We start from the raw sequence: 115343 nt of genomic DNA on the forward strand, positions 1-115343 counted from the left end.
GCTTTCGACCGAGAAGATCGAAACGTTAATAGGGCCAAACAACACTGCCTTACTAACTCCTTCTGGGCTTCGATGATCTGAAGCTACTCGCTGTCGAAACCTACATAACTCTTTGTTTACCAAGGAGTTTTCCGTTTCGACTGCGCCGGAAGTGGGGCGAATTATAGACAGATATAAAACGCCGTCAACAGTTAATTTCAGGTTTATTCGGATTTAAGCGTAATACGCGCAAATGCCTTCTTGCCGGCCTGGCAAACGTGGGTCGCGCCCAGCTCGTATATAAAGGTGCGATCGACAACCTCACCATCTATACGCACACCGCCAGACCCCAGAAGGTCGCGCGCCACCGCCGAGTTCTTCACCAGGCCCGCCTTATTAAGGACGGCAGCGATCGGCATTGCCTCGCCAGCAGTCAATTCAATCTCAGGCAGATCATCCGGCAGCTCGCCATCCTTCATACGGTTACCCGCAGCACGGTGAGCACTGGCCGCAGCCTCTTCACCATGGAAGCGCGCAACAATCTCTTCAGCCAGCTTGATCTTCACATCCCGCGGGTTAGCCCCAGCTTCCACTTCAGCACGCAATGCATTGATCTCATCCATCGAGCGGAAACTCAACAGTTCGAAGTAACGCCACATCAGCGCATCCGGAATCGAAACCAGCTTGCCGTACATCACACCCGGCGCTTCCTGGATACCGACATAGTTACCCAGGGACTTGGACATCTTCTTGACGCCATCCAGCCCTTCCAGCAACGGCATCGTCAGAATGCACTGAGCCTCTTGCCCATACGCACGCTGCAGCTCACGCCCCATCAGCAGGTTGAACTTCTGATCGGTACCGCCCAGCTCGACATCGGCACGCAACGCCACCGAGTCATACCCTTGAACCAACGGGTACAGGAACTCATGGATCGCGATCGGCTGATTGGTGGAGTAGCGCTTATCGAAGTCATCGCGCTCGAGCATGCGAGCAACGGTGTATTGGGACGTCAGACGAATGAAGTCCGCCGGCCCCATCTGATCCATCCAGGTGGAGTTGAAGGCCACCTCGGTCTTGGCCGGATCAAGAATCTTGAAGACCTGGGTCTTGTAGGTCTCGGCGTTATCGAGAACCTGCTCACGGGTCAGCGGCGGACGCGTAGCGCTCTTGCCGCTCGGATCGCCGATCATCCCGGTGAAGTCACCTATAAGGAAGATCACCTGATGCCCCAGTTCCTGGAACTGGCGCAGCTTATGAATAAGCACCGTATGCCCAAGGTGCAGATCCGGCGCCGTCGGATCAAAGCCGGCCTTAATACGCAGGGGCTGGCCACGCTTGAGCTTTTCGATCAGCTCAGCTTCGACCAACAGTTCTTCCGCACCACGTTTGATCAGCGCTAGCTGCTCTTCAACCGACTTCATAACAGACCCGCAAGGCTCAGATTCAAAAGGGAACCAACCATACAAGATCAGGGACTAATTACAAGTTTTGCCCTGCGCACGGACACCGTTCAGCAAGCCCAGCGTTCGCAAGCTTGCACCACAGATGATTTGGTTATATTTTATACAGTTATTTCATCTTCATCATGTCATTCATCTTTTCCAATTCATCTTTTCAAAGTCAAAATTACTTATGACCACAGAACCGTCTAAAGCGCCGCCGCTTTACCCGAAGACCCACCTGCTCGCCGCAAGTGGGATCGCCGCCCTTCTGAGCCTGGCACTCCTGGTATTTCCTTCCAGCGACGTAGAAGCCAAACGAACGACCCTAAGCCTTGACCTTGAAAGTCCGGTTGAGCAACTGACACAAGATCAAGACGCTTCCGACGCACTTCAAGCCACAAATGGCGCAGCCGAATCGCCGTTTGCCCAGATCGAAAGCAGCGCCGAAGACACCAAGGAAACCGCGCAGGCCGAACCTGCGGTAGTAGAGGCACCCAAGAACCCGCTGCACCGGGAAGTCATTGTTGCCAAGGGCGACACCCTTTCGACCCTGTTCGAAAAGGTCGGCCTCCCCGCCGCGACGGTCAACGATGTACTGGCAAGCGACAAGCAGGCCAAGCAATTCACCCAACTCAAGCATGGCCAGAAGCTTGAATTCGAACTGGCGCCCGACGGCCAGTTGACCAACCTGCACAGCAACGTCAGCGACCTGGAAAGCATCACCCTGACCAAAGGCGCCAAGGGCTTTGCGTTCAACCGCATCACCACCAAGCCGGTCATGCGCTCCGCCTATGTACACGGCGTGATCAACAGCTCGCTGTCGCAGTCCGCCGCCCGCGCCGGCCTGTCCCACAGCATGACCATGGACATGGCCAGCGTGTTTGGCTACGACATCGACTTCGCCCAGGACATTCGCCAGGGTGACGAATTCGACGTGATCTACGAACAGAAGGTCGCCAACGGCAAGGTCGTCGGCACCGGTAACATCCTTTCTGCGCGGTTTACCAACCGTGGCAAGACCTACACCGCCGTGCGCTACACCAACAAACAAGGCAACAGCAGCTACTACACCGCCGACGGCAACAGCATGCGCAAGGCGTTCATCCGCACCCCGGTTGACTTCGCCCGTATTAGCTCGCGTTTCTCGATGGGTCGCAAGCATCCAATTCTGAACAAAATTCGCGCTCACAAAGGCGTCGACTACGCCGCCCCGCGTGGCACGCCGATCAAGGCTGCCGGTGACGGCAAGGTCTTGCTGGCCGGTCGCCGTGGCGGCTACGGCAACACCGTGATCATCCAGCACGGGGCCACCTACCGTACGCTGTATGGCCATATGCAAGGTTTCGCCAAGGGCATCCAGACCGGCGGCAACGTCAAGCAGGGCCAGGTGATCGGTTACATCGGCACTACCGGGCTGTCCACCGGCCCGCACTTGCACTACGAGTTCCAGGTCAACGGCGTGCACGTCGACCCACTGGGCCAGAAGCTGCCAATGGCCGACCCGATCGCCAAGGCCGAGCGCGCTCGCTTCCTGCAGCAGAGCCAGCCATTGATGGCCCGCATGGACCAGGAGCGCTCTACTCTCCTGGCTTCGGCGAAGCGCTAAGCCATGTCGCTCTATATAGGTGTGATGTCCGGGACCAGCCTTGATGGCTTGGACATTGCGCTGATCGAGCAAGGCCCGGCGATCAAGCTGATCGCCACCCACTACATCCCCATGCCTGAATCCCTGCGTTCCGAGCTGCTTGGCCTGTGCGCCAGCGGCCCGGACGAGATTGCCCGTTCGGCGCTCGCGCAGCAGAACTGGGTGACGCTTGCCGCCCAAGGTATTCACGCCCTACTCGATCAGCAGAACCTCAAGCCCCAGGACATTCGAGCGATTGGCAGCCACGGCCAAACCATTCGTCACGAACCTGCACGGGGTTTTACCGTGCAGATCGGCAACCCGGCGCTGCTCACCGAATTGACGGAAATCACCGTCGTCAGTGATTTCCGTAGCCGCGATGTCGCCGCCGGAGGCCAAGGCGCCCCGCTGGTGCCTGCATTTCATGAGGCACTGTTTGGCGAGCGTACGGGCAACCGCGCCGTACTGAATGTGGGCGGCTTCAGCAACCTCAGCCTGATCGAGACCGGCAAACCGGTCGCGGGCTTCGACTGCGGCCCGGGGAATGTCCTGCTGGATGCCTGGATTCACCAGCAACGCGGCGAGAACTTCGACCGCGATGGCCAGTGGGCTGCCAGCGGGAAGGTTGAACCCCAGCTACTCAAGGCATTGCTCAGCGATCCGTTCTTTGTGACCAAGGGGCCAAAAAGCACCGGTCGCGAAGTCTTCAACCTGGGATGGCTTGAGCATCACCTGGGACGATTGCCGCCATTCGCAGCCCAGGACGTGCAAGCCACATTGCTCGAGCTGACTGCCCTGACCATCGTCGAATCCCTGCAAACCGCCCAACCACAGACCGAAACCCTGCTGGTCTGCGGCGGCGGCGCCCACAACGCAACCTTGATGAGCCGCCTGAGCGCCCTGCTGCCGGCGACCCAGGTCAGCAGCACCGCCACCTGCGGCGTAGACCCTGACTGGGTCGAAGCCATGGCGTTCGCCTGGCTGGCCCATTGCTGCCTGGAAGGCATCGCCGCCAACCGCCCCAGCGTCACCGGCGCCCGCGGCCTTCGTGTACTCGGCGCGATCTACCCCGCCTGAATCCCACACAGCAAAACGCCGCTTGGCCCTATCAAGGCCAAGCGGCGTTTTTATATCCGCTGTCGATCAGATCGAGAACGAAGACCCGCAACCACAAGTGGTGGTGGCATTCGGGTTCTTGATCACGAAGCGCGAACCTTCCAGACCTTCCTGATAGTCCACCTCGGCTCCTGCCAGGTACTGGAAGCTCATCGGATCGACAACCAGGCTGACGCCCTCGCGCTCAACGATGGTGTCGTCATCGGCCACGTCTTCATCGAAGGTAAAACCGTACTGAAACCCTGAACAACCGCCGCCCGTAACAAATACGCGCAGCTTCAAGCGATCATTACCCTCTTCATCGACCAGGCTCTTCACCTTGTGCGCAGCACCGTGGGTGAATTGCAAAGCCGTGGGGGTGAAGGATTCAACGCTCATGCTGATAATCTCCCGGCGTAGCGCCGCCATATGCGTGATGGCGGGCATTATCCGCTTCTCCTAGAAAAGCGGTCAACTATTGTTACGGTATATCAATCTGCGCAGCGGCCATTAAAAACACGAAAGGCCCGATCAACGGGCCTTTGCGCAACAGCAGAAAATTTACGGCAGCATGCCCGCGTGGGACAGGCCCAGCTTCTCATCCAGGCCAAACAGGATGTTCATGTTCTGCACAGCCTGGCCCGAAGCGCCCTTGACCAGGTTGTCGATGACCGACAATACCACCACCAGGTCACCATCCTGTGGACGATGCACTGCGATACGGCACACGTTGGCACCGCGCACGCTGCGGGTCTCCGGGTGGCTGCCCGCCGGCATCACATCGACGAACGGCTCATTGGCATAGCGCTTTTCAAACAGCGCCTGCAGGTCTACCGAGCGATCAACGACCGTCGCATACAGTGTGGAGTGGATCCCGCGGATCATCGGTGTCAGGTGCGGCACAAACGTCAGGCCGACATCCTTGCCCGCAGCACGACGCAGCCCCTGGCGAATTTCCGGCAAGTGACGATGGCCTTTGACTGCATAGGCTTTCATGCTTTCCGACGTCTCGGAGTAAAGCGAACCTACAGCGGCCCCACGACCAGCACCACTGACGCCCGACTTGCAGTCAGCAATCAGCCGCGATGCATCCGCCAGCCCGGCTTCCAGCAATGGCAGGAAACCCAACTGCGTAGCCGTCGGATAGCAACCCGGCACGGCGATCAGGCGTGCTTGCTTGATCTGCTCACGATTGACTTCCGGCAGGCCGTACACCGCCTCTTCCAGCAACTGCGGTGCACCGTGAGGCTGGCCGTACCACTTGGCCCACTCATCGGCGTCCTGCAGGCGGAAGTCTGCCGACAAGTCGATCACCTTGGTGCCGGCGGCCAGCAACTCGCCCGCCAGGGCATGGGCCACACCGTGAGGCGTGGCAAAGAACACCACATCACACGCGCCCAGGGTCTTGATATCCGGAACGCTGAACGCCAGGCCGTCATAGTGGCCTCGCAGGTTCGGGTACATATCGGCCACAGCCAGGCCGGCCTCGGATCGGGAAGTGATCACCACCACCTCAGCTTGCGGATGCTGAGCCAACAGACGCAGCAATTCGACACCGGTGTAACCCGTGCCGCCGACGATACCGACCTTGACCATAAACCTGCCCTCAACGAACCCACTGGAAAGCCGTCGATAATAGGGTTCGTATCGTCCTGCGACAACCTTCAACATGACGTGTAGACGCAAGAGCCACTACTATCTTCAGCTACCGTGAACCTGGGAATAACTAAAAATGCTTTATCTATGGGTCAAAGCCTTTCATATCGTCAGCATCGTCTGCTGGTTTGCCGCGCTGTTCTACCTTCCGCGCCTGTTCGTCTACCACGCCCAAAGCGAGGACACCATCAGCAAGGAACGCTTCAGCGTGATGGAGCGCAAGCTGTACCGCGGCATCATGGGCCCGGCGATGATCGCCAGCCTGGTGTTCGGCGGCTGGCTGATCTACCTCAACCCGGCCATCTTTCAATCCGGCGGGTGGATCCACGCCAAGTTGACTCTGGTAGTACTGCTCATCGGCTACCACCATATGTGCGGCGCGCAGGTAAAACGTTTCGCCCGTGGCGAAAACACCCGCAGCCATGTCTTTTATCGCTGGTTCAATGAAGTGCCAGTTCTGATATTGCTGGCTATCGTAATTTTGGTCGTGGTCAAACCGTTCTAATCTCTATTACTCGGGGTACTTCCAATGTCGCTGCCCGCTTCGCTCGAACACAGTCTGCGCCTGCCCGTCGTGGCTGCGCCGATGTTTCTGATCTCCAACCCGCAACTGGTGCTGGCCTGCTGCCGCAACGGGATCGTCGGCAGCTTCCCTGCCCTCAACCAGCGGGAAAGCAGCGGCTTCAAGGCGTGGCTGGAAGAAATCGAAGCGGGCCTGGCGCTGCTGGATAACCCGGCGCCCTATGCGGTCAACCTGATCGTGCACAACAGTAACCCGCGGGTGGAAGCTGACCTGGCGATCTGCGTCGAGCACAAGGTGCCGATCGTCATCACCAGCCTGGGCGCGGTGAAAGAATTGGTAGACGCGGTGCATAGCTACGGCGGCCTGGTATTCCACGATGTCACCACCCGGCGCCACGCCGAAAAAGCCGCTGAAGCCGGCGTCGATGGCCTGATCGCCGTTGCGGCGGGCGCCGGTGGCCACGCCGGCACCTGGAGCCCGTTCTCGCTGATCGCAGAAATCCGTCAGTTCTTCGACAAAACCCTGCTGCTCGCCGGTTGCCTGAACCACGGCCACGAAATCCTCGCCGCGCAACTGCTCGGCGCCGACCTGGCCTATTTCGGCACGCGTTTTATCGGCACCACCGAAAGCCATGCCCCGGATGCCTATAAAGAGATGCTGCTCACATCGCGCGCCGCCGACATCGTGCACACTCCAGCCGTCTCCGGTGTTCCCGCAAGCTTCATGCGCCAGAGCCTGGAAAATGCCGGTTTCGACCTCGCCGCACTGCAAGGCAAGGGTGAAGTCAATTTTGGCTCCAAGCTCAAGCCACTCAACGACGAAGCCAAAGCCTGGAAGACCGTGTGGTCCGCCGGCCAGGGCGTCGGAGAGATTGATGATTTGCCCAGCGTCGATGAACTCGTGGCCCGCCTGGATGCCGAATACCGCAAGGCGCTCGAGCATGCGGCACAATTGCCTGAACGCTGGCCACGCTGATCCGCGATCCAAAGCCTGCTGATCAAGGCAGGCCTCCCCTATTCAAGTGACAAGGATGCCCGCATGAGCGACAACCGTTTCAAGATTGTGTTTGATGGCGCATTGCTCCCGGGTGTCGAAAGCACCACCGCCAAGCTGAACCTCGCCGAGTTGTTCAAAAGTGATGTCGACGCGATCGAAAAGCTTTTCACCGGCCGCCCGGTCGCGCTGAAACGCGACCTTTCCCGCGCCGATGCCGAGACCTATCTGCAAGCGCTGAAAAACGCCGGGGTGGATGCGCGGATAGAAGAAGAGCAGCCGGTCGCCTTCAGCCTTGCCGAAACCCATGAAACGGACTCCGGCAGCGCGACTGACTACACCCGCCCCGCCGCATCGCCTTACGCCCCGCCCCGGGCCGCGGTTGGCGAGAACCTGCCGGAGTTTTCCACCCTTAAGGTATTCACCGTCAACGGCCGGATCGGACGCCTGCGCTTCCTGGCGTGGACGCTGGTGCTGAGCGTGGTGATCCTCCTCGTCTCAAGCGTGTTCTTCACCGTCGGACTTGGTATCGCTGCGGTCTCTCCGACGATTGCCATGGTCATTGGCTTCCTGGTGGGGATTGCCATACTCGTGGCCGCTGTGTGGGTCAGCGTACAGATCACCGTGCAGCGCCTGCATGACCTGGGCTGGTCCGGCTGGCTGTGGTTCCTGCATCTGGTGCCCTTCGTTGGCAGCATCTTCCCGATCCTGCTGATGGTCCTCCCCGGTAACACGGGCGCAAACCAGTACGGCGCGCCACCACCGCGTAACTCCACTGCGGTGAAAATCCTCTCCGCATTGTGGCTCGCATTCATTCCGCTGGTATTTGCCGGCGCGGTGTTGGTGGGCATGAGCGGCTACCTGGATCAACTGGAAAGCGATGTAGGTGGCAGCTACGAAAGCAGCTCCATCAACTCCGATGACGACAGCGACCAGGCCACCACCGTCGATGAAGTCGATGTGCAAAGTGCTGACGACACAGCCGAACCTGTAGACTCTACGCAACAGTGAAAAACGCCCGACGCCTGTGACGCCTCTGTCACAGGCCCGGTAGCGTTGCGATGGAGAAACGCATGACCCGTTACGCTCTGATCACCGGTGCCTCCAGCGGCATCGGCCTGGCCTTGGCCGAAGCACTGGCCCGTCGCGGCCGCAGCTTGATTCTGGTGGCCCGCCAGCGTGATCAGTTGGAAAGCATTGCAATCGAATTGACTCAGCGCTTCGGCGTCGAGGTGCTGTTCCGTGCCTGTGACCTGGGCGAGCCCCTGCGGCTCTCCGGGTTCCTGCTGGAACTGGAAGAAGGCGAGCGGCAAATCGACCTGCTGGTCAACTGCGCCGGCATCGGTACCAGCGGCCCGTTCCTGGCGCAGGACTGGATGACCGAGCAGGACCTGATGGAGGTCAACATCCTCGCCCTGACCCGCATGTGCCATGCCCTCGGCAACGCCATGGCCCTGCACGGCGGCGGGCAGATTCTCAACGTCGCGTCGGTTGCCGCGTTCCAACCCGGCCCGTGGATGAGCACTTACTACGCCAGCAAGGCCTACGTGCTGCACTTTTCCGAAGGCTTGCGCGAGGAACTGAAGACCTGCGGCATCAAGGTTTCCGTCCTTTGCCCCGGCCCGACCCGCACCGCATTCTTCGGCACCGCCCAAATGGACACCGCCAAGCTGGATCGCAGCCAACAGTTGATGAGCCCGGAAGAAGTCGCGCTCTACACCGTGCGTGCGCTGGCCAGGAACAAAGCCATCATCATTCCCGGCCGGCGTAATCGCTGGCTGGCGTTCAGCCCGCGCCTGAGCCCGCGCTGGCTGACCCGCAAGATTGCCGGCGCGATCAACAAGGCCTATTGCCCGCGCTGATCGCCTGAGTACACTCACCCTGCACTTTCACAATGGAGAAACAGCTGTGGATACTCTGTTCACCAAGATCATCAACAGAGAAATACCCGCGAAGATCATCTACGAGGATGACCAGGTCCTGGCCTTTCACGACATCGCGCCAATGGCACCCGTGCATTTCCTGGTGATTCCGAAAAAGCCGATCCGCACCCTCAACGACCTCACCGAGGAAGACAAGGCGCTGGCCGGGCATATCCTGTTCACCGCCCAGCGCCTGGCGGTTGAGCAAGGCTGTGAAAAGGGCTTCCGTGTGGTGATGAACTGCAACGAAGATGGCGGACAGACCGTTTATCACATCCACATGCATGTTCTGGGTCAACGCCAGATGAACTGGCCGCCGGGCTGAGCACTACCTGTGGCGAGGCAGCTTGCTGTGGCGAGGGAGCTTGCTCCCGCTGGGCTGCGTAGCAGCCCCAAAAACGAGAGCGCTGCGCACTCCAACGCGAGCAAGCTCCCTCGCCACACAAGCAATTTGACCCAGCGCAAACGCTTCCCCCTCTCTTGCGGTAAACTGGCCGCCGAGATTCTTCCCGGAGGTCAGCATGACTACCCAACGTCACTACTCGCCGATTGATCGTCTGTTGCTGCAAGCCGATACGGCCATGCGCACGCTGCTGCCATTCAGCGGCCAACCGCACCGCCCGTCGCCCGCCATCGTGCGGCCCGAAGCGCAGATGAGCGAGACCGACACCCGCCACGTCGCCGGCCTGATGCGTATCAACCATACCGGCGAGGTCTGTGCCCAGGCGCTGTACCAGGGCCAGGCCCTGACCGCCAAGCTGCCGCAAGTGCGCGCTGCGATGGAACATGCCGCCGAAGAAGAAATCGATCACCTGGCCTGGTGCGAACAACGCATTCGCCAGTTGAACAGCCATCCGAGCGTGCTGAACCCGCTGTTCTACGGCTTATCGTTTGGCATTGGTGCGGTGGCCGGGCTGATCAGCGACAAAGTCAGCCTGGGTTTTGTGGCCGCCACCGAGCATCAGGTGTGCAAACACCTCAATGAACACCTCGAGCAACTGCCGGCTGAAGACGAAAAGTCCCGGGCGATTCTTGAGCAGATGCGCATTGATGAAGAACATCACGCCGAAAGCGCGCTGGACGCGGGCGGCTTCCGCTTCCCGGCACCGGTGAAATTTGGCATGAGCCTTCTGGCCAAGGTCATGACCAAAAGCACGTACCGCATCTAGTTTCAGCAGAAAACAAAAAAGGGCGCTATCAAGCGCCCTTTCTTTTTGCCTGCCGATTGAAGAATCAGCCCAACTCAATGATCTCGTAATCATGAGTGATGGCAACGCCCGCAGCGCCCAGCATGATCGAGGCCGAGCAGTACTTCTCTGCCGACAACTCGATGGCCCGCTTGACCTGGGCTTCTTTAAGCGCCCGGCCCTTGACGACAAAGTGCATGTGGATCCTGGTAAACACCTTCGGGTCTTCGGTGGCACGCTCGGCTTCCAGGAATGCTTCGCAGCTTTCCACCGCCTGGCGGGACTTCTTCAGGATGCTCACCACATCGAAATTGCTGCAACCGCCTACACCGAGCAGGAGCATTTCCATCGGGCGTACGCCCAGGTTGCGGCCACCGGCCTCCGGCGGGCCGTCCATGACCACCACGTGGCCACTGCCCGACTCACCGAGGAACATGGCTTCGCCCGCCCATTGGATGCGTGCCTTCATCGCCCAGACTCCACTGCTAAAAAAGGGTCGCCAGCTTAGCACAGCACTTTGGGCCGGCAGCGTTTCCCATGAAAGCGATCAACAGCAGGGTTTGCTGGGTAAATTCCCTAATGAAGTCAGAATGTGTCTGTTAAGCTGGCGCCAAATCAATGGCGCATTGCCATCCATTGGATGATGTAGCTTAGCCGTTGATCGCGCTGGATAAAAAAACAAGCTCACCAACACCGTGCAGTCTTTTCGGGATACAACCATGGTTGCTATTACTCCCACACCCAAAATCAAGAACCTCGACAAACTGCTGATGCATTGTCAGCGCCGGCGTCATCCAGCCAAGCACAACATCATCTGCGCGGGCGAGCGCTCGGAATCCCTGTTCTTCATTATCAAAGGCTCGGTCACCATCCTGATCGAGGATGACGATGGTCGCGAAATGATCATCGCCTACCTCAATACCGGTGATTTCTTCGGTGAACTCGGGCTTTTCGAACAAGCCGGCAAGGAACAGCAACGCAGTGCCTGGGTGCGGGCCAAGGTCGAATGCGAAGTCGCCGAGATCAGCTATACGAAATTTCGCGAACTGGCCCAGCAGGATCCCGACATTCTGTACGCCCTGAGCGGCCAGATCGCACAGCGCCTGAGAGACACCACGCGCAAAGTCGGCGACCTGGCGTTCTTCGACGTCACCGGCCGGGTTGCCCGCTGCCTGCTGGAGTTGTGCAAGCAACCGGACGCAATGACCCATCCCGACGGGATGCAGATCAAGATCACCCGCCAGGAAATCGGGCGGATCGTCGGTTGCTCAAGGGAAATGGTTGGCCGTGTGCTCAAGGACCTGGAGGAACGCAACCTGGTGCATGTCAAAGGCAAGACCATGGTGGTCTTCGGTACGCGTTAAACCGGCAGGAAACTCGCAAGCATCTGACGGTACAACGTATCAAGCCGGGCAATCGCATCTGGCGCCGCAAAGGCTTCGTGCAGGGCGATGTGGCTTTCGGCGCGCACCCGTTGTTCCAGGCCGCATGCTTCATTGAAGCGATTGACCGCGGCGATCAATTCGACGCGATCGTCATCCAGCAGCAACGCACCATGCACCAACCCCACCGGGCGCCCGCCACTCTGGCGCCAGCGCTGGGCGGTACCGACCATTTTGCGACCATCAAGGTTGACGTTGTAGCGACCGTCGCAAAACGCACCGTCGATCTCGCCCACCGACGCGTTGCCACCCAACTCGGTCAGCAGGTCGCAAATCGGCTGGCACAGACGCTGGTAGCCGATTTCGATACGGCCCTGGTCGCCTTCACTGCGTGGTGGCGCGTAGACCAACGCGATATTGACCGTGGCTGCCGATTGCGGGACAGGCTCACCGCCCGTTTCCCGCAGCAGCACCGGCCAACCGGCGTCTGCCGACACCTGGCTGGCGGTCTCGAATGCCGGAAGGCGGCTCAAACGACGAGGCATCACCAACGCTTGATCGCTGGGCTGCCAGAACAGCAGGCCGAACGGTTGCTCGCCGGCACAGACCGCGGCGAGCAAATCCTGCTCGGCCTTAAGGCCTGCCTCGACCGTCATCGCCACCGGCTGGGTCATCATCAATCCAGGGTCGAGCCACTGACGGCAACGCCACGCTCCGGGAAGAACAGGCGCTGCAATTCAGCCCCCGGGTTCTCGGCACGCATGAAGGTTTCGCCGACGAGGAACGAGTACACGCCGCTGATTTCCATCAGTTCCACATCGGCGCGATTGACGATGCCGCTTTCGGTGATCACCAACCGGTCGCGCGGGATGCGCGGCAACAGGTCGAGGGTGTTTTCCAGGCTGACTTCGAAGGTGTGCAGGTTGCGGTTGTTGACGCCCACCAACGGTGTGTCGAGGGTTTTCAACGCGCGTTCCAGTTCATCACCGTCGTGCACTTCCACCAGCACGTCGAGGCCGACGCTCTTGGCCACGGCCGCCAGTTCGGCCATCTTCACGTCATCCAGTGCGGAGACGATCAACAGCACGCAATCGGCGCCCAAGGCACGGGCTTCGACGATCTGGTAGGGGTCGACCATGAAGTCCTTGCGGATCACCGGCAGCGAGCACGCGGCACGTGCTTGCTGCAAGTACAGGTCGGAACCCTGGAAGAAGTCGATATCAGTCAACACCGAGAGGCACGTCGCGCCGCCCTTTTCATAGCTCTTGGCAATGTCTTCAGGGATGAAGATCTCGCGAATCACGCCCTTGCTCGGCGAAGCCTTCTTGATTTCAGCGATAACGGCCGGCTGTTTTTCCTTGGCCTGCTTGATCAGCGCATTGGCGAACCCACGCGGTGCATCGGCGGTTTTCGCCAGGCCTTCCAGCTCAGCCAGGCTGACCCGGGCACGGCGCTCGGCGACTTCTTCTGCCTTGCGGGCCAGGATTTTTTCCAGAACGGTCGGAACACTCATCCTTCATTCTCCACTTTGAACACCGCAGTAAACGCACCCAGTTCTTCGAGCTTTTCGCGCGCCAGCCCGGTATGCAATGCATCATGAGCGAGGGCAACACCCTCTTTAAGACTGTAGGCGTGATCCGCGGCGTACAGCGCCGCACCGGCGTTGAGCACAATCATTTCTGCGGCTTTCTGTCCGTTTTCGGTCTTGCGGCGTCCCAGGGCATCGCGAATCAGTTCAAGGGAGGCGGCCGGGCTTTCTACCGCCAGGCCGTGCAGGCTCTGGCTTTTCATGCCGAGGTCTTCTGGCTCGACCCAATACTCGGTGACCTGGTCGTTCTTCAGCTCCGCCACGAAGGTCGGTGCTGCCAGGCTGAACTCGTCGAGGCCATCCTTGGAATGCACCACCAGCACGTGCTTGCTGCCCAGGCGCTGCAGGACTTCAGCCAATGGCCGGCACAGCGCCTGGCTGAACACGCCCACTACCTGATGCTTCACACCGGCCGGATTCGTAAGCGGGCCGAGCATGTTGAACAGGGTACGCAAGCCCAAGTCCTTGCGCGGGCCGGCGGCGTGTTTCATCGCGCCGTGATGGGACTGGGCAAACATGAAGCCGATGCCGACATGATCGATGCAGCGCGCCACTTGTACCGGGGTCAGGTTCAGGTAGATGCCTGCTGCTTCCAGCAAATCGGCGCTGCCGCTTTTACCCGACACCGCGCGGTTACCGTGCTTGGCCACGGTGCAGCCGGCAGCGGCCACCACAAAGGAAGAAGCCGTCGACACGTTGAAAATGTTCGCACCGTCGCCGCCGGTGCCGACCACGTCGACCACGCCGTCGAGGGTCTTGAGTTCAACCTTGTCGGCCAGCTCACGCATGACCGACACAGCGCCGACGATTTCGTCGATGCTCTCGCTCTTCATGCGCATGGCCATCATGAACGCGCCGATCTGCGCGTCGGTGCATTGACCGGTCATGATCTCGCGCATCACATCGCTCATTTCAGCGGTGCTCAGGTCCAGATGGCCGACGATACGGCTCAGGGCAGTCTTGATATCCATGAAAAGTCCTTAGCGCGTGCCGCCGCTCTGCTTGAGAAAGTTAGCGAACAGCTCGAAGCCCTGCTCGGTCAAAATCGATTCCGGGTGAAATTGCACCCCTTCGACGTTCAGTGTCTTGTGACGCAGGCCCATGATCTCGTCGACCGAGCCATCTTCCAGCTGGGTCCAGGCCGTCAGCTCAAGGCACTCGGGCAGGGTTTCACGCTTGACCACCAGCGAGTGGTAGCGGGTTACCGTTACCGGCAGGTTCAAACCCTGGAATACGCCCTGGTCCTTGTGAAATACCGGGCTGGTCTTGCCGTGCATTACCTGGCGGGCGCGGACGACGTCGCCACCGAAGGCCTGGCCGATGGACTGATGGCCCAGGCACACGCCCAGGATCGGCAGCTTGCCGGCAAAGTATTGGATGGCTTCGAGGGAGATGCCCGCTTCGGTCGGCGTACACGGGCCTGGGGAGACGACGATGCGTTCAGGGTTCAACGCGGCGATCTGGGCCACGGTCAATTCGTCGTTGCGCACCACCTTGACCTCGGCGCCGAGCTCGCCCAGGTACTGCACAACGTTGTAGGTAAAGGAGTCGTAGTTATCAATCATCAGCAACATGTGGGTTAAAACCTCTTGAATTCACTGACTTCTAATGACGGCCTTCCAAGGGAGTGACCCGCTGCCAGACGCACTTTCCGGTTGCCGGGGTTGGTCGGCAAGGGGCGTTTAACAGAGGGTGAAGAAGGCAAATCGGTACAGGTCCGGCGGGGCCGGTAGAGAAAAGTTAGGCGCGCCAACGCCAACGGGCGTGTGCCTTGACTACTCGCATCAAGAGTTTGCTGATGATCAACACGGGGAGGGTCTCATTCATACGTTCAGGCACAGTAACGTAGCCTCGCCAACGGTGCAATATCGAGCCGCAAATACGGGGGAAACTGCCCGACTGATAATTGGCGTCAAACTTTTCAGAACCCTTCCAAGGGCGCTACAGTCACAGTGCTGACAAAAAAACAAAATCATGGACGGACTCATGACCAAGATGCCCTATTTCACCCCCATCGTCGGCTGCCTCTTGGCGCTGGCATGCTCGCAAGCCTTCGCCGCACCCTCGCCTTATTCGACGATGGTCGTTTTCGGTGACAGCCTGGCCGACGCCGGTACATTTGCCGACCCTGGCGCACCGGGCTCAACCTATCGCTTCACCAACCGCACCGGCCCGCAATACTTCGACGGCAGCGGCGAAAGCACATCGCTGATCTCCTCGACGTTATTGGGCGGCAAGCTGGGTGTTGCCCCGGGCGACCTGAATGCCTCGACCTCGCCGGAGCGCGCCGCGCTGGGCCAGCCAGACGGCAATAACTGGGCCGTCGGCGGCTACACCACCCAACAGATCTACGATGCCATCACCGGTAATTCCACCGTCACCGACAGCGACACCGGGCAGGTATTGCGTACACGTCCCGGATACCTGGCATCAACGGGGGGCCGAGCCGACCCCAACGCCTTGTACTTTCTCTCCGGCGGCGGCAATGACTTCCTCGACGGCCTGGTCCTCAGCCCCGACCAGGCCTCGGCCGCAGCCGGGCGCCTGGCCGACAGCGCCCAGGCGCTGCAACAGGCTGGCGCCCGTTATGTAATGGTATGGATGCTGCCGGACCTGGGCCTGACACCTGCCGTCAATGGCACCCCGCTCCAAGGGGCCGTCAGCACCCTGGCCGGCGCGTTCAACCAGACCCTGGTACAGCGCCTGTCGCAAATCGATGCGCAGATCATCCCGCTGAACATTCCGTTGCTGCTCAAGGAAACCTTTGCCGATCCCGGGCGTTTTGGTTTTGCCACCGACCAGAACCTCAACCAGACGTGCTTCAGCGGCACCACCTGCAGGAATCCGGTGTATGGCGTCGGCGGCACCAATCCGGACCCGACCAAGCTGATTTACAACGACACCGTGCACCCGACCGAGGCCGGCCAGGTACTGATCGCCGACTACGCGTATTCGCTGCTGGCAGCCCCCTGGGAAATCACCCTGCTTCCGGAAATGGCCCAAGGCACCTTGCGCGCCCATCAGGATTCATTGCGCAACCAATGGCAAGCCGACTCCCGTAGCTGGCAGGCCGTGGGCCAATGGCGGGCGATCGTCGACGCTGGCGGCCAGCACCTGGACTTCGATGATCAGAACAGCTCGGCCAGCGGTGACGGCAGCGGCTATAACCTGAACATCGGTGGCAGCTACAGGCTCAATGACGAGTGGCGCGTGGGTGTGGCAGCAGGCTTCTATCGCCAGAGTCTTGAGGCTGGCGCCAGCGATTCGGACTACAAGCTCAACAGCTACCTGGGCACCGCGTTCGCCCAGTATCAAGAGGACCACTGGTGGGCCGACGCCGCATTGACCGGCGGCAAACTGGACTTCGACAACCTCAAGCGCAAGTTCGCCCTGGGCATCAGCGAAGGCACCGAGAAAGGCGACACCGACGGCTGGCTATGGGCATTGAGCGCACGGGTTGGGTATGACATCGCCGAGCCAAACAGCGAATGGCACTTCTCACCCTTTATCAGCGCTGACTATTCGCGGGTCGAGGTGAATGGTTATTCGGAGAAAGATGCCCGTTCCACCGCGCTGACCTTTGATGACCAACAGCGCGACTCCAAGCGTTTGGGAATCGGATTACAAGCCAACTACCGCTTCACCCCGCAAACCCTGGTGTTTGGCGAAGTGGCCCACGAGCACGAGTTTGAAAACGATACGCAGCGAGTGGGCATGTCCCTCAACAGCGTGCCGGGGATTGATTTCAAACTGGACGGCTACACGCCACGCAGCAATTCAGATCGCTTGAACCTGGGGATTACCCACAAGGTGACCAAGGACCTGGCGTTGAACGCGGCCTATAACGTGAGAAAGGATGACAACTTTACCCAGCAAGGGCTGAGTGTCGGGGTGAGTCTGGATTTCTGACTCGGACTTGAAACTGACAAATACCAAATGTGGGAGCGGGCTTGCTCGCGAAAGCGGTGCGACAGTCGCCTTATATATCGACTGATACTCCGCCTTCGCGAGCAAGCCCGCTCCCACATTTTTGATCTACGTCTGACTTCAGTCCTGCGGGGTCTGCTCAGCCAACGCCACCGCGCGGAACATCGCCCGGCGCTTGTTCAGCGTCTCTTCCCATTCCAGGGCCGGTACCGAGTCGGCCACAATCCCGCCGCCCGCCTGCACGTGCAGTTCGCCGTCCTTGATCACCGCCGTACGGATCGCGATCGCAGTGTCCATATTGCCGTTCCAGGCGAAATACCCCACCGCGCCGCCATACACACCCCGCTTCACCGGCTCCAGCTCGTCGATGATTTCCATCGCGCGAATCTTCGGTGCGCCCGACAAGGTGCCCGCCGGCAGGATCGCCCGCAGTGCATCCATCGCCGTCAACCCGGCCTTCAGCTCGCCGGTGACGTTGGACACGATGTGCATCACGTTGGAGTAACGCTCGATCACCATCTTCTCGGTGAGCTTCACCGAACCGATTTCCGAGACACGCCCGGTGTCATTGCGGCCCAGGTCGATCAGCATCAAGTGCTCGGCGATTTCCTTGTCGTCGCTCAACAGGTCCTGTTCCAGCGCCAGGTCGGCCTCTTCGGTCGCACCGCGAGGGCGGGTGCCGGCAATCGGGCGTACGGTGATCAGGTTGTCTTCAACCCGCACCAGCACTTCCGGCGAACTGCCCACGACGTGGAAGTCGCCAAAGTTGAAGAAGTACATGTACGGCGTCGGGTTGAAACAGCGCAGCGCCCGGTACAAATCAATCGGCGCGGCCTTGAAGTCGATGGACATGCGTTGCGACGGCACCACCTGCATGCAGTCACCGGCAAGGATATATTCCTTGATGGTATCGACCGCACGCTCGTAGTCATCCTGGGTAAAGCTGGAGCGGAATACCGGGTCAGCCGCCGGTGGACGGCTGAGGTCCAGGCCGCGACGCGGGGTGATCGGCTGGCGCAGTTTTTCCAGCAGCGCTTCCAGGCTCGCCTGGCCTTGCTCGAACGCATCGGCCTGGGAAGGATCCGCCAACACGATAGCGTGCATCTTGCCCGCGAGGTTGTCGAACACCACCACCGCGTCGGAAACCATCAGCAGAATGTCCGGCACACCCAACGGATCGGGGTTCGGGGATTTGCCCAGGCGTTTTTCCACGTAGCGCACGCAGTCGTAGCCGAAGTAACCCACCAGGCCGCCGTTGAAGCGCGGCAGGCCGGCGATGGTCGGCACGTTGTAGCGCGCCTTGAATTCCTCGACGAAGGCCAGCGGGTCTTCCACATCGTGGCTTTCGATCTCGACGCCGTCCAGGGTGATGCTCACATGGTGATCATGTACCCGCAGCACCGTGCGGCACGGCAGGCCGATGATCGAATAACGGCCCCACTTCTCGCCGCCCTGCACCGACTCCAGCAGATAGGAGTTGGGCTCGTCGGCCAGTTTCAGGTAGATCGACAATGGCGTGTCGAAGTCGGCCAGGGTTTCGCAGGCCATGGGGATACGGTTGTAGCCGGCAGCGGCCAAACGCAGGAATTCTTCGCGGATCATGAGGTGCCTCGTGGCTTGAGGGTCTAACGGTCAGGTGTGCAAACGTGCCGCAGCGCGGCGAGGATCAGTCAGGCGCGCCAACGCCAGCGGGCCAGGGCCTTGATGACTTTCATCCAGAGTTTGCGAGTGACCACCACGATGGGATTTCCAGAAGGGGATGGAACAGCGTCGGGCAACGTTATCTCAGCGCCCGTTCCCAAGCAACCGGGGATTAACAGGCGCAGGTCATCAATCACCAGCGCCGGGGATTCTTCGGCAATCGGCCGGCCATGGTTGTAGCCGTAACTCAAGGCCACGCACTTGACCCCCGCCGCTTTCGCCGCCAGCACATCACTGCGCGAATCGCCGACAAACAGCGATTGGGAGGCCGGGATATTGGCCATTTTCATCACGAAGAACAGCGCGGCCGGGTCGGGCTTCTTCTGCGGCAAGGTATCGCCGCCGATGATCCAGCGGAAATACCGGCCGATCTTCATCTGGTCCAACAGCGGTGCGACGAAACGCTCCGGCTTGTTGGTGATCAGGGCCATTTCCACGCCCTGCTTGTGCAGCCATTTCAGGGTGTCGCGCACGCCGGGATAAACCACGGTGAGTTCGTGGCCGTTTTCGTAGGCCACGTTGAACAGCTCAAGCGCATGCTCGGCTTCCACATCATCGACACCCTCGGCCTCGATGTTGTTGGCCAAGGCCCGACGCACCAGCATCTGCGCGCCATTGCCGACCCACTCGCGCACCGACTCGATACCCGCCGGCTTGCGCCCCAGCTTGAGCAGCATCTGGTCCACCGCCGCGGCCAGGTCCGGCACTGAATCGATCAACGTACCGTCCAGATCGAACATCACCAGCCGTGGCAGTTTGCCGGGGAACAGTTGCTCAAAGCCACTCATGGGCGCGCCAGCGCCAGTTCTGCACGCATCTTGGCGATCACTTCCTGATAGTCCGGGGCATTGAAGATTGCCGAACCGGCCACAAAGGTGTCGGCACCGGCCGCGGCGATTTCGCGGATGTTGTTGACGTTGACGCCACCGTCGATCTCCAGGCGGATATCACGGCCCGACGCATCGATCAGCGCCCGCGCTTCACGCAGCTTGTTAAGAGTGCCGGGGATGAACTTCTGCCCGCCGAAGCCCGGGTTGACGCTCATCAGCAACACCATGTCGACTTTGTCCATCACGTACTCAAGCACGCTCAGCGGAGTGGCCGGGTTGAACACCAGGCCCGCCTTGCAACCGCCCTCGCGGATCAGTTGCAGGGTGCGGTCCACGTGCAACGTGGCTTCCGGGTGGAAGGTGATGTAGGTCGCGCCGGCTTCGATGAAGTCACCGACGATGCGGTCCACCGGGCTGACCATCAAGTGCGCATCGATAGGCGCGGTCACGCCGTATTTACGCAGGGCGGCGCAGACCATCGGACCAATGGTCAGGTTCGGCACATAGTGGTTGTCCATGACATCGAAGTGAACGAAGTCGGCACCGGCGGCCAACACGTTGTCGACTTCCTCGCCCAGGCGGGCGAAGTCGGCGGAGAGAATCGATGGAGCAATGACGAAGGGCTGCATGACGCACCTTTTTGAGCTAAATCACGATGGCGCGCATTGTATACCTCATGCTTTGCCGCGCGCACCGTGACCTCGCTCAATGGTTAATAAGCTGCCCGGTAGATTTTCTCGATATCCGCGGCGCTGAGCTTGCGCGGATTGTTGCGCATCAGCCGCTCGATCCCCGCCGCTTCTACCGCCATGGCCGGGATCGCGTCTTCAGGCACACCGAAGCTGCGCAGGCCGGACGGAATCTCGACTGCGGCACACAGTCGCGTCATCGCATCGACGGCCTGGTCGGCGGCATCCACCGCACTCAACCCCGTGATATTCACGCCCATGGCCTCGGCTATCTCCTGCATGCGCTCCACACACGCCAGCTTGTTCCAGTGCATCACGTAGGGCAGCAGCAAGGCGTTGCTTACGCCGTGGGCGATGTTGAAACGCCCGCCCAACGGGTAGGCCAACGCATGCACCGCGCCCACGCCGGCATTCCCGAACGCCATCCCGGCCATCAGGCTGGCGGTGGCCATGTCGTCCCGGGCCTCAAGGTTGGCGGGGTTGGCGTAGGCCTTGGGCAACGCCTTGGCAATCAGTTTGATCGCCCCGATGGCCAGTGCATCGGTGATCGGCGAGGCATTCAGCGACAGGTAGGATTCGATGGCGTGCACCAATGCGTCCACCCCACTGGCGGCGGTGACGCTGCGGGGGCAAGTCAGGGTCATCTGCGGGCTGATCAGGGCCACGTCCGGCAGCAGGTAATCACTGACGATGCCTTTTTTCAGTTGCGCGACCTTGTCCGACAGAATCGCCACGTTGGTCACCTCCGAACCGGTGCCGGCGGTGGTGGGAATCGCGATCAGCGGCGGGCCTTTGCGCGGCACCTGGTCCACGCCGAACAGGTCGGCCAGGGCGCCGTGGTAACCGGCGTAGGCCGCCACGCTCTTGGCGATGTCGATGGCACTGCCGCCGCCGACGCCGATCAGGCCGTCATGCCCGCCTTCGCGGTAGACGCGCATGCAGTCCTCGACGATGGCGATTTCCGGGTCGGGCAGCACGCGGTCGAAAATCTCGTAGGTCCGTTCGCCCAGGTGTTCCAGCGCCAGCGCCACGGTGCCGGACTTGACCAGTGCCGCATCGGTGACAATCAGCGGGTTGTCGACATCCAGCCGCGTCAGCTCGGCGGCCAGTTGCTCGATGGCGCCTGGGCCGGTGAGCAGTTTGTGGGCGATCTTGAATGAGGAAGTACTCATGTGCGCGGCCTCTTATCAGTTATGGGCTGGCACAAGATTAGCTGACTTGGGCTGGTTGTCTTGCATTCAGCTACTGAATAGACACAAACCCAATGTGGGAGCGGGCTTGCTCGCGAAGGCGGTAGGCCAGTCGATATCTCCGTTGACTGACACACCGCCTTCGCGAGCAAGCCCGCTCCCACATTTTGATCTCTGTTTGGCTTTAGACCTGGGCCGTACGCAGTTTCTCGCTGCGCCCGCGCAGCCATTCCAGGGTCAGCAACAGCACCACCGAGAAGGCAATCAGCAAGGTGGCCGCGGCGGCAATGGTAGGGCTGAGGTTTTCACGGATGCCGCTGAACATCTGCCGTGGCAAGGTTGCCTGCTCGGGCCCGGCGAGGAACAGCGTCACTACCACTTCATCGAACGAGGTGGCAAAGGCGAACAGCGCCCCGGAGATCACCCCCGGGGCAATCAATGGCAAGGTCACCCGACGAAACGCCGTCAGCGGTGACGCGCCCAGGCTGGCCGCCGCCCGCACCAGGTTATGGTTGAACCCCTGCAAGGTCGCCGACACGGTGATGATCACAAACGGCACGCCCAGCACCGCGTGCACCACGATCAGCGAGAAGAAGCTGTTGCCCAGGCCCAGCGGCGCGAAGAACAGGTAACTGGCCACACCGATAATCACCACGGGCACTACCATCGGCGAAATCACCAGGGCCATCACCAGCGCCTTGCCGGGAAAGTGCCCCCGGGTCAGGCCAATCGCCGCCAGCGTGCCGAACACCATCGCCAGCACTGTAGCCGCCGGAGCCACGATGATGCTGTTCTTCAGGGCGCGCATCCATTCCGCCGAACCGAAGAAATCCTGGTACCAGTGCAGCGAGAAACCTTGCAGCGGGTAGACCAGGAAACTTCCACTGTTGAACGACAGCGGGATGATCACCAGCACCGGCAAGATCAGGAACAACAGGATCAGGCCGCAGAGGATCCGCAAGCTGTAGAACCAGACCCGTTCCACGGGCGACATATAAGGGCTCAGCATCGCAACGGTCTCCTTAGCTCAGGCGCAGGCGGCTGGCGCCCACCAGCCAGTTGTAGATCAGGTACAGCACCACGGTGGCCAGCAGCAACAAGCCGCCCAAGGCCGTGGCCATGCCCCAGTTGATGCTGGTGTTGGTGTAGAAGGCCACGAAGTAGCTGACCATCTGGTCGTTCGGGCTGCCCAGCAAGGCCGGGGTGATGTAGTAGCCAATCGCCAAAATGAACACCAACAAGCAGCCGGCACCAACGCCTGCGTAGGTCTGCGGGAAGTACACGCGCCAGAAGCTGGCGAATGGGTGGCAGCCCAGGGAGATTGCCGCCCGCATGTAGGTGGGCGAGATGCCTTTCATCACGCTGTAGATCGGCAAAATCATGAAGGGCAGCAGAATGTGCACCATGGAGATGTAGACCCCCAGCCGGTTGAACACCAACTCGACGGGTTTATCGATCAGCCCCATGCCCATCAGCGCGCTGTTGATCAAGCCGCCGGACTGCAGCAACACGATCCAGGCCGCCACGCGCACCAGCACCGAGGTCCAGAACGGCAGCAGCACCAGGATCATCAGCAAATTGCTTTGCCGCGCCGGCAAGTTGGCCAGCAGGTAAGCCAACGGATAGGCCAGCAGCAGGCAGCACACGGTGATGACCAGGCCCATCCAGAACGTACGGGCGAAGATATCGAGGTAGATCGCCTGGTCCGGGGTGGCCGGGGCGATTTCGCCGAGGTCGTCGATGCGGTGATCGACGGCGGCCAGCAAGTAGTATGGCGTGAGGCTGCTGGTGTTGCGCCGGATCGCCTGCCAGTACGCCGGGTCGCCCCAGCGTTCGTCGAGGTTTTCCAGCGCTTCTTTATAGGAGGCAGGCGCTTCGGTGAACGGCAGCGCCCGCGCGGTTTTCGTCAGCAGGCTGCGATAGCCCGCCAGCTCCATGTTCAAGCGTTTGGAGAGGTCGCCCAGGGTCGAGTTTTTCCGGGCTTCGCCCAGGTCCTCGCTGATGGCCTGGTACACCGGCTCGCCAGGCAAGCCACGACCGTCCCAGGCCGTCACCGCCACCACCGTGCGCGGCAGGCCGCCCACCACTTCCGGGTTGCCGACGCTTTTGTAGAGCAGCGCCACGATCGGTACCAGGAACACCAGCAGCAAAAACACCACCAATGGCGCGATCAGGGCCTGGGCCTTCCAGCGGTTGAGCCGCTCGGCACGCGCCAGGCGCTGTTTCAGGGTGGGGCTGGGAATGGCGAGGGCCATGGCGAACTCCGGATCGTAAAAAAGAATGCAGACCTGTGAAGGCCCACACCTGTGGCGAGGGGGCTTGTCCCCCGTTGGGCTGCGCAGCAGCCCCAGTAAAGCCACTGTGGTTTATTAGACTGACCGCGGTGGCTGGTTTTGGGGCCGCTTCGCAGCCCAACGGGGGACAAGCCCCCTCGCCACAAAAAGCCCATCCACCCTGGGTGCGGTGGTTACTTGGCAGCCCAGGAATTGAAGCGCTGCTCCAGTTGCTCACCGTTATCCGCCCAGAAGCTCACGTCGATCTGCACCTGGTTGGCGATGTTTTCCGGGGTAGTCGGCATATCCTTCAGGATGTCCTTCGCCAGCAACGGTACCGCCTGGGTATTGGCCGGGCCGTAGGCGATGTTTTCCGAATAGGTCTTCTGCTGCTGCGGCTGCACCGAGAAGGCGATGAACTTCTTCGCCGCGTCAGCACGGTCTTTCGCCAGGCCTTTTGGAATGGCCCAGGCGTCGAAATCGTAGATCCCGCCGTTCCACACCACTTTCAAATTGCTTTCTTTCTGCACGGCAGCGATCCGGCCGTTGTAGGCAGAACTCATCACCACGTCGCCAGAAGCGAGGTACTGCGGCGGTTGGGCGCCCGCTTCCCACCACTGGATATACGGCTTGAGCTCATCGAGCTTCTTGAACGCACGGTCCTGGCCATCTTTGCCGGCCAGCACCTTGTACACATCCTTCGGCGCCACACCGTCAGCCATCAAGGCGAATTCCAGGGTGTACTTGGCGCCCTTGCGCAGGCCGCGTTTGCCCGGGAATTTCTTGGTGTCCCAGAAATCGGCCCAGCCGCCTGGCGGTGCTTTCAGTTTGTCGGCGTTGTAGGCCAGCACCGTGGACCACACGAAGAAACCCACGCCGCACGGCTGGATCGCGCCCTTCACGTAGTCGCCCGGGTTGCCGAACAGTTTCGGGTCCAGGGGCTCGAACATGTCTTCGTCACAGCCACGGGACAGTTCCGGCGACTCCACTTCCACCAGGTCCCAGGACACGCTCTTGGTGTCGACCATGGCCTTGACCTTGGCCATTTCACCGTTGTATTCACCGGCGACGATCTTGCCGTTGCCCGCGCTTTCCCACGGTGCATAGAAGGCCTTGACCTGCGCCGCCTTGTTCGCGCCACCAAAGGACACCACCGTCAAATCAGGGCCTGCCATGGCCTGTGTCGCGCCCATCAAGCTCAGAGCCAGGGCGGAATATTTCAGGGATCTCAACATTGTTGTTCTCTCCACGTGCGAGGTTGGTGAAGCAAGGGGGCGATCAATTCGCCTCTAGAAGTGGGTCGAGTGCGCGAACGTGCTCGACTTGCCAGCCAATCGGTACCACGTCGCCGACCGCCAGGGCTGTGTCCAGCTCGGCGATCGGTTGTTTCACAAAAAAATCGGTCTTGCCGCAGACTTCCAGGCGCACCCGCACGTGGTCGCCCAGGTAGATGAACTCGGCCACGCGCCCGGAGAAACGGTTGACGCAGCTTTCGCTGGAGCCATTCAGGCTGACGCGCTCGGGGCGCACCGACAGGGTCACCGGGCCGCCGACCTGGCCGACGTTCACCGCCAGCGCCTCGACCTTTTCGCCGCGCGCCAGTTCGACCACGCAGCGGTCGCCGGTGTGGCTGTGCAGGCGGCCATTGAGGCGGTTGTTCTCGCCGATGAAGTTGGCGACGAAGGTGTTTTTCGGTTCTTCGTACAAGGTGCGCGGGGCAGCGATCTGCTGGATCTCGCCCTGGTGGAACACCGCCACCCGGTCGGACATGGTCAGTGCTTCGCCCTGGTCGTGGGTCACGTACACCACCGTCACGCCGAGGCGCTGGTGCAGGTGCTTGATCTCCATCTGCATGTGTTCGCGCAGTTGCTTGTCGAGGGCGCCGAGGGGTTCGTCCATCAGCACCAGCTGTGGCTCGAACACCAGCGCCCGGGCCAGGGCCACCCGCTGCTGCTGGCCACCGGAGAGTTGCGCCGGGTAGCGCTGGGCGAAGGCATCGAGCTGGACCATGCTCAGTACACGCTTGACCCGCTCGCTGATGTCGGTCTTGCTCAGGCCGCGTACAGAGAGCGGAAACGTCAGGTTCTCGGAGACGGTCATGTGCGGGAACAGCGCGTAGTTCTGGAACACCATGCCGATGTCGCGCTTGTGGGGCGGCACATTGTTGATGGAGCGGCCGGCCAGCTGGATCTCGCCGGCGGTGGGGGTTTCGAAACCGGCGAGCATCATCAGGCTGGTGGTCTTGCCCGACCCGGACGGTCCGAGCAGGGTCAGGAACTCGCCCTTGCGAATCTCCAGGTTGAGGTCTTTGACGATCAGGTTCTCGCCGTCGTAGCTCTTCTGCACGCCACGAAAGCTGACCAGCACATCATTTGAATCCACCTCGCTCATACCCGCACCTTTTTGTTTTGGACTGCCATGGAGCAAGCGTAGTCCAGCCGCCAGCCCGCGGAAATCGGGGGGCCGGAGAGATTGGCATCAGCCGGATGGAAGGTTTGGGGTAGGGATCGCCCTACACGGATGGCGGGCACAGGACAGTGCGACAGCTACAGGTGGCAGGAACGGGTCTGCCGGGGCCTGGGAGTGGTCGCAAATAGATATGCGGTTATAGAAGCTTGTGCTCCATGGCGTACTTCACCAGTTCCACCAGGGAGGTGATATTGAGCTTTTGCATCAGGCGCGCCTTGTGGGTACTGATGGTTTTGCTGCTCAACGCCAACTGCTGGGCGATGTCGTTGACGTTGGCGCCCTGGGCCAGGCGCTCGAATACCGAGAACTCGCGCTCCGACAACAACGAGTGCAATGGGCGGGAATCGGTGAGGCCGACTTCGAAGACCATGCGGTCGGCCAGGTCCGGGTCGATGTACCGTCCGCCCGCCGCGACCTTGCGGATCGCGGTCAGCAGCAGCGCCGGGTCGCTGTCCTTGGTGGCATAGCCGGCGGCACCGACCTTCAGCGCACGGGCGGCCATTTGCGCTTCGTCGTGCATCGACAGCACCAGGATCGCCGGGGGATTGTTCAGCGCACGGATCCGCGGGATGGCTTCCAGGCCGTTGACGCCAGGCATCGAGATGTCCAGCAACACCACCTCGCAGGGCACGTGGCGCAGGGTCTCCAGCAACTGCTCGCCATTGCTCGCCTCGCCCACCACCAGCAGGTCCTTGGCCAGTCCGATCAGTTGCTTGATGCCTTCGCGAACGATGGTGTGGTCTTCAGCTACCAGTACACGGATCACTGTGGATGTCCTCTTCTTTTGGTTATCAATCCAGCGGCACCGTCACACTCAGGGTGGTGCCTTCGCCCAATGCGCTGTCCAGGCTCAACTGCCCGCCCATGATCAGCACCCGCTCGCGCATGCCCACCAGGCCAAACGATACCGGGCGCCCGGGAGCCTGGACGAAACCTGCACCGTCGTCGCTGATGGTCAGGCGCAAGTGCGCGCCCTCCACCACCAGCGTCAGCTCGACAGTATGCGCCTGGGCATGGCGCATCACATTGGTCAGTGCCTCTTGCAGGATGCGGAACAGGCCGATGGCCTTGGCGTCGCTCAGCGCCGGCAGATTATCCGGCACCTGCACCAGGCACGGAATCTGCGTGCGGGCCTCGAAACGCCGGGCCTGCCATTCAATCGCCGAGGCAATCCCGGCATCGAGAATCGGCGGACGCAAGGCGGTGGCCACATCGCGCACCAGTTGGAACAGTTGGGCGATCAGGCGCTTCATGCTGTTCAGCCGCTCGTGCAGGCCGGGATCCAGTTGGGCGTAGGTCAGCTCGCACATCGAGGTCTCCAGCTTGAGCACGGTGAGCATCTGCCCCAACTCGTCGTGCACTTCCCGGGCGATGCGGGCCTTCTCTTCCTCGCGCACGGTTTCCAGGTGGGCCGACAATTCCCGCAATTGCGCGCGGGAGGCGTCCAGCTCCAGCTCGATGCGCTTGCTCTCGCTGATGTCCCAGACAATTCCGTCCCAAACCACGGCGCCGTCTTCCAGGCGCCGGGTCACGGCCTTGATATCGGCCCAGCGCTGCTCGCCCAGGCGGGTCAGGATGCGGCCCTGCCAGGCCCAGTTGCTCTCCGTCTCGATGGCCTGGTCCTGGGTGCGGTGATAACTGGCGCGGTCGTCGGGATGCACCAGGCTGCGAATGCCCATGGCCGGATGGCTGAGCACTTCCGGCGCGTAACCCACCAGGCCCTCGCTGCCCTGGCTGATGTAGGCAAACTCGATCGCCTCGCTGCGCGGCAAGCGCTCCAGGCGAAACACCAGCCCCGGCACATTGGCGGCGATCCCTTGCAGCCGCGCCTCACTTTCCTGCAAGGCCGCGAGGGCCCGGCGACGCTCGGTGACATCGTTGAGGTAGACCACCAGGTATTCGCCGTCGGCAAAGCGCAGGAAACTCAGGGACACATCGGCTGGCAATACGCTGCCATCGGCGCGCAGGCAATTGGTGGCAAAACTCTGTGGCCCGTCTTCGCTGGCCCGGGCGCGCTTCCACAGGTTGAGCCAGCGGTCCATGGTCAGCGTCGGGTCGAATTCGATCAGCGGGCGTTCGATCAGGGCGCCGGGGGCGTAGCCGAGCATGGTTTCCGCCGCCTGATTGGCGTAGCGCACATGGCTGTCCCAATTGACCCAGAGGATACCGACGGTGCTTTGGTCGATGGAGAACTGGGTCAGGCGCAAGGCTTCGGCACCGGCGGCGCGGGCGGCGCTTTCTTCGCGGGCGGCCAGCAGATTATGCTCCAGGCCGCGTTGCTGGCGGCGCTGCCAGAACACCAGGGCCAGGCTGGCGAGCAATAGCAGGCCCAGCAGCAACGTGAGGTTTTGCCAGAAGCCGGGGGACTCGGTCACCCGTGGGTATTTGGGCTGCAGCCAGCGGCTGTGCAACTGGTCCAGATCACGAGCGGGAATCGCGCGCAAGGCGCTTTGCATGATATCGGCCAGCTCGGGCCAGTCGCGCCGCGTGGCCACCCGCAGCAATTGCGGCAGGCCGATATCGCCGACCACGGCAAGGCCGGCGAACTCGGTTTCGCCCGACAACCGGCTCAATTGCGCCTCATCCACCACCGCATACCGCGCCTGCTGGCTCACCAGCAATTGCAGGGCCTGGCGCTCCATGGGCACGCCTTGCAGGTTGAGACTCGGGTAGGTGCTGCGCAGGTAATCCGCCACTGCGCTGGGCATGCGCACGGCGACGCGGGATTGGTCGTCGAGTTTCTCCAGGTCGACTGCGGTGCTGCCATCACGAACCCCGACAATGTGCTGGGGCACCCGCATATACGGATCGGAGAACAACCACAGGCGCAGGCCGGCCGGGGTTTGCAGCAGGCCGGGGGCGAGGTCGACCTCGCCGTCACGCACCGCCGCCTCCAGTTGCTCCTGATTGGGAAAGTTGCGCCAGGTCAGTTCGATATTCAGCGCCTTGGCCAACCACTGCATCAATTCGACATTGGCCCCGGACAGCCGCTGCAAGCGCCGATCGTATTGGGCATAAGGCGCCTGTAACACCAGCCCGACCCGCAGGTCGGGATGCTGTTCGAGCCATTCGCGCTGGCCGGCATCGAGCTGCGCCTGGTGAGTGGCAGGCGCAGGCACGGCGCCCGCGATCAAGGGAAAGCATATACAGCCGATAACCAGCAGGTAGCGAAAACCCATGATCCACGTCTCATATCACTGACAAATACTGACCAACCCATTAGGCTGCCGGAATCACTTCTGGCCGGAAATCAACGATGCCACTTTCCCACCGCTCGGCACTGCCAGCATTGTGCCTGTCGCTGCTGTTTACCAGCGCCTTTTGTGTCGAGGCCGCCGACACTCCCGCTCCCGCCCCGGAAAAGCCAGTGGTGCGCCAGCCCTTGCCGGAGCGCAGCCAGGAAGAAGCCAACGCCCTGGAACGACAAATCCCGCAGCAGGAACAACAACAGTTGCAGGCGGGCAGCGATTCTTTCCTGGCTTTGTGGAAGCCGGCCAACAGCGGTGAGCCTGAAGGCGTGGTGATTATCGTCCCGGGCAACGGCGAAAGTGCTGACTGGCCTCAAGCAATCGCGCCGTTGCGCAAGAAATTGCCGGACGCCTCCTGGGGCACCCTGAGCTTGTCGCTGCCGGACCTGACCCTGGACACCTTGCCACCCCGCGTCATCGAATCGCCCAAGGCGACCGTGGAGACCAGCAGCAAAGACGCCAGCACCGTCGCCAAACCCGTGGAGCAAGCCGCCAGCGCCGAAGCGGAAGGCACTGACCCGGCCGTGGTTCCCGGCACCGATGAACAAGACAAGACCGACACCACGCGAATCTTCGCGCGCATTGACGCCGCCCTCGCCTTCGCCCAGACCCAGAATGCCCGCAGCGTCGTATTGCTCGGCCACGGCACCGGCGCCTGGTGGGCCGCGCGTTACCTGAGTGAAAAACAACCGGCGCAGGTGCAGAAATTTGTCATGGTGGCCGCGCAGACCCCGGCGGGCCGTGCCCCGGACCTGCAACAACTGGCACCGAAACTGAAGCTGGCCACGGCAGACTTTTTCTACCAGGACAACGCCCAGGCACGCAAAGCGGCCCAGGAACGTTCCCAGGCCAGCAAGCGTTTGAAGAATGACAGCTACAAGCAGGTGTCGTTGAAGGCCCTCCCCGATAACAGCCAGGCAGGGCAAGAGCAGCTGTACCGGCGGATTCGCGGGTGGCTGAGCCCGCAAAATCCCGGAGACTGATCGTAAATCTCAAAAACACTGGAGAACAAAATGTGGGAGCGGGCTTGCTCGCGAATGCGGTGAGTCAGTCACTGCATCTGTTACTGATCCACCGCATTCGCGAGCAAGTCGAATCGTCGCACCGCCACTCCCACAATTGATCCGGTTTACACCATAAAAAAGCAGCGCCTGATGATTCTGTTAGCGAAAGTCTCGCCTTTCGCGAATCAGCGCGTAGGCGTTGTGCAGCTCGCGGGTACGTTCGGTCGCCTCCCGCACCTGGGCTGGACTGGCGCCACTGCCGGCAATCTTGTCCGGGTGGTGCCGGCTCAGCAGGCGCCGGTAAGCGCGCTTGATCACCGAAGGTTCGGTGGTCGACGTCACCCCCAGAATCCGCAACGCCTCCTGATAAGCCCCGCCACGATTGGCCAACGGCTTGCGCTCCGGCTCATAGTCAGCCGCCAGCGCCTGGATCTGCTGGACCGTCCAACCCAGCCATTTGCCCCATTGTTCAATCAACTCGCGCTCGGCCGTACTGGCCTTGCCGTCCGCCCAGGCCATGCGCCAACAGGCACGCAGCACACCTTCCGCCGCATGGGGCTGGGCCTTGAGCACGCCCAGATAACTGCGTACCCGGTCCGAGCCGGACTTGCCGCGATTGAACGCGGCAATCGCACGGCGCTGGGCCGGTTCGGCCATGTCCAGCGAGCGCATTTCCTGGCGCGCCTGCTGGATATGCCCGTCCACCACCCGGCCGTTGCTCTTGGCCAGGCGACCGAGCAACACGAACAGCAGTTCGTCATTGCGCAACGCCGGCCGGCCGCCAAGGCGCTCGCGTAACTGGGCCCAGCTTTGCAGTTCCAGGCGCCGGTCCAGCGCCTGGCCCAGCAGTGCGCCCAACATGGCCCCCGGAATGCTGGCAATGGCAAAGCCCGCCCCGGCTCCGATCAGAGTCCCTGGCCACAACATCCTAGTGCCCCGCTGTCAGCAGGGTTTCGACTTGCGCCAGACGCTCCAGCGTCCCGACATCGATCCAGCGTCCGTTCATGTGTTCCCCCGTCACCAACCCTTTCGCCATGGCGTCACGCAACAGCGGCGCCAGCTTGAAGGCACCCGCACTGCAACCCGCGAACAGCTGGGGGTGGAGTACGGAAATGCCACTGAAGGTCAGGTTATCGGCACCGGCGGCGGCATCATGAAGCGCTCCGTCCTTCAGGTAGAAATCACCGCCGGACGGATGGTGCGGCGGGTTGTCGACCATCACCAGGTGAGCCAGCCCATCCAGTGGCTGGTGGAGGCTGGCGAAGTCGTAGTCGGTCCAGATGTCGCCATTGACCACCAGGAACGGTTCGTCCCCCAGCAGCGGCAAGGCCTTGAAGATCCCGCCGCCGGTTTCCAGCGGCTCGCCTTCGGCCGAGTACTGGATGCGTACGCCGTACTGCGAGCCATCGCCCAGATAGCCTTCGATCTGCTGGCCGAGCCACGCATGGTTGATGACGATATCGGTAAAGCCCGCTTTCGCCAGCGCCTCGAGGTGGTACTCGATCAGGCGCTTGCCGCCGGCCTGGATCAGCGGCTTGGGCGTGTGCAAGGTGAGCGGGCGCATCCGCTCACCTTTGCCGGCGGCCAGGATCATGGCCTTCATACCACCGCCTCGACGCGCAGGCTCGCCAGCAATTCACCCAGTTCGCTCAACTCTGGCCGGTCCGCGAGCACCGCCTCTATATAAGCGAAGAAGCGCGGCACGTCCGCCAGGTAGCGCGGCTTGCCATCGCGGTGGCAGATGCGCGCGAAGATGCCGATCACCTTGAGGTGACGCTGCACGCCCATCAGGTCGCTGGCCCGCAGGAACTCCTCGAAGTCCGCCTGCACCGGGATACCCAGCGCGCCGGCGCGTTGCCAGTAACCGCGCTGCCATTCCCGCACGCGGGCCAGCGGCCAACTGAGGAAGGCGTCCTTGAACAGGCACGTGATGTCGTAGGTCACCGGGCCGTAGACCGCGTCCTGGAAGTCCAGCACGCCGGGATTCGGCTCGCTGATCATCAGGTTGCGTGGCATATAGTCGCGATGCACCAGGACCTTGGGCTGGGCCAGGGCGCTGTCGATCAGGTGTTCGCTGACGCGTTGCCACAGGCCAAGCTGCCGGGCGTCGAACTCGATGCCCAGCTCCCGGCGAACGTACCATTCAGGAAACAATTCCAGCTCCCGACGCAACAGCGCGACGTCATAACTGGGCAACGGGGCTTCCATCGGCAATTGCTGGAAAGCCAGCAATGCGTCGATGGCATCGGCGAACAATTGATCGGCATTTTTAGCCGTAATCACGTCCAGATAAGTTTTTTTCCCCAGGTCGTTAAGCAAAAGAAAGCCGCGAAGCAGATCTTGCGCATAAATTTTCGGAACATTTATTCCCGATTGACCGAGTAAATGAGCGATATCGACGAAAGGTTTGCAGTTTTCCTGGGGGGGTGGAGCGTCCATCACGACAAAACTGCGACCTCCTCCCTCCCACCGGAAGTAACGCCTGAAACTCGCGTCACTGCTGGCCGCAGTCAACGTGGCCGGGGGTACGACACCCCAGCCCTGGGTGGTAAAGAGGCCTGGCAATTGCTCATCAAGCCAGACTTTCAGCTGTTGCAAACGTAGATCTTGGTCGGGCATTACAAGGGTCTCCGACGGCGCTAGCCGTCAAGCGGGTCATGCTTTATTATCACGCATCTTTTTCAGACCATCGAGAGGCGTGCGGCCCACACCGCGGGCAGATGGCACGCAGGAAGCCCGGACTAATAAGATGGCATTGAAATCCCCCGCGTTTCGTAGAAAATTTCCGTTGCTGGTAACCGGCAGTCTGCTGGCCATGCAACCTTTCGCCACCTCATTCGTGGTCGCCGCGGAACAGTATGACTGCTCAGTCTCTGCTTCGGGTGCCTGGGATTGCGCGCCGAAAACGGCCGCAGCCCCGCTGCCACCGCGCCCGGTGCATGACGGCAGTGCCGTCAGCTCTGCCAGTGGCACGCCGCAAGGCGAGTCCGGCGGCGCCGCCGAGGCCGTGCCGCAGACCGCTCTGGTCACCGAAGCCAAGGGCCGCGGCCTGCGTTCGCGCAGCGCCGACTACAGCCACCTGGACTGGGTCCCTCGCGAGAAGCTCACCGCCGCACAACTGGCCGAAACCGGCCCGTACTGCTCCGGCGCGTACATCGAGCCGGTCCGTCCTGGCATGAACGACAAGACGAACAAGAGCGACGCGCCGACCTTCATCGGCGCCAAGGTCTCTCGTTACGAGCAGGAACAACAAGTTGCTTCCCTGGCCGGTGACGTCGTCATGCGCCAGGGCAGCATGCAGGTCGAGGCCGACGAGGCCAACCTGTACCAGGCCGAGAACCGTGGCGAGCTGAACGGCAACGTCCGTCTGCGCGACAACGGTGCCCTGCTGGTGGGCGACCATGCTGAAGTCCAGCTGGACACCGGCGCCGCCAAGGTCGACAACGCCGAATACGTGATGCACAAATCGCGCATCCGCGGTAACGCCCTGTACGCCAAGCGTGCCGAGAACGCGATCATCCGTCTCAAGGACGGTACGTACACCACCTGCGAGCCGAACAGCAACGCCTGGCAGCTCAAGGGCAACAACATCACGCTCAACCCGGCCACCGGTTTCGGTACCGCGACCAACGTGACGTTGCGGGTCAAGGACATTCCGATCCTTTACACCCCGTACATCTACTTCCCGATCGACAACCGTCGTCAATCCGGCTTCCTGCCGCCGAGCTTCAGCACCGGTGGCGAGACTGGCTTCACGTTGGTTACGCCGTACTACTTCAACCTGGCGCCAAACTACGACGCCACGTTGTACCCGCAATACATGACCAAGCGCGGCCTGTTGATGGAAGGCGAATTCCGCTACCTCACCAAGTCCAGCGAAGGCCAGTTCGGCGGCGCGTACCTGAACGACGACAGCAGCGAGCGTAAAGGCCAGACCGACTACGAAAAAGATCGCTACATGATCAACTGGCAGCACAAGGGCGGGCTGGACTCGCGTGTACTGACCCAGGTCGACTACACCAACATCAGCGACCCTTATTACTTCCAGGATCTGAAGTCCTATCAGGAAGGGATCAAGAGCCAGGACTACGTGAACCAGCAAGGTTCGGTGACCTACCGCGGTGATACCTTCCAGGCGAAGCTGAACCTGCAGGCGTACCAGCTGGCAACGATCTCCCAGATCACGCCGTATGACCGCTTGCCACAGATCACCTTCAACGGCACGCTGCCGTACCATCCAGGCGGGGTGAACTTCACCTACGAGACCGAAGCCGTACGCTTTGATCGGGACTTGGAGAACGGAAGCTTCACGGATGAAAACGGGCTCGTATCGCCGCGGCTCGACACCTACGTAACCGGCCTGACCCGTGCAAACGGTACTCGCCTGAACGTTGCGCCGGCAGTCGACTACCCGATGAACTGGACCTACGGTTTTATTACGCCAAAGTTGAAGTACGTCTATACCAAGTACGATCTTGATTTGGACAGCATCGGCAAAAACCAGATTATCGCAGCGCAAGCCGCGTCAACTGCAGCCAACCCTTATGCTGGCGGCACCTTCAAAAGCTCGCAAGACCGTGCAATTCCGATTGCCAGCATCGACAGCGGCCTGTACTTCGACCGCAACACCAACTTGTTCGGCAAAGACTACCGTCAAACTCTGGAGCCTCGTGCGTACTACCTGTATGTACCGAACAAGGACCAGGGCGATATCCCGGTATTCGACAGCGGTGAGTACTCGTTCAGCTACGCGTCGCTGTTCCGTGACAACCGCTTCAGCGGTACTGACCGCATCGGCGACGAGAACAAACTGTCTCTGGGCGTGACCAGCCGCTGGATCGAAGAAAACGGCTTCGAACGCCAACGCGTCAGCATCGGCGAGGCCGTGTACTTCAAGAACCGCGAAGTTCAACTGCCGGGCATCCTGGCCGCGGACCGTGCGGACGCACAGTCTGATGTTTCGCCAATCGCCCTGGACTACGAGTTCCGCTTCAACCGTGACTGGCGCGCCACTGCCGATTACAACTGGGACCCGGAAAGCCACAGCCCACGTTCCGGCAGCGCGATGTTCCACTATCAGCCGGAAGACAACCCGAACAAGGTTATCAACGTCGGCTACCGCTATCGCAACGACCAGGTGGTGTACAACCAGCTGACCGGCAAATGGCAGTTTGGTGGCGACTACGGGCAGCCAGGCGACCCGAACTTCGTGAAGGATTACTACAAAATCCAGCAACACGACTTCTCGATGATGTGGCCGATCGTTCCGCAGTGGAACCTGATCACCCGCTGGCAGTATGACTATGCCCGCAACCGTACCCTGGAGGCCTTCGGTGGTTTCGAGTACGACAACTGCTGCTGGAAACTGCGCGTCATCAACCGTTACTGGGTTTCCAACGACGAATACAGCCAGATCGCCCCGCTGAACGAAAAGGGTGACCACGGGCTCTTCTTCCAAGTTGTCCTCAAAGGACTCGGCGGCCTGACCGGCGCCAAGGTAGAGAGCTTCCTCGACAAAGGCATTGAAGGTTATCGTGAACGTGAAGACCAAGCTTTCTGATTGTCTGCGCCCGCTGATGCTGGGCGCGCTGTTCCTGGGTACCGCCGCAGCTCACGCTGCGGTTCAACCGCTGGACAAGGTAGTGGCCATCGTCGATAACGACGTGATCATGCAGAGCCAACTGGACCAACGGGTCAAGGAAGTTCAGCAAACCATCGCCAAGCGTGGCGGCGGCGTACCACCGACCAGCGTGCTGGACCAGCAGGTGCTTGAACGCCTGATCGTTGAAAACCTGCAACTGCAGATCGGCGATCGCTCCGGTATCCGTATCAGCGACGAAGAATTGAACCAGGCTGTCGGCACCATCGCCCAGCGCAACAACATGAGTGTTGATCAGTTCCGCGCGGCCCTGGCTCACGACGGCCTGTCCTATGAGGACGCCCGTGACCAGATTCGCCGGGAAATGATCATCAGCCGTGTACGTCAGCGTCGCGTGGCCGAACGGATTCAGGTGTCCGAGCAGGAAGTGAAGAACTTCCTCGCCTCCGACCTTGGCAAGATGCAGCTTTCCGAAGAACTGCACCTGGCCAACATCCTGGTGCCTACGCCAGACAGCGCCAACGCTGAACAGCTCAATGCTGCCGCAGCGAAAACCCAGGCTATCTATGACCGTCTCAAGCAAGGTGCCGACTTTGCCCAGATGGCCATTGCCCAGTCCGGCAGCGACAACGCCCTCGAAGGCGGTGACATGGGCTGGCGTAAAGCCGCGCAACTGCCACCACCGTTCGACCGCGAGCTGAGTGCCATGGAAGTCGGTGGCATCACCCAGCCTGCCCGTACGCCTGGCGGTTTCATCATCCTCAAGTTGCTCGGCAAGCGCGGTGGCGAAGAAGCCCAGATGAAGGACGAAGTTCACGTTCGTCACATCCTGGTCAAGCCAAGCGAGATCCGTACCGAAGCCCAAACCAAGGAACTGGCCCAGAAGCTCTATGACCGCATCGAAGCGGGCGAAGACTTCGGCGAACTGGCGAAGAGCTATTCCGAAGACCCGGGTTCGGCGCTTAACGGCGGCGATCTGAACTGGATCGATCCGAAGGCACTGGTTCCAGAGTTCCAGGACGTCATGGCCAAGACCCCGCAAGGCGTGCTGTCCAAGCCGTTCAAGACCCAATACGGCTGGCATGTGCTGGAAGTCCTTGGCCGTCGCGCCACTGACAACACCACCCAGGCCCGCGAGCAGCAAGCCCTGACCGTACTGCGTAACCGCAAATACGACGAAGAGCTGCAAACCTGGTTGCGTCAGATCCGTGACGAAGCCTACGTAGAGAACAAGCTTCCTGGTGCCGACCAAACAGGCACCGACCAGGCAGCCCAGTGACACCCAAGCGTTTCGCACTGACACCCGGCGAGCCGGCCGGCATTGGTCCTGACCTGTGCCTGCTGCTCGCCTCGCACCCCCAGCCACACCCCCTGATTGCCATTACCAGCCGCGACCTGCTCATTGAGCGGGCCGCGCAGCTGAGTGTGGTTGTCGATCTGCTGCCGGTGGGCCCGGGCAACTGGCCTGACCTGCCGGCACCGGCCAACAGCCTGTACGTATGGGATACCCCGCTGGCGACCAAGGTCGTGGCCGGGCAACTGGACAAGGCCAACGCTGCCTTCGTCCTGGAAACCCTGACCCGTGCCGGCCAGGGCTGCATCGACGGGGATTTTGCCGGGATGATCACCGCCCCGGTACACAAGGGTGTGATCAACGAATCAGGCATCGCCTTTTCCGGGCATACCGAATTCCTCGCTGAGCTGACCCATACCGAACAAGTGGTGATGATGCTGGCAACGGGCGACCTGCGGGTGGCGCTGGTGACCACTCACCTGCCCCTGCGCGAGATTGCCGACGCCATTACCCCCGAGCGACTGGAGCGTGTAACACGCATCCTGCACGCCGACCTGCAACAGAAGTTCGGCATCGCCCAACCACGCATCCTGGTCTGTGGGCTCAACCCCCACGCCGGTGAAGGTGGCCACCTGGGCCATGAAGAAATCGACATCATCGAACCAACCCTGGAGCGTCTGCGCCTTGAAGGCATGGACCTGCGCGGCCCATTGCCTGCCGACACTCTGTTTACCCCCAAATATCTGGAGCACTGCGACGCAGTGCTGGCGATGTACCATGACCAGGGCCTGCCCGTGCTGAAGTACAAAGGCTTCGGCGCCGCGGTCAACGTGACACTGGGCCTGCCGATCATCCGCACCTCCGTCGACCATGGCACCGCCCTGGACCTCGCAGGCAGCGGCAAGATCGATACCGGCAGCCTGCACGTGGCCCTGGAAACCGCCTATCAGATGGCCGAGACCCGTATATGACCGAGCATTACCAACACCGGGCGCGCAAGCGTTTCGGGCAAAACTTCCTGCACGACGCTGGCGTGATCGATCGCATCCTGCGTTCCATCCATGCCAAGCCCGAAGACCGCCTGCTGGAAATCGGCCCGGGCCAGGGCGCCCTGACCCAAGGCCTGCTGAAAAGCGGCGGCCAGCTGGACGTGGTTGAGTTGGACAAGGACCTGATCCCGATCCTCAACCAGCAGTTCGCCGGCATGCCCAATTTCAACCTGCACCAGGGTGATGCGCTGAAGTTCGACTTCACCAGCCTCAATGCAGCGCCCAACAGCCTGCGAGTGGTCGGCAACCTGCCGTACAACATCTCCACCCCGCTGATTTTCCACCTGCTGAACAACGCCGGCATCATCCGCGACATGCACTTCATGCTGCAAAAGGAAGTGGTCGAGCGCCTGGCAGCGGGTCCTGGAGGCGGTGACTGGGGTCGCCTGTCGATCATGGTTCAGTACCATTGCCGCGTAGAGCACCTGTTCAACGTCGGACCTGGCGCGTTCAACCCCCCGCCGAAAGTCGACTCCGCCATCGTGCGCCTGGTGCCTCACGCGGTGTTGCCACACCCGGCCAAAGATCACAAGTTGCTGGAGCGCGTGGTGCGCGAAGCCTTCAACCAGCGCCGCAAGACCTTGCGCAATACGCTGAAGGCTTTGCTCAGCAACGCTGAAATCGAGGCCGCCGGCGTCGACGGCAGCCTGCGCCCCGAGCAGTTGGACCTGGCCGCCTTCGTGCGCCTGGCTGACCAGCTCGCCATTCAGCCTGCGCCAGTGGCTGAATAAATAGTAGGAGCCGGCTTGCCGGCGATGGCGCACTCACGATCGCCATCGCTGGCAAGCCAGCGCCTACGGGCCTAGACTGACCGGCATCCGCTGTTCCCCCGCTTTTGCTTTTAAGGCCTCTTGCATGTCCGATCCTCGTTATCAGATCGACGTCAGCGTCGTCACCCGCTTTCTGGCGGAACAATCGCAACCCGAGCAGAACCGCTTTGCGTTCGCCTACACCATCACCGTGCAAAACAACGGCGAGCTGCCTGCCAAGCTGCTGTCGCGCCACTGGGTCATCACCGACGGTGACGGCCAGGTCGAGGAAGTACGCGGCGCCGGCGTGGTCGGCCAACAACCGCTGATCGCGCCAGGCAAGAGCCACACCTACAGCAGCGGCACTGTCATGACCTCCCGCGTCGGCAACATGCAAGGCAGCTACCAGATGCTCGCCGACGACGGCAAACACTTCGACGCCATCATCGCCCCGTTCCGCCTCGCGGTGCCTGGAGCCCTGCACTGATGGCGACGTATGCCGTCGGCGACCTGCAAGGCTGCCTGGAACCGCTCAAGTGCCTGCTCGAGCGTGTGGCTTTCGACCCGGCCAAGGATCGCCTGTGGCTGGTGGGCGACCTGGTCAACCGTGGCCCGCAATCCCTGGAAACCCTGCGCTTCCTTTATGGCATGCGCGACTCCCTGGTGTGCGCACTGGGCAACCATGACCTGCACTTGCTGGCCGCCGGCAATAACATCGAGCGCCTGAAAAAGGGCGATACCCTGCGGGAAATCCTCGAAGCGCCGGATCGCACCGAGCTGCTTGACTGGCTGCGCCGGCAAAAACTCATGCACTACGACGAGAGCCGCGACACCGCCTTGGTGCATGCCGGCATTCCACCCCAGTGGACACTGAAGAAAGCCCTCAAGTGCGCGAGTGAAGTCGAAGCAGCCCTGGCCGATGACAACCTGTACACCGCTTACCTGGATGGCATGTACGGTAACGAACCCGTTAAGTGGGACAACGAACTGACCGGCGTCGCGCGGCTGCGGGTGATCACCAACTACTTCACCCGCATGCGTTTCTGCACCGCCGAAGGCAAGCTGGACCTCAAGAGCAAGGAAGGCGCCGACACCGCCCTCCCCGGCTACAAGCCCTGGTTCGCCCACAAGGAGCGCAAGACCCGTGAAACGAAGATCATCTTCGGCCACTGGGCAGCCCTGGAAGGCAAATGCGATGAACCCGGTGTATTCGCCCTCGACACCGGCTGCGTGTGGGGCGGCGCGATGACCCTGATGAATGTCGACACCGGCGAGCGCTCGAGCTGCCAGTGCGACTCGCCCATTCCCGAACAACTGCAGGCCACGGCAAAGCGCTGAGCCGCGCTTTCATACAGGCCAAAGGAGCCCGCCATGACTGAATTCAAACGTATCCCTCCCGAGCAAGCCCAGGCCCTGCGCGAGCAAGGCGCGGTGGTTGTAGACATCCGCGACCAGCCAACCTACAACGCTGCCCACATCAGTGGTGCCCAGCATCTGGACAACCACAACATCGCCGACTTCATCCGCGCCGCCGACCTCGACGCGCCGGTCATCGTCGCGTGCTACCACGGCAACTCCAGCCAAAGCGCGGCCGCCTACCTGGTGAGCCAGGGTTTCTCCGACGTCTATAGCCTCGACGGTGGCTTTGAGCTATGGCGTGCGACCTATCCTGCAGAAATTGCCGCAGGCGACGCGCAATAATTTTTTTCAAACCCCGCTACCCCGCGTGACGCTTGGCCTCACGCCGTTTCTGACGAACGGCGCCGCCAAACTAATTTCGTATCGCGCCTTGACCTCCCGGATTCCGAACTATCCTTAAGCGCAGGCCATCCAAAACAGGGGAGAGCCGGTACACCGGCGTGCGGGTCATCGGTAGCGTTTCAGGGTGTTCTGGGGGGAAAACGGCCATTGGTGTCCACCAATGGCTGCCAGCATCGACTGATTGATCCGGCGTCGGCTCCACGTATCGAGCGAGGTGACGACGTCATGAGTATTTTTAGCCACTTCCAACAACGCTTCGAGTCCACCCGCCAGGAAGAGCTCTCGCTTCAGGAGTATCTCGAACTGTGCAAAAAGGACCGCAGCGCCTACGCGTCTGCCGCTGAACGCCTGCTGTTGGCGATCGGCGAGCCGGAGCTGGTGGACACCGCAGCCAATTCGCGCTTGTCGCGGATTTTCTCGAACAAGGTGATCCGTCGCTACCCGGCCTTTGAAGACTTCCACGGTATGGAAGAATGCATTGACCAGATCGTCTCGTATTTCCGCCATGCCGCCCAAGGCCTGGAAGAGAAGAAACAGATCCTCTACCTGCTCGGCCCCGTCGGCGGCGGCAAGTCGTCCCTGGCCGAGAAGCTCAAACAACTGATCGAGAAGGTGCCGTTCTACGCCATCAAAGGCTCACCGGTGTTCGAGTCGCCCCTGGGGCTGTTCAATGCCACGGAAGATGGCGCGATCCTCGAAGAAGACTTCGGCATTCCACGGCGCTATCTCAATACCATCATGTCGCCCTGGGCGACCAAGCGCCTGGCCGAGTTCGGCGGCGACATCAGCCAGTTCCGGGTGGTGAAGCTCTATCCCTCGATCCTCAACCAGATCGCCGTGGCCAAGACCGAACCGGGTGACGAGAACAACCAGGACATCTCGGCACTGGTGGGCAAGGTCGATATCCGCAAACTCGAAGAATTCCCGCAGAACGACGCCGATGCCTACAGCTACTCGGGCGCACTGTGCCGGGCCAACCAGGGTCTGATGGAGTTCGTGGAGATGTTCAAGGCACCGATCAAGGTGCTGCACCCACTGCTCACCGCCACCCAGGAAGGTAACTACAACAGCACCGAAGGCCTGGGGGCGATTCCATTCACCGGGATCCTGCTGGCCCACTCCAACGAATCGGAATGGCACACCTTCCGCAACAACAAGAACAACGAAGCCTTCATCGACCGGATCTATATCGTCAAGGTGCCGTACTGCCTGCGGGTCAGCGATGAAATCAAGATCTACGACAAGCTGCTGTTCAACAGCTCCCTGGCCAAGGCCCATTGCGCGCCTGACACCCTGAAGATGCTGGCCCAGTTCACCGTGTTGTCGCGCCTCAAGGAGCCGGAAAACTCCAACATCTACTCGAAGATGCGGGTGTATGACGGCGAAAACCTCAAGGACACCGATCCGAAGGCCAAGTCGATCCAGGAATACCGCGACACCGCCGGCGTGGATGAGGGCATGAACGGCCTGTCGACACGTTTTGCGTTCAAGATCCTGTCCAAGGTCTTCAACTTCGACCCGCACGAAATCGCCGCCAACCCGGTGCACCTGCTCTACGTGCTGGAACAGCAGATCGAACAGGAACAATTCCAGGCTGAAACCCGCGAGCGCTATCTGCGCTTCCTCAAGGAATACCTGGCACCGCGCTACATCGAGTTCATCGGCAAGGAAATCCAGACCGCGTACCTTGAGTCCTACAGCGAATACGGCCAGAACATCTTCGACCGCTATGTGCTGTACGCAGACTTCTGGATCCAGGACCAGGAATACCGCGACCCGGAAACCGGCGAGATTCTCAACCGCGTAGCCCTCAACGAGGAACTGGAAAAGATCGAAAAACCCGCCGGCATCAGCAATCCGAAGGATTTCCGCAACGAAATCGTCAACTTCGTGCTGCGCGCCCGGGCCAACAACAACGGCAAGAACCCTACCTGGCTCAGCTACGAGAAGCTGCGGGTGGTCATCGAGAAGAAAATGTTCTCCAACACCGAGGATCTGCTGCCGGTCATCAGCTTCAACGCCAAGGCCAGCAAGGAGGATCAGCAAAAACACAACGACTTCGTCACTCGCATGGTCGAGCGTGGCTACACCGACAAACAGGTACGACTGCTCTCCGAGTGGTACTTGCGGGTCCGCAAATCGCAGTAAGGCAGCGACAAGCGTGCAATGCCAGGCTCCCGGTGCGCCGGTCAGCCTGGCAATCGACCGCTTGTCTTTAAGCTTCCAGCTTGCCGCTTGAAGCTTGTAACTTGAAGCTGCCCGGAGGGCTCCTACATGAGCTATGTGATCGACCGACGTCTCAATGGCAAGAACAAGAGCACGGTAAACCGCCAGCGGTTCCTGCGGCGTTACCGTGACCACATCAAAAAGGCCGTCGAAGAGGCCGTCAGCCGCCGTTCCATCACCGATATGGAGCATGGCGAACAGATCAGTATCCCCGGACGCGACATCGATGAACCGGTGCTGCACCACGGCCGGGGCGGCAAACAGACCGTCGTGCATCCCGGCAACAAGGAATTCACCAGCGGCGAACATATCCAGCGGCCCCAGGGCGGCGCGGGCGGCAAAGGCCCGGGCAAGGCCGGCAACTCCGGCGAAGGCATGGATGAGTTCGTGTTCCAGATCACCCAGGAAGAGTTCCTGGAGTTCATGTTCGAAGACCTGGAACTGCCCAACCTGGTCAAACGCAACCTGACCGGTACCGACACCTTCAAGACCGTGCGTGCCGGGATCAGCAACGAAGGCAACCCGTCACGGATCAACATCATCCGCACCCTGCGCTCGGCCCATGCGCGACGTATCGCCTTGTCTGGCAGCAGCCGGGCAAAACTGCGGGATGCCAAGGCGGAACTGGAACGCCTGAAACGCGAAGAGCCGGACAACTTCGGCGATATCCAGGAAATTGAAGCCGAAATCGCCAAACTCAGCGCGCGAATCCATCGCGTGCCGTTTCTCGACACCTTCGACCTGAAGTACAACCTGCTGGTCAAGCAACCCAATCCCAGTTCCAAGGCGGTGATGTTCTGCCTGATGGACGTGTCCGGCTCCATGACCCAGGCGACCAAGGACATCGCCAAGCGCTTCTTCATCCTGCTGTACCTGTTTCTCAAGCGTAACTACGACAAGATCGATGTGGTGTTCATCCGCCATCACACCAGCGCCAGGGAAGTCGACGAGGAGGAATTCTTCTACTCGCGGGAAACCGGCGGCACCATCGTCTCCAGCGCCTTGAAGCTGATGCAGGAAATCATGGCCGAACGCTATCCGGCCAACGAGTGGAACATCTATGCCGCCCAGGCTTCCGACGGCGACAACTGGAACGACGACTCGCCGATCTGCCGCGACATCCTGATCAACCAGATCATGCCGTTCGTGCAGTACTACACCTACGTCGAAATCACCCCGCGCGAGCATCAGGCCCTGTGGTTCGAATACGAGCGCATCAGCGAAGCCTTCGCTGACACCTTCGCCCAGCAACAATTGGTCTCGGCCGGCGATATCTATCCGGTCTTCCGTGAACTCTTCCAGCGCAGGTTAGTGACATGACCGCCAAAGAGCATAAGCGCCAACCCATATCCACGGGGTCCGAATGGACCTTCGAACTCATCCAGGCCTATGACCGGGAAATCAGCCGCATCGCGGCGGGTTATGCCCTGGATACCTACCCCAACCAGATCGAAGTGATCACCGCCGAACAGATGATGGATGCCTATGCGTCCGTGGGCATGCCCCTGGGCTATCACCACTGGTCCTACGGCAAACACTTCCTCAGCACTGAAAAGTCCTACACCCGCGGCCAGATGGGCCTGGCCTACGAAATCGTCATCAACTCCGACCCGTGCATCGCCTACCTGATGGAAGAAAACACCATCTGCATGCAGGCGCTGGTGGTGGCCCACGCGTGCTACGGGCATAACAGCTTCTTCAAGGGTAACTACCTGTTCCGCACCTGGACCGATGCCAGCTCGATCATCGATTACCTGGTATTCGCCAAGCAGTACATCATGCAGTGCGAGGAGCGCCACGGCATCGACGCGGTGGAAGACCTGCTGGACTCCTGCCATGCCCTGATGAACTACGGCGTCGACCGCTACAAACGCCCGTATCCGATTTCCGCCGAAGAAGAACGGCTGCGCCAGAAGGACCGTGAAGAGCATCTGCAAAAACAGATCAACGACCTGTGGCGCACCATTCCCAAACGCGCCGGCAAGAACAACGACAAGGACAATGCGCGCTTCCCCGCCGAACCTCAGGAAAACATCCTGTATTTCATCGAAAAGCACGCGCCATTGCTGGAGCCCTGGCAGCGGGAAATCGTGCGGATCGTGCGCAAGATCGCCCAGTATTTCTACCCACAACGCCAGACCCAGGTGATGAACGAAGGCTGGGCCACGTTCTGGCACTACACCCTGATGAACGACCTGTATGACGAAGGCCTGGTCACCGACGGTTTCATGATGGAGTTCCTGACGTCCCACACCAGCGTGGTCTTCCAGCCGGGCTTCGACAGCCCCTACTACAGCGGTATCAACCCTTATGCATTGGGCTTTGCGATGTACCGCGATATCCGGCGCATGTGCGAGCACCCCACCGAAGAAGACCGCCGCTGGTTCCCGGAGATTGCCGGCAGCGATTGGTTGTCGACCATCAAGTTCGCCATGAGCAGCTTCAAGGATGAGAGCTTCATCCTGCAGTACCTGTCCCCCCAGGTGATTCGAGACCTCAAGCTGTTCAGCATCATGGACGACGACCTCAAGGACGACCTGCTGGTGCCGGCGATCCACGATGAGCCGGGTTACCGCACCATCCGCGAAACCCTCGCGGCGCAGTACAACCTGGGCAACCGCGAACCCAATGTGCAGATCTACAGCATCGACGTACGCGGCGATCGCTCGTTGACCCTGCGCCACCAGCAGCACGACCGCAAACCGCTGGGAGAGTCCACTGAGGAGGTTCTCAAGCACCTGCACCGGCTGTGGGGGTTCGATATCCACCTGGAAACGCTGCAAGGCGACCAGGTGATGAAAACCCACCATGTTCCGCCCCGCAACGAACACGGCGATAACGATTACGGCCGCCTGGACCTGGCAGTCGTACATCTGTGAAACGGCAAAGCCTCCATTGGCGGGCCGCAGGCGTTATCCTGTGCCGCTAATGGAGGCTTTTTCATGCAAATCTACAAAGTCGGTGGTGCGGTACGTGATCGCCTGCTGGGCATCCCCGTTACCGATATCGACCGTGTCGTAGTCGGCGCTACCACTGAAGAAATGCTCGCCCTGGGCTACAAGCCTGTGGGTTCGGACTTCCCGGTATTTCTTGACCCGAAAAATGGTGACGAGTACGCCCTCGCCCGCACGGAGCGCAAGAGCGGCCGGGGTTATGGCGGCTTTGTGTTTCACGCCAGCCCCGAAGTTACCCTGGAAGAAGACCTGATCCGCCGCGACCTGACCATCAACGCCATGGCCGAGGATGACGCGGGCAACCTGACCGACCCTTATCACGGCCAGCAGGATCTGGACGCACGCATTCTGCGTCACGTTTCCCCGGCGTTTGCCGAAGATCCACTGCGTGTCCTGCGCGTTGCCCGCTTTGCCGCGCGCTATGCCGGCCTCGGCTTTACGGTAGCGCCCGAAACCCTGGAACTGATGCGCGAACTCAGCGCGTCGGGCGAACTGGAAGCCTTGACGCCCGAACGCAGCTGGAAGGAGATTTCCCGCGCATTGATGGAAAACCAGCCACAGGTGTTTATCCAGGTGCTGCGCGATTGCGGCGCCCTGAAAACCCTGATGCCGGAAATCGACGCACTGTTTGGCGTGCCGCAACCCGAGGCCCATCACCCCGAAATCGATACCGGCGTGCACACATTGAGCGTGCTGGAACAGGCGGCCATCCATGCCCAACCGTTGACCGTCCGCTGGGCCTGCCTGCTGCACGATCTGGGCAAGGGGCTCACGCCTGTGGATAAGTTGCCGCAGCACATCGCTCATGAGCAACGCGGCGTGAAGCTGATCAAGGCGATGAACGAACGCTTCAAGGTGCCAAGGGATTGCCAGGAGTTGGCGTTGCTGGTGGGCGAATATCACACCCACGGCCACCGCGCACTGGAGCTGAGGCCCTCGACATTGCTGGAGTTGCTGCAAAGCTTCGACGTTTACCGTCGCCCGCAACGCTTTGAAGAGTTTGTGGTGGCATGCGAGATGGACGCCCGCGGGCGCAAGGGCCTTGAGCAGAGAAGTTATCCACAAGCCGATTATTTGCGCGGTGCGGCGCTGGCGGCCAGAGGTGTGGCCGTCGCACCGCTACTGGAACAAGGCTACAAAGGTCCCGAACTGGGCGAAGCGCTGAAACGCGAACGGCTCAAGGCGCTAAAAGCCTACAAGAGCGAGTCCGGCGTCAACGGCTGATCCCGCCATTCGAACGCGACCGGCGCCAGTACCTGGTCAATGTGTGCATCCTCCCACAGCGCGGCAAATGACTTGCCCACCTCAGGATGCACACGCTGCGGCGCCATCAACGACAGCGGCCACAGCACAAACGCGTTCTTCAGGATTTCGGCCCGGGGCAGGATCAGGCCATCGAAGTTACCCACCAGCTCGCCATACAGCAGCACGTCGATGTCCAGCGGCAAGCCCTTGCGATCCGGGGCGTAGCGGCCATTGTCGGCCTCGATGAATTTCAGCCGGCGGTCCAGTTCCATCAACGGCAGGTCGGTATACGCCGACACCACCAGATTGAAGAATGGCCCGCTCTTTATGCCCACAGGCTGGCTTTCAAACACCGGCGAACAGCGCATCTGCGTCAGGAAACCCGCCAGCGCATCAAGGCCAGCGTGCAAATGGGCCTCACGCTCGATGTTACTGCCAAGACCAAGGTAAACCTGAGTTAGCGACATCCGCGCTCGATCTCCACGCCCACGCCCTTGGCGGCCGGTACGGCGCCGGGCTTGGTCAGTTTGAGGTGCAGCCAGGGAATCTGGAACTCACTCATCAACACTTCAGCCAGGCGCTCGGCGAAGGTTTCCACCAGCTGGAATTGCGCCTGCTCGGCAAAGGCCTGGATCCGCGCGGACACGCTCGCGTAATCCAGCGCCAGGGTCAGGTCATCACCGGCAGCGGCCGGGCGGTTATCCCAGGCGAAGCTCAGGTCCAGACGCAGGCATTGCCGGATACCGCGCTCCCAGTCGTAGGCCCCGATCACGGTGTCGACTTCCAGGCCTTCGATAAACACTCTGTCCAAGCACTCTTCTCCGCTGCACGACAAGGGCGCGATGCCCCGTTAGAATCAGGGCGTCCTCGCCCGGAATAGTTAGCATGTTTTGGTTACTGGCGACTCTCGCCTACCTGCTCGGCTCGCTGTCCTTCGCCATTTTGCTCAGCCGCCTGACGGGAAATCCCGACCCGCGAATGAGTGGCTCAGGCAATGCCGGCGCCACCAATATGTTGCGCCTGGCCGGCAAGAAACTCGCCGTACTCACGCTGTTCGGCGACGTCTGCAAGGGCCTGCTGCCGGTGCTGATCGCCGATCTCGCCGGGCTGTCGCTGCAACAGCAAGCCTGGATCGGCGTCTGCGCGGTGCTCGGCCACCTGTTCCCGCTGTACTTTCGCTTTCGCGGCGGCAAAGGCGTTGCGACGGCGGCCGGCATGCTGCTGGGGATCTACCCACCGGCGGCGCTGCTGGCCATCCTGGCCTGGCTGCTGACGTTCTACCTGACACGCACCAGCTCGCTGGCCGCCCTCATCGCCACGCCCCTGACCCTGCCGTTGCTGGCGTGGCAGGAACCGGAGGCGCTGGTGCCGATGAGCGTGCTCACGCTGCTGATCGTCTGGCGCCACCGGGGCAATTTACGCGACCTGTTTGCCGGGCGCGAACGGCATTTTTAAATACGCCCGGTGAACCCGGCTCACGTTCGCCCGTTACAGCGGCGGCAACTGCTCCATCGGCCAGCGCGCCTGCACGCTGATTGCCAGGCTTTCATGCTGCCCGGCCTGCAAACGCTGGCAACCGGCATAGGCGATCATCGCACCGTTATCGGTGCAGAATTCGGGACGCGCATAAAACACGTCGCCCTTCATGTCGCCGAGCATTTTCTCCAGGGAGCTGCGCAGCGCCTTGTTCGCGCTGACGCCGCCCGCGATCACCAGGCGCTTCATGCCCGCCTGCTTCAGGGCCCGCTTGCACTTGATGGTCAAAGTCTCCACCACGGCCTGCTGGAACGCCAGCGAGATGTCGCAACGGGCTTGCTCACTGTCGTCTCCGGCGCTGACGCTCTGCTGCCAGGTGTTCAGGGCAGAGGTTTTCAGGCCGCTGAAGCTGAACATCAGGCCAGGGCGATCGCACATCGGGCGCGGGAAGGTATAGCGCCCCGGAACGCCTTTTTCTGCCAAGCGGGCGATTTCCGGGCCGCCCGGATAATTAAGGCCCATCATCTTCGCAGTCTTGTCGAAAGCTTCACCGGCAGCGTCGTCCAGGCTTTCGCCCAGCAGCGTGTATTGACCGATTCCGTCGACCTGAACCAGCTGCGTATGGCCGCCTGAAACCAACAAAGCGACGAACGGGAACGCTGGCGGGTTTTCTTCCAGCATCGGTGCCAGTAAATGGCCTTCCATGTGGTGCACACCAAGGGCCGGAATGCCCCAGGCAAATGCCAGCGCCTGGGCGCAAGAGGCCCCAACCAGCAGGGCTCCGACCAATCCGGGGCCTGCGGTATAGGCAATGGCGTCGATCTCGGTCGGCACGCAGCCGGCCTCGTCCAACACCTGCCGAATCAATGGCAGCATGCGTTTCACATGATCACGGCTGGCCAGCTCCGGCACCACGCCGCCATAGGCGCGATGCAGGTCGATCTGACTGAACAGTGCGTCGGCCAAAAGCCCGCGTTCACTGTCGTAAAGTGCGACACCGGTTTCGTCGCACGAGGTTTCTAATCCCAGAACTAGCATGGGTTTGCGCCTTGTAGAGGCTGAATTCGAAGGCGCGCATAATAGTCGCCACTCCCCCTCCCGACTAGCGGTTTTCGATCAGAGGCTTTGCATTCCGGGCAATGAGGGGTTAACATCCGCAACCCTTAAAAACCGACGACCTCAGCCGCGAATTTTTTGCGACGAGAACGTTGATTCCCGGTAATGAAAGAAGGTAGCTCTGGATGCCAGCCGTCAAAGTAAAAGAGAACGAACCCTTCGACGTAGCTCTGCGTCGTTTCAAGCGCTCCTGCGAAAAAGCCGGTGTTCTGGCTGAAGTTCGTAGCCGCGAATTTTACGAGAAGCCAACTTCTGAGCGTAAGCGTAAAGCAGCAGCCGCTGTTAAGCGTCACGCCAAGAAAGTTCAGCGCGAGCAGCGCCGCGCCGTTCGTCTGTACTAATACACAGACGTTCGTAGCAAGCTTCTGCCAAGCCCGGCCCTCAGCCGGGCTGTTGGCATTTGCGGATATCGCTTGATGCTTCACCGTTGACGCCGCACACGCGACTGAAACGAACTGCTTCACACGTCAGGACTGGCTCTTTTGCCAGCGGTGCACGTCTCTTCTGACGAGCCTAACAAGGCTACTGACGAGCACACTTATTTTTTAACAGGCGATCAACAGGTCGGCTGCGCCCACCGATGAGCTTCCGAGGCCCCCACATGGCCAAGACCGGACTCCCGGGCAACATTTCTACGCCGGGCACTGATCGGAACTAACGTCAGTGAATGTTCGGCAGATACACTTCCTGACAGACCAAGCAGACGACAGTAGATCGAGCCGCACAACACGCGCGCCTTGAGCACTTTGCGGGCCCTCTTTTACACGCAGTGATGACGAGAACGCCATGGCCGGGCTAATTCCCCAGAGCTTTATTGACGACCTTCTGAACCGCACCGACATCGTCGATGTTGTCAGCTCGCGCCTGCAGATGAAAAAGGCCGGCAAGAACTACACCGCCTGCTGCCCGTTCCACAAGGAAAAGACTCCGTCGTTCAGCGTCAGCCCCGACAAGCAGTTCTACTACTGCTTCGGCTGCGGCGCTGGCGGCAACGCCCTCGGCTTCATCATGGACCACGACAACCTGGACTTCCCCCAGGCCGTCGAGGAACTGGCGAAAGCCGCCGGCATGGAAATCCCCCGCGAAGAAAGTGGCCGCCCGCACAAACCGCGGCAACCCACCGATTCGCCGCTGTACCCGCTGCTTACCGCTGCTGCCGACTTTTACCGCCAGGCACTGAAAAGCCACCCGCAGCGCAAAGCCGCCGTCGATTACCTCAAGGGCCGCGGCCTGACCGGTGAAATCGCCCGCGACTTCGGCCTCGGCTTCGCCCCGCCGGGCTGGGACAACCTGTACAAGCACCTGAGCAGCGACACCCTGCAGCAAAAAGCCATGATCGACGCCGGCCTGTTGGTGGAAAACGCCGAGACCGGCAAGCGTTATGACCGTTTCCGCGACCGCGTGATGTTCCCGATCCGCGACAGCCGCGGCCGCATCATCGCGTTCGGCGGCCGGGTGCTGGGGGACGACAAGCCCAAATACCTGAACTCACCGGAAACCCCGGTGTTTCATAAAGGCCAGGAACTCTACGGCCTGTTTGAGGCGCGCAAGAACAACCGCAACCTCGACGAAATCATCGTGGTTGAAGGCTATATGGACGTGATTGCCCTGGCCCAGCAAGGTTTGCGCAACGCCGTGGCGACCCTGGGCACCGCGACCAGCGAAGAGCACTTGAAGCGCCTGTTTCGCGTAGTGCCCAACGTACTGTTCTGCTTCGACGGCGACCAGGCCGGCCGCAACGCAGCGTGGCGTGCCCTTGAGTCGACCCTGTCGAGCCTGCAGGACGGGCGGCGCGCACGATTCCTGTTCCTGCCCGAAGGTGAAGACCCGGACACCCTGGTCCGCTCCGAAGGCACCGACGCGTTCCGCGCGCGCATCAACCAACACGCACAACCGCTGGCCGATTACTTTTTCCAGCAACTGACCGAAGAGTCCGACCCGCGCTCCCTCGAAGGCAAGGCCCACATGGTCACCCTCGCGGCACCGCTGATCGACAAGGTTCCGGGCGCCAACCTGCGCACCCTGATGCGCCAGCGCCTGCTGGAAATCACCGGCTTGAGTGGCGAGGCCGTCAGCCAGCTGGCCCGCAGCGCGCCGCAAGAGGCGCCGCCGGCCTACGACCCGGGCATGGATTACGACGCCATGCCGGACTACTCCGACTTCCACCAACCGCAGGAGGCCTACACGCCCCAGCAGGAGTGGACACCGAAGAAACCCGGCACCGGCGGCAAGAAATGGGACAAGAAACCCTGGGACAAAAACGGCAAACGTGGCGGTGACCGTGACGAACCGCGCGGCCCACGCGTCCCAGCAGCAGTAGAGCCGCCCACCATGGCAGCCCTGCGTACACTTTTGCACCACCCGCAACTGGCACAAAAAGTCGAGGATGCGGGGCACTTTGCGGCCGAAGACCACACCAATACGCAACTGTTGGTGGCCCTGCTCGAAGCCGTACAGAAGAATCCTAAGCTAAACTCATTCCAGCTGATTGCACGCTGGCACGGCACCGAACAGGGCCGTTTGCTGAAGGCATTGGCAGAAAAGGAATGGCTGATTGATGGCGATAACCTTGAACAACAGTTTTTCGACACCATTACTAGCTTGGTAGCTCGTCAACGCGAGCGAAACCTGGAACAACTTCTTCGAAAAGCGCGTCAGAGTGAATTGACCGCCGAAGAGAAAAATCAACTGCGCGACCTTTTAAGTCGCAATGTTTCCGCATCAAACCCGACCTCAGCTGGCGTGTGAGGTCATAGCTCGGGTATAATCCTCGGCTTGTTTTTTGCCCGCCAAGACCTTCAGTGGATAGGGTGTTATGTCCGGAAAAGCGCAACAGCAGTCTCGTATCAAAGAGTTGATCACCCTTGGTCGTGAGCAGAAGTATCTGACTTACGCAGAGGTCAACGACCACCTGCCTGAGGATATTTCAGATCCAGAGCAGGTGGAAGACATCATCCGCATGATTAATGACATGGGGATCCCCGTACACGAGAGTGCTCCGGATGCGGACGCCCTTATGTTGGCCGACGCCGATACCGACGAGGCAGCCGCTGAAGAAGCAGCCGCCGCGTTGGCAGCGGTCGAGACCGACATCGGTCGCACGACTGACCCTGTGCGCATGTATATGCGCGAAATGGGTACGGTAGAGCTGCTGACACGTGAAGGCGAAATCGAAATCGCCAAGCGTATCGAAGAGGGCATCCGTGAAGTGATGGGCGCAATCGCGCACTTCCCAGGCACGGTTGACCACATTCTCTCCGAGTACACTCGCGTCACCACCGAAGGTGGCCGCCTGTCCGACGTCCTGAGCGGTTATATCGACCCGGACGACGGCATTGCGCCACCTGCGGCTGAAATTCCGCCACCGATCGATGCCAAGGCTGCGAAAGCAGACGACGACACCGACGACGACGAAGCTGAAGCCAGCACCGATGACGAAGAAGAAGTCGAAAGCGGTCCGGATCCGATCATCGCAGCCCAGCGCTTTGGCGCGGTCTCCGATCAGATGGAACTGGCTCGCAAGGCCCTGAAGAAGCACGGTCGCGGCAGCAAGCAGGCAACTGCTGAATTGCTGGCCCTGGCTGAACTCTTCATGCCGATCAAACTGGTACCGAAGCAATTCGAAGGCCTGGTTGAGCGGGTTCGTAGCGCCCTTGAGCGTCTGCGTGCACAAGAGCGTGCGATCATGCAGCTCTGTGTCCGTGATGCGCGCATGCCGCGTGCCGACTTCCTGCGCCAGTTCCCGGGCAACGAAGTCGACGAAAGCTGGACCGACGCACTGGCCAAAGGCAAAAGCAAATACGCTGAAGCCATTGGTCGCTTCCAGGCCGACATCGTTCGTTGCCAGCAGAAGCTGACTGCATTGCAGACTGAAACCGGTCTGACGATTGCCGAGATCAAGGACATCAACCGTCGCATGTCGATCGGTGAGGCCAAGGCCCGCCGCGCGAAGAAAGAGATGGTTGAAGCGAACTTGCGTCTGGTGATCTCCATCGCCAAGAAGTACACCAACCGTGGCCTGCAATTCCTCGATCTGATCCAGGAAGGCAACATCGGCTTGATGAAAGCGGTGGACAAGTTCGAATACCGTCGCGGCTACAAGTTCTCGACTTATGCCACCTGGTGGATCCGTCAGGCGATCACTCGCTCGATCGCCGACCAGGCCCGCACCATCCGTATTCCGGTGCACATGATCGAGACGATCAACAAGCTCAACCGTATCTCCCGGCAGATGTTGCAGGAAATGGGTCGCGAACCGACCCCGGAAGAGTTGGGCGAACGCATGGAAATGCCTGAGGATAAAATCCGCAAGGTATTGAAGATCGCTAAAGAGCCGATCTCCATGGAAACCCCGATCGGTGATGACGAAGACTCCCATCTGGGTGACTTCATCGAAGACTCGACCATGCAGTCGCCAATCGATGTTGCTACCGTTGAGAGCCTGAAAGAAGCGACTCGCGACGTACTGTCCGGCCTCACTGCCCGTGAAGCCAAGGTACTGCGCATGCGCTTCGGCATCGACATGAATACCGACCACACCCTTGAGGAGGTTGGTAAGCAGTTCGACGTTACCCGTGAGCGGATTCGTCAGATCGAAGCCAAGGCGCTGCGCAAGCTGCGCCACCCGACGAGAAGCGAGCATTTGCGCTCCTTCCTCGACGAGTGATCACAAAAACCCCGGCCCAGGCCGGGGTTTTTGCTTCTACAGATTAAATCCTCGCTGACTCCCCTCCCCCGCAATGCCCGTCTACACTCGAAACATTCCCCGTGCCATAACGAGACCGTTATGCCCAGATTGCCGACCGTGTTACTGCTGTCGCTGCTGACCTGGACCGCAACGGCTGGCGCGTTGACTCTCACCGATGAAGAGCGTGGCTGGCTGGCGGACCACCAAGAGTTGCGCCTGGGCGTCGACGCCTCTTGGCCACCCTTTGAATACCGCGATGAAGATGGTCGCTACCAGGGCCTGGCCGCTGATTATGTGCGGCTGATGCAGGATCGCCTTGGCGTCAGGATAAAACTGATCGAGCCGGTGAACTGGAGCGCCGTGCTGGAACAGGCCCGCAACAATCAGCTCGACCTGCTGCCGGGCATCATGTCCACACCGGAACGCCAGGGTTTCCTGTCGTTTACCCGGCCTTATCTCGACTTCCCCATCGTCATCCTCGCCCACGAAGGCGGCCCGCAACCACGCAGCCTCAAAGACCTGTACGGGTTGAAGGTGGCCGTGGTGGAAAACTACGCGCCCCATGAACTGCTGCGCACTCACCACCCGGACCTCAACCTGGTGGCCATGCCCAATGTCAGCGCCACGCTGCAGGCCCTGGCCACCGACAAGGTCGATGCCGTAGTGGGCGATCTGGCGTCCAGCGTGTGGAGCCTGCGTCAACTCAAGCTGGAAGGCCTGTACATCAGCGGCGAAACGCCTTACCGCTATCAGTTGGCCATGGGCGTACCCAAGGACGACAAGATGCTGGTGGGCATCCTCGATAAAGTCCTGGCCGACATCAGCCCGGCTGAGACCGAGGCCATCCAGCAGCGCTGGGTCGGCAACGTCATCGACCACCGCACGCTCTGGACGGATGTGCTGCTCTACGGGTTGCCTGCCGTGCTGTTGCTGAGCATCGTGCTGGCCGTGGTTATTCGGATCAATCGTCGGCTCAGCTCGGAAATTTCCCGCCGGGTCGCCCTCGAACAGGAACTGCGCAGCAGCGAATACCACTATCGCGGCCTGGTGGAGAGCCTTTCCGCGATCGCCTGGGAAGCCAGCATCAGCGATTTCACCTACAGCTACGTGTCGCCCCACGCCGAGGAACTGCTGGGTTACCCCCGTGCCCACTGGCTGATCCCGGGCTTCTGGCGCAACATCATCCACCCCGCGGACCTGACCCGCACCGAATCCTATTGCTACGCCGAAACCCGGGCCAACCGCGACCACAGTGTCGACTACCGGGTGATCACCGCCGATGGACGCTGCCTGTGGGTGCGGGACATCGTCAGCCTGATCGAACACGGCCACGAACCCGTGCTGCGCGGCCTGATGATCGACATCAGCGAAGCCAAGCGCACCGAGGAAGCGTTGCAGCTTTCGGAACAGAAATTCGCCTCTGTGTTCCAGCAATGCCCGGACATCCTGGTCATCGCCCGGCTGTCGGACGGCTGCCTGATGGAGGTCAATAAGGCATTCGAAGACCAGATCGGCCTGAGCGCCGAAGCAGTCGTAGGAAAAACCGCCACTGAACTGAATATCTGGGGCATCCAGGGCGTAGGCCCCGGCCTGCTGCAACGGGTACAGACCACCAGCATCCGCAACCTGGAAATGCCCTTCCTGCGCAGCAACGGCCAGGCCTTCACCGGACTGATCTCCGCCGAACCCTTTCAACTGGATACCACCGAAGCCCTGGTCGTGGTGGTGCGTGACATCACCCAGCTGAAAGAAACCCAGCAGCGACTGCAGACCTCCGAAGAGAAATTCGCCAAGGCCTTTCATGCCTCTCCCGACGGCCTGCTGTTGTCCCGCCAAAGCGACGGTTTGCTGATTGAGGTCAACGAAGGATTCAGTCGAATTACCGGCTTCAACAGCGTGATGTCGCTGGACCAGTCAACCCTGGACCTCGGGATCTGGGTCGACCTGAACGAACGCAAAGATATGTTGGAGCGACTGCAACGGGATGGATTTGTCCGCGACTTTGTCTGCCACATCCGCCGCAGCGACGGCGAAATTCGCCTGTGTGAAGTCTCCAGCCGCCCGCTGCCCATCGGCGACGACGACTGCATGCTGACCATCGCCCGGGACATCACCGAACGCCAACTGATGCAGGAAAAACTGCAACAGGCCGCCACCGTGTTCGAGAGCACGGCCGAAGGCGTACTGATCACCGACACCCGACAAAATATCAGCGCCGTGAACCGCGCCTTCAGCGAGATCACCGGCTACAGCGAAGCCGAGGCCCTTGGCCAAACCCCGCGCCTGCTTGCCTCGGGCCTGCACGACAGCGCCTTCTACGCGGCCATGTGGCACCAACTGACGGCCAACGGCCACTGGCAAGGCGAGATCTCCAACCGGCGCAAGAACGGCGAGCTGTACCCCAGCTGGCTGACCATCAGCGCCGTGCGCAACCGCGAGGAGTCGATCACCCACTTCGTCGCCGTGTTTGCCGACATCTCCAGCCTCAAGCACGCCCAGGCGCGCCTCGATTACCAGGCCCACCACGACCCGCTGACCGGCCTGCCCAACCGCACCCTGTTTGAAAGCCGCCTGCAAGCCGCCCTCAACAACCAACAGGAAACCGGCAGCCAGGGCGCCGTGCTGTTCCTCGACCTCGACCGCTTCAAACACATCAACGACAGCCTCGGCCACCCGATTGGCGACCTGCTGCTCAAGGACATCGCCGTTCGCCTCAAGGACCAACTGCGAGACGTCGACACCGTCGCGCGCCTGGGTGGCGACGAATTCATCATCCTGCTGCCCGGCCTGCAACAAGCCAGCGACGCCGAACACCTGGCCAATAAGCTGCTGGCCTGCTTCACCCCACCGTTCCAGGCGGGCGAGCATGAGTTCTTCATCAGCGCCAGCATCGGCACCAGCCTGTACCCACGGGACGGCAACGACGTCGCCACCCTGGTCAAAAACGCTGACGCCGCCATGTACCGCTCCAAGGCCAAAGGCCGCAACCGCGTCGAAAGCTACACCCAGGACCTCACTGCGCAAGCCAACGAGCGCGTGGCCCTGGAACACGAACTGCGCCGAGCGATCGAGCGCGACGAATTGTCTCTCTATTACCAGCCGAAACTCAGCCTCGACACCCAACAACTGATCGGCGCCGAAGCCCTGATTCGCTGGCGCCACCCCACCTTCGGCGAAGTGCCGCCCGAGCACTTCATTGCCCTGGCCGAAGAGAACGGCATGATCCTGCAGATTGGCGACTGGGTACTGGAGCAGGCCTGCCGACAGATGCACGACTGGCGAGAAATTTTTGATGACTTCGGCCCGCTGTCCGTCAACCTCGCCGGCGCGCAACTGCGCCACCCCAACCTGCTGGCGCGCATCGAGCAACTGCTGCGGGACAACCGCCTGGAGCCTGGCTGCCTGCAACTGGAGATCACCGAAAACTTCATCATGAGCCAGGCCGAAGAGGCGCTGGAGGTGCTGCACCAGCTCAAGCATCTGGGCGTGCAACTGGCCATTGATGACTTCGGCACCGGCTATTCGTCCCTAAGCTACCTGAAACGCCTGCCGCTGGACTTCCTGAAGATCGACCAATCCTTCGTCCGTGGCCTGCCCGACGACCCACACGATGCGGCGATCGTGCGCGCCATTATTGCCCTGGGGCACAGCATGCAATTCACCATCATTGCCGAGGGCGTAGAAACGCCGGCCCAGCAAGCGTTTCTGGCGGCTGAAGGTTGTGAGCAGATGCAGGGCTACATCGTCAGCCTGCCGCTGCCGCCGGACCTTTTCGCCGCTACGTTCCTTCGTATGAGCGTTTCGGACTTTTCGGATGGCACAGCGAAGAAACCATCGCTATAATCCGCGGCCTACTGAGGGCCTATAGCTCAGTTGGTTAGAGCAGGGGACTCATAATCCCTTGGTCGTAGGTTCGAGTCCTACTGGGCCCACCATCTTGAAAGCCGCGCATTGCGCGGCTTTGTCGTTTCTGGCGCGTGAGTCGTGCAGCAATGAAACATTAGTTAGTTGTCCCGAACGGCTACGGCACTGACCATGATTCCCAGTCAACGCCAATTCAGCACGAGGGAAACTTGTTCCATGCATCAGCAAAAACGCTCGCCGCGCAACGCAATCCACGGCCTGGGCATACGTGCCACAGCCACCGTCGCAATCACCCTCGCCACCTTGAGCGGTGCACAAGCCGCCCCCGCCGCCACTGACTCCATCAAGGCATTCAAGCTCTGCACCGGCGCCGACAACAATTCGCACGTACTGGAAGGCACCATCGACCAGAGCATGCGCAATGACGTGACTGCCATTCACTTCAAGCAAACCCCGGCGCACGCCTCGTATGGCTGGCATAACGACCCGGAGCCTCAGTACGTGATGACGCTGTCCGGCACCCTTGCATTCGTGACTCGCGGCGGTGAGAAGTTCACGTTGCATCCGGGTGAAGTACTGATCGCCGAAGACAATACCGGCACCGGGCACCGCTGGAATCTGGTGGACGATCAACCGTGGCGGCGAGGGTACGTGGTGCTGAAGCCGGGCGCGCCGGATTCATTTATCCCGAACGATGCTGCCGCTGCGAAGGTGTGCAAGGGGTCGTAGTCTCGCTGATCACACCTCCTCGAATAAAAGAAAGACTTACGCTTTGCGGTGTAAGCCTTTTTTGTGCTGCGTGCTCTACCGGCCCGTTATCAAACGGAAAGTTCGCGCAAAGCCGCCGTCGCCAGGAACCCAGAGCGCGAGGCATAGCGATGGTCTTTTTGCACTCGCTCATCGATACGATTCAAAAGTTGCTCAGGCAGTGAGGCGTTGAACCTGACTGACTTGCCCAGGTAAGGAGTGAGATCAAAGTCGATCACCGCCCACACGCCACCCGCAAAGTCCGGATTCTCCAAATGGACGTCGACCTCTCTAGCCTGAGGAAGCCGCTCCTCATCAGCAACCAATCCCTCGAGGTGCAGCGCTAAAGCTTCGCGGACATTATCCAGAGCTTCGGAAAAGGTTGTGCCCGCAGAAAAGCAACCTGGCACGTCCGGGACGGTCACGCTGTAATCTGAATCAGCGCCTTTATGCATCACCACAGGGAATTTCATTTTTCATCCTCTGAATGAACCGCCTGGGGCTCACTCAACAGATCAGCAACGTGTTCCCCCATAGTGCCTTTCAGCTTACCAACGCATCAACAATGCCTTGCGCCGTACCCAGCAACGGCGCATCCCCTCTAAACGCCCCAATTACCTGCAACCCCACCGGCAACTCCCCTTCCCCACGCATCACCGGTACATTCACCTGCGGCAAGCCAAACGCGCCCCAGAACTTGATGAAGTCCGACGGGCCCGTGGTCGCCAACCCCACCGGCGCCAGCATCCCGCAGGAAACACTCAACATCGCATCAAACGGCTGGCAGATTTGCGCAAGCTGCGGGGCCAGTTGTACCAAGCGGGCCTTGGCTGCCGACTCCTGCTCCCAACTCGTCGTCTGGGCGCGCTCGATCATGGCCAACGTCGAGTCGCTGAGTAGTTCGGGATGAGACTGAAACTCCTTGGCCAATGAACGGGCACCTTCGCAATCGTTGATCAACTGGTGATCGTCGAATACTCCGTCGTACGCTTCAGGCAACACGACCTCACTGACAAGAGGCCCCAACCGGGCAACCGCTCGTTCAATAGCCTCGGCCACCAACGGCTGCACATCCGACCAGCGAGAGGTACGGCAGAAACCAAGCCGCAAGGGCCGACGCCCCGCCTCAACAGCCGGAAACCCAGGGATCAACACCCGCGCCACCCGCTCAAGATCACGCACCGAACGGCCATACCAACCCACGGTATCGAAGCTCGGCGCCAGGGGTTTCACGCCTTCTAGCGAGACCAGTCCAAACGACGGTTTGAAGGCATACAACCCGCAATAAGCGGCTGGCTTGAGCAGCGACCCAGCCGTCTGGGTACCCAACGCCAACGGGAAAAACCCGGCCGCCATCCCCGCCGCGGAACCCGCGCTGGAGCTACCCGGCGTGCGGGACAGATCGAGCGGATTACGCGTCGGCCCTGTGTGCATGTAGGCAAATTCGGTGGTGTGGGTCTTGCCCATGATGATCGCGCCCGCCTGTCGTAGCAGCGTCACCACATGGGCATCCCGCGATGGACGATTACCCAGGTAAATCGGCGAATAGAATTCCGTTGGGTGGTCGGCGGTATCAAAGATGTCCATGACCCCCACGGGCAAGCCCGCCAGCGGACCGGAACAGCCTTCAAGCTGCAACGCCTGCTCGCGCACCGCCTCAGCGTCGAAGGATACAAACGCCTGGATATCTGGTTCGTCGACACCTATGCGCGCAAGAAAGTGTTCAGCAACCAAAGCCGGCGTAATCGCCCCCGAACCCACCGCCTCGGCGATGCCCGTTGCATCCAGGCCATTCATCAAAGCGCCCTCACTTGGCAAACAACTGCCCAATGTCCTTGAACGCCTTGAACTCCAACGCGTTGCCGCACGGGTCAAACAGAAACAACGTCGCCTGCTCGCCCACCTGGCCTTTGAAACGAATGTGCGGCTCCAGCACAAATCGGGTATTGCGTGCCTGCAAACGCTCCGCCAACGCATGCCAATCATCCCAACTCAACACCACGCCAAAATGCGGCACCGGCACGTCGTGGCCGTCCACTGCATTGGTGTGCGCCGCCTCTTGAGAGGCGGTTTTCGGATGCTCATGAATCACCAATTGATGCCCGAAGAAGTCGAAGTCGACCCAGTGATCACTGGCTCGTCCCTCCTCCAACCCAAACACCTCACCATAAAACTGCCGCGCTGCCGCCAGGTCGAATACCGGAATTGCCAGGTGAAAGGGAGCCAGTGCCATCAGGTTTAACCTCTATGGGTATTAAGTCCTTGCGAGTCTAGCCTTGCCGTAACCGATGGAAAGACGATAGTTTTCGCAGCGAGCTCAAATTATTTTGATCAATCGAGACGCCCATGCTGCGGGAACTGAAAACCTTTATCGCCGTTACCCGCCATGGCACGTTCGCCGCAGCGGGCATGCATATCGGGCTGACACAATCGGCAGTGAGTGCGCAGATCCGTCAGTTGGAGCAGGTGCTCGGCGTGCAGTTGTTCGACCGAACCGGACGCCAGGCCACGCTGAACGCGGCGGGGATCCGCGCGCTGCCGCTGGCCAGGGAAATTCTCGAGACGTTCAACCGCATGGCTGTGCCGGTGGATGCCAATGAGTACAGGGGCGAGTTGAAGGTCGGCGCCATCACCACCGCCCAGACCGGCCTGCTGCCCCAGGCCCTGGTGCGTTTGCGCCAGGCGGCGCCGACGGTGGAGTGCAAGTTGGTGCCGGGAGTTTCCCTGGAGCTGCTCAGCCAGGTGGATGCAGGCGAACTCGACTCGGCGATCATCATTCGCCCACCCTTTGACTTGCCCAAGGAACTGCACGTGCAACTGCTGCGCAGGGAGCCGTTTGTGTTGATCGCGCCGCTGACGGTCGAGGGGGATGACCCGCTGCAACTGCTCGCCGCTCATCCTCACGTGCGCTACGACCGGGCTTCGTTTGGCGGGCGGCTGGTCAGTCGCTTTCTGCGGGATCAGCGGCTGGACGTGCAAGTGGCGCTGGAACTGGACGAGATTGAGGCGCTGGTCAAAATGGTCGAATGCGGCCTGGGCGTTTCACTGGTTCCCCACGCCGGACTATGGCTGGACCGATCCCCGCAGGTGCGTGTCATCCCGCTGGGCGAGCTGACCTTTAACCGGGAAATCATCTTGCTGAGCCGCTACAGCCAGCGCAACCTTCCGGTGCCACAACTCTTTGCCCGATGCCTGCTGGCAGACACGATCTAAGACGCAAAAAAAAGCCGCACATCCGTGCGGCTTTTTCACGCCCTATTTCTTGGGCAACGCGTAGGCAATCACATAATCCCCACGGTCCGGCGACTGTCGCGCGCCGCCGGCGGTTAGCACGATGTACTGCGTGCCAGTCTTGGGCGAGACATAGGTCATCGGTCCCGATTGGCTACCCACCGGCAGACGGGACTTCCAGATCTCGTTACCGTTGCCGGTATCGAAGGCGCGCAGGTAGAAGTCCTGGGTGCCGGCGAAAAACAGCAAGCCAGACTGCGTGGCCAGGGACGCGCCGAGGGTCGGCATGCCGATTGGAATCGGCATGTGCATGCGGATGCCCAGCGGCCCGGTGTCTTCAACCGTGCCCACCGGCACTTGCCACATCAGCTTGTGGGTTTTCAGGTCGATGGCCGACAGGGTGCCGAACGGCGGCTTCTGACACGGAATGCCCGCCGCCGAGAGGAAGCGCTCGCGCATTGCACCGAATGGCGTACCTTCTTGCGGCACCACGCCCATTTCGATGCCACTGGCACCGGCGGCGATCTTGTCGCGCGGGATCATGTAGTTGGCCAAACCCAGGCGCATGTCGTTGACGAACATATAGTGGGTATTCGGGTCCACTGACACGCTGCCCCAGTTCATTCCGCCCAGGGAGCCCGGGAATTGCAGCGCGCGGTCCAGGCCTGGCGGCGTATAGACGCCCTGGTGGCGCATGCCCTTGAACTGGATGCGGCACATCAACTGGTCAAACGGCGTGGCGCCCCACATGTCGGATTCGGTCAGTTGCTGATTGCCGATCGAAGGCATGTCCACCGAAAACGGCTGGGTCGGCGAATAGCGTTCGCCGGGCACATTGCCCTGGGGCACCGGACGCTCTTCGACCCGGGCGATGGGCACGCCGGTTGCGCGGTTGAGCAGGAAGATTTCACCTTGCTTGGTGACTTGGGCCAGTGCCGGTTGCACGCCGCCGTTGCCATCCGGAATGTCGTAGAGCAGCGGCTGTGCCGGCAGGTCGAAGTCCCACAGGTCGTGGTGAGTGGTCTGGAAGTGCCAGCGCACTTGGCCGGTCTTCACGTCGATGGCGACGATGGAGGAGCTCCACTTGTCGTCATAGGCGGTACGTTCACCGGCGAAGAAATCCGGGGTGGCGTTACCGGTAGGCAGGTAGACCAGGCCGAGCTTGGCGTCGTAGGACATGGCCGACCATACGTTCGGCGTGCCACGGGTGTAGGTCTCTCCTGCAGGTGGGCGTTTGGTGGTGTTCGGGTTGCCCGGATCCCAGGCCCACACCAGTTCGCCGCTGTGCACGTCAAAGGCGCGCACCACGCCTGGCGGTTCACCGGTGGAGAAGTTGTCCGCCACGCGTCCACCCACGATCACCACATTGCCCGCCACCAGTGGCGTCGAGGTTTGCTGGTAATAACCGGGCTTCACTTCGCCCATGTCGGTCTTCAGGTCGACGGTGCCGTGGTCGCCGAAGTCTTCGCAAGGCGCGCCGGTTTCAGCATTGATCGCAATCAACCGGGCATCGCCGGTCGGCAGAAACAGACGTTTCACACAGGCTTTGGCGCCGGCGGGTTGCTCGCTGGCACTGCTGTCGAAATAACCCAGGCCACGGCAACGCTGCCAGTTGGGGCCGCTGCCCTGGGGATCGAATTTCCAGCGTTGGGCACCGGTATCGGCGTCCAGGGAAAACACTTTGCCGTAGGCGGTGCACACGTAAACGCTGTCACCGATCTGCAGCGGGGTGTTCTGGTCTTCGGCACCGGCGCCATTGCTCTCGGGGATGTCGCCGGTGTGGAAGGTCCAGGCCACCTGCAACTTGTCGATGTTGCCTTTGTTGATCTGGTCCAGCGCGGCAAACCGATTGCCGGCGGTGGTGTTGCCCCAGTGGGCCCAGTCTTTTTGCTCGGTGCCCGGCGTTACCGCAGTCACCGCAGGCTCACTGCTGGCCTTGACCACGTGGGTCGGTACAAACATGTACGCCAGGGTGGCGACCACGCCCAGGCCCAGCAGCCCGGCAACGCCATAGGCGCCGCGCCCGGGTGTCGATCCCGAAGCGCGGGCGAGCTGGGGATAAATCAGCGCGACTACCAGGCCGATGACGGCGAAGGTCAGGACTCGCGAAACCAACGGCCAGTATTCCAGACCGGTATCCCACACCGCCCAGATCGCAGTCAGCACCAATGCCACGGCGTACAGCCATGCTCCCTGAGGCCGGCGCTTGGCGATCAGCACACCAGAGACCAGCATCGCCAGGCCCATCAGCAGGAAATACCAACTGCCGCCCAGCACTACGAGGTAACCGCCACCGCCTGCCAAACCCAGGCCGATCAAGGCGATCAGCAGGCCCAGCCCAACCAGCAACCATCTGCTGCCGGTGGCAGCCCCAAAGTTATTCATCGCGCAAACGTCCTTCCTGTATACCTAACGCAAAATAATGTACCAAACAGTTACTTTTCACAATCTGGCACAAAATAATGTGTTCGATCAGCGGCGAAAATAAATTCCCGGCCGGGCGGGCAGTATCGCCAGGACCGAGCCTGTAACATGCTCGCCCATTGATGCCCGCGCCGGAGAACACCTTGTCCGCCTCTCACCCTCCCGTCCTCGATGAAATCGATCGCCAGTTGATCGCCGCCTTGCAGATCAACGCGCGTGAAAGTGTGGCCATGCTTGCCCGGCAACTGGGCATCGCGCGCACCACCGTCACCTCACGCCTGGCGCGCCTGGAAAAAACCCAGGTGATTACCGGCTATGGCGTACGCCTCAGCCAGCGGGTGGTGGACGGTGGTTTGCAGGCCTACGTGGGGATCACCGTGCAACCGCGCTCCGGCAAGGAAGTGCTGCGCCGGATCAGTGCCATGGCGCAGGTTCAGCAGTTATGTGCGGTAAGCGGCGAGTTCGATTACGTGGCCTGGCTGCGCACCGATTCGCCGGAACAGCTGGATCAACTGCTGGACCAGATCGGCAGCGTCGACGGCGTGGAGAAGACCACCACCTCGATCATCCTCAGTAACAAACTGGATCGCGGCCAACCAATCTGACCAGCAAGATCGTCACTCTGACTAAAAACAATTCAATCCGACGACACATTGCGTCTTATTAACGAACGCTACGCTCCCTAGAATGGCTGCCATCTTTTCCTATACTCAGCGGGTCGCGCCCCGCCGAGCCGCCAGCAAGGTCAGCCATGAGCATTCCTTCCAGCACCATCAGCAAGACCAATCGCCACCCGGCAAACGGCAAGAAGCCCATCACTATCTTTGGCCCGGACTTCCCGTTTGCCTTTGATGACTGGATCGAACATCCGGCGGGCCTGGGTAGCATTCCGGCGGCCAACCACGGCGCCGAAGTGGCGATCGTCGGCGCCGGGATTGCCGGGCTGGTAGCCGCCTATGAGCTGATGAAGCTGGGCCTTAAACCCGTGGTGTATGAAGCCTCGAAAATGGGTGGCCGCCTGCGCTCCCAGGCGTTTGAAGGCGCCGAAGGCATCATTGCGGAACTGGGTGGCATGCGCTTCCCGGTGTCCTCCACTGCGTTCTACCACTATGTGGACAAGCTCGGGCTGGAGACCAAACCCTTCCCCAACCCGCTGACGCCGGCTTCCGGCAGCACGGTCATCGACCTCGAAGGCCAGACGCACTACGCACAGAAACTCGCTGACCTTCCTGCACTGTTCCAGGAAGTGGCTGACGCCTGGGCCGACGCCCTGGAAGCCGGCTCGCAGTTCGCCGATATCCAGCAAGCCATCCGCGACCGTGACGTACCGCGCCTGAAAGAGCTGTGGAATACGCTGGTTCCGTTGTGGGACGACCGCACCTTCTACGACTTCGTGGCGACCTCCAAAGCGTTCGCCAAGTTGTCCTTTCATCACCGCGAAGTGTTCGGCCAGGTCGGTTTCGGCACCGGCGGCTGGGACTCGGACTTCCCCAACTCGATGCTGGAAATCTTCCGCGTGGTGATGACCAACTGCGACGATCACCAGCATCTGGTGGTCGGCGGCGTCGCCCAAGTGCCCATGGGCATCTGGCGCCATGTGCCGGAGCGTTGCGCCCACTGGCCCGAAGGCACCAGCCTCAGTTCCCTGCACAACGGTGCGCCACGGGCCGGGGTCAAGCGCATTGCCCACGCGCCGGACGGCCGTTTCGCCGTCACCGACAACTACGGTGACACCCGCGAATACGCCGCCGTGCTGACCACCTGCCAGAGCTGGCTGCTGACCACCCAGATCGAGTGCGACGAAACCCTGTTCTCGCAAAAGATGTGGATGGCCCTGGACCGCACCCGCTACATGCAGTCGTCGAAGACCTTCGTGATGGTCGACCGGCCGTTCTGGAAGGACAAGGATCCGGAAACCGGCCGCGACCTGATGAGCATGACGCTGACGGATCGCCTGACCCGCGGCACCTATCTCTTCGACAACGGTGACGACAAGCCGGGGGTGATTTGCCTGTCCTACTCCTGGATGAGCGATGCGCTGAAAATGCTTCCGCAACCCATCGAGAAACGCGTGAAACTGGCTCTGGATGCGCTGAAGAAGATCTACCCGAAAGTCGACATCACCGCGCGGATCATCGGCGACCCGATCACCGTGTCATGGGAAGCCGACCCACATTTCCTCGGAGCTTTCAAAGGCGCACTCCCCGGTCACTATCGCTACAACCAACGGATGTACGCGCACTTCATGCAAAAGGACATGCCGGCGGAGCAACGCGGTATTTTCATTGCCGGTGACGACGTGTCCTGGACCCCGGCGTGGGTTGAAGGCGCCGTGCAAACCTCGCTGAACGCGGTGTGGGGCATCATGACTCACTTCGGTGGCAGCACTCACCCGCAGAACCCGGGGCCGGGGGATGTGTTCGATGAAATCGGGCCGATCGCACTGCCCGAGTAAGGAGTTGCCCATGCGTGTTGCCCTGTATCAATGCCCGCCTCTGCCGCTGGATGTGGCCGGTAATCTCAAGCGCCTGCATCAGTTGGCGCAAGAGGCCACCGACGCCGACCTGCTGGTGCTGCCGGAGATGTTTCTCACCGGCTATAACATCGGCGTGGAAGCGGTCGGCGCCCTGGCTGAAACCCAGGACGGCCCCGCTGCCCAGTCCATCGCCGCGCTGGCGAAAAACTCGGGCGTGGCGATTCTGTATGGCTATCCGGAGCGCGGTGCAGACGGGCAGATCTACAACGCCGTGCAGCTGATCGACGCCAATGGCCAGCGCCTGTGCAACTACCGCAAGACCCACCTGTTTGGCGACCTCGACAACTCGATGTTCAGCGCTGGGGACGATGATTTTCCGCTGGTGGAATTGAACGGCTGGAAGCTGGGTTTCCTGATTTGCTATGACCTGGAATTCCCGGAGAACACCCGGCGCCTGGCGCTGGCCGGGGCGGAGTTGATCCTGGTGCCGACGGCCAATATGGTGCCTTTCGATTTCGTCGCCGATGTGACCGTGCGGGCGCGGGCGTTTGAAAACCAGTGTTATGTGGCCTACGCCAATTACTGCGGGCAGGAAGGCGAGATCCAGTATTGCGGGCAAAGCAGCATCGCCGCACCGGATGGCCAGCGGATTGCCCAGGCAGGTCTGGATGAAGCGCTGATCGTGGGCACACTCGATCGGCAGTTGATGGTCGACTCACGCGCGGCCAATCGCTACCTGCTGGACCGGCGTCCCGAGCTTTATGGGGCGTTGCACAAGCACTGATCCCGGCTGCTTTGCGCTAGCATAGGCACTTCCTACGTTTCGGAAGTGCTCATGCCTGCGCCGGCCCACCCTCATCACCTTCAATTGACCCTGGCCAGCGGCCTGCGGGTTTCCTTGCATCATGCGCCGCGCTTGAAGCGCGCCGCGGCTGCCTTGCGCGTTGCAGCGGGCAGCCACGATGTGCCCCTGGCGTGGCCGGGACTGGCGCATTTTCTTGAGCATTTATTGTTCCTGGGCACCGGGCGTTTTCCCGCAAGCGACGGGCTGATGGCCTACGTCCAGCGCCAGGGTGGACAGGTGAATGCCAGCACCCGCGAGCGCACTACCGACTTTTTCTTTGAGGTGCCTGTTACGGCATTTGAAGCCGCACTGGAGCGCCTGGGGGACATGCTCGCCCATCCGCGCCTGGCCCTGGAAGACCAGTTGCGTGAGCGCGAAGTATTGCAGGCGGAGTTTATTGCCTGGTCGCAAGATGCCACGGCGCAACAGCAACAAGCGTTGCTGGGAGGTGTTGCGGCGGGTCATCCGTTGCGCGCGTTTCATGCGGGCAACCGGGATAGCTTGCCGGTAGAGCGTGAGGATTTTCAGCAGGCCTTGCGGGATTTTTATGAAGGTTTCTATCATTCCGGGCAGATGACCTTGAGCCTTGCGGGCCCTCAGTCGCTGGTGGAGCTGGAGGCATTGGCGCATCAGTTTGGCGCTGCGCTGAAGACTGCACCTCTGCGGCGACAGACGCCGGCGCCAGCGTTGCTGGCCGGCAATCAACGTACTTATCAACACACCGATGAACACCACTGGCATCAGGTGGTTGTGAGCGAGGCTTCCCCTGAGGCGCTGGATTTCCTCTGCCTGTGGCTGAACACTTCGGCGCCCGGCGGGTTGCTCGCCGAGTTGCAGTCGCGGCAGTTAGTCAGCGCCATTAACGCAACGGCGCTGTATCAATTTGCCGGACAGGCGTTGCTGGATATCAAGTTCACCCTGGACACTCAGGGTGCGCAGCAGACGACACTGATCGAAGAACTGCTGCACGACTGGCTGAGCTTTTTCGCACACAGTGACTGGGCGCCCCTGCGGGAAGAGTACGCCTTGCTGCTTGCTCGCAAACAACAGGTCAGTGGTGCCCTGGCATTGGCCCGGCAGGACAAGGAACTGGTCCTGTCCGAGCAGAGCGCCAGCTCCCTCAAGACCCTGCTGGACTCGCTGCAATTGCCGCCGTCCCGGCACGCCTGGCAACTGCCGCCCACCAATCCGTTCCTGCAGCCGGCAGCCAGGGAAGAGCGCCCGGGGCTGATTCGCGGGCAAACCAGCGCCCATCGCGGCCTGCGCACGTTCGCCCAGGATCGCTCCCGTGGGCGAAAGGACTTTTCGGCGCTGACCTTCAGCCAGGCCTTGCCAGGTGACACAGATGAAGGCGCGCTCTACCTGCGCTGGCATCTGGATTCGCCGCTGGATGCAGAGCTTTTCCCACGGCTGCGTGAGAACGCCAGCCAGGCTGGCGTCCAGTTGTCTTTCGAGACAATCGGCGGTCACTGGCAGCTGAAGATGCTAGGGCTGCACGAACCCATGCCCGCGATATTGGAGGAAGTGGCACGCGAGCTGACCCGGCTCGACGAAAATGCCGGAGCGTCATCCTCCCCGGCGCCGGCAATGGCGATCCGGCAGTTACTCAAGGCATTGCCCGGGTATTGCGCCGACATCCCAGCTGCACAGCAGGTTGCTGGGCGAGACCGATGGTCAACCGCTCGCTGGCAAGGGCTCGCCGTGGGGCTGCCCGCCGCCTGCGAGACGGCGATAAAAAGTGCAGCCGGGAAACTGCCCGGCCAACCGCAAGCGGCTATCAGCGAACTGCCGTCAATCAGCAGCCAGCATCGTTGGCACGAAGTCAGGACCGATTCCAGCGACGCCGCGTTGCTGCTGTTCTGCCCGACAGCCACACGCTCCCTGGCGGACGAGGCTTGCTGGCGTCTACTCGCACATCTGGTGCAAGCGCCGTTCTACCAGCAACTGCGTGTTGAGCTTCAATTGGGCTACGCGGTGTTCAGCGACATCCGACAGTACAGCGGGCAAACCGGCCTGCTGTTTGGGGTGCAATCCCCAAGCGCGTCTCTTGCGCAAATACTTGATCACCTGCAGGCGTTCCTGAAGCAACTGCCCGCGCTGATCAACGCCAGCGAACTGCCGAACGATCTGGCCCGGCAATTTTCCCTCGACGCCCTACCCACTTCCCAAGCCGCTGAACTGCTCTGGCACGCGCACTTGGCAGGCCACCCGTCGGATTACATCCAGCAGCTGCAAGATTTCATCCAGACCCGCACCCGTGAGGATTTAATGGTATCTGCACAGCAACTCAATGCTGCTGCAGGCGGATGGTGCTGTGTGGCCAATGGCGCTTGTGCCGCCGGCTCCTGGCAACGACCTGGCTGATCATTGCCGCTTCGGTAAAAGGCTTTTTCCCGCAGGACAGCGCTATCTTCAAAAGAAGTACGTAACATTCACATGCACACATCTGAACATCTCCGCTTGGAGGTGGACTATATGTATTACTTGGTAGTAAACGTCCCTTCCCTTCGTAGGAGTAAGAACATGACCTGGTCCAAACCTGCTTACACTGATCTGCGTATCGGCTTTGAAGTCACCATGTACTTTGCCAGCCGCTGATTGGCTTTGTATCGCAATGCAACGCCTCGGCTCGCCCGGGGCGTTTTTATTTTTGAGTTGTGTGTAATGGAGCGGCCATGTTTGTCCAGATTCTAGGTTCCGCCGCGGGCGGTGGTTTCCCGCAATGGAACTGCAACTGCGTGAACTGTGCAGGTTTTCGCGACGGCAGCCTGCGGGCCGAGGCGCGTACCCAGTCGTCCATCGCGATTTCCGATGACGGCGTGAACTGGGTGCTGTGCAACGCCTCACCAGATATCCGCGCCCAGCTTCAAGGCTTCGCGCCGATGCAACCGGGCCGCGCGCTGCGGGATACCGGCATCAGCGCGATCATCCTGATGGACAGCCAGATCGACCACACCACCGGCCTGCTCAGCCTGCGCGAAGGCTGCCCGCACCAGGTGTGGTGCACCGACATGGTCCATGAAGACCTGAGCACCGGCTTCCCGCTGTTCACCATGCTGACCCACTGGAACGGCGGCCTGGCCTGGAACCGCATCGAGCTGGACGCCAGCTTCACGATCCCCGCCTGCCCCAACCTGCGCTTTACGCCATTGCCCCTGCGTAGCGCGGCACCGCCCTACTCGCCTCACCGATTCGACCCACACCCGGGCGACAACATCGGCCTGATCGTCGAAGACCTGCGCACCGGCGGCAAGCTGTTCTATGCGCCGGGCCTGGGCAAGGTTGACGCACCGTTGCTGGAAATCATGGCCGGCAGCGATTGCCTGCTGGTGGACGGCACGATGTGGGACGACGACGAAATGCAGCGCCGTGGCGTCGGCACCCGCACCGGTCGCGAGATGGGCCACCTGGCACAAAACGGCCCCGGCGGCATGCTGGAAGTGCTGGAGCAGTTGCCCAAGCAGCGCAAGGTGCTTATCCACATCAACAACACCAACCCGATCCTGGATGAAGACTCGCCCGAGCGAGCCGAGCTGCTGCGACGCAATGTAGAAGTGGCGTACGACGGCATGAGCATTGAATTGTAGGAGCGAGCCAAATGACTGACACACCGCTGACCACCGCCGAGTTCGAACAGGCCCTGCGCGCCAAGGGCGCCTTCTACCATATCCATCACCCGTATCACGTGGCGATGTACGAAGGCCGCGCCACCCGCGAGCAGATCCAGGGCTGGGTCGCCAACCGTTTTTATTATCAGGTGAACATTCCCCTCAAGGACGCCGCGATCCTGGCCAACTGCCCGGACCGGGAGATTCGTCGTGAGTGGATCCAGCGCCTGCTGGATCACGACGGCGCTCCCGGCGAAGACGGCGGCATTGAAGCCTGGTTGCGCCTGGGACAGGCCGTCGGCCTCGACCCGGATCAACTGCGCTCCCAGGAGTTGGTACTGCCGGGCGTACGATTTGCGGTAGACGCCTACGTCAACTTCGCCCGCCGGGCCAGCTGGCAGGAAGCCGCCAGCAGTTCCCTGACCGAGTTGTTCGCCCCGCAGATCCACCAGTCGCGCCTCGACAGCTGGCCCCAGCATTACCCGTGGATCGACCCGGCCGGCTACGAGTATTTCCGCACCCGCCTGGGCCAGGCTCGCCGGGATGTGGAGCACGGTCTGGCCATCACCCTGCAGCACTACACCACCCGCGAAGGCCAGGAGCGCATGCTGGAAATTCTCCAGTTCAAACTGGACATTCTTTGGAGCATGCTCGATGCAATGAGCATGGCTTATGAACTGAAACGCCCGCCGTATCACAGCGTGACCGATCAGCGTGTATGGCATAAGGGGATCACCCTATGAGCTTCGATCGCAGCAAAAAACCGACCTGGCGCCAGGGCTATCGTTTCCAGTACGAACCGGCGCAAAAAGGCCATGTGCTGCTGTACCCGGAAGGCATGATCAAGCTCAACGACAGCGCCGCCTTGATCGGTGGCTTGATCGACGGCGAGCGCGATGTCAGCGCAATCATCGCCGAGTTGGACAAGCAGTTCCCTGGCGTGCCCGAGCTCGGTGAAGACATCGAGCAATTCATGGAGGTTGCCCGTGCTCAGCACTGGATCGAACTTGCCTGACCTGCCACCCAAGCCGGAAATCGGCCTGCCGCTCTGGTTGCTGGCCGAGCTGACCTACCGCTGCCCGCTGCAATGCCCGTACTGCTCCAATCCGCTGGATTTTGCCGAGCAGGGCAAGGAACTGAGCACGGAACAGTGGATCAAGGTATTTCGTGAAGCCCGGGAAATGGGCGCTGCGCAACTGGGGTTTTCCGGCGGTGAGCCGCTGGTGCGCCAGGACCTCGCCGAACTGATCGCCGAGGCGCGCAAGCTGGGTTTCTATACCAACCTGATCACCTCCGGCATCGGCCTCACCGAGCAGAAGATCAGCGACTTCAAGAAGGCCGGCCTGGACCATATCCAGATCAGTTTCCAGGCCAGTGACGAGCAAGTGAACAACTTGCTGGCCGGCTCGAAAAAAGCCTTCGCACAAAAACTCGAAATGGCCCGGGCAGTGAAAGCCCATGGCTACCCGATGGTGCTGAACTTCGTCACCCATCGGCACAATATCGACAAGATCGACCGCATCATTGAGCTGTGCATTGCCCTGGAAGCGGACTTTGTCGAGCTTGCCACCTGCCAGTTCTACGGCTGGGCCCAGCTCAATCGGGTCGGCCTGTTGCCGACCCAGGAACAGCTGGTGCGCGCCGAACGCATCACCAACGAATACCGCGCCAAGCTCGAAGCCGAAGGCCACCCGTGCAAGCTGATATTCGTCACGCCGGATTACTACGAGGAACGCCCGAAAGCCTGCATGAATGGCTGGGGCAGCATCTTTCTGACAGTAACGCCGGACGGTACTGCCCTGCCGTGCCACGGAGCCCGACAGATGCCGGTGCAATTTCCCAATGTGCGCGACCACAGCATGCAACACATCTGGTACGACTCGTTTGGCTTCAACCGCTTTCGCGGCTACGACTGGATGCCCGAGCCGTGCCGTTCATGTGACGAGAAGGAAAAGGACTTCGGTGGGTGCCGCTGCCAGGCGTTCATGCTGACCGGGGATGCCAGCAATGCTGACCCGGTGTGCAGCAAATCGGAGCACCACGGCATGATCCTCCAGGCCCGCGAAGAAGCGGAGCACGCCACCCAGACCATTGAGCAACTGGCCTTTCGCAATGAGCGCAACTCACGGCTGATCGCGAAAGGCTGAGGTCTTTTTAGCGTTTGGCGATGATGTACACCGCGTGCACGATGCCGGGAATGTAACCGCACAAGGTCAGCAGGATGTTCAGCCAGAACGCGCCAGCGAAACCCACTTGCAGGAACACACCCAGTGGCGGCAGCAGAATAGCGATGATGATGCGAATGATATCCATGGGTTCAGCTCCAGAAAATCGGCTCGTGTGAGCCGTACAAGCTAATCGACCTTGGCCGTTGGTAAGGGTTCAGTGGGATCTGGCACTCAGCCATCGTCTAATTCGCGGACAAAAAAACGCCCCCAGCCAAAAGAATCAGGCTGGAGGCGCCGCGTATACCGCGAGACGGTTCAGGAAATATGGGGCTTAAACGGCAATGCCCTTGCGGCATTGCAGCTGTGCAGTGCGCACCCGGGAGAAGGCACGGGCCAGGCGCAGGAGCATTTCGTCGACGTTGCTTTTGCTCAATGTGAGCGCCGGGGTGAAGCGCAGGCAATCGGGTTGCGGCGCGCTCAGGATCAGGCCTTCACTGAGCGCGGCGTTTACCACCGCATCTGCCGAATCCTCCGACAGAGTCAGTCCCCACATCAGGCCCTGGCCGCGCAGTTCACCCTGGTCATAGCGATGCGCCAGGCGGGCAAGCCCTTCGCCCAGGTAAGTGCCGACCTCGCAGGCGTGTTCAAGAAATCCGTGGTTCAGCACCGTATCAAGCACCGCCACACCGGCGGAAGCCATCAGCGCGTTGCCGTGATGGGTGCCTTCCAGCTCACCCAGCTCAAAACAACACGCTTTGCCCCGTGCCAGCAACGCCGCCAGCGGCACACCGCCCCCCAAGCCCTTGCCCAGGGTGATGATGTCGGCGCGAACGCCATAGTGCTGTTCGGCGAGCAACGTGCCACAACGGCCGGTGCCGGTTTGCACTTCATCGAGGATCAACAGGATTCCCAGCTCACGGCACAGGCGTTCGACACCCTTGAGGTAATGCTCGGTCGCGGGAATGACACCGGCATCGTTCTGGATCGGTTCCAGCATGATTGCCACGGTTTGCGCATCCACCGCCGCGTGCAGCGCCGGCAGGTCGTTGAACGGCACGTGGCTGAAGCCTGGCAACTGGGGCTCAAAACGGTTTTCACTGGCGGCTGCCGAGGCCGACATCGCGGCAAAGCTGCGGCCATGGCAACCGTTGCTCGCGGTGATGATGCGATAGGCGCCGCCACGGTGCAGTTGGCCCCATTTGCGCGCCAGCTTGATGGCCGCTTCGCAGGCTTCGGCGCCGCTGTTGAGCAGGTAGGCCTGGTCGCTGCCGGTGCGATGGCACAGGCGGTCGGCGAGGTTCAGTTGAACGCGGTTGTGCAGGCTGTTACCGGGATTGATCAGCGATTGGGCCTGATCGGCCAGCGCCTTGGTCACTGCCTGTGGGCTATGGCCCAGGCTGTTGGCGCCGCCACCCTGGCTGAAGTCGAGATAGGCGCGGTCTTCGCTGTCCCACAGCCAGGAGCCCTGGCCGCGTACAAACACCTGGGGCGGGCGGGCCACACTGGGCATCAGGCAATCGCTGGAAAGATCGTCTCGCAGAGCCGGGGTCTTCGCCTCGAGGATCAGATCATCCAGGCTGGGGGCGGGGCGACGCAGGTTGAACAGGTTCATGGATGAACCTCTTTGGCAATCGCACCTTGGTCGGTATTACCGATAAACCCATGGCGGAGGTTTTTTGCCTTGCCTATGCAAACACCGTCAACATAAACACTACTCATCTTGCTTTCCGGCCCTGTAAGCCCTGTGAATAGGCGCTAGACTAGGCGCCTTGGGGGCACTCGGCCATTTCGATTTTCCAGCATTTTCGATAAGCATTACTTATGGATTTCAAGCAACTGCGTTATTTCGTCGCGGTGTACGAAGAAGGCCATGTGGGGCGGGCAGCGGAGCGCCTGTCGATCTCCCAGCCAGCTTTGTCGCAGCAGATTCGCCAGCTCGAGCAAAACCTTGATGTGAGCCTGTTCGAACGCAGCAGCAAGCGCCTGCTGCCGACCCTCGCCGCCCACACTTTGTATAACCACGCCCTGCCCTTGCTCGACGGTATGCAGCACGCGGTGGAAGCACTGCGCAACTTCAAGGGCCAGGCACTGCGCACCTTGGCGATCGGCGTGCTGCAAACCGTGCACACCAGCCTGGTGCCGCAGATGCTCGAACGAGTGCGCAAGGCCCAGCCGCACCTGGTCGTACAGATCTACGAGCTGACCGGGATGGAAATCGAACGCCGGCTGCTCAACGGCTCGCTGGATATCGGCATCAGCTACCTGCCGCCACGCCAGCCGGGGCTGCACGGCGTGCTGCTGTATGAAGATGAACTGAAGGTGGTCATCCCGGCTGATCACCCGCTGCGGGAATTCAAGAAAGTCTCCCTGAAGCAAGCCGCCGAGTTACCCATGTTGCTGCTGGGGGAAGAGTTTCAGGTGCGCCAGATATGGCAAGGTCAATTGGCCAACCTGGGCCGACGCCCGCAAGTGCAGGCCGAGTTGAATACGATGGCGGGGATTCTCGACAGCCTGCCCCACACCAAGCTGGCGACGGTGCTTCCCGGACGCTCCCAGGATGAACACAACAGCAAGGCGTTGCTGTGGAAACCCTTGAGCGAACCACGGGTGCCGTTGAAAGTGGGGTTGGTGTGCCGGGATGTGCAGCGCCAGCAGGCGACGCTGGAATTGTTGCGCACGCTGCTGGAAGACGTGATGAACGCGCCCGCCTGACTTTTTCGCAGGCAAAAGAAAACCCCGCCGAAGCGGGGCTTTGCAGACTGTTTCCCTGACATCCATTTCACTCCGCCTTCCTGGCAGAATCCTACGTGTCCGTGTTGTTGCTTTGCGCTTCCTGCGCGACGTCCATGTGAAGTAGATTATCCGTGGATCCAATTTGGCGATAGAGGACGAATAGCAGCACGTCATGTAAGAGAATGCTTACACGCCCTCCAAGTCCTTAGAACAGTGCTTCATCCAGCAAAAACAGCGATTCGCTACCGGCTTTTACCGAAGCGCTGAGGGACGCGATCCGCGGCAGCAAGCGCGCAAAGTAGAAACGCGCGGTGCCCAGCTTGCTCGCGTAGAAGTCTTCCTGAGCCTCTTTACCCAGAGCCGCCTTGGCCATCAGGGCCCACATGTAGGCATAAGCCATGTAGCCGAACGCGTGCAGGTATTCCACGGATGCCGCGCCGATTTCATTCGGGTTGGATTTGGCGCGGTCCAGCAGCCAGGCGGTCAGTTCGTCCAGGTCATCCACGGCCGCGTTCAGCGGTTTGGTGAATTCGGCCAGTTCGGCGCCGGCAGTGGCGGTGAAATGGCGGATCTCATCAGCGAACAGCTTGTAGAACGCCCCACCGCTGCCGACGATCTTGCGTCCCACCAGGTCCAGGGCCTGAATGCCGTTGGTGCCTTCGTAGATCTGGGTGATGCGCACATCACGCACCAGTTGCTCCTGGCCCCATTCGCGAATGTAGCCGTGGCCGCCGAAAACCTGCTGGCCGTGCACGGTGGTTTCCAGGCCCAGGTCGGTCAGGAACGCCTTGGCAACCGGGGTCAGCAGAGCAACCAGATCGTCCGCGCGTTTGCGGGCGGTGGCGTCTTCGCTGAACTTGGCGGTGTCGAGCTGCATCGCCACATAGGTGGAGAACGCACGGCCACCTTCGTTCGCGGCTTTCATGGTCAGCAGCATGCGCCGCACGTCCGGGTGGACGATGATTGGGTCAGCGACCTTGTCCTTGGCTTTCGGACCGGTTGGCGAACGGCTTTGCAGGCGGTCGCGCGCATATTCGATAGCGTTCTGATAAGAGCGCTCACCGGAGGCCAGGCCCTGGATGCCAACACCCAGGCGCTCGTAGTTCATCATGGTGAACATCGCGGCCAGGCCACGGTTCGGCTCGCCCACCAGGTAGCCCACGGCTTCGTCGAAGTTCATCACGCAGGTCGCAGACGCCTGGATGCCCATCTTGTGTTCAATGGAGCCGCAGGTCACCGGATTGCGCGCCCCCAGGCTGCCGTCGGCATTGACCATGAACTTGGGCACCAGGAACAGCGAAATACCCTTGGGACCCGCCGGTGCGTCCGGCAGCTTGGCCAGCACCAGGTGGATGATGTTCTCGGTGAGGTCGTGCTCGCCACCGGTGATGAAGATCTTCGTGCCGCTGACCTTGTAGGAACCGTCTGCCTGAGGCTCGGCCTTGGTCCGAATTATCCCCAGGTCAGTGCCGGCATGAGGTTCGGTCAGGCACATGGAACCGGCCCACACACCGGAGTACATATTCGGCAGGTAAGTGGCCTTGAGCTCTTCACTGGCGTGGGTGTTGATCGACACGCAGGCGCCGGAGGTCAGCATCGGGTACAGGCCGAAGGCCAGGCCCGAGGAGTTGATCATCTCTTCCACCTGAGCCGACACCGCCTTGGGCATGCCCATGCCGCCGTACGCCGGGTCGCCGCCAACACCCACCCAACCGCCTTCAGCGTAGGTTTTGTAGGCGTCCTTGAAGCCAGCCGGGGTGAAGACCGCGCCATTCTCCCAGCGGCAGCCTTCTTCGTCGCCGCCGCGGCTGAGCGGGGCGACGGTCTTGGAGGTGACTTTGCCGGCTTCTTCGAGGATTGCCTCAACGGTCTCGGCGTCGACGGTTTCCGCCAGCGCGGGCAGTTGGGCCCAGAGTTTGGCGACCTCGAAAACTTCGTTGAGGACGAAGCGCATATCGCGCAGCGGCGCTTTGTAGTCAGCCATGGCAAACCTCGTGAGAACTTTAACGTTATTCGGGTGGGGTCGGTTTTACAGACCCCGAGTGTAACCGAACAACTTTTGTGACACATAGGGTCTGCTTGTGACCAACAAGTATTTTACGGTCACTAAAGCGCAAACAGCTCCGCCGGCAGACTCATCAGGCACTCACTGCCCGCCTCCACCGCCGCCCGGTGCGCGGCCGTGCGCGGTAGCAGGCGCTTGAAGTAGAACTCGCAGGTCGCCAGCTTGCCTTGGGCGTAATCGGCATCACCGCTACCGCTGTCCAACTGCTCCTGCGCCACCAGCGCCATGCGCAGCCACAAGTAGGCAAGGATGATGTAGCCGCTGTACATCAGGTAATCCAGGGCTGCAGCGCCGACTTCATCCGGGTTTTTCATGGCTGCCATGCCTACCTTGACCGTCAGCTCACCCCACTGCTGATTCAACTGGTTGAGCTGAGCCACATGGGCCTTGAGTTGCGGATGTTCGGCGTTGGCCGCGCAGAACTTGTGGACGATTTTGGTAAAGCCGCGCAGCAGCTTGCCCTGGCTGCCGAGCACCTTGCGCCCGAGCAAATCCAGCGCCTGGATGCCGTTGGTCCCTTCATAGATCGGCGCAATCCGGCAATCGCGAACCAGTTGCTCCATGCCCCATTCACGAATGAAACCATGGCCACCGAACACCTGCATGCCGTGGTTGGTCACCTCCAGCCCGGTTTCGGTCATGAACGCCTTGCAGATCGGCGTAAGGAAGGCCAACAGGTCTTCGGCTTCCTGGCGTTGCCCCTCGTCGCCACTCAGGTGTGCGGTATCGAGCAACTGTGCCGAGAAGTAGGTCAATGCGCGGTTGCCTTCATTGAAGGCTTTCATGGTCAGCAACATGCGCCGCACATCCGGGTGGACGATGATCGGATCAGCGGCTTTTTCGGGTGCCTTGGCGCCGGTCAGCGAGCGCATCTGCAAGCGGTCGTTGGCGTACTTGATCGCACCCTGGAAGCTCGCTTCCCCCAGGCAAAGGCCCTGCATGCCGGTGCCCAGGCGCGCATGGTTCATCATGGTGAACATGCAGTTGAGGCCCTTGTTCGCCTCACCAATCAGGAAACCCCGGGCGCCATCGAAGTTCAGCACGCAGGTGGCCGACGCCTTGATGCCCATCTTGTGCTCGATGGAGCCGCAACTCATCGTGTTGCGCTCGCCCGAGTCGGCATGGAACTTGGGCACGATAAACAGCGAGATTCCCTTGGTGCCGGCCGGCGCATCCGGCAGCTTGGCCAGCACCAGGTGGATGATGTTGTCACTCATGTCATGCTCGCCGGCCGAGATGAAAATCTTGCTGCCGGTGACTGCATAACTGCCGTCGGCCTGCGGGACGGCGCGGGTCTTGATCAGGCCCAGGTCGGTGCCGCAATGGGCTTCAGTCAGGCACATGGTGCCGGTCCACTGGCCCGCGGTGAGTTTGCTCAGGTAGGTGTTTTTCTGCTCTTCAGTGCCGTGGGCACGGATCGCCGACATCGCACCGTGGGTCAGGCCAGGGTACATGCCCCAGGACGTATTGCTGGAGGAGATCATCTCCGCGAGCACCAGGCCCAGGGACATTGGCAAGCCCTGCCCGCCGTAGGCCGGGTCAGCCGCCAAACCGTGCCAGCCGCCTTCCACGTACTGCGCGAAGGCTTCCTTGAAGCCCTTGGGCGTGCTCACCACACCGTTGTCGAAATGGCAGCCTTCTTCATCGCCGGAGCGGTTCAACGGCGCCAGGACGTTTTCGCAGAACTTCGCACCTTCCTCGAGGATCGCGCCGACCATGTCCGGGCTGGCATCGCTTGCACCCAGCGCGGCGTAGTGGCCGTGGAAGTCAAAGACGTGATCGATCAGAAAGCGCATGTCGCGCAGGGGAGCTTTATAGTCAGGCATGGCAATGTCTCCGGCAGCAGATGCCTTCAACCTACTGCCCCACGGCCCACCGGACAATCACTGTAGGGCCGCTGAATACACCACCATCACTCAACCGGCAGCGCTGTCCATGCGGACCGCGCCGCGGCGGGTCTGCCCCGCAGCGACCACGCAGTTACGCCCCGCACCCTTGGCGTTGTACAGCGCCTGGTCGGCGGATTTGAGCACTTCTTCAGGGCTGCGCTGCTCGGCCTGGCGTTCGGCCACGCCGATGCTGACGGTCACCGACACGCTGGAAGCGCCATTGCCCACACGACGCTGGCGCCCCTGCTGGTCGTCGTGGGGACGGTCCGGGTTACGCAGCTTGATGTCGTAGTTGGCGATGATTTCGCGGATCTCTTCCAGGTGCGGCAGGCATTCATCCAGGGTCTTGCCGGCGAATACCACGGCAAATTCCTCACCGCCATAGCGGTAGGCCCGGCCGCCGCCGTTGACCTTGGACAGCTTGCTGGCCACCAGGCGCAGTACCTGGTCGCCCACGTCGTGGCCATGGGTATCGTTGAAACGCTTGAAGTGATCGACGTCGCCCATGGCCAGCACATAATTGCGCCCCAGGCGTTGCATGCGCTCATTGAGCGCGCGGCGGCCCGGCAACCCGGTCAGCTCGTCACGGAAGGCCATTTGATAAGCCTCGTGGGCCACCCCGGCAGCAATCATCAGCATCACCTGGCTGCACATGATGTTCAGGGTGAACGGCAGGATGAACGTCTGCGGCAACATCCAGAACAACCCCAGCAACCCTACCAACTGCGCGGCGTGCAGCGGTCTTGGTTGATACCAGTACTGCGCGGCCAGGGTCACAAAACCAATCAGGAACATCGGATAGGACAGCTGGATCAGGCTCATCCAGCGGCCATGCAAGGCGGGCCAGCGAATTTCGGCCAACCAGCTTAACAAGGCATGGGGGAAACTTTGTTCAAGGGCAAGCGCCACGCTGCCTACCGCAAACAGCACCGCGCAGCGTGCGACGAAGTCGCGAAACAGGTGGGTTTTTTCTTGCCAGACCGCGTAGATGCCGAACAGCAACGGTAACAACAGGCAACACAGGTGGAAGACCACGGCCGCGTCGTCCCGCACGCGACCGTTATCGCGGTAGTAATCGGTCTGGGTATCCAGCAGGAAATAGACCACATACACCGTGATCATCAGGAACAGCTCTCGCTGGCGCCGGTAGACCGCGCAGTACGAGCCGCCCAGCAGCAGCACGAGGGTCGGCAGCACATTGAACAGTGAAGTGAAGAACACATTGAGATCCTTCACATACGCAGCCGAGAGCCCCGCCAGCAGTAAAAGCAGTGAAGGTAAAAAATGACTGAAACGTACAGCAGACGCGCGCGACAAGGGTAAAGCTCCGACCCACAAAAAAAGATGGCACAGTGCCTTCACTGATCACAGTTAAGCACATTCAATGTGATGCGTATCACATTGCCATCACTGTAACGGCCGCTCGGAGCAATCCCTGAGTGCGGTACTGTGGTTTTTTATCGCGCAAAAAAAACCGCCGCTCCCGAAGGAGCGGCGGCTTTTGAAGCGAACTGGCCGAGGCTTAGTAGCCCAGGTCGAAGTTCTCTTCTTTCATGTCCATCAGGTTGTTGGCGCCCGACAGCATGGTTGCAACGTGGGTGCGGGTACGCGGCAGGATGCGCTGGAAGTAGAAACGCGCAGTCTGCAGCTTGGCGGTGTAGAAGCCTTCTTCGCTGGTGCCGGCAGCCAGTTTCTCAGCGGCCAGGCGGGCCATGTCGGCCCAGAAGTAAGCCAGGCAGGCATAACCGGAGTACATCAGGTAATCCACCGAAGCGGCACCGACTTCTTCGCGGTCTTTCATGGCCGCCATGCCGACCTTCATGGTCAACTCGCCCCACTCTTTGTTCAGTGCCGCCAGCGGTGCAACGAATTCCTGTACGGCTTCGTTGCCTTCGTTGGCCTGGCAGAACTTGTGGACGATCTTGGTGAAGCCCTTCAGCGCTTCGCCTTGGGTCATCAGCACTTTACGGCCCAGCAGGTCGAGGGCCTGGATGCCAGTGGTGCCTTCGTACAGCATCGAAATGCGGCTGTCGCGAACGTTCTGCTCCATGCCCCACTCGGCGATAAAGCCGTGGCCGCCGTAGATTTGCACGCCGTGGTTGGCGGCTTCAAAACCGACTTCGGTCATGAACGCCTTGGCAATCGGGGTCATGAACGCCAGCAGTGCGTCAGCCTGTTTCTTGGCTTCGTCGTCGGTGCCGTACTTGACCACGTCAACCTGCTTGGCGGTGAAGTACACCATCGCGCGGTTGCCTTCGGCGAAGGCTTTCATGGTCAGCAGCATGCGGCGCACGTCAGGGTGCACGATGATCGGGTCAGCGGCCTTGTCTGGCGCTTTCGGGCCAGTCAGGGAGCGCATTTGCAGGCGGTCGCGAGCGTATTTGAGGCCGCCCTGGAAGCCGATTTCAGCGTGGGACAGGCCTTGCAGCGCGGTGCCCAGGCGAGCGGTGTTCATAAAGGTGAACATGCAGTTCAGGCCTTTGTTCGCCGGGCCGATCAGGAAACCGGTGGCCGCGTCGAAGTTCATCACGCAGGTGGCGTTGCCGTGGATACCCATCTTGTGTTCCAGGGAACCACAGGACACCGCGTTGCGTTCGCCAATCGAACCGTCGGCGTTTGGTACGAACTTGGGAACGATGAACAGCGAAATGCCTTTGGTGCCAGCCGGTGCGTCCGGCAGGCGAGCCAGCACGATGTGGACGATGTTGTCGGCCATGTCGTGTTCGCCGGCCGAGATGAAGATCTTGGTACCGGAAACCTTGTAGGAACCATCAGCCTGAGGCTCGGCCTTGGTGCGCAGCATGCCCAGGTCGGTGCCGCAGTGCGGTTCGGTCAGGCACATGGTGCCGGTCCACTCGCCCGACACCAGTTTGGTCAGGTAAGCCTCTTGCTGCTCGGGGGTGCCGTGCTCGGAAATGGTGTTCATCGCGCCATGGGACAGGCCCGGGTACATGCCCCACGACCAGTTGGCTTCGCCGACCATTTCGCTGACCGCCAGGCCCAGGGATTCCGGCAGGCCCTGGCCACCGTGCGCCACGTCGTGGGCCAGGCTTGGCCAGCCGCCTTCAACGAACTGTTTGTAGGCTTCTTTGAAACCGGTAGGGGTCTTAACGCCTGACTCGCTCCAGGTGCAACCTTCGATATCACCCACGCGGTTCAGCGGTGCCAGTACCTGCTCACAGAACTTGGCGCCTTCTTCGAGAATGGCGTCAACCATGTCCGGGGTAGCGTCCTGGCAAGCCGGCAGGCTCTGATAGTGCGCTTCATAGCCAAGCAGTTCGTCACGAACGAAGCGAATATCACGCAAGGGGGCCTTGTAGTCAGGCATAGCGATAAACCTCTGCTGATGTATCTGGGATGAACAACCGCATGGATGTGTTGTGGCGGTCAAACAGTTGTTTGAAACATACGTTTACGACCAATCCTTGTCAAGCGTCGCGCAAACGCCGTTTGTCATGACGCAGGTCAACGCCAGGCACGGCAAGGCCTGCAGCGAAATGCCGCATGACGATTCAGGGGGAAAAAGATTATTGAGCGGTGAAGATCAGTGTGGGAGCTGGCTTGCCTGCGATGCGGGCGCCGCGGTGTATCAGGAGGATCGAGGTGACGCTATCGCAGACAAGCCAGCTCCCACAGAGAAGCCAGCTCGCACGATAAGAGGGGGGGGTTATGCGTAAGTATCGATCAAGGTGCCGAGCATTTCGTCGGAAGCCTTGGCGACTTTGGCGCCCAGTTCAACCTGGAACTTGCCTTGGGCCATCTCGACCATGTTGCTCGCCGAGTTGCTGGCCTGATTGGCGTCTACCGAACGCAAACGATCACTTTGCGCGTCCGAAGGCTGGGAAGTGGCGGCGCTGGCAATCTTGCCGGCGGCCTGGTCGACACGGTTCTGCCCGGTCTGAATCGCGCTCAGTCCCGAGTAAAACGCGCTGCTACCAGAGATTTCCATGGCGTGAACCTGCCTATAAGAGAATCGTGAACTGTTATTGAAGCAGACCTACCGGCAAAACGCTCGTCAAAAACACTAATGGCATAATGCCTTCTCGATAGGCAAAACTAGTCAAGCAGGTCCAGTTGCAAGTACGCGGCGACCGCTTCGGCGCTGGGATGCTTGAGCTTGGGCACCCTTCCCAGGCATGGCGCGGGGAGTCGTTCAGCCAGGGTCGCGAGGTTTTCTTCCAGACGAGAGGTCTTGGGGTCGATGATATTGGCCACCCAGCCCGCCAGCGGCAACCCGTCCCGGGCGATGGCTTCTGCGGTCAGCAACGCGTGGCTGATACACCCCAGCCGCACACCCACCACCAGGATTACCGGCAGCTTCAGCGCCTGGGCCAGGTCCGACAAATTGTCCTGGTCCGCCAATGGCACACGCCAGCCGCCCGCACCTTCGATCAAGGTGAAGTCCGCCTGCTTGGCGAGAACGTGCTGCATGGGTTTCAACAACGACTGCACCGTCAGCGCCACGCCGGCTTCACGGGCCGCCAGATGCGGCGCGATGGCCGGCTCGAAGGCCACCGGGTTGACCTCGGCATAACTCAACGGCAACGAACACTCGGCCAGCAACGCCAGGGCGTCCGAATTGCGCAGGCCCTTGGGCGTCAGCTGGCACCCAGAGGCTACCGGCTTGCCCGCCGCCGTACTTTTGCCGGCTTGCCGCGCGGCATGCAGCAGGCCGGCAGCGACGGTGGTCTTGCCGACGTCGGTGTCGGTCCCCGTAATGAAGTAAGCGGCATTCATAGAGGTTTCTCCAGGACGGCGTACACCACTTGATAAGTTGCCGGCAGGCCCTGGGCCTGGCGGAACTGCTCGTAGGCTTGCACCAGTGCAACAATCCGCGCCCGGCCCGTCAACCCTCCTGGGCGCCCCGGGTTCAGATTGTGCGCACCCAACGCTTTCAGTTCGTGGGTCAGGCTGCGCACGTCGGGGTAATGCAACACGTGGGGACACTGCTCCAGGCTGCGCACCCGCAAACCACTGGCTGCGCACAGTTGCTCATAAGCACTGAACGGCCGGAAGCGGTTCACATGAACCATGCCATCCGCTGCGCGCCAGCTTTCGCGCAACTCATCCAGCGTACCCACGCAGAGGCTGGCAAACGCCAGCACGCCGCCGGGCTGCAATACGCGCCGCGCTTCGCTGAGCACTGCGGCAAAATCCGAGCACCACTGCACCGCCAAACTGGAGTAGATCAGCCCGCAACTGGCGTCCTGCAACGGCAAACGCTCGGCATCGCCAGCGATGAAATGTTGTGCACCGCCCAGCGGCCGGGCGTGCTTGAGCATGCCCTCGGCGATATCCAGGGCGAAACCCTGGCTACCCGCAAACGACTGGCCCAGCACACGACTGAAATAGCCCGTGCCACTGCCCAGGTCCAGCCAGCGTTGTGGAGAAAGACCTTCGGGCAAACGCCGCAACAGCTCGCTGCCCACCGCACGCTGCAACTCGGCAACGCTGTCGTAACTGGCGGCTGCGCGGGAAAAGGAGGCCGCTACCTGGCGCTTGTCTGGCAAACCGCCGGGCAACACATGGGACAAATCAGTCATCACCGCACTCATGCAAAAAAGCCTGGATGGCCCCCGCCACACCGTGGGGGTCCTCCAGTAGAAAAGCGTGACCGGCCTGTTCAATCAGGCCGATTTCAACGTCAGGCAACAAGGCGAACAACTCACTCGCCACTTCAGCCGGAACCAGCCCGTCCAGCCCGGCAAACAGATGCAACTGCGGCCCTTGAAAGTCGACCAACGCCTGACGGGTGTCCAATCGGCCCAACAGCTCCAGACCACTGAGCAAGGTTTGCGCGGAGGTTTTAGGGGCACCCGCCAGCAATAGCCGAGCAACTGATCGGGGATCGCTGGAGCCCCGGGCGCAAAGCAGACTGAAGCGTTTTAACGTCGCAACCGGATCAAGGCGGCAACCGTTAAGAAACGCAATAAAATCCTCTTCGTGCATGCCATGGTCCCAGCGGGACCAGGCCACGAAGCTTGCGTTGCTGGCAAAGGTGAGCAAACCGCAACAATGATCACCGCGCCGCGCGGCCAACTCGGCAGCAAGCATGCCACCGAGGGACCAACCACCCAGCCAGACGTCTTGGGGCAAGGTCGAATCCAGCTCATCGAGCCACTCTTGAAGGTCGTCCGACTCCACGCCCGGCAACGGTTCGATCTGCACCTGCAAGTGTTCATCCAGCCCCTGCAACGCCGCCGCCAACGGTTCCAGCGGCGAAACGCCGAGGCCCCAGCCAGGCAGCAATATCAGTCGATCACGCATGGTCGGGCTCCTGGCCTAACAAGCGGAAACACTCTTCCAATGCGCTTAACAATAGCTGCACCTGGGCTTCACTGTGGGCCGCCGTGAGAGTCACCCGCAGACGGGCACTGCCGGCGGGCACGGTCGGTGGGCGGATCGCGGTGACCATCAGCCCGCGCTCGCGCAGCATCTGCGACAAACGCACGGCGCGGGCACTGTCGCCAATCATGATCGGCTGGATCGGCGTGAAACTGTCCATCAGTTCCAGGCCAATCTGCTCGGCGCCCTGACGGAACTGGCGGATCAGCCCATTGAGATGCTCCCGCCGCCAATGCTCGGTGCGCAGCAGTTCCAGGCTTTTCAGCGTGGCGCAGGCCAATGCCGGCGGTTGGCTGGTGGTGTAGATATACGGGCGGGCGAACTGGATCAGGCTTTCGATCAGCTCTTCGCTGCCCGCCACAAAGGCGCCGGCGGTACCGAAAGCCTTGCCGAGCGTGCCCACCAATACCGGCACGTCTTCCTGGCTCAAGCCAAAATGCTCGACGATCCCGCCACCGTTGGCGCCCAAAGGCCCGAAGCCATGGGCGTCATCCACCATCAACCATGCGCCCCTGGCCCGGGCTTCACGGGCCAGCGCCGGCAAGTCGGCCAGGTCACCGTCCATGCTGAACACGCCGTCGGTCACCACCAGCGTATTGCCGGTGGCTTTCTCCAGGCGCTTGGCCAGGCTTTCAGCATCGTTGTGCAGGTAACGATTGAAGCGCGCACCCGAGAGCAAACCGGCATCCAGCAACGAGGCGTGGTTAAGGCGGTCTTCCAGCACCGTATCGCCCTGCCCCACCAGCGCGGTGACGGCGCCAAGGTTAGCCATGTAACCGGTGGTGAACAGCAGCGCCCGCGGGCGACCAGTGAGGTCGGCCAGGGCCTCTTCCAGTTCATGGTGCGGCGTGCTGTGGCCGATCACCAGATGCGAAGCGCCGCCACCCACGCCCCAGCGAGCCGCGCCCGCGCGCCAGGCTTCAATCACTTGCGGGTGATTGGCCAGGCCCAGGTAATCGTTGTTGCAGAACGCCAGCAACGGCTGGCCGTCGACCACCACGTCAGGGCCTTGCGGGCTCTGCAGCAGTGGACGTTGGCGATACAGGTGTTCGGCACGACGAGCCGCAAGACGCGCGGCGAGATCGAAAGACATGCAGACCTCGGTAGATCAGGTTGAACGCAGTCAAAAATGTGGGAGCGGGCTTGCTCGCGAAAGCAGTGGATCAGTCAGCTTATGTATTGGCTGACACACCGCCTTCGCGAGCAAGCCCGCTCCCACATTTGGGTGGCATTCCAAAGTGGACTTATCAAACAGCCGCGTTATAGAACTGCTCGCTGCTCTTCTGCTCCACCAGCGCCTGCTCGATCGCCGCCTGGTGCACTTCATCGGCGTGCTCTTCACGAGCTTCCGGCAAGATGCCCAGGCGCGAGAACAGTTGCATGTCCTTGTCCGCCTGCGGGTTGGCAGTGGTCAGCAGCTTGTCGCCGTAGAAAATCGAGTTGGCGCCGGCAAAAAACGCCAGGGCCTGCATCTGCTCGTTCATCGCCTCACGCCCGGCCGACAGCCGCACATGGGACTGCGGCATCAGGATGCGCGCCACCGCCAGCATGCGGATGAAGTCGAACGGGTCGATGTCGTCGGCGTTTTCCAGCGGCGTACCGGCAACTTTCACCAGCATGTTGATCGGCACCGACTCCGGATGCTCCGGCAGGTTGGCCAGTTGGATCAGCAGGTTGGCGCGGTCGTCCAGGGACTCGCCCATGCCGAGGATGCCGCCGGAGCAGATCTTCATCCCCGAATCACGCACGTACGCCAGGGTTTGCAAGCGCTCACCGTAGGTGCGGGTGGTGATGATCGAACCGTAGAACTCCGGCGACGTGTCGAGGTTGTGGTTGTAGTAATCGAGGCCGGCCTGGGCCAGGGCTTCGGTCTGGTCCTGGTCGAGACGGCCGAGGGTCATGCAGGTTTCCAGGCCCATAGCTTTCACGCCTTTGACCATCTCCAGCACGTAGGGCATGTCTTTGGCTGACGGATGCTTCCAGGCGGCGCCCATGCAGAAACGGGTCGAACCGATGGCCTTGGCGCGAGCGGCCTCTTCGAGGACCTTCTGCACTTCCATCAGCTTCTCTTTTTCCAGGCCGGTGTTGTAGTGGCCCGACTGCGGACAATATTTGCAATCTTCCGGGCAGGCGCCGGTCTTGATCGACAGCAGCGTGGAAACCTGGACGCGGTTGGCGTCGAAATGCGCGCGGTGCACGGTCTGCGCCTGGAACAACAGGTCGTTGAAGGGCTGTACGAACAGCGCTTTGACTTCGGCTAAAGACCAATCGTGACGCAGGTTGGCAGTGATGCTGGCGCTCATGGGCGATTCCTTGATTATGCTTTGGCAAGCCCTGTGGGAGTAATACCCACAGGTACGACACGGATGCTCGGCATATTTAAGGAAGATTCATGCACTGTCAACTTGAGAACAAACACGAGGTTTACATCTGGTTAAAAAGCAACCAAACCTGTTTAATCTGCGATGAAAGCAGCGGAACGGCCGATCCTGTCTGCGGCGCCTGCGAAACCGAGCTGCCCTGGCTGATGGAACATTGCGAGGTGTGCGCACTGCCGTTGCCGGCGACGGGCCTGGTGTGCGGCCAGTGCTTGAAGCAACCTCAGGCGTTCAAGCAGGTCGTCGCGCCGTGGACCTACAGCTTCCCCATCGACAGCCTGATCAGCCGTTTCAAGCATCAGGCCCGCTGGCCGCTGGGGCACCTGCTTGCGCACCTGTTGGGACAATTCCTTCAACACCGCTATGAAGATGCCGCGCTGGCTCGCCCCGACTGCCTGCTGCCCGTGCCCCTGGCCCGCAAACGCCTGCGGGAACGGGGCTTCAACCAGGCGGCGATGCTCGCCCGCTGGCTGAGTGAGGACCTGAACATCCCCTGGGATGAGCACCTGCTGTCACGGCCGCGTGAAACCGTGGCGCAGCAAGACCTGGACGCCAGGACCCGCAAGCGCAACCTGCACCAGGCCTTCGCCCTGGCCGACGGCGCGCAAGTCAAAGGCCGGCACTTGGCGCTGATCGACGACGTACTGACCACCGGCGCCACCGCCAGCAGTCTCGCCCGCCTGTTGATGGATGCCGGCGCCCGACAGGTGGATGTGTATTGCCTGGCCCGTACGCCCAAGCCCGGCACATGACTTGACTCGCGGGCGTCCTGCCCGCAACGTCAGCCCATTCCATCGAAGCGTGTAACCATGTCCCTGCCAACCCTCTTGAGCCAACACATCGTCCGTCGCCCGCAGCGCATTGCACTGCTGCAACATATTGCCGAACAAGGCTCCATCACCCGCGCCGCAAAGAGTGCGGGGCTGAGCTACAAGGCGGCCTGGGACGCCATCGACGAACTGAACAACCTGGCGCAAAAGCCGCTGGTGGAACGCAGCGTTGGCGGCAAGGGCGGTGGCGGCGCCAGGTTGACGGCCGAGGGTGAGCGGGTATTACGCCTTTACCAACGCCTGCAGGTGTTGCAAGCCCAGGTGCTGGATTCCGCCGAAGACGCCAGCGACTTCAACCTGCTGGGCCGCCTGATGCTGCGCACCAGCGCACGTAACCAGTTGCACGGCCGGGTGATCGCCATCGACAGCCACGGCCGCAATGACCTGATTCGCCTGGAGCTGGCAGCCGGGCTGCGCCTGGATGCGCAGATCACCCACGACAGTACCTTGCGCCTGGAGCTGGAGATCGGCACCGAAGTCGTCGCCCTGATCAAGGCCGGCTGGCTTGAAGTACTGGCCGTCACGCAGGCAGCAACACCTGGACACAATTGCCTGGAAGGAAAAATCGACGCCATTCTCGATGCCGAAGACGGCCCCAGCGAGGTGCGGATCACCTTGCCCAACGGCCAGGTTCTCTGCGCCCTGGCCCGGCCCGACGCGCTTGCGCAGATCCATGCCGCCGAAGGCCTGCAGGTGAAGGTGCAGTTCTCCCCCAGCAACGTGCTGCTGGGCACTCCGGTGTAGCGCTTCAAACTGCAACAATTTCGTCACGACTGCTCCCTAAGGTGGCTGCAAAAACCCGCAGGGAGCCTGAAATGAGCCTATTAGAAGAAAACCAAGCCACCGACCTGGAACAGATGGTCGGCCTCAGCCGCCGGCGTTTTATCGGCGCCGGCGCCCTGTGCGGTGCCGCGATGTTCCTCGGCGGCAACCTGCTGACCCGCAGCGCCCTGGCGGTCAACGCCGCGTCGAACAGCCCGCTTCTGGGCTTCGCCAGCATCGCCTCGGCCACCAGCGACACCATCACCCTGCCGCCCGGCTACAGCGCCTCGGTACTGATCAGCTGGGGCCAGCCGCTGCACAAGAACGCGCCGGCCTTCGACCCCAGCGGCAACGGCACGGCCAAGGCCCAGGAACAGCAGTTCGGCGACAACAACGACGGCATGAGCCTGTTCGCCTTCCCCGGTGACGACAACCGCGCGCTGATGGCGATCAACAACGAATACACCAACTACCGCTACCTCTACGCCCACGGTGGCGCGCCGCAATCGGCGGAAGACGTGCGCAAGGCGTTGGCCAGCGAAGGGGTGTCGGTGATCGAAGTACGGCGCAAAGGCGACACCTGGCAGTTCGTCCAGGACTCGCGCTACAACCGGCGCATCCACGGCAACTCGCCAATCCGCTTCGGTGGCCCTGCGGCGGGCCATGCCTGGCTGAAAACCAGCGCCGACAAAACCGGCAAAAAAGTCCTCGGCACCTTCCAGAACTGCGCCAACGGCAAGACCCCGTGGGGCACGTATCTCACCTGCGAAGAGAACTTCACCGACTGCTTCGGCAGCAGCAACCCGCAACAGACCTTCGACGCCGGGCAGAAACGCTATGGCGTGGTCGCCGCCAGCAAAGACATCAACTGGCACCCCCACGACCCCCGATTCGACATGGCCAAGAATCCCAACGAACTCAACCGCCATGGCTGGGTGGTGGAAATCGACCCGTTCGACCCGCAATCCACACCGGTCAAGCGCACCGCCCTCGGCCGCTTCAAGCATGAAAATGCTGCGCTGGCGGAAACCCGCGACGGCCGCGCCGTGGTGTACATGGGCGACGACGAGCGCGGCGAGTTCATCTACAAGTTCATCAGCCGCGACAAGATCAATCACAAGAATCCCAAGGCCAACAAGGACCTGCTGGACCACGGCACCTTGTACGTGGCGATCTTCGACGCGGGAGACGGCAATGCCGACCACCCCAAGGGCCAGGGCCAATGGGTCGAGCTGACCTACGGCAGGAACGGCATCGACGCCAACAGCGGTTTTGCCAGCCAGGCCGAAGTGCTGATCCACGCGCGCCTGGCCGCCAGCGTGGTGAAAGCCACCCGCATGGACCGCCCGGAATGGATCGTGGTCAGCCCCACCGACGGCCAGGTGTATTGCACCCTGACCAACAACGCCAAGCGCGGCGAAGACGGCCAGCCGGTGGGCGGCCCGAACCCGCGGGAGAAAAACGTCTACGGGCAGATCCTGCGCTGGAAGGCCAATGCCAACGACCATGGCGCGCCGGACTTCAGCTGGGATTTGTTTGTGGTGGCCGGCAACCCGGCGGTGCATGCCGGCACGCCAAAGGGCGGCTCATCCAACATCAACCCGCAGAACATGTTCAACAGCCCGGACGGCCTGGGCTTCGACAAGGCCGGGCGGTTGTGGATCCTCACCGATGGCGACTACAGCAACGGCGGCGACTTTGCCGGGATGGGTAATAACCAGATGCTGTGTGCCGACCCGTCGACCGGTGAAATTCGGCGGTTCATGGTGGGGCCGGTGGCCTGTGAAGTGACCGGGATCAGCTTCTCGCCGGACCAGAAAACCCTGTTTGTGGGGATTCAGCATCCGGGGGAAACCGGTGGCTCCACCTGGCCGGAGCATCTGCCGAATGGCAAGCCACGGTCCTCGGTGATGGCGATTCGTCGGGATGATGGCGGGATCGTCGGCGCCTGATAAGGCCTCTTCGCGAGCAAGCCCGCTCCCACACTTGACCGCATTCCTAAGGTGGAACTCGGTCAAATGTGGGAGCGGCGGTGCGACGATTCGACTTGCTCGCGAAGGCGTCAGAACAGTCACCACCTATCTCGACCCCGGTGCGTTACCATACCCGGCCGGACGCGGCGCCCTGCTGCGCGCAGGAGTTCGCATGGCACACCCGTTTGAAACACTGACCCCTGACCTGGTGCTCGACGCAGTCGAAAGCATCGGTTTCCTCAGCGACGCCCGCATCCTCGCGCTCAACAGCTACGAAAACCGTGTCTACCAGGTCGGCATCGAAGACTCCGAGCCCTTGATCGCCAAGTTCTATCGGCCGCAACGCTGGACCAACGAAGCGATCCTCGAAGAACACAGTTTCACCTTCGAACTGGCCGAGTGCGAAGTGCCGGTGGTGGCGCCGATGATTCACAACGGTGAAAGCCTGTTCGAGCACGCGGGTTTTCGCTTCACCCTGTTCCCGCGCCGTGGCGGACGCGCACCGGAGCCGGGCAACCTCGACCAGTTGTATCGCCTCGGCCAATTGCTCGGCCGCCTGCATGCGGTCGGTTCCACCCGCCCCTTCGAACACCGCGAAGCCCTGGGCGTGAAGAATTTCGGTCACGATTCCCTGAACACCCTGCTGGAAGGCAACTTCATTCCTCGCAGCCTGCTGCCAGCCTACGAGTCCGTGGCCCGCGACCTGCTCAAGCGTGTGGAGGAGGTCTACAAGGCCACGCCCCACAAGAACATCCGCATGCACGGCGATTGCCACCCCGGCAACATGATGTGCCGCGACGAGATGTTCCATATCGTCGACCTCGATGACTGCCGCATGGGCCCCGCCGTTCAGGACCTGTGGATGATGCTCGCCGGTGATCGTCAGGAATGCCTGGGGCAACTGTCGGAATTGATGGACGGCTACCAGGAATTCCACGACTTCGACCCGCGCGAGCTGGCCCTGATCGAACCCCTGCGTGCCCTGCGCCTGATGCACTACAGCGCCTGGCTTGCACGGCGCTGGGACGACCCGGCGTTCCCCCACAGCTTTCCCTGGTTTGGCAGCGAACGTTACTGGGGCGACCAGGTTCTGGCGTTGCGTGAACAGTTGTCGGCGCTCAACGAAGAACCGTTGAAGCTGTTCTGATCCCTGCCGTCTGGGCCCTGACCTTGGGCCCTACACTTTCAACACACATCCGCTGACAAATATCCTTACAATCGCGGCTTTGTTAGCTGCCTAAGCAAGGATTCTGCATGCAAGCCGCCAACCCCCGTCGCGGGTACATATTGGGCCTGAGCGCCTACGTCATCTGGGGCCTGTTCCCGATCTACTTCAAGGCCATCGCCAGCGTTCCCGCCGCAGAAATCATCGTCAACCGCGTGCTGTGGTCGGCGCTGTTCGGCAGTCTGCTGCTGATAGTCTGGAAACACCCGGGCTGGCTCCGAGAACTGCGGGACAACCCCAGGCGCCTGGCGATCCTGGCCCTGAGCGGCACCTTGATCGCGGCCAACTGGCTGACCTATGTGTGGTCGGTGAACAGTGGCCGCATGCTGGAGGCCAGCCTGGGTTACTACATCAACCCGCTGGTGAACGTGCTGCTGGGCATGGTGATCCTCGGCGAGCGCCTGCGCCGGCTGCAATGGGTGGCCGTGGGCCTGGCAGCGGTAGGCGTGGCGCAACAGGTTTGGCAAGTCGGCAGCATGCCGTGGGTATCCCTGGTCCTGGCGGCGACCTTTGGTTTCTACGGGTTGATCCGCAAGCAGGCGCCGGTCAAGGCATTGCCCGGGCTGGTGGTGGAAACCTGGATGCTGGTGCCGATTGCCATCGCATGGTTGCTGTTCAACCCCTCGGCCCACAGCGCACAGATGGAATTCTGGAGCACCTCCGAAGCGTGGTGGCTGGTGGCCGCAGGCCCGGTGACGCTGATCCCGCTGGTGTGTTTCAACGCCGCCGCACGGCATTTGCCCTACACCGCCCTGGGCTTCCTGCAATACGTGGCGCCCACCCTGGTGCTGCTGGAAGCCGTGCTGTTGTTCAACGAACACCTGGCACCCGCCACGCTGATCGCCTTCTGCTTTATCTGGGCCGGCCTGGTGGTTTACAGCATCGACGCCTGGATGACTGTGCGGAAAAACTGATCAAATAACGTACAAACCTCTGCAAGCCACAGCTGGTGTGGCTTGCAGGCATTCACCCCAAGGTTATCCACAGCCTGGTCCCCGGCGTTTGTGCACAAGCCCTTGAAACTGTTCGTTTTTTAGCCAGCTGGCGAAGAGCCACGGCCCGCCTGGGCCGGACGCGGGTCTCTACAGGTTATCCACAGGCCCATGCAAGATTTCCATGCATAACCTTGTGGGCAACTATTCCTCGCTGCGTAGTTCCAGTTCCACCATCAAGTCGTCGGCCAGGGTTTCCAGCGCCGCCTGCAAGGTTTCCAGCGGCAGCGTCAACGGCACCGCCAGCAAGGCTTCGGCGTGGAACAGCAGGTCGCTGCTCATGGGCGCCGGGCGCACGTCGGTGATCAAGCGCTCCAGGTTGACGCCCTGCTTGCTGAGCAGCGCGGTGATGTCGCGAACAATCCCCGGCCGGTCGTTACCGACCAGTTCCATCGCGATGGGTTGCGACTCGCTGGGGGCGAGCGAACTGCTTTCGCCCAGCAGCACGCGAATGCCGTGGGTGGACAAGTCTTCCAGCGCGCCAATCAAGTCCAGCCGATTTTCCGCCGGCACGCTCACCCGCAAAATCCCGGCAAACTGCCCGGCCATGTGCGCCATGCGGCTTTCCAGCCAGTTGCCGCCATGGGCGGCGATGCATTGGGCGATGCGTTCGACCACACCGGGTTTGTCCGGGGCGATGACAGTCAGTACGAGATGGTCCATGGTGTCGTCCTCTTCTTATGAAAATCAGGTAGGAACCAGGCGTTCCCCTCGTACCTACCAAGGTGGACTCAGGTAGCCACGAAAACAAATCGTGTACCATTTTTATATTTATATGGAACAATCCAATAGTTTTTTGAGAACATCCCGTACCCCACTGTGACCGTACGACCAAAGTGGGTCGCTAAACGACGTATTTAGTCTAATTTTCACAACCGCAACTCATCATGTAGTATGCCCAATCGCGCACTACATAACGTTAGGTCGATGTCTGCCAAGGCAACCACGCACCGCGACGCCGCCCGCCCAGCCGCCTTCTACGGCATGTACTGGTGCAGCGTGTTCACGGTTTACATGGCCAGAGGCTTCATTGGTAAATTGAAAAGCTGAAAAGCGCATAAGCTCCGCAGAGTGAGGCAAGCAATGACTGAACACGTTCAAGTTGGTGGCCTGCAGGTCGCCAAAGTCCTGTTCGACTTCGTGAACAACGAAGCCATTCCTGGTACCGGCATCACCGCCGACCAGTTCTGGGCCGGTGCCGACAAGGTCATCCACGACCTGGCGCCGAAGAACAAAGCCCTACTCGCCAAACGCGACGATTTTCAAGCGCGGATCGACACCTGGCACCAGGCGCACGCCGGCCAGGCCCACGACGCGGTGGCCTACAAAGCCTTCCTTCAAGATATCGGATACCTGCTGCCAGAAGCCGCGGATTTCCAGGCCTCGACCCAAAACGTCGATGAAGAAATTGCCCACATGGCCGGCCCGCAACTGGTGGTGCCGGTGATGAACGCCCGTTTCGCCCTCAACGCCTCGAATGCGCGCTGGGGTTCGCTGTATGACGCGCTGTATGGCACCGACGCCATCAGCGAAGCCGACGGCGCCGAAAAGGGCAAAGGCTACAACAAGGTGCGTGGCGACAAAGTCATCGCCTTCGCCCGCGCCTTCCTTGACGAAGCCGCGCCATTGGCTGCCGGCAGCCACGTGGACTCCACTGGCTACAAGATCGTCGACGGCAAGCTCGTGGTCAGCCTCCAGGGCGGCAGCAACAGCGGCCTGCGCAGCGATGCCCAGTTGATCGGCTACCAGGGCGACGCAGCCAAGCCGACCGCCATCCTGCTGAAGCACAACGGCCTGCACTTCGAAATCCAGGTCGACGCCAGCACCCCGGTCGGCCAGACCGACGCCGCCGGCGTGAAAGACGTGCTGATGGAAGCCGCCCTGACCACCATCATGGACTGCGAAGACTCCGTCGCCGCCGTCGATGCCGATGACAAGGTGGTGATCTACCGCAACTGGCTCGGCCTGATGAAGGGCGACCTGTCGGAAGAAGTCGCCAAGGGTGGCAAGACCTTTACCCGCACCATGAACGCCGACCGCGTCTACACCGGTGCCGACGGCAAGGAAGTGACCCTGCACGGTCGTTCGCTGCTGTTCGTGCGTAACGTTGGCCACTTGATGACCATCGACGCGATCCTCGACAAGGATGGCAACGAAGTGCCGGAAGGCATTCTCGATGGCCTGCTCACCAGCCTGTCGGCGATCCACAGCCTTAACGGCAACACCCGCCGCAAGAACAGCCGCACCGGTTCGGTCTACATCGTTAAACCGAAAATGCACGGCCCGGAAGAAGCTGCGTTCACCAACGAGCTGTTCGGTCGCATCGAAGACGTGCTGAAGCTGCCGCGCAACACCCTCAAAGTCGGGATCATGGACGAGGAGCGCCGTACCACGGTCAACCTCAAGGCCTGCATCAAGGCCGCCAGCGAGCGCGTGGTGTTTATCAACACCGGCTTCCTCGACCGTACCGGCGACGAGATCCACACCTCCATGGAAGCCGGCGCGATGGTGCGCAAGGCCGCCATGAAGGCCGAGAAGTGGATCGGCGCCTACGAAAACTGGAACGTGGACATCGGCTTGAGCACCGGCCTGCAAGGCCGCGCACAAATTGGTAAAGGCATGTGGGCGATGCCCGACCTGATGGCCGCCATGCTGGAGCAGAAGATTGCTCACCCGCTGGCCGGCGCCAACACCGCGTGGGTTCCTTCGCCGACGGCGGCTGCGCTGCATGCGCTGCACTACCACAAGGTTGACGTGTTCGCCCGCCAGGCCGAACTGGCCAAGCGCGAACGTGCTTCGGTAGACGATATCCTGACCATTCCCCTGGCCCAGAATACCGATTGGTCCGAGGAAGAAATCCGCAACGAGCTGGACAACAACGCCCAGGGCATCCTCGGTTACGTGGTGCGCTGGATCGACCAGGGCGTGGGTTGCTCGAAAGTCCCGGACATCAACGACGTCGGCCTGATGGAAGACCGCGCCACCCTGCGTATCTCCAGCCAGCACATTGCCAACTGGTTGCGCCACGGCATCGTCAATGAAGCCCAGGTGATGGAAAGCCTCAAGCGCATGGCGCCGGTGGTGGACCGTCAGAACGCCGGGGATGCGCTGTATCGTCCGCTGGCTCCGGATTTCGACAGCAACATCGCGTTCCAGGCAGCGGTGGAGTTGGTGATTGAAGGGACCAAGCAACCGAACGGCTATACCGAGCCGGTGTTGCACCGTCGGCGTCGGGAGTTCAAGGCCAAGAATGGTCTGTGAGTAAGCGCTAGAAACGAAAAAGCCCTGACCTATCGATCAGGGCTTTTTTGTTTGGGATGTCAATCGGACTCAACGGTGTAGTTCCCATTAAGCGTGACCGTTCCTCCGTCCGATTCAAACGTTACGTTTGTAAGTTTCCCGATGTGCTTGAAGGTAGTACCGGACTCCGGACGATCGACCAGCACAGTGAGGTCACCCAGCACAGGCTGATGGTATGAATGGCCGTCGGCATCGCGGTAGGTGACATTAAGAAGTGGAGCTTTCCGATGATGCGGCCCGGCTTTCAAGTCGCTTCCGTAGTAGATACGAACACTCTCAACTGCACCGTCCAAAGCGCTCCAGGAGAGATAGCCAAAGACGTCTGTAGGCACAAATACATGACTCAAGGTGCCATCTCGCGAAACTTCAATACGAGCATCACCACTGCTTGAAGTCTTGGCCTTGTGCAGTTCTTTCTCATCGATATTGAATTTTTCAGTACTCATGATGAACTCCTGTCCACAAATTGATTAGGTGCAGGCCTGCGACCCACCCCCTCCTAATCAGTAAACATGCGAAGTTCGATACTTTCCTACTGTCAGAATTGACAGTTCTTCGCGAAATCAGACCAATGGCACCGTCTAGGACGCCATCCCCAACTCCCGCTTCACCATTTTCGCCAGCTTCACGCTATCAATCGGCTTGAGCAAAAAGTCCACCACGCTCAAATGCATCGCATCAATCACATCCGGCGCTTCGGCGTCACCCGACATGATGATGATCGGCAGCGCCGCCCGGGTGGATTCGCGCACCTGGCGAATCAATTGCAGCCCGTTGCTCGGCGTCATGCGCAGGTCGGTGATCAGCAAGCCGATGGAGCTGCTGGAACTCAACAAGTCCCATGCAGCCTCGCCGCTGTCGGCAGTCATGCAACGAATGCCGTCCAGGCCAAGAATTTCTGCCAACAGTTCGCGCGCGTCCTTGTCGTCATCCACGATCAAAACCCGTTGTGGCGGCAAATCCGGCTCCTGCATAACAGCACTCAGGGCCTCGCGCTCGGCATCACTCAAAATATCGTGGTCGGACATACGTTTCTCGGCAGTTCTATTCAATCTCCCAGCACAGAAGTCAGACATCGCCGGAAGGGCGAACAATGTGCACTTCGTCGGAAAGTTTGCCTAGTGGGCGTTCTACGGGGTTTGGACGATATTCATGTAAGGTTTTTCCCTAGTCGTGGAAGGCATAACGCTACCTAGACTTACGTCCAATGGGCACCCGCAGCGCAGGAGTCGACCATGGGGCACGATAACGACAAAAAAACTGCGGTCATAGGTATGAGTAAAGCTGATGCTTTCACACAAGCGGGGAAAACCGCTGTGTTGCAGAACATCCACGGCACCCTGCAATTCCTGCAACGCTTCCCGCCGTTCAACCAAATGGAAAACGCCCACCTGGGATTTCTGGTAGAGCAGTGTCAATTGCGCTTCTACGGCCCCGGCGAGAGCATCCTCAAGCCCTCGGGCGGGCCGGTGGAACACTTCTATATCGTCAAGCAGGGGCGCGTAGTCGGCGAGCGGCCGGACTCGACAGAAACCACCTTTGAAATCACCACCGGTGAATGTTTTCCGCTGGCGGCGCTGCTGGGGGAGCGGGCCACCCGTACCGAGCACAAAGCCGCCGAAGACACCTTCTGCCTGCAACTGAACAAGCCGGCCTTTATCAAGCTGTTCGCCCTTTCCAGCGCGTTTCGCGACTTTGCTTTGCGCGGCGTGAGCAGCTTGCTGGACCAGGTCAACCAGCAAGTCCAGCAAAAGGCCGTGGAAACCCTCGGCACCCAATATTCGCTGAACACCCGCCTGGGCGAATTGGCCATGCGCCACCCGGTCACCTGCAGCCCTCTGACGCCGCTGCGTGAAGCGGTCACGCAAATGCACGAGCAGCAAGTGGGCAGCATTGTGATCGTCGATGAACACAAGGCGCCCCTGGGGATTTTCACCCTGCGGGACCTGCGCCAGGTGGTGGCCGACGGCACCAGTGATTTCAACCAGGCCATCGAGCGCCATATGACCCAGGCGCCGTTTTTCCTCACGCCGGACCACAGCGCCTTCGACGCGGCGATTGCGATGACCGAGCGGCATATCGCCCACGTGTGCCTGGTCAAGGATCAGCGCCTGTGTGGCGTGGTGTCCGAGCGTGACCTGTTTTCCCTGCAGCGGGTTGACCTGGTGCACCTGGCGCGCACCATCCGCAATGCGCCCAGGGTCGAAAACCTGGTGGCGATTCGTGGCGAAATCGGCCAGTTGGTGGAGCGCATGCTCGCCCACGGCGCGTCGTCTACGCAGATCACCCACATCATCACCTTGCTCAACGATCACACGGTGTGCCGTGTCATCGAGTTGACCCTGGCCGACAAGGGCGACCCGGGCGTGCCATTCAGCTGGCTGTGTTTCGGCAGCGAGGGCCGCCGCGAGCAGACGCTGTATACCGACCAGGACAACGGCATCCTGTTCGAAGCCCGGGACGCCGCCGAAGCCGCCGAGATTCGCGGGCGCCTGCTGCCGCTGGCACAACAGATCAACCAGAGCCTGGCGCTGTGCGGCTTCAGCCTGTGCAAAGGCAATATCATGGCCGGTAACCCGGAGCTGTGCCTGTCCCGGGCGGAATGGGCGCGGCGCTTTTCCGGGTTTATCCGTGAGGCGACGCCGGAGAATCTGCTGGGTTCGAGCATCTATTTTGATTTGCGGGTGGTGTGGGGCGATGAGCAAGGGTGCGAGCAATTGCGCCAGGGCATTCTCGACCAGGTGGCAGACAACCGTTTGTTCCAACGCATGCTGGCCGAGAACGCGTTGCGCCAGCGCCCGCCGGTAGGGCGCTTCCGGGATTTTGTGTTGACGCGCAAAGGCGCCGACAAGGCAACCCTCGACCTCAAGGTGCAAGGCCTCACGCCATTTGTCGACGGTGCCCGTCTGCTGGCATTGGCCAACGGCATCAGCGCCATCAACACCCTGGAGCGCTTGCGCCAACTGGTGGCCAGGGAAGTCATCGAACGCCTTGATGGCGCCGCCTATGAAGAGGCCTATCACTTCATCCAGCAAACCCGCATGCAACAACACCAACTGCAAACCCGCGAGAACCTGCCCTACTCCAACCGCGTCGATCCCGACAGCCTCAACCACCTCGACCGGCGCATCCTGCGCGAATCCCTGCGCCAGGCCCAACGCCTGCAAGGCAGCCTGACGTTGCGGTATCAGCTGTGAACTGGTTTGGCTGGTTGCGCAAACCCAAACCTGGCCTGGATGCGGCGCAACAACGGCGCGTCGAACAATTGCCCACACCTGGGGAACTGGGGGACGGATCGCTACGGGCCCAGCGCTGGGTGGTGGTGGACCTGGAAACCAGCGGCCTGAACCTCAATCGTGACCAGGTGCTTTCCATTGGCGCCGTGGTGATCGAGGACGGCGCAGTGGACTTCTCGCAATTGTTCGAACGCACCCTGCACCGGGCCGAGACCAAGCTCAACCCCAGCGTGCTGATCCATGGCCTGGGGCCCAGCGCCATTGCGGCGGGCAGTGACCCGGCAGAAGCGCTGATGGACTTCATGGAGTTCGTCGGCGACAGCCCGCTGCTGGCGTTTCATGCGCCCTTCGATCAACACATGCTGTGCCGGGCACTCAAGGACAGCCTGGGCTATCGCTTGAATCACCCGTTCCTGGACGTGGCCGACATCGCCCCGCTGCTGTGCCCCGACGCGAACATCCGCGAAGCCGGGCTGGATGACTGGATCACGCATTTCAAGCTGCAAGTGGGCGAGCGTCACCATGCCAGTGCGGATGCGTTGGCAACGGCGGAACTGATGCTGATCTTGTTCAGCCGCGCACGGCAGCAGCAGATCGACAGCCCACACGCGTTACAACAGCGCCTGGGCCAGTGGAAACGCCGCAAGCAAGCGCCCTCATTCTAAGTGTGGCGAGGGAGCTTGCTCCCGCTGGGGTGCGAAGCGCCCCCAAATCAGCCAACCCATTTCCAACTGAATAAATGCACTGCCTGGATTACGACTGCTGCGCAGCCGAGCGGGAGCAAGCTCCCTCGCCACAGTAAGCGGCATCATCATGATAGATAGCATTACGCCGCCGCCCGACCAACGCCAATTGCACCCGCCTTACACCTCTGCCACAATCGCGAATAATTCTCGTTAGTTTAAACTTTCCGATCGGTGTCGCCTTGTCGTCAATCCAAAGTCCCCACAGTGAGCTTGTTGGCGCGTTGTACCGCGACCATCGCAGCTGGCTGTTGGCGTGGCTGCGACGCAACGTGGCCTGCCCCAGCCGCGCCGAAGACCTCAGCCAGGACACCTTCATGCGCCTGCTGGGCCGTGAAGAACTGCGTGAACCCCGCGAGCCGCGGGCGTTCCTGGTGGCCATCGCCAAGGGCCTGCTGTTCGATTATTTCCGCCGCGCCGCGCTGGAACAGGCTTACCTCACCGAACTGATGCTGATCCCGGAAAGCGAGCACCCGTCCCCGGAAGAACAGCAACTGATCCTCGAAGACCTCAAGGCCATCGACCGCCTGCTGGGCAAACTCTCGAGCAAGGCCCGCGCGGCCTTCCTCTACAACCGCCTCGACGGCATGGGCCACGCCGAAATCGCCCAGCGCCTGGGGGTTTCCGTGCCGCGGGTGCGGCAATACCTGGCCCAGGGTATCCGCCAGTGCTACATCGCCCTGTATGGCGAGCCGCTGTGAGCCCGGTCAGTTCCAAGCCGGTGTCGGCGCGGGTGCTCGACGCGGCCATTGCCTGGCAACTGTCCCTCGACTCGGGCGACGGCAGTGCCGTGGAGCAGGAAGAATTCGCCAAATGGCTGGCCAGCAACGAAGAACACGCCCGCGCCTGGCGCCAGTTGGGCATGCTCGATCAGCGTTTCAGTGTGGCCTCGGGCCCGGCCCGTGCGGCATTGCTGCAGTCGCGCGAAGGCATTCGCCGCCGCGTGCGCAAGCTCGGTAGTGGCCTGGCCAGTGTGGTGCTGGTGTGCGGCCTGGCATTGTTCGTCGGCCAGCGCTACGTGCCGCTCAACTATTGGCTGGCCGACCAGCGCACCGCCACCGGTGAACAGCGCACCCTGAAGCTGGCGGATGGCACCGTGATCAACCTCAACACCCACAGCGCCATTGACGTGCGCTTTGACGAGAAACGTCGGCTGATCGTATTGCAGGAAGGCGAGATCCTTGTCGAAACCGGCCACAACGACGCCCGCCCGTTTTTTGTCGAAACCCGCGAAGGCAGCCTGCGCGCCCTGGGCACACGGTTTATCGTCAAGCGCGAGGAAGATGGCACCCGCCTCAGCGTGTTGCAGTCTGCCGTCGGCGCACAGCCTGAAGCGCTGCATCAAGAGCAGATCTTCAAGGAAGGCCAGCAAGTGCTGATGCGCCGCGACAGCCTCGGCCCGATGCTTGCCGTCAGCCCCGGCACCGACGCCTGGACGCGCGGCATGCTGGTGGTGGACAACGCGCGGCTCGGCGATGTGGTTGCCGAGCTGAGCCGCTACCGCACCGGTTACCTGGGTGTGGATAAACAGGTGGCCGACCTGCGGATCACCGGCAGCTTTCCGTTGCACGACACCAACCTGGCACTGAACGCGCTGCTGCCGACCTTGCCGGTGCAGATTCAACAACACACGCCGTGGTGGGTGACGGTGGCGCCCAAGCCGTAGGCTCCTGTGGTGCATAGGCCATTGTCATCGCAGGCAAGCCAGCTCCCACAGGTGGAATGCGTTCCCCTGTGGGAGCTGGCTTGCCTGCGATGAGGCCCTCAAAAACAGCACTCACCCACTAATAGAAATTATTTTCATCGAGCCCTATCACTTTTTGCATCTCGCTCGGCACATAGGCAATTGAGAAATATTTCCATTCAGGAGCCGCCCTATGTCCCGCACGCTAGACACCTTGTTGCGCCCCAGCCTGTTGGCCGTGGCCATTGCCCTCAGCGCCCCGCTGGCCAGCACCCAGTTGCTCGCCGCCGAACAAGCGTCCAGTGTGCGCGCCTACAATCTGCCGGCAGCGTCGCTGGCCACCACCCTGAACCAGATCGCCAGCCAGGCCGGTTTGGCGCTGACGCTGAACCCGGGGTTGGCAGCGGGCAAGACTTCCGCGCCGGTAAAAGGGCAATTCGATGCACAAGGCGCATTGCGTGAAGCGTTGCGCGGGACCGGGCTGCAACTGGAGCAAAGCAGTGCAGGCACGTTCAGCCTGGTAGCGATCCCGGATGGGGTCGTGGCATTGCCGGAGACCAGCATTACCGGCCAGGCCGACGCGGAAAGCGCATGGGGGCCGGTTGATGGTTACCTGGCGACCCGCACCGCTGCCGGCACCAAGACCGATACCGCACTGGTCGAAGCCCCGCGTTCGATCTCCGTCGCCACTCGCCAGCAAATGCAGGACCGCAACGTCCAGAACCTGGATGACGCCGTCAAATACATGCCCGGTATCGTGTCCGCCAGCTACGGCAGTGACACCCGCTACGACTGGATGCGTGTACGCGGCTTCGAACCCACCCAGTTCCTCGACGGCCTGCCGCTGCCACGCGGCGTGTATGCCAACCCGAAAGCCGAAACCTGGAACCTCGACCGCCTTGCGCTGCTGCGTGGGCCGGCCTCGTCGGTCTACGGCCAGACCCCGCCCGGCGGCCTGCTGGATATGGTCAGCCGCCGCCCCAGCGCTGAATCGAGCAATGCCATCCAGGTGCAGTACGGCAGCGACAACTACCGCCAGATCAACTTCGCCAGCACCGGCAAGATCGATGATGAAGGCCAGTTTCTCTACGGCCTCAGCGGTGTGGTGCGCGACGCCGGCACCCAGGTCGATCACATCGACAACAAGCGCTACAACATCGCCCCCAGCCTGACCTGGAATATTGATACCGACACCAAGCTGACGTTCCTGTCGCAGTTCACCCGCGACGATACCGGCGCCACCAGTCAGTTCCTGCCCATTGTCGGCACCAAGATCAAATCGCCGCTGGGGGACATCTCTCATCACAAGAACCTTGGCGACCCGGACTACGAGTACTACGACCGCACCTACTACGCGCTGGGCTACGCCTTCGAGCATCGCTTCAACGATACCTGGCAGTTCAAGCAGAACCTGCGTTACACCAAGTCGGAGCTGGCTTTCCAGCAACTGACCGTGGGTTCCTACGGTTACTCGACCATTGATGCCGAGGGCAATACCAGCCGCGGGTCGACCAACGTCGACGAAAACATCGGCCAGTTCGCCGTCGACAACAATTTCCAGGCTGACTTCGCCACCGGTGATATCACCCACACGCTGTTGCTCGGCCTGGATCACCAGCGCACCGACACCTCGTACCTGTCGATCTTCGGTGACGGCGGCACAGTCAACCTCTACAACCCCGTCAACACCAAGCCGGTGGTGCGTCCGGCGCGCTCCACCGCTTATTACGACTACAACCAGAAAACCATCCAGACTGGCCTTTACGCCCAGGACCAGATGGCCCTGGACAAGTGGCGCCTGACTCTTGGCGGGCGTGAAGACTGGGTGCACCAAGGCACCACCTACTTCAACAAAAACGATGCAACCAATACCGACCGCAGCAAGAACTTCAGTGGCAACGCCGCGCTGAGCTATGTGTTCGATTCGGGCTTCGTTCCGTACCTCTCCTACGCCGAATCGTTCCAGCCAGCGAGTAACGCCAGCGTCTCGCCAACCGAGTCGTACAAACCCACCGAAGGCAAGCAATGGGAATTGGGGGTCAAGTACCAACCACCCGGCTCAAATACCCTGCTGAGCGCAGCGGTGTACGACCTGACCCAAAAGAACGTGCTGGTTACCAGCTTCGGTGCCGGTGGCCAGTCGATCACCGACCAGACCGGCGAAGTGAAGGTCAAGGGCCTGGAATTGGAAGCCGTCTCTGACGTGACCGAGAACCTTAAGGTCATCGCGGCATACACCCTGGCCAAATCCGAAGTGCAAAAAGGCCAATACAAAGGCAACCGCCTGCAACTGATGCCAAACCAGCAAGCCTCACTGTGGACCGACTACACCTGGCACGCCGGTGTGCTCGACGGTTTCGGCATTGGCGCGGGTGCCCGCTACACCGGCAATACCTATGGCGACCAGGGCAACACCTGGCTGGGCAAGGCCAATGCCTACACCGTGTTCGATGCCTCCGTGCATTACGACCTCGGCCGCCTGGACAACAGCCTCAAGGGGGCTTCGGTGAAACTGAATGCCACCAACCTGTTCGACAAGGACTACATTTCCACCTGCGATGCTTCCTACTGCTACTACGGCGACCAACGCAGCGTCGTCGCCAGTGCCACCTACCAGTGGTAATCGGCTGAGTTAACAACCGGGCCGCCCCCGTGGGCGGCTTCGGTGTGTCTGAAGGCTAGAAAATGAAAAGCAAAACCATCCGCCGCTGGTCCTTCATCCACACCTGGACCAGCCTCGTCTGCACCGTATTCCTGCTGCTGCTCGCCCTCACCGGCCTGCCGTTGATCTTCCACCACGAGATCGACCACCTGCTGGGCAACGAACCCGAGCTGGCACAGATGCCCGCCGATACCCCACAGCTGAACCTCGAACAGCTTGTTGCCAAAGCCCAGGCCCATCGCCCCGGCGAAGCCATGCAATACCTGGCCTGGGACGAAGACGACAAGAACGGCGTGATCGCGATCATGGCCGCCACCGCCGGCACCGAACCCAATTCCTCCCACACCTTCATGCTCGACGCCCGCACCGGCGAAGCCCTGGAAACGCCTTCGGCCAACGGCGGGCTGACGATGTTCCTGCTGCGCCTGCACGTCGATATGTTCGCCGGGCTGCCGGGCAAGTTGCTGCTGGCGTTCATGGGCATTATGTTTGTGCTGGCGATCATCTCCGGCACGGTGTTGTACCTGCCGTTCATGCGCCGGCTGAAATTCGCCACGGTGCGCCAGGACAAATCCACCCGTCTGCGCTGGCTCGACCTGCACAACCTGATCGGCGTGGTCACCCTGACCTGGGCGCTGGTGGTGGGCGTGACCGGCGTGATCAGCGCCTGCGCCGACCTGATCATCGCCGCGTGGCGCACCGACAGCCTCAGCGCAATGATCGAGCCTTACAAAAACGCCCCGCCGCTGACCCTGCGCGCCCCCGCCACCGACCTGCTGACGATTGCCGCCAAGGCCGCGCCCGGGATGGAGCCGGACTTTATCGCGTTCCCCGGCACGCGTTTCTCCAGCGAGCATCACTACGCGGTGTTCATGAAAGGCAGCACCCACCTGACTTCACACCTGCTGACGCCGGTATTGATCGACGCCAGCAACCTGCACGTCACCGCCATCGCCGAACGGCCGTGGTACATGGACGCCATGGGCATGTCCCAGCCGCTGCACTTCGGTGACTACGGCGGCATGCCGATGAAGATCCTGTGGGCGGTGCTGGATGTGCTGACCATCATCGTCCTGGGCAGTGGCGTGTACCTGTGGCTGGTGCGGCGCAAGGCGGCCAAGTCATGAAGCCGAGGCAATCGAGTTTCTGGAAGGTATTCGGCATTCCGCTGGCCATCGGGTTGTTGAGTGCTGCCGGATTGTTTGCGGCATTGCTGGGGGACGGCTTGTGGGATTCGCTGAGCTGGGTGGGGCTGGGCATTCCGGCCGCCATAGGTAGCTGGGCGTTGCTCAAGCGTTGAGATAGATTAGCGCTGCCCTTTTCCGAGGAATGCCCATGTCCACCCCCAGCATGACGTTGTTCCACAACCCTGCCTCGCCGTTTGTGCGCAAAGTACGGGTGTTGTTGCACGAGACCGGTCAACTGGACCGCGTGACCTTGCACGCCTGCGTGCCGACGCCGGTCAAGCCCGACGCCGATGTAATCCTGGACAACGCGCTGGGCAAGATCCCCGCCCTGCGCCTGGCCGACGGCAATGCGCTGCACGACAGCCGGGTGATCCTCGATTACCTCGACTACCAACACACCGGGACTCCACTGATCCCCCGGAACGGCCCGGCCCGCTGGCGGCGCCTGACCCTGGCCTCGACCGCCGACGGCATCATGGATGCCGCCGTACTGGTGCGTTATGAAACCGCCATGCGCCCCGAGGAAAAACATTGGGACCTGTGGCTGGAAGGCCAGCGCGACAAGATCCGCCGCGCCCTCGACATGCTCGAACAGGACGCCATCGCCGAACTGGCCGGGCCGTTTGACGTGGCCGCGATCAGCGTGGCGTGTGCACTGGCTTATCTGGACTTCCGCCACCCGGACATGCAGTGGCGGTCGAGCCATCCGAAGCTGGCGGCGTGGTATGCCGAGGTGAGTCAGCGGCCGTCGATGCTCCAGACCCAGCCACCGGCCTAACCTGCTGCAAGGGCCCCTCTGTGGCGAGGGAGCTTGCTCCCGCTGGAGTGCGAAGCGCTCCCAGGATTTTTGGGGCCGCTGCGCAGCCCAGCGGGAGCAAGCTCCCTCGCCACAAAAAGCTCCCGGGCCAAAGGGAACAGCGCGTTGATCCTCACCACTAACTGCGCGCCCTCTTGCTGATCTTCCCGCAACCCCAACAACCTACTCATCACCCATCTCCTTGCGCTTGCCCACCCCATACCAATCCAGCTTGCGGGTCAGCACCATCACCGTGCCCAGCAACCCGAACAGCAGCAACGAGCCCATCAACAACGCGTAATCCTCGGCACTCAGCAACCCGTACAGCAAGCCATACAACGCCGCCAACCCTGCTGAAAACCCCAGGCCATGGGCGACACTGCGCAGCACATGGCAGACGTAAAACCCGATCAGCAACACACAGGCCGCCGCCGATATCAGGTAAGCCGGGCCAAACCCGATGTGCTCGGACAACGACAACAGCAGCAGGTAGAAAAACGCCAGGGCAAACCCCACCAGCGCGTACTGGATCGGGTGCACCGCCAGGCTCTTGAGCACCTCGAACAGGAAGAAACCGGCAAACGTCAGGGCAATGAACAGCAGCGCATATTTGATCGCCCGATCGCTCTTGAGGTACTGGTCCACCGGGTCGATAAAGCTCACGCCGAAGCTGCGGCTGTTGAAGTCGTCACAGCCACGCTCGGCCAGGCAACTGCTGAGTGCTTCTTCCAAATTGGTGGAGAAAAATGTGGTCTGCCAATGGGCGCTGAAGCCTTGCGCGGTGACCTCACGCTGGGCCGGCAGGAAGTTGCCGATAAAGCTTGGGTGCGGCCAGTTGGACGCGAGTTTGACCTGGCTGGTCTTGCCCACCGGCACCACTTGCAGTTGCTCGGTGCCTTGCAGGCGCAGGTCAAAGGCGAAGTCAAAAGGTGACGGATTGTGGCTGTCCTGCTCGGGCAGCATCACGTGCACACCCTCCCCCAGCCAAGCCACTTGAGTGCCCGGGGAAAACGCCAGTTGCTGGCTGCCCAGCTCCAGCTTCAACGCATTTTCGATGCCGCGAATGTCGCTGATACCCACTGCCAGATACGCCGGGTCAAAGCGGTAATCGGCAAAATTTTCCTTGATGCCCCACTGCTCCGGCAACACAAACCGCCCACTGATACGGCTGTCGGCGTGGAACAACCGCGCCTGGTAGATGCCCCGGGCGCGCACTTCGGTTTGCACCTGCCCGTCGAGGGCAAATTGCTCCGGCAGGAAATACAGATGACCACGCACCTCGCGGGTTTCTTCGTAGCGTTCGTTGAGCTTTTCATTGAGCTTCCACTCCCGGACGGTCTTGCGATAAGGCACCACCAGCACCGGGCCATTGAGGCGCTGGCTGTAGCTGGAACTGCGGGCGATATCCTGCAAGACGTCGTCGCGCAGTTGCTGACGGTCGGTAATCACCCCGTGGATCATCAGCAACGGAATCAACAACAGCACGATCAGCAGCGCGATGGCGCCCAATTTGAAAAGCAGATTGCGGTTCATGAAGCTCTCCCTGTTTTGATGGGGGAGAGTCTGGCGGGCGCTTAAGGGGGATTTATGAAGGGAATGTGGAGACTGTGTGGAGATGCAGTTTTACCTGCACGCCGCCGGGCACGTTGCCGATCTGCAGTGAGCCGCCGTGCAGCTTCATCACCTCCTCGACAAAATTCAGCCCAAGGCCGGTGCTCTTGCGCCCGCTGGCCGGGCGCGGCAGGGAATAGAAGCGCTCGCTCAGGCGCGGCAACGCATACTCGGGAATGGCGTCGGCCTGGTTGAACAGGGTGAATTCGATCCCGTCATCCAAGGCCTTGGCGCTGAACCGCAATGTGCCACCGGGCGGTGTGAAATCCAGCGCGTTTTCCAGCAGGTTACCCAGCGCCTGGCGCAGCAGGAACGGCTCGCCGTACACCTGCAGATCCGCGTCAATCGCCTGCTCGACCTGCAACCCGGCGCCTTCAATGCGCGCACATTGAGCTCTGAGCACTTCGTCCACCAGCGCCGCCAACGACAGGCTGGCCTGGTCCTCAAGGCCCTGGCGCTGCTCCACCTGCGCCAGGTTCAGCAAGCGTTCGATCAACTGCTGCAAGCGCGCACTTTCACTGTCGATATTGCTCACGAAACGCTGCTGCTGGTCACGGGACATGTCGCCCTGCAACAGCTCCGCCGCACCACGAATCGCCGCCAGCGGGCTTTTCAATTCGTGGGTCAGGGTGTGCACATAACGTTCGACGTACGCCTTGCCTTCCAGCTGGGTGCGCATGTGCTCCACGGCGGTGGACAACTGCTCCAGTTCACCGCCGCGATAGTGCGGCAACTCGGCACGCCGGCCTTCACTCACCGCCTGGGCATACGCCGTCAGCCGGCGCAGTGCGACACTCAACCACCACGACAACAGCGCACCAAACAGCAAGCCCAGAGCGACCAGCCCGGCGCCGTACCACAGCAGCCGGTCTTCGGTGCGGTCCACATAGGGTTGCAGTGAACTGTTGGGCTTGGCCACAGTGACCACGCCGATGATCTGCCCGCTATCGCGGATCGGCGCGCCGACGTGCATCACCGATGAGGCAGGGTCGTCCAGTTCGCTGCGGGTCGAGCGCGCACCGTATTCGCCGCGCAGGGTCAGGTACACATCGTTCCACTTCGAATAGTCCTCGCCCACCGCCTCGCCGGTGGAGTCCAGCAACACGATGCCCTTGGCGTCGGTGACGTAGATGCGGTGGTTGACCTGGTTTTTCGGCAGGCCCCAGATATTCGCGCCGGGCTGACGCTCACCGTAGGCCTTGAGCAGTTCGGGCCAGTGGCTCTGGCCGAGGGTGCCGTTCTTCACATCGTCGCGCAGGATTTCCGCCAGCAGGTTGGCGGTGTCCACCAGGGTTTCCTCGGTGGACTGGCGCACGCCGGGGCGGATTTCCTTCATCACGGTGCTGAGTACGAAGTAGCCTGTCAGGCCGATAAACAATGCGTACACCAGGAAGAACCGGATCCCCAGGCGCATCAGCTGTTGCCCGGGCTGTAGCTGTAGCCAAGGCCGCGATGGGTCTGGATGGGCTCCGCCTCGGGCGCCACCGCGCGCAATTTGCTGCGCACGCTTTTGATGTGGCTGTCGATATTGCGCTCGTAGCCTGCGTCCGCCGCCACGCCCACCGCATCCAGCAGTTGCTCGCGGCTGAACACGCGCTCGGGTTGCTCCAGCAGGCTGTGCAGCAGACGGAATTCATGGCGAGTGAGGCTCAGGGGCTGGCCGCGATAACTGATCTGCATGCGCTCCAGGTCCACCTGGAACACCGCCGGAGCAGCACCGGGGCCCACGCGCTTGAGAATGGCCCGTACCCGCGCTGCCACTTCCCGCGGGCTGAACGGCTTGACTACATAGTCGTCAGCGCCGATCTCAAGACCCACCACGCGGTCGATCTCGCCGTCCCGGGCGCTGAGGAACATCACCGGCACTTCGCTGAAGCGCCGCAGTTGCTTGCAGGTTTCAAAGCCGGTGATGTCCGGCAGGCCGATGTCGAGGATGACCAAGTCCGCCGGGGTTTGCCGCTGATGGGCCAGCGCCGCCTGGCCGAGGCTCAACCAGGTGGTGGTGAAGCCCTCGCCTTGCAGGGCGAAAATCAGCGTGTCGGCGATAGCCGCTTCGTCTTCGACAATCAGGATATGCGCCATGGTGTTCCGTCAGCAGTCCGGTTTGTCCGCAGTGTAACGGCGGGCCGGGTTTACCGCAGCGCCGAATTCACGCAGGGCCTTGGCGCCGATCAGCAGCGGGTAGTTGAAGCTGCTGCGGTCGGTGAGGTTGACCTCGACGGTGCGCTTGACGTTGCCCAGGCACATTTCCAGGTCGATCACCGGGCGCTTGGCCACGGTGGCTTCGTCCTTGTCGTCATCTTCGTCGGCGCGGCTCTTGATTTTGCTGATGCGCGACACCTTGTGCTCGTACACCTTGTTGGTGGCGTCCTTGCCGCCGAGGCGGAAGCGTACCCAGTCGTCGCCATCACGGGTGAAGGTCTCGATGTCCCGGGCCGACAGCGAGGCGGTCAGCGCGCCGGTGTCCATCTTGGCCTTGAAGGTCTCACCGATTTCCGGCAGTTGGATGTATTCGTAGCGACCGTAAAGGGTCGGCTCGGCGGCCATGACAGGCAAGGCCACCAGCGTTAGCAGGGCAAGGATGGATTTCACGTAGGAGGTTTCCTTGAAATAAGTGGGCCAATTCTAGACTGCAAATTCGCTGCTTAGTTAGATCACAGAGCATACCCAGCCCGCTGTGAAACATTCGTAAGCTTATTTGCGATTTGGTCTCCAGGCCCAAGCTGCTTATCATGGCGGGCCAAAAATGATTCCAAGAGTTACTTATGCGCCGCCTGCTCACCGGCTGTTTCGTCACATTGCTGCTGTTGCTCAACACCCTGGTGCTGTTCGGGCCGCTGATGGTGTTTGCCCTGCTCAAGCTGGTGGCCCCCGGTCGCTTTCGTGACTATGCGTCCTGGGCCGTCATGTGGATCGCCGAAACCTGGGCCGAGATCGACAAGCTGATCTTCGCCCTGTGCATCCCTACCCAATGGGACATTCGCGGCGGCGGCGACCTGCGGGGTGACACTTCTTACCTGGTGATCAGCAACCATCAATCCTGGGTCGACATCCCCGCACTGATCCAGGCCCTCAACCGGCGCACGCCGTTCTTCAAGTTCTTCCTGAAAAAGGAACTGATCTGGGTACCCTTCCTGGGCCTGGCCTGGTGGGCACTCGATTACCCGTTCATGAAGCGCTACAGCAAGGCATTCCTGGCCAAACACCCGGAACTGGCAGGCCAGGACCTGAAAATCACCAAAGAGGCCTGCGAGTTGTTCAAGCGCCAGCCGGTCACCGTGGTGAATTACCTGGAAGGCACGCGGTTCACCCCGGCCAAGCGCAAACAGCAGGCTTCACCCTTCGAGCGCCTGCTCAAGCCCAAGGCGGGTGGCGTGGCGTTCGTGCTCGCGGCGTTGGGTGAACAGCTGGATGCGGTGCTCGACGTCACCGTGGTTTATCCACAGGAAAACATTCCGGGCTTCTGGGACTTGATCAGTGGTGCGGTGCCGAAGGTGATCGTGGATATCCGTACCCGAGAGCTGGATCCGGCGTTGTGGCAGGGGGATTACGAGAACGATCCGGCGTTTCGCCAGACCGTCCAGAACTGGGTCAACCAGCTCTGGATGGAGAAGGATGCGCGCATCGCCCAACTGCGCGCGGAGCGGTCTTAGCCGCCAGTGCCCCAGGCCGAAGCCAGTTTGCCCAGCACCGACTCGCTGGCGCCCTGGCCGCCCAGGTATTTCAGGATAACCGGCGCAAACTGGCCCACCATCCCGCTGTCCATGCCCAGCGCGCTGAACGCAGTGTTCAGGTCGTTGGTGTTTTTCACGTTACCCAACACGCCATCCAGGCCCGAGGTCTTGCTGCCGCCGCTCTGGCCGAGCATGCCGCTCAGGGCGCCGAGGCTGCCCAGGGAGTTGCTGCCGGAGAGCTTGTCCAGGCCCGGTACGCTTTTGGTCAGTTGCGAGTAATCACCGCCGCCCAATTTATTCTTGGCCAGGCCCAGCATTGCGCCGGTACCACCAACGGCCTGCTCAGGGGTCACGTTCAATTGCGAGGTCAGTGCCTGCAGCAGACCAGCGGTCTGTGAAGTGGGTGCAGCCGCTGCTGCCTTGTCGCCACCTTGTGCACCGGACACGGCATTGGCCACGTCGCCGAGGCTGAAACCTGCCGCAAATACCGGGCTGGCCGCCACGGTCAACAGGCAGGACAGGGCAAAACCGCGTGAAATCTTCATCAAGACAACCTCTGAAAGTAAGCGCAAAAAGCAGGAGTTTGACTGGGTACGCCGAAGGATTGTTCCCTCCCTGCAGATTAGTTCAGAAAACCACTGCATCCGATGCGCCTTGCGCTGCGTATATCCACCACGAGCCGCACGGAGGTAGATGGAATGAATGCCCAAGCTGGACTAACCTCAGCCTGCCCTCTTTACCGTGCGCCGTCCCATCGCTCTGTTGCAAGCGCCTGGAGAAGCCCTATTTCGACCCACGATGCAGATCAGCTACGGCAATTGCTGGCCCAGTGTTCACTGGGTAATCGCCAGGCGTTCGAAACGCTCTATCGCAGCGTTTCCCCGCGTTTGCATGGTGTTGCCTTGCGTTTCATGGGTCGCAAGGATCTGGCCGAGGAGGTGTTGCAGGAAAGCTTCGTGCGCATCTGGTACAACGCCTCACGCTATGAGGCCCATCTGTCGGCGCCCATGACCTG

103 protein-coding genes and 1 tRNA gene (1 of these 104 running past the window's edge) are annotated in these 115343 nt (G+C 61.2%); 56 read left to right on the top strand and 48 right to left on the bottom strand.

The features are described from left to right. Window positions 1–203: 203 nt before the first annotated feature. Complete coding sequence (gene tyrS / locus HX801_RS14240; protein WP_177022277.1) at window positions 204–1403, bottom strand: tyrosine--tRNA ligase; 1200 nt, start codon at window positions 1401–1403, stop codon at window positions 204–206. Window positions 1404–1614: 211 nt separating this feature from the next. Here tyrS and HX801_RS14245 point away from each other — a divergent pair, with 211 nt between their 5' ends. Both HX801_RS14245 and HX801_RS14250 read left to right on the top strand, forming a co-directional pair. After that, window positions 1615–3030 (top strand): peptidoglycan DD-metalloendopeptidase family protein, encoded by a 1416-nt coding sequence (locus HX801_RS14245; protein ID WP_003210931.1) that lies wholly within the window; start codon window positions 1615–1617, stop codon window positions 3028–3030. Between the two features lie 3 nt (window positions 3031–3033). After that, a complete protein-coding gene (locus HX801_RS14250; RefSeq protein WP_003210933.1) occupies window positions 3034–4125 on the top strand; it encodes an anhydro-N-acetylmuramic acid kinase in 1092 nt (363 codons plus the stop codon). 66 nt (window positions 4126–4191) lie between these two features. On the opposite strand, the gene erpA is transcribed toward HX801_RS14250, so the two are convergent. Together erpA and argC are read right to left on the bottom strand one after the other, a co-directional pair. Next, a complete protein-coding gene (gene erpA, locus HX801_RS14255; protein ID WP_003176443.1) occupies window positions 4192–4542 on the bottom strand; it encodes an iron-sulfur cluster insertion protein ErpA in 351 nt (116 codons plus the stop codon). A 162-nt stretch (window positions 4543–4704) separates the two neighbouring features. Further along, complete coding sequence (gene argC, locus HX801_RS14260) at window positions 4705–5739, bottom strand: N-acetyl-gamma-glutamyl-phosphate reductase (protein WP_003210935.1); 1035 nt, start codon at window positions 5737–5739, stop codon at window positions 4705–4707. Window positions 5740–5875: 136 nt separating this feature from the next. Here argC and hemJ point away from each other — a divergent pair, with 136 nt between their 5' ends. The 6 genes from hemJ (at window position 5876) to coq7 (ending at window position 10406) form a co-directional block, all read left to right on the top strand. Further along, window positions 5876–6304 carry a protoporphyrinogen oxidase HemJ gene (gene hemJ / locus HX801_RS14265; RefSeq protein WP_003210937.1) on the top strand — a complete coding sequence of 143 codons (429 nt, stop codon included), beginning with the start codon at window positions 5876–5878 and terminating at the stop codon, window positions 6302–6304. 24 nt (window positions 6305–6328) lie between these two features. Beyond that, complete coding sequence (locus HX801_RS14270; protein ID WP_003210939.1) at window positions 6329–7297, top strand: nitronate monooxygenase family protein; 969 nt, start codon at window positions 6329–6331, stop codon at window positions 7295–7297. Window positions 7298–7360: 63 nt separating this feature from the next. After that, the gene (locus HX801_RS14275) at window positions 7361–8326 is read left to right on the top strand and encodes a DUF805 domain-containing protein (protein ID WP_003210940.1); all 966 of its coding nucleotides are present in this window, start codon (window positions 7361–7363) and stop codon (window positions 8324–8326) included. A gap of 62 nt (window positions 8327–8388) precedes the next feature. Beyond that, the gene (locus tag HX801_RS14280; protein ID WP_003210941.1) at window positions 8389–9177 is read left to right on the top strand and encodes an SDR family oxidoreductase; all 789 of its coding nucleotides are present in this window, start codon (window positions 8389–8391) and stop codon (window positions 9175–9177) included. Window positions 9178–9223: 46 nt separating this feature from the next. Beyond that, the gene (locus HX801_RS14285) at window positions 9224–9562 is read left to right on the top strand and encodes a histidine triad nucleotide-binding protein (RefSeq protein WP_003210943.1); all 339 of its coding nucleotides are present in this window, start codon (window positions 9224–9226) and stop codon (window positions 9560–9562) included. A 196-nt stretch (window positions 9563–9758) separates the two neighbouring features. Next, window positions 9759–10406 (top strand): 2-polyprenyl-3-methyl-6-methoxy-1,4-benzoquinone monooxygenase, encoded by a 648-nt coding sequence (gene coq7, locus HX801_RS14290; protein WP_003210945.1) that lies wholly within the window; start codon window positions 9759–9761, stop codon window positions 10404–10406. Window positions 10407–10470: 64 nt separating this feature from the next. On the opposite strand, the gene HX801_RS14295 is transcribed toward coq7, so the two are convergent. Continuing rightward, window positions 10471–10893, bottom strand: a complete 423-nt coding sequence (locus HX801_RS14295; protein ID WP_003210947.1) for an OsmC family protein — start codon at window positions 10891–10893, stop codon at window positions 10471–10473. 250 nt (window positions 10894–11143) lie between these two features. Between HX801_RS14295 and crp the strand changes: the two genes are divergently transcribed. Continuing rightward, a complete protein-coding gene (crp, locus tag HX801_RS14300; RefSeq protein WP_003210949.1) occupies window positions 11144–11788 on the top strand; it encodes a cAMP-activated global transcriptional regulator CRP in 645 nt (214 codons plus the stop codon). On the opposite strand, the gene HX801_RS14305 is transcribed toward crp, so the two are convergent. The 4 genes from HX801_RS14305 to HX801_RS14320 are packed head-to-tail and all read right to left on the bottom strand — an operon-like array spanning window position 11785 to window position 14968. Further along, on the bottom strand, window positions 11785–12480 hold the full coding sequence (locus tag HX801_RS14305; protein WP_177022448.1) for a lipoate--protein ligase family protein: 696 nt from the start codon (window positions 12478–12480) through the stop codon (window positions 11785–11787). The two genes, crp and HX801_RS14305, sit on opposite strands and share 4 nt — an antisense overlap. A 2-nt stretch (window positions 12481–12482) precedes the next feature. After that, window positions 12483–13319 (bottom strand): indole-3-glycerol phosphate synthase TrpC, encoded by an 837-nt coding sequence (gene trpC / locus HX801_RS14310; protein WP_063026793.1) that lies wholly within the window; start codon window positions 13317–13319, stop codon window positions 12483–12485. Next, entirely contained in the window at window positions 13316–14365 is a 1050-nt protein-coding gene (trpD, locus tag HX801_RS14315) for an anthranilate phosphoribosyltransferase (RefSeq protein WP_003210955.1), read from the bottom strand. Before trpD ends, trpC begins: the two co-directional genes overlap by 4 nt. A gap of 9 nt (window positions 14366–14374) precedes the next feature. Continuing rightward, window positions 14375–14968, bottom strand: coding sequence for an aminodeoxychorismate/anthranilate synthase component II (locus HX801_RS14320; RefSeq protein WP_003210957.1), 594 nt, complete (start codon window positions 14966–14968; stop codon window positions 14375–14377). 412 nt (window positions 14969–15380) lie between these two features. On the opposite strand from HX801_RS14320, the gene estP reads away from it, so the two are divergent. Then, a complete protein-coding gene (gene estP, locus HX801_RS14325) occupies window positions 15381–17303 on the top strand; it encodes an esterase EstP (protein ID WP_008434445.1) in 1923 nt (640 codons plus the stop codon). 138 nt (window positions 17304–17441) lie between these two features. On the opposite strand, the gene trpE is transcribed toward estP, so the two are convergent. The 10 genes from trpE to HX801_RS14375 form a co-directional block, all read right to left on the bottom strand. Continuing rightward, window positions 17442–18923, bottom strand: a complete 1482-nt coding sequence (gene trpE / locus HX801_RS14330; RefSeq protein WP_003210962.1) for an anthranilate synthase component I — start codon at window positions 18921–18923, stop codon at window positions 17442–17444. A gap of 68 nt (window positions 18924–18991) precedes the next feature. Continuing rightward, on the bottom strand, window positions 18992–19810 hold the full coding sequence (locus tag HX801_RS14335) for a phosphoglycolate phosphatase (RefSeq protein ID WP_003210964.1): 819 nt from the start codon (window positions 19808–19810) through the stop codon (window positions 18992–18994). Continuing rightward, window positions 19807–20481, bottom strand: coding sequence for a ribulose-phosphate 3-epimerase (gene rpe, locus HX801_RS14340; RefSeq protein ID WP_008434441.1), 675 nt, complete (start codon window positions 20479–20481; stop codon window positions 19807–19809). The genes HX801_RS14335 and rpe overlap by 4 nt, the downstream gene beginning before the upstream one ends. An 83-nt stretch (window positions 20482–20564) precedes the next feature. Further along, window positions 20565–21713: an iron-containing alcohol dehydrogenase gene (locus HX801_RS14345; RefSeq protein WP_003210968.1), complete on the bottom strand. Its 1149-nt coding sequence runs from the start codon at window positions 21711–21713 to the stop codon at window positions 20565–20567. Window positions 21714–21915: 202 nt separating this feature from the next. Continuing rightward, complete coding sequence (locus tag HX801_RS14350; RefSeq protein ID WP_003210970.1) at window positions 21916–22740, bottom strand: ABC transporter permease; 825 nt, start codon at window positions 22738–22740, stop codon at window positions 21916–21918. Between the two features lie 13 nt (window positions 22741–22753). Further along, on the bottom strand, window positions 22754–23986 hold the full coding sequence (locus HX801_RS14355) for an ABC transporter permease (RefSeq protein ID WP_003210972.1): 1233 nt from the start codon (window positions 23984–23986) through the stop codon (window positions 22754–22756). Between the two features lie 212 nt (window positions 23987–24198). Then, window positions 24199–25239, bottom strand: a complete 1041-nt coding sequence (locus tag HX801_RS14360; protein WP_003210973.1) for an ABC transporter substrate-binding protein — start codon at window positions 25237–25239, stop codon at window positions 24199–24201. Window positions 25240–25282: 43 nt separating this feature from the next. Beyond that, entirely contained in the window at window positions 25283–26395 is a 1113-nt protein-coding gene (locus tag HX801_RS14365) for an ABC transporter ATP-binding protein (RefSeq protein ID WP_177022278.1), read from the bottom strand. Between the two features lie 214 nt (window positions 26396–26609). Then, window positions 26610–27239 (bottom strand): response regulator transcription factor, encoded by a 630-nt coding sequence (locus HX801_RS14370; RefSeq protein WP_177022279.1) that lies wholly within the window; start codon window positions 27237–27239, stop codon window positions 26610–26612. Between the two features lie 25 nt (window positions 27240–27264). After that, window positions 27265–29652, bottom strand: coding sequence for a PAS domain S-box protein (locus HX801_RS14375; protein WP_177022280.1), 2388 nt, complete (start codon window positions 29650–29652; stop codon window positions 27265–27267). Window positions 29653–29729: 77 nt separating this feature from the next. Between HX801_RS14375 and HX801_RS14380 the strand changes: the two genes are divergently transcribed. Then, a complete protein-coding gene (locus tag HX801_RS14380) occupies window positions 29730–30704 on the top strand; it encodes an alpha/beta hydrolase family protein (protein ID WP_008434433.1) in 975 nt (324 codons plus the stop codon). 180 nt (window positions 30705–30884) lie between these two features. Here HX801_RS14380 and HX801_RS14385 read toward each other — a convergent pair whose 3' ends face one another. From HX801_RS14385 to HX801_RS14395, 3 genes are read right to left on the bottom strand one after another with little or no spacing between them, the layout of a single operon-like run. Beyond that, window positions 30885–31652 carry a TerB family tellurite resistance protein gene (locus HX801_RS14385; protein WP_102370013.1) on the bottom strand — a complete coding sequence of 256 codons (768 nt, stop codon included), beginning with the start codon at window positions 31650–31652 and terminating at the stop codon, window positions 30885–30887. A gap of 1 nt (window position 31653) precedes the next feature. Continuing rightward, entirely contained in the window at window positions 31654–32328 is a 675-nt protein-coding gene (murU, locus tag HX801_RS14390) for an N-acetylmuramate alpha-1-phosphate uridylyltransferase MurU (protein ID WP_003210984.1), read from the bottom strand. Continuing rightward, window positions 32325–33344: an aminoglycoside phosphotransferase family protein gene (locus HX801_RS14395; RefSeq protein WP_177022281.1), complete on the bottom strand. Its 1020-nt coding sequence runs from the start codon at window positions 33342–33344 to the stop codon at window positions 32325–32327. Before HX801_RS14395 ends, murU begins: the two co-directional genes overlap by 4 nt. A 130-nt stretch (window positions 33345–33474) precedes the next feature. Between HX801_RS14395 and HX801_RS14400 the strand changes: the two genes are divergently transcribed. The 11 genes from HX801_RS14400 (at window position 33475) to HX801_RS14450 (ending at window position 47581) form a co-directional block, all read left to right on the top strand. Continuing rightward, a complete protein-coding gene (locus HX801_RS14400) occupies window positions 33475–36285 on the top strand; it encodes an LPS-assembly protein LptD (RefSeq protein ID WP_102370015.1) in 2811 nt (936 codons plus the stop codon). Further along, the gene (locus tag HX801_RS14405) at window positions 36266–37603 is read left to right on the top strand and encodes a peptidylprolyl isomerase (RefSeq protein ID WP_003210991.1); all 1338 of its coding nucleotides are present in this window, start codon (window positions 36266–36268) and stop codon (window positions 37601–37603) included. Before HX801_RS14400 ends, HX801_RS14405 begins: the two co-directional genes overlap by 20 nt. Next, the gene (gene pdxA, locus HX801_RS14410; RefSeq protein WP_177022282.1) at window positions 37600–38589 is read left to right on the top strand and encodes a 4-hydroxythreonine-4-phosphate dehydrogenase PdxA; all 990 of its coding nucleotides are present in this window, start codon (window positions 37600–37602) and stop codon (window positions 38587–38589) included. The genes HX801_RS14405 and pdxA overlap by 4 nt, the downstream gene beginning before the upstream one ends. Continuing rightward, entirely contained in the window at window positions 38586–39398 is an 813-nt protein-coding gene (gene rsmA / locus HX801_RS14415) for a 16S rRNA (adenine(1518)-N(6)/adenine(1519)-N(6))-dimethyltransferase RsmA (RefSeq protein WP_003210994.1), read from the top strand. The genes pdxA and rsmA overlap by 4 nt, the downstream gene beginning before the upstream one ends. A 124-nt stretch (window positions 39399–39522) precedes the next feature. Continuing rightward, window positions 39523–39903, top strand: a complete 381-nt coding sequence (gene apaG, locus HX801_RS14420) for a Co2+/Mg2+ efflux protein ApaG (protein ID WP_003210996.1) — start codon at window positions 39523–39525, stop codon at window positions 39901–39903. Continuing rightward, window positions 39903–40754 carry a symmetrical bis(5'-nucleosyl)-tetraphosphatase gene (locus HX801_RS14425; protein WP_177022283.1) on the top strand — a complete coding sequence of 284 codons (852 nt, stop codon included), beginning with the start codon at window positions 39903–39905 and terminating at the stop codon, window positions 40752–40754. Before apaG ends, HX801_RS14425 begins: the two co-directional genes overlap by 1 nt. A 33-nt stretch (window positions 40755–40787) precedes the next feature. After that, window positions 40788–41117 carry a thiosulfate sulfurtransferase GlpE gene (gene glpE / locus HX801_RS14430; protein WP_008434417.1) on the top strand — a complete coding sequence of 110 codons (330 nt, stop codon included), beginning with the start codon at window positions 40788–40790 and terminating at the stop codon, window positions 41115–41117. 285 nt (window positions 41118–41402) lie between these two features. Then, entirely contained in the window at window positions 41403–43325 is a 1923-nt protein-coding gene (locus HX801_RS14435) for a PrkA family serine protein kinase (protein WP_003210999.1), read from the top strand. A gap of 126 nt (window positions 43326–43451) precedes the next feature. Beyond that, entirely contained in the window at window positions 43452–44723 is a 1272-nt protein-coding gene (locus HX801_RS14440; RefSeq protein WP_003211000.1) for a YeaH/YhbH family protein, read from the top strand. Further along, complete coding sequence (locus tag HX801_RS14445; RefSeq protein ID WP_003211001.1) at window positions 44720–46282, top strand: SpoVR family protein; 1563 nt, start codon at window positions 44720–44722, stop codon at window positions 46280–46282. Before HX801_RS14440 ends, HX801_RS14445 begins: the two co-directional genes overlap by 4 nt. 63 nt (window positions 46283–46345) lie before the next feature. Continuing rightward, complete coding sequence (locus tag HX801_RS14450; protein WP_008434412.1) at window positions 46346–47581, top strand: multifunctional CCA addition/repair protein; 1236 nt, start codon at window positions 46346–46348, stop codon at window positions 47579–47581. Here the strand turns inward: HX801_RS14450 and folK are convergent. Then, a complete protein-coding gene (gene folK, locus HX801_RS14455) occupies window positions 47551–48069 on the bottom strand; it encodes a 2-amino-4-hydroxy-6-hydroxymethyldihydropteridine diphosphokinase (RefSeq protein ID WP_102370018.1) in 519 nt (172 codons plus the stop codon). The genes HX801_RS14450 and folK overlap by 31 nt on opposite strands. Continuing rightward, on the bottom strand, window positions 48060–48413 hold the full coding sequence (folB, locus tag HX801_RS14460; protein WP_003211007.1) for a dihydroneopterin aldolase: 354 nt from the start codon (window positions 48411–48413) through the stop codon (window positions 48060–48062). The genes folK and folB overlap by 10 nt, the downstream gene beginning before the upstream one ends. 74 nt (window positions 48414–48487) lie before the next feature. Between folB and plsY the strand changes: the two genes are divergently transcribed. After that, entirely contained in the window at window positions 48488–49057 is a 570-nt protein-coding gene (gene plsY / locus HX801_RS14465) for a glycerol-3-phosphate 1-O-acyltransferase PlsY (RefSeq protein WP_003211009.1), read from the top strand. Between the two features lie 33 nt (window positions 49058–49090). On the opposite strand, the gene tsaD is transcribed toward plsY, so the two are convergent. Beyond that, window positions 49091–50116 (bottom strand): tRNA (adenosine(37)-N6)-threonylcarbamoyltransferase complex transferase subunit TsaD, encoded by a 1026-nt coding sequence (gene tsaD, locus HX801_RS14470; protein WP_087694726.1) that lies wholly within the window; start codon window positions 50114–50116, stop codon window positions 49091–49093. A gap of 203 nt (window positions 50117–50319) precedes the next feature. Here tsaD and rpsU point away from each other — a divergent pair, with 203 nt between their 5' ends. The 6 genes from rpsU (at window position 50320) to HX801_RS14500 (ending at window position 59474) form a co-directional block, all read left to right on the top strand. Further along, window positions 50320–50535, top strand: a complete 216-nt coding sequence (rpsU, locus tag HX801_RS14475; protein ID WP_002551877.1) for a 30S ribosomal protein S21 — start codon at window positions 50320–50322, stop codon at window positions 50533–50535. A 445-nt stretch (window positions 50536–50980) separates the two neighbouring features. Beyond that, entirely contained in the window at window positions 50981–52942 is a 1962-nt protein-coding gene (dnaG, locus tag HX801_RS14480; RefSeq protein ID WP_177022284.1) for a DNA primase, read from the top strand. 67 nt (window positions 52943–53009) lie between these two features. Next, window positions 53010–54860, top strand: a complete 1851-nt coding sequence (gene rpoD, locus HX801_RS14485) for an RNA polymerase sigma factor RpoD (protein ID WP_003211014.1) — start codon at window positions 53010–53012, stop codon at window positions 54858–54860. A 120-nt stretch (window positions 54861–54980) separates the two neighbouring features. After that, on the top strand, window positions 54981–58724 hold the full coding sequence (locus HX801_RS14490; protein WP_134327411.1) for a bifunctional diguanylate cyclase/phosphodiesterase: 3744 nt from the start codon (window positions 54981–54983) through the stop codon (window positions 58722–58724). Between the two features lie 15 nt (window positions 58725–58739). Then, window positions 58740–58816 (top strand) — tRNA-Ile (locus HX801_RS14495). 145 nt (window positions 58817–58961) lie between these two features. Beyond that, a complete protein-coding gene (locus HX801_RS14500) occupies window positions 58962–59474 on the top strand; it encodes a cupin domain-containing protein (RefSeq protein ID WP_177022285.1) in 513 nt (170 codons plus the stop codon). A gap of 89 nt (window positions 59475–59563) precedes the next feature. Here HX801_RS14500 and HX801_RS14505 read toward each other — a convergent pair whose 3' ends face one another. The 3 genes from HX801_RS14505 to HX801_RS14515 form a co-directional block, all read right to left on the bottom strand. Then, window positions 59564–59965 (bottom strand): type II toxin-antitoxin system HicB family antitoxin, encoded by a 402-nt coding sequence (locus HX801_RS14505; RefSeq protein ID WP_177022286.1) that lies wholly within the window; start codon window positions 59963–59965, stop codon window positions 59564–59566. Between the two features lie 70 nt (window positions 59966–60035). Then, complete coding sequence (locus HX801_RS14510; protein ID WP_177022287.1) at window positions 60036–61289, bottom strand: amidase; 1254 nt, start codon at window positions 61287–61289, stop codon at window positions 60036–60038. Between the two features lie 10 nt (window positions 61290–61299). Further along, complete coding sequence (locus HX801_RS14515) at window positions 61300–61725, bottom strand: VOC family protein (RefSeq protein ID WP_010167388.1); 426 nt, start codon at window positions 61723–61725, stop codon at window positions 61300–61302. Window positions 61726–61838: 113 nt separating this feature from the next. On the opposite strand from HX801_RS14515, the gene HX801_RS14520 reads away from it, so the two are divergent. After that, complete coding sequence (locus HX801_RS14520) at window positions 61839–62705, top strand: LysR family transcriptional regulator (RefSeq protein WP_003211026.1); 867 nt, start codon at window positions 61839–61841, stop codon at window positions 62703–62705. Window positions 62706–62747: 42 nt separating this feature from the next. On the opposite strand, the gene HX801_RS14525 is transcribed toward HX801_RS14520, so the two are convergent. Beyond that, window positions 62748–65108: a glucose/quinate/shikimate family membrane-bound PQQ-dependent dehydrogenase gene (locus HX801_RS14525; protein ID WP_177022288.1), complete on the bottom strand. Its 2361-nt coding sequence runs from the start codon at window positions 65106–65108 to the stop codon at window positions 62748–62750. Window positions 65109–65269: 161 nt separating this feature from the next. Here HX801_RS14525 and HX801_RS14530 point away from each other — a divergent pair, with 161 nt between their 5' ends. The 9 genes from HX801_RS14530 (at window position 65270) to pqqE (ending at window position 74222) form a co-directional block, all read left to right on the top strand. Then, on the top strand, window positions 65270–65752 hold the full coding sequence (locus HX801_RS14530; RefSeq protein ID WP_102604402.1) for an Lrp/AsnC family transcriptional regulator: 483 nt from the start codon (window positions 65270–65272) through the stop codon (window positions 65750–65752). Window positions 65753–65919: 167 nt separating this feature from the next. Further along, a complete protein-coding gene (locus HX801_RS14535) occupies window positions 65920–67602 on the top strand; it encodes an NAD(P)/FAD-dependent oxidoreductase (protein WP_177022449.1) in 1683 nt (560 codons plus the stop codon). A gap of 10 nt (window positions 67603–67612) precedes the next feature. Next, window positions 67613–68407, top strand: a complete 795-nt coding sequence (locus HX801_RS14540) for a carbon-nitrogen hydrolase family protein (protein ID WP_087694733.1) — start codon at window positions 67613–67615, stop codon at window positions 68405–68407. 51 nt (window positions 68408–68458) lie between these two features. Beyond that, window positions 68459–70831 (top strand): pyrroloquinoline quinone biosynthesis protein PqqF, encoded by a 2373-nt coding sequence (gene pqqF, locus HX801_RS14545; RefSeq protein WP_177022289.1) that lies wholly within the window; start codon window positions 68459–68461, stop codon window positions 70829–70831. Window positions 70832–70990: 159 nt separating this feature from the next. Next, complete coding sequence (gene pqqA / locus HX801_RS14550) at window positions 70991–71065, top strand: pyrroloquinoline quinone precursor peptide PqqA (RefSeq protein WP_003194766.1); 75 nt, start codon at window positions 70991–70993, stop codon at window positions 71063–71065. A gap of 77 nt (window positions 71066–71142) precedes the next feature. Continuing rightward, window positions 71143–72054, top strand: coding sequence for a pyrroloquinoline quinone biosynthesis protein PqqB (gene pqqB / locus HX801_RS14555; protein ID WP_003211040.1), 912 nt, complete (start codon window positions 71143–71145; stop codon window positions 72052–72054). Window positions 72055–72065: 11 nt separating this feature from the next. After that, window positions 72066–72818, top strand: coding sequence for a pyrroloquinoline-quinone synthase PqqC (pqqC, locus tag HX801_RS14560; protein WP_003211042.1), 753 nt, complete (start codon window positions 72066–72068; stop codon window positions 72816–72818). After that, the gene (gene pqqD, locus HX801_RS14565) at window positions 72815–73090 is read left to right on the top strand and encodes a pyrroloquinoline quinone biosynthesis peptide chaperone PqqD (protein WP_003211043.1); all 276 of its coding nucleotides are present in this window, start codon (window positions 72815–72817) and stop codon (window positions 73088–73090) included. Before pqqC ends, pqqD begins: the two co-directional genes overlap by 4 nt. Beyond that, window positions 73083–74222, top strand: coding sequence for a pyrroloquinoline quinone biosynthesis protein PqqE (gene pqqE, locus HX801_RS14570; RefSeq protein ID WP_008434380.1), 1140 nt, complete (start codon window positions 73083–73085; stop codon window positions 74220–74222). The genes pqqD and pqqE overlap by 8 nt, the downstream gene beginning before the upstream one ends. 7 nt (window positions 74223–74229) lie before the next feature. Here the strand turns inward: pqqE and HX801_RS14575 are convergent, their stop codons facing one another. Then, window positions 74230–74388: a YqaE/Pmp3 family membrane protein gene (locus tag HX801_RS14575; RefSeq protein ID WP_003211049.1), complete on the bottom strand. Its 159-nt coding sequence runs from the start codon at window positions 74386–74388 to the stop codon at window positions 74230–74232. Window positions 74389–74574: 186 nt separating this feature from the next. Beyond that, window positions 74575–75855 (bottom strand): aspartate aminotransferase family protein, encoded by a 1281-nt coding sequence (locus HX801_RS14580; protein WP_177022290.1) that lies wholly within the window; start codon window positions 75853–75855, stop codon window positions 74575–74577. 209 nt (window positions 75856–76064) lie between these two features. Here HX801_RS14580 and HX801_RS14585 point away from each other — a divergent pair, with 209 nt between their 5' ends. Next, entirely contained in the window at window positions 76065–76955 is an 891-nt protein-coding gene (locus HX801_RS14585) for a LysR family transcriptional regulator (protein ID WP_003211052.1), read from the top strand. A gap of 226 nt (window positions 76956–77181) precedes the next feature. Here the strand turns inward: HX801_RS14585 and HX801_RS14590 are convergent, their stop codons facing one another. The 10 genes from HX801_RS14590 to bioB form a co-directional block, all read right to left on the bottom strand. Then, a complete protein-coding gene (locus HX801_RS14590; protein WP_177022291.1) occupies window positions 77182–78960 on the bottom strand; it encodes an acyl-CoA dehydrogenase C-terminal domain-containing protein in 1779 nt (592 codons plus the stop codon). Window positions 78961–79082: 122 nt separating this feature from the next. After that, window positions 79083–80867, bottom strand: a complete 1785-nt coding sequence (locus tag HX801_RS14595; RefSeq protein WP_177022292.1) for an acyl-CoA dehydrogenase C-terminal domain-containing protein — start codon at window positions 80865–80867, stop codon at window positions 79083–79085. A 90-nt stretch (window positions 80868–80957) separates the two neighbouring features. Then, the gene (locus HX801_RS14600; RefSeq protein ID WP_023659318.1) at window positions 80958–82247 is read right to left on the bottom strand and encodes a diguanylate cyclase; all 1290 of its coding nucleotides are present in this window, start codon (window positions 82245–82247) and stop codon (window positions 80958–80960) included. A gap of 205 nt (window positions 82248–82452) precedes the next feature. After that, window positions 82453–84258: a phenylacyl-CoA dehydrogenase gene (locus HX801_RS14605; protein WP_087694738.1), complete on the bottom strand. Its 1806-nt coding sequence runs from the start codon at window positions 84256–84258 to the stop codon at window positions 82453–82455. A gap of 339 nt (window positions 84259–84597) precedes the next feature. After that, window positions 84598–84879, bottom strand: a complete 282-nt coding sequence (locus tag HX801_RS14610) for a hypothetical protein (protein ID WP_003211062.1) — start codon at window positions 84877–84879, stop codon at window positions 84598–84600. 107 nt (window positions 84880–84986) lie between these two features. Beyond that, window positions 84987–85667, bottom strand: coding sequence for a dethiobiotin synthase (gene bioD, locus HX801_RS14615; protein WP_008434374.1), 681 nt, complete (start codon window positions 85665–85667; stop codon window positions 84987–84989). Further along, window positions 85664–86473, bottom strand: coding sequence for a malonyl-ACP O-methyltransferase BioC (gene bioC, locus HX801_RS14620; protein WP_177022293.1), 810 nt, complete (start codon window positions 86471–86473; stop codon window positions 85664–85666). Before bioC ends, bioD begins: the two co-directional genes overlap by 4 nt. After that, complete coding sequence (locus tag HX801_RS14625) at window positions 86466–87197, bottom strand: alpha/beta fold hydrolase (RefSeq protein ID WP_177022294.1); 732 nt, start codon at window positions 87195–87197, stop codon at window positions 86466–86468. Before HX801_RS14625 ends, bioC begins: the two co-directional genes overlap by 8 nt. Further along, window positions 87190–88368, bottom strand: a complete 1179-nt coding sequence (gene bioF, locus HX801_RS14630; protein ID WP_177022295.1) for an 8-amino-7-oxononanoate synthase — start codon at window positions 88366–88368, stop codon at window positions 87190–87192. Before bioF ends, HX801_RS14625 begins: the two co-directional genes overlap by 8 nt. 154 nt (window positions 88369–88522) lie before the next feature. Beyond that, window positions 88523–89578 carry a biotin synthase BioB gene (gene bioB, locus HX801_RS14635; RefSeq protein ID WP_003211072.1) on the bottom strand — a complete coding sequence of 352 codons (1056 nt, stop codon included), beginning with the start codon at window positions 89576–89578 and terminating at the stop codon, window positions 88523–88525. A gap of 89 nt (window positions 89579–89667) precedes the next feature. Here bioB and HX801_RS14640 point away from each other — a divergent pair, with 89 nt between their 5' ends. The 5 genes from HX801_RS14640 to rarD all read left to right on the top strand — a co-directional run bounded on the left by HX801_RS14640 (window position 89668) and on the right by rarD (window position 95357). Further along, window positions 89668–90405: a ComF family protein gene (locus HX801_RS14640; protein WP_177022296.1), complete on the top strand. Its 738-nt coding sequence runs from the start codon at window positions 89668–89670 to the stop codon at window positions 90403–90405. Window positions 90406–90462: 57 nt separating this feature from the next. Then, a complete protein-coding gene (locus tag HX801_RS14645; RefSeq protein WP_177008818.1) occupies window positions 90463–91227 on the top strand; it encodes a TOBE domain-containing protein in 765 nt (254 codons plus the stop codon). Between the two features lie 71 nt (window positions 91228–91298). Further along, window positions 91299–93197 (top strand): PhoX family phosphatase, encoded by a 1899-nt coding sequence (locus HX801_RS14650; RefSeq protein ID WP_177022297.1) that lies wholly within the window; start codon window positions 91299–91301, stop codon window positions 93195–93197. Between the two features lie 193 nt (window positions 93198–93390). Beyond that, the gene (locus HX801_RS14655; RefSeq protein WP_003211077.1) at window positions 93391–94365 is read left to right on the top strand and encodes a serine/threonine protein kinase; all 975 of its coding nucleotides are present in this window, start codon (window positions 93391–93393) and stop codon (window positions 94363–94365) included. Between the two features lie 107 nt (window positions 94366–94472). Next, complete coding sequence (gene rarD, locus HX801_RS14660; RefSeq protein ID WP_177022298.1) at window positions 94473–95357, top strand: EamA family transporter RarD; 885 nt, start codon at window positions 94473–94475, stop codon at window positions 95355–95357. Between the two features lie 222 nt (window positions 95358–95579). Here the strand turns inward: rarD and HX801_RS14665 are convergent, their stop codons facing one another. Next, window positions 95580–96098: a glycine cleavage system protein R gene (locus HX801_RS14665; protein WP_003211081.1), complete on the bottom strand. Its 519-nt coding sequence runs from the start codon at window positions 96096–96098 to the stop codon at window positions 95580–95582. 420 nt (window positions 96099–96518) lie between these two features. Here HX801_RS14665 and HX801_RS14670 point away from each other — a divergent pair, with 420 nt between their 5' ends. Further along, window positions 96519–98696, top strand: a complete 2178-nt coding sequence (locus HX801_RS14670; protein WP_177022299.1) for a malate synthase G — start codon at window positions 96519–96521, stop codon at window positions 98694–98696. A 59-nt stretch (window positions 98697–98755) separates the two neighbouring features. On the opposite strand, the gene HX801_RS14675 is transcribed toward HX801_RS14670, so the two are convergent. After that, window positions 98756–99181, bottom strand: a complete 426-nt coding sequence (locus tag HX801_RS14675) for a hypothetical protein (RefSeq protein WP_177022300.1) — start codon at window positions 99179–99181, stop codon at window positions 98756–98758. A 135-nt stretch (window positions 99182–99316) separates the two neighbouring features. Continuing rightward, complete coding sequence (locus HX801_RS14680; protein WP_003211086.1) at window positions 99317–99763, bottom strand: response regulator; 447 nt, start codon at window positions 99761–99763, stop codon at window positions 99317–99319. 246 nt (window positions 99764–100009) lie between these two features. Between HX801_RS14680 and HX801_RS14685 the strand changes: the two genes are divergently transcribed. The 8 genes from HX801_RS14685 to HX801_RS14720 all read left to right on the top strand — a co-directional run bounded on the left by HX801_RS14685 (window position 100010) and on the right by HX801_RS14720 (window position 109025). Beyond that, window positions 100010–101932 (top strand): putative nucleotidyltransferase substrate binding domain-containing protein, encoded by a 1923-nt coding sequence (locus HX801_RS14685; RefSeq protein ID WP_177022301.1) that lies wholly within the window; start codon window positions 100010–100012, stop codon window positions 101930–101932. Beyond that, window positions 101929–102636: a 3'-5' exonuclease gene (locus tag HX801_RS14690; RefSeq protein ID WP_177022302.1), complete on the top strand. Its 708-nt coding sequence runs from the start codon at window positions 101929–101931 to the stop codon at window positions 102634–102636. The genes HX801_RS14685 and HX801_RS14690 overlap by 4 nt, the downstream gene beginning before the upstream one ends. Window positions 102637–102896: 260 nt before the next feature. Next, window positions 102897–103415, top strand: a complete 519-nt coding sequence (locus HX801_RS14695; RefSeq protein WP_010167452.1) for an RNA polymerase sigma factor — start codon at window positions 102897–102899, stop codon at window positions 103413–103415. Then, a complete protein-coding gene (locus tag HX801_RS14700) occupies window positions 103412–104380 on the top strand; it encodes a FecR family protein (protein WP_177008822.1) in 969 nt (322 codons plus the stop codon). Before HX801_RS14695 ends, HX801_RS14700 begins: the two co-directional genes overlap by 4 nt. Before the next feature lie 211 nt (window positions 104381–104591). Continuing rightward, window positions 104592–107021, top strand: coding sequence for a TonB-dependent siderophore receptor (locus HX801_RS14705; RefSeq protein ID WP_177022303.1), 2430 nt, complete (start codon window positions 104592–104594; stop codon window positions 107019–107021). Window positions 107022–107083: 62 nt separating this feature from the next. Then, window positions 107084–108187, top strand: a complete 1104-nt coding sequence (locus tag HX801_RS14710; RefSeq protein WP_177022304.1) for a PepSY domain-containing protein — start codon at window positions 107084–107086, stop codon at window positions 108185–108187. Beyond that, on the top strand, window positions 108184–108360 hold the full coding sequence (locus HX801_RS14715) for a hypothetical protein (RefSeq protein WP_003209216.1): 177 nt from the start codon (window positions 108184–108186) through the stop codon (window positions 108358–108360). Before HX801_RS14710 ends, HX801_RS14715 begins: the two co-directional genes overlap by 4 nt. A 35-nt stretch (window positions 108361–108395) precedes the next feature. Further along, complete coding sequence (locus tag HX801_RS14720; protein WP_003209214.1) at window positions 108396–109025, top strand: glutathione S-transferase; 630 nt, start codon at window positions 108396–108398, stop codon at window positions 109023–109025. A 201-nt stretch (window positions 109026–109226) separates the two neighbouring features. Here the strand turns inward: HX801_RS14720 and creD are convergent, their stop codons facing one another. From creD to HX801_RS14740, 4 genes are read right to left on the bottom strand one after another with little or no spacing between them, the layout of a single operon-like run. Beyond that, a complete protein-coding gene (gene creD, locus HX801_RS14725) occupies window positions 109227–110576 on the bottom strand; it encodes a cell envelope integrity protein CreD (protein WP_177022305.1) in 1350 nt (449 codons plus the stop codon). 52 nt (window positions 110577–110628) lie between these two features. Next, a complete protein-coding gene (gene creC / locus HX801_RS14730) occupies window positions 110629–112068 on the bottom strand; it encodes a two-component system sensor histidine kinase CreC (protein WP_177008824.1) in 1440 nt (479 codons plus the stop codon). Then, window positions 112068–112736, bottom strand: coding sequence for a two-component system response regulator CreB (gene creB / locus HX801_RS14735; RefSeq protein WP_003209207.1), 669 nt, complete (start codon window positions 112734–112736; stop codon window positions 112068–112070). Before creB ends, creC begins: the two co-directional genes overlap by 1 nt. A gap of 9 nt (window positions 112737–112745) precedes the next feature. After that, entirely contained in the window at window positions 112746–113246 is a 501-nt protein-coding gene (locus HX801_RS14740; RefSeq protein WP_003209205.1) for an ATP-dependent zinc protease, read from the bottom strand. A gap of 173 nt (window positions 113247–113419) precedes the next feature. Between HX801_RS14740 and HX801_RS14745 the strand changes: the two genes are divergently transcribed. After that, window positions 113420–114307, top strand: a complete 888-nt coding sequence (locus HX801_RS14745; protein ID WP_102370059.1) for an acyltransferase — start codon at window positions 113420–113422, stop codon at window positions 114305–114307. Here the strand turns inward: HX801_RS14745 and HX801_RS14750 are convergent. Then, on the bottom strand, window positions 114304–114873 hold the full coding sequence (locus HX801_RS14750) for a DUF2780 domain-containing protein (RefSeq protein WP_003209203.1): 570 nt from the start codon (window positions 114871–114873) through the stop codon (window positions 114304–114306). The genes HX801_RS14745 and HX801_RS14750 overlap by 4 nt on opposite strands. A 153-nt stretch (window positions 114874–115026) precedes the next feature. Here HX801_RS14750 and HX801_RS14755 point away from each other — a divergent pair, with 153 nt between their 5' ends. Beyond that, on the top strand, window positions 115027–115343 hold the beginning of the coding sequence (locus tag HX801_RS14755) for a sigma-70 family RNA polymerase sigma factor (protein ID WP_032899276.1). The gene runs 319 nt beyond the window's last position; the window shows 317 of its 636 coding nt (coding positions 1–317); the start codon lies at window positions 115027–115029; its stop codon lies off the right edge, out of view.

This window comes from Pseudomonas sp. G1002, assembly GCF_013385455.1.
Taxonomy (GTDB): domain Bacteria; phylum Pseudomonadota; class Gammaproteobacteria; order Pseudomonadales; family Pseudomonadaceae; genus Aquipseudomonas.

Bases quoted from the DNA above. Each gene is read 5' to 3' on its own strand.
- tyrS (WP_177022277.1), bottom strand. From the start codon at position 1,403: ATGAAGTCGGTTGAAGAGCAGCTAGCGCTGATCAAACGTGGTGCGGAA.
- HX801_RS14245 (WP_003210931.1), top strand. From the start codon at position 1,615: ATGACCACAGAACCGTCTAAAGCGCCGCCGCTTTACCCGAAGACCCAC.
- HX801_RS14250 (WP_003210933.1), top strand. From the start codon at position 3,034: ATGTCGCTCTATATAGGTGTGATGTCCGGGACCAGCCTTGATGGCTTG.
- erpA (WP_003176443.1), bottom strand. From the start codon at position 4,542: ATGAGCGTTGAATCCTTCACCCCCACGGCTTTGCAATTCACCCACGGT.
- argC (WP_003210935.1), bottom strand. From the start codon at position 5,739: ATGGTCAAGGTCGGTATCGTCGGCGGCACGGGTTACACCGGTGTCGAA.
- hemJ (WP_003210937.1), top strand. From the start codon at position 5,876: ATGCTTTATCTATGGGTCAAAGCCTTTCATATCGTCAGCATCGTCTGC.
- HX801_RS14270 (WP_003210939.1), top strand. From the start codon at position 6,329: ATGTCGCTGCCCGCTTCGCTCGAACACAGTCTGCGCCTGCCCGTCGTG.
- HX801_RS14275 (WP_003210940.1), top strand. From the start codon at position 7,361: ATGAGCGACAACCGTTTCAAGATTGTGTTTGATGGCGCATTGCTCCCG.
- HX801_RS14280 (WP_003210941.1), top strand. From the start codon at position 8,389: ATGACCCGTTACGCTCTGATCACCGGTGCCTCCAGCGGCATCGGCCTG.
- coq7 (WP_003210945.1), top strand. From the start codon at position 9,759: ATGACTACCCAACGTCACTACTCGCCGATTGATCGTCTGTTGCTGCAA.
- HX801_RS14295 (WP_003210947.1), bottom strand. From the start codon at position 10,893: ATGAAGGCACGCATCCAATGGGCGGGCGAAGCCATGTTCCTCGGTGAG.
- crp (WP_003210949.1), top strand. From the start codon at position 11,144: ATGGTTGCTATTACTCCCACACCCAAAATCAAGAACCTCGACAAACTG.
- HX801_RS14305 (WP_177022448.1), bottom strand. From the start codon at position 12,480: ATGACCCAGCCGGTGGCGATGACGGTCGAGGCAGGCCTTAAGGCCGAG.
- trpC (WP_063026793.1), bottom strand. From the start codon at position 13,319: ATGAGTGTTCCGACCGTTCTGGAAAAAATCCTGGCCCGCAAGGCAGAA.
- trpD (WP_003210955.1), bottom strand. From the start codon at position 14,365: ATGGATATCAAGACTGCCCTGAGCCGTATCGTCGGCCATCTGGACCTG.
- HX801_RS14320 (WP_003210957.1), bottom strand. From the start codon at position 14,968: ATGTTGCTGATGATTGATAACTACGACTCCTTTACCTACAACGTTGTG.
- estP (WP_008434445.1), top strand. From the start codon at position 15,381: ATGACCAAGATGCCCTATTTCACCCCCATCGTCGGCTGCCTCTTGGCG.
- trpE (WP_003210962.1), bottom strand. From the start codon at position 18,923: ATGATCCGCGAAGAATTCCTGCGTTTGGCCGCTGCCGGCTACAACCGT.
- HX801_RS14335 (WP_003210964.1), bottom strand. From the start codon at position 19,810: ATGAGTGGCTTTGAGCAACTGTTCCCCGGCAAACTGCCACGGCTGGTG.
- rpe (WP_008434441.1), bottom strand. From the start codon at position 20,481: ATGCAGCCCTTCGTCATTGCTCCATCGATTCTCTCCGCCGACTTCGCC.
- HX801_RS14345 (WP_003210968.1), bottom strand. From the start codon at position 21,713: ATGAGTACTTCCTCATTCAAGATCGCCCACAAACTGCTCACCGGCCCA.
- HX801_RS14350 (WP_003210970.1), bottom strand. From the start codon at position 22,740: ATGCTGAGCCCTTATATGTCGCCCGTGGAACGGGTCTGGTTCTACAGC.
- HX801_RS14355 (WP_003210972.1), bottom strand. From the start codon at position 23,986: ATGGCCCTCGCCATTCCCAGCCCCACCCTGAAACAGCGCCTGGCGCGT.
- HX801_RS14360 (WP_003210973.1), bottom strand. From the start codon at position 25,239: ATGTTGAGATCCCTGAAATATTCCGCCCTGGCTCTGAGCTTGATGGGC.
- HX801_RS14365 (WP_177022278.1), bottom strand. From the start codon at position 26,395: ATGAGCGAGGTGGATTCAAATGATGTGCTGGTCAGCTTTCGTGGCGTG.
- HX801_RS14375 (WP_177022280.1), bottom strand. From the start codon at position 29,652: ATGGGTTTTCGCTACCTGCTGGTTATCGGCTGTATATGCTTTCCCTTG.
- HX801_RS14380 (WP_008434433.1), top strand. From the start codon at position 29,730: ATGCCACTTTCCCACCGCTCGGCACTGCCAGCATTGTGCCTGTCGCTG.
- HX801_RS14385 (WP_102370013.1), bottom strand. From the start codon at position 31,652: ATGTTGTGGCCAGGGACTCTGATCGGAGCCGGGGCGGGCTTTGCCATT.
- murU (WP_003210984.1), bottom strand. From the start codon at position 32,328: ATGAAGGCCATGATCCTGGCCGCCGGCAAAGGTGAGCGGATGCGCCCG.
- HX801_RS14395 (WP_177022281.1), bottom strand. From the start codon at position 33,344: ATGCCCGACCAAGATCTACGTTTGCAACAGCTGAAAGTCTGGCTTGAT.
- HX801_RS14400 (WP_102370015.1), top strand. From the start codon at position 33,475: ATGGCATTGAAATCCCCCGCGTTTCGTAGAAAATTTCCGTTGCTGGTA.
- rsmA (WP_003210994.1), top strand. From the start codon at position 38,586: ATGACCGAGCATTACCAACACCGGGCGCGCAAGCGTTTCGGGCAAAAC.
- apaG (WP_003210996.1), top strand. From the start codon at position 39,523: ATGTCCGATCCTCGTTATCAGATCGACGTCAGCGTCGTCACCCGCTTT.
- HX801_RS14425 (WP_177022283.1), top strand. From the start codon at position 39,903: ATGGCGACGTATGCCGTCGGCGACCTGCAAGGCTGCCTGGAACCGCTC.
- glpE (WP_008434417.1), top strand. From the start codon at position 40,788: ATGACTGAATTCAAACGTATCCCTCCCGAGCAAGCCCAGGCCCTGCGC.
- HX801_RS14435 (WP_003210999.1), top strand. From the start codon at position 41,403: ATGAGTATTTTTAGCCACTTCCAACAACGCTTCGAGTCCACCCGCCAG.
- HX801_RS14440 (WP_003211000.1), top strand. From the start codon at position 43,452: ATGAGCTATGTGATCGACCGACGTCTCAATGGCAAGAACAAGAGCACG.
- HX801_RS14445 (WP_003211001.1), top strand. From the start codon at position 44,720: ATGACCGCCAAAGAGCATAAGCGCCAACCCATATCCACGGGGTCCGAA.
- HX801_RS14450 (WP_008434412.1), top strand. From the start codon at position 46,346: ATGCAAATCTACAAAGTCGGTGGTGCGGTACGTGATCGCCTGCTGGGC.
- folK (WP_102370018.1), bottom strand. From the start codon at position 48,069: ATGTCGCTAACTCAGGTTTACCTTGGTCTTGGCAGTAACATCGAGCGT.
- plsY (WP_003211009.1), top strand. From the start codon at position 48,488: ATGTTTTGGTTACTGGCGACTCTCGCCTACCTGCTCGGCTCGCTGTCC.
- tsaD (WP_087694726.1), bottom strand. From the start codon at position 50,116: ATGCTAGTTCTGGGATTAGAAACCTCGTGCGACGAAACCGGTGTCGCA.
- rpsU (WP_002551877.1), top strand. From the start codon at position 50,320: ATGCCAGCCGTCAAAGTAAAAGAGAACGAACCCTTCGACGTAGCTCTG.
- dnaG (WP_177022284.1), top strand. From the start codon at position 50,981: ATGGCCGGGCTAATTCCCCAGAGCTTTATTGACGACCTTCTGAACCGC.
- rpoD (WP_003211014.1), top strand. From the start codon at position 53,010: ATGTCCGGAAAAGCGCAACAGCAGTCTCGTATCAAAGAGTTGATCACC.
- HX801_RS14490 (WP_134327411.1), top strand. From the start codon at position 54,981: ATGCCCAGATTGCCGACCGTGTTACTGCTGTCGCTGCTGACCTGGACC.
- HX801_RS14500 (WP_177022285.1), top strand. From the start codon at position 58,962: ATGCATCAGCAAAAACGCTCGCCGCGCAACGCAATCCACGGCCTGGGC.
- HX801_RS14505 (WP_177022286.1), bottom strand. From the start codon at position 59,965: ATGAAATTCCCTGTGGTGATGCATAAAGGCGCTGATTCAGATTACAGC.
- HX801_RS14510 (WP_177022287.1), bottom strand. From the start codon at position 61,289: ATGAATGGCCTGGATGCAACGGGCATCGCCGAGGCGGTGGGTTCGGGG.
- HX801_RS14515 (WP_010167388.1), bottom strand. From the start codon at position 61,725: ATGGCACTGGCTCCCTTTCACCTGGCAATTCCGGTATTCGACCTGGCG.
- HX801_RS14520 (WP_003211026.1), top strand. From the start codon at position 61,839: ATGCTGCGGGAACTGAAAACCTTTATCGCCGTTACCCGCCATGGCACG.
- HX801_RS14525 (WP_177022288.1), bottom strand. From the start codon at position 65,108: ATGAATAACTTTGGGGCTGCCACCGGCAGCAGATGGTTGCTGGTTGGG.
- HX801_RS14530 (WP_102604402.1), top strand. From the start codon at position 65,270: ATGCCCGCGCCGGAGAACACCTTGTCCGCCTCTCACCCTCCCGTCCTC.
- HX801_RS14540 (WP_087694733.1), top strand. From the start codon at position 67,613: ATGCGTGTTGCCCTGTATCAATGCCCGCCTCTGCCGCTGGATGTGGCC.
- pqqF (WP_177022289.1), top strand. From the start codon at position 68,459: ATGCCTGCGCCGGCCCACCCTCATCACCTTCAATTGACCCTGGCCAGC.
- pqqB (WP_003211040.1), top strand. From the start codon at position 71,143: ATGTTTGTCCAGATTCTAGGTTCCGCCGCGGGCGGTGGTTTCCCGCAA.
- pqqC (WP_003211042.1), top strand. From the start codon at position 72,066: ATGACTGACACACCGCTGACCACCGCCGAGTTCGAACAGGCCCTGCGC.
- pqqD (WP_003211043.1), top strand. From the start codon at position 72,815: ATGAGCTTCGATCGCAGCAAAAAACCGACCTGGCGCCAGGGCTATCGT.
- HX801_RS14575 (WP_003211049.1), bottom strand. From the start codon at position 74,388: ATGGATATCATTCGCATCATCATCGCTATTCTGCTGCCGCCACTGGGT.
- HX801_RS14580 (WP_177022290.1), bottom strand. From the start codon at position 75,855: ATGAACCTGTTCAACCTGCGTCGCCCCGCCCCCAGCCTGGATGATCTG.
- HX801_RS14585 (WP_003211052.1), top strand. From the start codon at position 76,065: ATGGATTTCAAGCAACTGCGTTATTTCGTCGCGGTGTACGAAGAAGGC.
- HX801_RS14590 (WP_177022291.1), bottom strand. From the start codon at position 78,960: ATGGCTGACTACAAAGCGCCGCTGCGCGATATGCGCTTCGTCCTCAAC.
- HX801_RS14595 (WP_177022292.1), bottom strand. From the start codon at position 80,867: ATGCCTGACTATAAAGCTCCCCTGCGCGACATGCGCTTTCTGATCGAT.
- HX801_RS14605 (WP_087694738.1), bottom strand. From the start codon at position 84,258: ATGCCTGACTACAAGGCCCCCTTGCGTGATATTCGCTTCGTTCGTGAC.
- HX801_RS14610 (WP_003211062.1), bottom strand. From the start codon at position 84,879: ATGGAAATCTCTGGTAGCAGCGCGTTTTACTCGGGACTGAGCGCGATT.
- bioD (WP_008434374.1), bottom strand. From the start codon at position 85,667: ATGAATGCCGCTTACTTCATTACGGGGACCGACACCGACGTCGGCAAG.
- bioC (WP_177022293.1), bottom strand. From the start codon at position 86,473: ATGACTGATTTGTCCCATGTGTTGCCCGGCGGTTTGCCAGACAAGCGC.
- HX801_RS14625 (WP_177022294.1), bottom strand. From the start codon at position 87,197: ATGCGTGATCGACTGATATTGCTGCCTGGCTGGGGCCTCGGCGTTTCG.
- bioF (WP_177022295.1), bottom strand. From the start codon at position 88,368: ATGTCTTTCGATCTCGCCGCGCGTCTTGCGGCTCGTCGTGCCGAACAC.
- bioB (WP_003211072.1), bottom strand. From the start codon at position 89,578: ATGAGCGCCAGCATCACTGCCAACCTGCGTCACGATTGGTCTTTAGCC.
- HX801_RS14640 (WP_177022296.1), top strand. From the start codon at position 89,668: ATGCACTGTCAACTTGAGAACAAACACGAGGTTTACATCTGGTTAAAA.
- HX801_RS14645 (WP_177008818.1), top strand. From the start codon at position 90,463: ATGTCCCTGCCAACCCTCTTGAGCCAACACATCGTCCGTCGCCCGCAG.
- HX801_RS14650 (WP_177022297.1), top strand. From the start codon at position 91,299: ATGAGCCTATTAGAAGAAAACCAAGCCACCGACCTGGAACAGATGGTC.
- HX801_RS14655 (WP_003211077.1), top strand. From the start codon at position 93,391: ATGGCACACCCGTTTGAAACACTGACCCCTGACCTGGTGCTCGACGCA.
- rarD (WP_177022298.1), top strand. From the start codon at position 94,473: ATGCAAGCCGCCAACCCCCGTCGCGGGTACATATTGGGCCTGAGCGCC.
- HX801_RS14665 (WP_003211081.1), bottom strand. From the start codon at position 96,098: ATGGACCATCTCGTACTGACTGTCATCGCCCCGGACAAACCCGGTGTG.
- HX801_RS14670 (WP_177022299.1), top strand. From the start codon at position 96,519: ATGACTGAACACGTTCAAGTTGGTGGCCTGCAGGTCGCCAAAGTCCTG.
- HX801_RS14675 (WP_177022300.1), bottom strand. From the start codon at position 99,181: ATGAGTACTGAAAAATTCAATATCGATGAGAAAGAACTGCACAAGGCC.
- HX801_RS14680 (WP_003211086.1), bottom strand. From the start codon at position 99,763: ATGTCCGACCACGATATTTTGAGTGATGCCGAGCGCGAGGCCCTGAGT.
- HX801_RS14685 (WP_177022301.1), top strand. From the start codon at position 100,010: ATGAGTAAAGCTGATGCTTTCACACAAGCGGGGAAAACCGCTGTGTTG.
- HX801_RS14705 (WP_177022303.1), top strand. From the start codon at position 104,592: ATGTCCCGCACGCTAGACACCTTGTTGCGCCCCAGCCTGTTGGCCGTG.
- HX801_RS14710 (WP_177022304.1), top strand. From the start codon at position 107,084: ATGAAAAGCAAAACCATCCGCCGCTGGTCCTTCATCCACACCTGGACC.
- HX801_RS14715 (WP_003209216.1), top strand. From the start codon at position 108,184: ATGAAGCCGAGGCAATCGAGTTTCTGGAAGGTATTCGGCATTCCGCTG.
- HX801_RS14720 (WP_003209214.1), top strand. From the start codon at position 108,396: ATGTCCACCCCCAGCATGACGTTGTTCCACAACCCTGCCTCGCCGTTT.
- creD (WP_177022305.1), bottom strand. From the start codon at position 110,576: ATGAACCGCAATCTGCTTTTCAAATTGGGCGCCATCGCGCTGCTGATC.
- creC (WP_177008824.1), bottom strand. From the start codon at position 112,068: ATGCGCCTGGGGATCCGGTTCTTCCTGGTGTACGCATTGTTTATCGGC.
- creB (WP_003209207.1), bottom strand. From the start codon at position 112,736: ATGGCGCATATCCTGATTGTCGAAGACGAAGCGGCTATCGCCGACACG.
- HX801_RS14745 (WP_102370059.1), top strand. From the start codon at position 113,420: ATGCGCCGCCTGCTCACCGGCTGTTTCGTCACATTGCTGCTGTTGCTC.
- HX801_RS14750 (WP_003209203.1), bottom strand. From the start codon at position 114,873: ATGAAGATTTCACGCGGTTTTGCCCTGTCCTGCCTGTTGACCGTGGCG.